At 71.4% G+C, this 92,108-nt stretch carries 92 protein-coding genes and 3 tRNA genes; 53 read left to right on the plus strand and 42 right to left on the minus strand.

The window, feature by feature from the left end; genetic code table 11:
* The 4 genes from BM236_RS19255 to BM236_RS16315 form a co-directional block, all read right to left on the minus strand.
* A partial coding sequence (locus BM236_RS19255) for a hypothetical protein (RefSeq protein WP_217645381.1) occupies positions 1-186 on the minus strand: 186 nt, incomplete at its 3' end.
* 31 nt (positions 187-217) lie between these two features.
* Positions 218-1,804, minus strand: a complete 1,587-nt coding sequence (locus BM236_RS16305; protein WP_091125985.1) for a S8 family peptidase — start codon at positions 1,802-1,804, stop codon at positions 218-220.
* Positions 1,805-1,839: 35 nt separating this feature from the next.
* Positions 1,840-2,322 (minus strand): hypothetical protein, encoded by a 483-nt coding sequence (locus BM236_RS16310; RefSeq protein WP_091125987.1) that lies wholly within the window; start codon positions 2,320-2,322, stop codon positions 1,840-1,842.
* A complete protein-coding gene (locus BM236_RS16315; protein ID WP_091125990.1) occupies positions 2,322-2,927 on the minus strand; it encodes an RNA polymerase sigma factor in 606 nt (201 codons plus the stop codon). The genes BM236_RS16310 and BM236_RS16315 overlap by 1 nt, the downstream gene beginning before the upstream one ends.
* Positions 2,928-3,110: 183 nt before the next feature.
* Here BM236_RS16315 and BM236_RS16320 point away from each other — a divergent pair, with 183 nt between their 5' ends.
* Both BM236_RS16320 and BM236_RS16325 read left to right on the plus strand, forming a co-directional pair.
* Entirely contained in the window at positions 3,111-4,238 is a 1,128-nt protein-coding gene (locus BM236_RS16320) for a lipid II:glycine glycyltransferase FemX (protein ID WP_091125991.1), read from the plus strand.
* Positions 4,235-5,278: an alanine racemase gene (locus tag BM236_RS16325; protein ID WP_091125994.1), complete on the plus strand. Its 1,044-nt coding sequence runs from the start codon at positions 4,235-4,237 to the stop codon at positions 5,276-5,278. The genes BM236_RS16320 and BM236_RS16325 overlap by 4 nt, the downstream gene beginning before the upstream one ends.
* Here the strand turns inward: BM236_RS16325 and BM236_RS16330 are convergent.
* Positions 5,239-6,627, minus strand: a complete 1,389-nt coding sequence (locus tag BM236_RS16330) for a glycosyltransferase family 87 protein (protein ID WP_091125995.1) — start codon at positions 6,625-6,627, stop codon at positions 5,239-5,241. The genes BM236_RS16325 and BM236_RS16330 overlap by 40 nt on opposite strands.
* Before the next feature lie 9 nt (positions 6,628-6,636).
* Positions 6,637-9,042, minus strand: coding sequence for a transglycosylase domain-containing protein (locus BM236_RS16335; RefSeq protein WP_245750384.1), 2,406 nt, complete (start codon positions 9,040-9,042; stop codon positions 6,637-6,639).
* A gap of 176 nt (positions 9,043-9,218) precedes the next feature.
* On the opposite strand from BM236_RS16335, the gene BM236_RS16340 reads away from it, so the two are divergent.
* The 5 genes from BM236_RS16340 to BM236_RS16355 all read left to right on the plus strand — a co-directional run bounded on the left by BM236_RS16340 (position 9,219) and on the right by BM236_RS16355 (position 12,089).
* A complete protein-coding gene (locus BM236_RS16340; protein ID WP_091125998.1) occupies positions 9,219-9,809 on the plus strand; it encodes a PadR family transcriptional regulator in 591 nt (196 codons plus the stop codon).
* A 21-nt stretch (positions 9,810-9,830) separates the two neighbouring features.
* Positions 9,831-10,913: an inositol-3-phosphate synthase gene (locus BM236_RS16345; protein WP_091126000.1), complete on the plus strand. Its 1,083-nt coding sequence runs from the start codon at positions 9,831-9,833 to the stop codon at positions 10,911-10,913.
* A 137-nt stretch (positions 10,914-11,050) separates the two neighbouring features.
* Positions 11,051-11,518, plus strand: a complete 468-nt coding sequence (locus tag BM236_RS16350; RefSeq protein WP_139230133.1) for a hypothetical protein — start codon at positions 11,051-11,053, stop codon at positions 11,516-11,518.
* Complete coding sequence (locus tag BM236_RS19440; protein ID WP_245750385.1) at positions 11,497-11,742, plus strand: hypothetical protein; 246 nt, start codon at positions 11,497-11,499, stop codon at positions 11,740-11,742. The genes BM236_RS16350 and BM236_RS19440 overlap by 22 nt, the downstream gene beginning before the upstream one ends.
* Positions 11,733-12,089 (plus strand): GntR family transcriptional regulator, encoded by a 357-nt coding sequence (locus tag BM236_RS16355; RefSeq protein ID WP_245750386.1) that lies wholly within the window; start codon positions 11,733-11,735, stop codon positions 12,087-12,089. Before BM236_RS19440 ends, BM236_RS16355 begins: the two co-directional genes overlap by 10 nt.
* Before the next feature lie 11 nt (positions 12,090-12,100).
* On the opposite strand, the gene BM236_RS16360 is transcribed toward BM236_RS16355, so the two are convergent.
* Both BM236_RS16360 and BM236_RS16365 read right to left on the minus strand, forming a co-directional pair.
* The gene (locus tag BM236_RS16360; protein WP_091126006.1) at positions 12,101-12,583 is read right to left on the minus strand and encodes an SRPBCC family protein; all 483 of its coding nucleotides are present in this window, start codon (positions 12,581-12,583) and stop codon (positions 12,101-12,103) included.
* 47 nt (positions 12,584-12,630) lie between these two features.
* Positions 12,631-14,049 carry a CCA tRNA nucleotidyltransferase gene (locus BM236_RS16365; protein ID WP_425434209.1) on the minus strand — a complete coding sequence of 473 codons (1,419 nt, stop codon included), beginning with the start codon at positions 14,047-14,049 and terminating at the stop codon, positions 12,631-12,633.
* 130 nt (positions 14,050-14,179) lie between these two features.
* Between BM236_RS16365 and BM236_RS16370 the strand changes: the two genes are divergently transcribed.
* The 7 genes from BM236_RS16370 to trxA all read left to right on the plus strand — a co-directional run bounded on the left by BM236_RS16370 (position 14,180) and on the right by trxA (position 22,801).
* On the plus strand, positions 14,180-16,387 hold the full coding sequence (locus BM236_RS16370; RefSeq protein WP_139230134.1) for a DUF6049 family protein: 2,208 nt from the start codon (positions 14,180-14,182) through the stop codon (positions 16,385-16,387).
* Positions 16,380-17,990 carry a murein biosynthesis integral membrane protein MurJ gene (gene murJ / locus BM236_RS16375; RefSeq protein ID WP_245750387.1) on the plus strand — a complete coding sequence of 537 codons (1,611 nt, stop codon included), beginning with the start codon at positions 16,380-16,382 and terminating at the stop codon, positions 17,988-17,990. The genes BM236_RS16370 and murJ overlap by 8 nt, the downstream gene beginning before the upstream one ends.
* A 93-nt stretch (positions 17,991-18,083) precedes the next feature.
* Complete coding sequence (locus BM236_RS16380; protein WP_091126013.1) at positions 18,084-19,910, plus strand: protein kinase family protein; 1,827 nt, start codon at positions 18,084-18,086, stop codon at positions 19,908-19,910.
* Positions 19,907-20,575 carry an RNA polymerase sigma factor SigM gene (gene sigM / locus BM236_RS16385; protein ID WP_091126016.1) on the plus strand — a complete coding sequence of 223 codons (669 nt, stop codon included), beginning with the start codon at positions 19,907-19,909 and terminating at the stop codon, positions 20,573-20,575. Before BM236_RS16380 ends, sigM begins: the two co-directional genes overlap by 4 nt.
* Before the next feature lie 81 nt (positions 20,576-20,656).
* Complete coding sequence (locus BM236_RS16390) at positions 20,657-21,277, plus strand: hypothetical protein (RefSeq protein ID WP_091126017.1); 621 nt, start codon at positions 20,657-20,659, stop codon at positions 21,275-21,277.
* A gap of 93 nt (positions 21,278-21,370) precedes the next feature.
* Positions 21,371-22,375 carry a thioredoxin-disulfide reductase gene (gene trxB, locus BM236_RS16395; RefSeq protein WP_091126020.1) on the plus strand — a complete coding sequence of 335 codons (1,005 nt, stop codon included), beginning with the start codon at positions 21,371-21,373 and terminating at the stop codon, positions 22,373-22,375.
* 93 nt (positions 22,376-22,468) lie between these two features.
* Complete coding sequence (gene trxA, locus BM236_RS16400; RefSeq protein WP_091126021.1) at positions 22,469-22,801, plus strand: thioredoxin; 333 nt, start codon at positions 22,469-22,471, stop codon at positions 22,799-22,801.
* 101 nt (positions 22,802-22,902) lie between these two features.
* Here the strand turns inward: trxA and BM236_RS16405 are convergent, their stop codons facing one another.
* From BM236_RS16405 to rpmH, 9 genes are all read right to left on the minus strand, one after another.
* Entirely contained in the window at positions 22,903-23,598 is a 696-nt protein-coding gene (locus BM236_RS16405) for a GNAT family N-acetyltransferase (protein WP_091126024.1), read from the minus strand.
* A 176-nt stretch (positions 23,599-23,774) separates the two neighbouring features.
* Complete coding sequence (locus BM236_RS16410) at positions 23,775-24,779, minus strand: ParB/RepB/Spo0J family partition protein (RefSeq protein ID WP_091126026.1); 1,005 nt, start codon at positions 24,777-24,779, stop codon at positions 23,775-23,777.
* Entirely contained in the window at positions 24,776-25,714 is a 939-nt protein-coding gene (locus tag BM236_RS16415; RefSeq protein WP_091126028.1) for a ParA family protein, read from the minus strand. Before BM236_RS16415 ends, BM236_RS16410 begins: the two co-directional genes overlap by 4 nt.
* 173 nt (positions 25,715-25,887) lie before the next feature.
* Positions 25,888-26,637, minus strand: coding sequence for a 16S rRNA (guanine(527)-N(7))-methyltransferase RsmG (gene rsmG / locus BM236_RS16420; RefSeq protein WP_091126030.1), 750 nt, complete (start codon positions 26,635-26,637; stop codon positions 25,888-25,890).
* Positions 26,638-26,711: 74 nt separating this feature from the next.
* Positions 26,712-27,209: a Jag family protein gene (locus BM236_RS16425; protein ID WP_091126032.1), complete on the minus strand. Its 498-nt coding sequence runs from the start codon at positions 27,207-27,209 to the stop codon at positions 26,712-26,714.
* Between the two features lie 2 nt (positions 27,210-27,211).
* Entirely contained in the window at positions 27,212-28,171 is a 960-nt protein-coding gene (yidC, locus tag BM236_RS16430) for a membrane protein insertase YidC (RefSeq protein WP_245750388.1), read from the minus strand.
* A gap of 19 nt (positions 28,172-28,190) precedes the next feature.
* On the minus strand, positions 28,191-28,451 hold the full coding sequence (yidD, locus tag BM236_RS16435) for a membrane protein insertion efficiency factor YidD (RefSeq protein WP_245750389.1): 261 nt from the start codon (positions 28,449-28,451) through the stop codon (positions 28,191-28,193).
* Positions 28,448-28,795 carry a ribonuclease P protein component gene (gene rnpA, locus BM236_RS16440; protein ID WP_091126036.1) on the minus strand — a complete coding sequence of 116 codons (348 nt, stop codon included), beginning with the start codon at positions 28,793-28,795 and terminating at the stop codon, positions 28,448-28,450. Before rnpA ends, yidD begins: the two co-directional genes overlap by 4 nt.
* 39 nt (positions 28,796-28,834) lie before the next feature.
* Positions 28,835-28,972, minus strand: coding sequence for a 50S ribosomal protein L34 (rpmH, locus tag BM236_RS16445; RefSeq protein ID WP_091126038.1), 138 nt, complete (start codon positions 28,970-28,972; stop codon positions 28,835-28,837).
* A gap of 591 nt (positions 28,973-29,563) precedes the next feature.
* On the opposite strand from rpmH, the gene dnaA reads away from it, so the two are divergent.
* The 14 genes from dnaA to BM236_RS16510 all read left to right on the plus strand — a co-directional run bounded on the left by dnaA (position 29,564) and on the right by BM236_RS16510 (position 43,292).
* Positions 29,564-31,045, plus strand: a complete 1,482-nt coding sequence (dnaA, locus tag BM236_RS16450) for a chromosomal replication initiator protein DnaA (protein WP_245750390.1) — start codon at positions 29,564-29,566, stop codon at positions 31,043-31,045.
* Positions 31,046-31,533: 488 nt separating this feature from the next.
* Positions 31,534-32,667, plus strand: a complete 1,134-nt coding sequence (gene dnaN, locus BM236_RS16455; RefSeq protein ID WP_091126043.1) for a DNA polymerase III subunit beta — start codon at positions 31,534-31,536, stop codon at positions 32,665-32,667.
* Entirely contained in the window at positions 32,667-33,626 is a 960-nt protein-coding gene (gene gnd / locus BM236_RS16460) for a phosphogluconate dehydrogenase (NAD(+)-dependent, decarboxylating) (protein ID WP_139230135.1), read from the plus strand. The genes dnaN and gnd overlap by 1 nt, the downstream gene beginning before the upstream one ends.
* 255 nt (positions 33,627-33,881) lie before the next feature.
* Positions 33,882-34,247, plus strand: coding sequence for an HAD family hydrolase (locus BM236_RS16465; protein ID WP_175507717.1), 366 nt, complete (start codon positions 33,882-33,884; stop codon positions 34,245-34,247).
* Positions 34,248-34,280: 33 nt separating this feature from the next.
* Positions 34,281-35,420 (plus strand): DNA replication/repair protein RecF, encoded by a 1,140-nt coding sequence (gene recF, locus BM236_RS16470; protein WP_091126051.1) that lies wholly within the window; start codon positions 34,281-34,283, stop codon positions 35,418-35,420.
* The gene (locus tag BM236_RS16475; RefSeq protein ID WP_091126056.1) at positions 35,413-36,015 is read left to right on the plus strand and encodes a DciA family protein; all 603 of its coding nucleotides are present in this window, start codon (positions 35,413-35,415) and stop codon (positions 36,013-36,015) included. The genes recF and BM236_RS16475 overlap by 8 nt, the downstream gene beginning before the upstream one ends.
* Before the next feature lie 224 nt (positions 36,016-36,239).
* Positions 36,240-38,309, plus strand: coding sequence for a DNA topoisomerase (ATP-hydrolyzing) subunit B (gene gyrB, locus BM236_RS16480; RefSeq protein WP_091126182.1), 2,070 nt, complete (start codon positions 36,240-36,242; stop codon positions 38,307-38,309).
* Positions 38,309-40,963, plus strand: a complete 2,655-nt coding sequence (gene gyrA / locus BM236_RS16485) for a DNA gyrase subunit A (protein WP_091126058.1) — start codon at positions 38,309-38,311, stop codon at positions 40,961-40,963. Before gyrB ends, gyrA begins: the two co-directional genes overlap by 1 nt.
* A gap of 2 nt (positions 40,964-40,965) precedes the next feature.
* Positions 40,966-41,526 (plus strand): DUF3566 domain-containing protein, encoded by a 561-nt coding sequence (locus tag BM236_RS16490; protein ID WP_091126061.1) that lies wholly within the window; start codon positions 40,966-40,968, stop codon positions 41,524-41,526.
* A 135-nt stretch (positions 41,527-41,661) separates the two neighbouring features.
* Positions 41,662-41,735, plus strand: a tRNA-Ile gene (locus BM236_RS16495).
* Between the two features lie 53 nt (positions 41,736-41,788).
* Positions 41,789-41,923, plus strand: a complete 135-nt coding sequence (locus BM236_RS19260; protein ID WP_217645382.1) for a DLW-39 family protein — start codon at positions 41,789-41,791, stop codon at positions 41,921-41,923.
* A 17-nt stretch (positions 41,924-41,940) separates the two neighbouring features.
* Positions 41,941-42,013 (plus strand) — tRNA-Ala (locus BM236_RS16500).
* 182 nt (positions 42,014-42,195) lie between these two features.
* Positions 42,196-42,954, plus strand: a complete 759-nt coding sequence (locus BM236_RS16505; protein WP_175507718.1) for an SURF1 family protein — start codon at positions 42,196-42,198, stop codon at positions 42,952-42,954.
* Entirely contained in the window at positions 42,951-43,292 is a 342-nt protein-coding gene (locus BM236_RS16510; protein WP_091126067.1) for a DUF3817 domain-containing protein, read from the plus strand. The genes BM236_RS16505 and BM236_RS16510 overlap by 4 nt, the downstream gene beginning before the upstream one ends.
* 3 nt (positions 43,293-43,295) lie before the next feature.
* Here the strand turns inward: BM236_RS16510 and BM236_RS16515 are convergent, their stop codons facing one another.
* The gene (locus tag BM236_RS16515) at positions 43,296-43,790 is read right to left on the minus strand and encodes a hypothetical protein (protein WP_091126069.1); all 495 of its coding nucleotides are present in this window, start codon (positions 43,788-43,790) and stop codon (positions 43,296-43,298) included.
* A 90-nt stretch (positions 43,791-43,880) separates the two neighbouring features.
* Between BM236_RS16515 and BM236_RS16520 the strand changes: the two genes are divergently transcribed.
* Positions 43,881-44,390 (plus strand): peptidylprolyl isomerase, encoded by a 510-nt coding sequence (locus tag BM236_RS16520; RefSeq protein WP_091126072.1) that lies wholly within the window; start codon positions 43,881-43,883, stop codon positions 44,388-44,390.
* Positions 44,391-44,418: 28 nt separating this feature from the next.
* Positions 44,419-45,315 (plus strand): rhomboid family intramembrane serine protease, encoded by an 897-nt coding sequence (locus tag BM236_RS16525; protein ID WP_245750395.1) that lies wholly within the window; start codon positions 44,419-44,421, stop codon positions 45,313-45,315.
* A gap of 261 nt (positions 45,316-45,576) precedes the next feature.
* Here the strand turns inward: BM236_RS16525 and BM236_RS16530 are convergent, their stop codons facing one another.
* Positions 45,577-46,026, minus strand: a complete 450-nt coding sequence (locus tag BM236_RS16530; RefSeq protein WP_091126073.1) for a cell division protein CrgA — start codon at positions 46,024-46,026, stop codon at positions 45,577-45,579.
* 66 nt (positions 46,027-46,092) lie between these two features.
* On the opposite strand from BM236_RS16530, the gene BM236_RS16535 reads away from it, so the two are divergent.
* Complete coding sequence (locus BM236_RS16535; RefSeq protein ID WP_091126076.1) at positions 46,093-46,869, plus strand: DUF881 domain-containing protein; 777 nt, start codon at positions 46,093-46,095, stop codon at positions 46,867-46,869.
* Positions 46,870-46,916: 47 nt separating this feature from the next.
* On the opposite strand, the gene pknB is transcribed toward BM236_RS16535, so the two are convergent.
* From pknB to BM236_RS16570, 7 genes are read right to left on the minus strand one after another with little or no spacing between them, the layout of a single operon-like run.
* The gene (pknB, locus tag BM236_RS16540) at positions 46,917-48,707 is read right to left on the minus strand and encodes a Stk1 family PASTA domain-containing Ser/Thr kinase (RefSeq protein ID WP_091126081.1); all 1,791 of its coding nucleotides are present in this window, start codon (positions 48,705-48,707) and stop codon (positions 46,917-46,919) included.
* Complete coding sequence (locus tag BM236_RS16545) at positions 48,704-50,236, minus strand: serine/threonine-protein kinase (RefSeq protein ID WP_245750391.1); 1,533 nt, start codon at positions 50,234-50,236, stop codon at positions 48,704-48,706. The genes pknB and BM236_RS16545 overlap by 4 nt, the downstream gene beginning before the upstream one ends.
* Positions 50,233-51,729, minus strand: a complete 1,497-nt coding sequence (locus BM236_RS16550; protein WP_342714196.1) for a peptidoglycan D,D-transpeptidase FtsI family protein — start codon at positions 51,727-51,729, stop codon at positions 50,233-50,235. The genes BM236_RS16545 and BM236_RS16550 overlap by 4 nt, the downstream gene beginning before the upstream one ends.
* Complete coding sequence (locus BM236_RS16555) at positions 51,726-53,141, minus strand: FtsW/RodA/SpoVE family cell cycle protein (RefSeq protein WP_091126083.1); 1,416 nt, start codon at positions 53,139-53,141, stop codon at positions 51,726-51,728. Before BM236_RS16555 ends, BM236_RS16550 begins: the two co-directional genes overlap by 4 nt.
* A complete protein-coding gene (locus BM236_RS16560; protein WP_091126085.1) occupies positions 53,141-54,460 on the minus strand; it encodes a PP2C family protein-serine/threonine phosphatase in 1,320 nt (439 codons plus the stop codon). Before BM236_RS16560 ends, BM236_RS16555 begins: the two co-directional genes overlap by 1 nt.
* Positions 54,457-54,933 (minus strand): FHA domain-containing protein FhaB/FipA, encoded by a 477-nt coding sequence (locus BM236_RS16565; protein WP_091126087.1) that lies wholly within the window; start codon positions 54,931-54,933, stop codon positions 54,457-54,459. Before BM236_RS16565 ends, BM236_RS16560 begins: the two co-directional genes overlap by 4 nt.
* A complete protein-coding gene (locus tag BM236_RS16570; RefSeq protein ID WP_091126098.1) occupies positions 54,933-55,634 on the minus strand; it encodes an FHA domain-containing protein in 702 nt (233 codons plus the stop codon). The genes BM236_RS16565 and BM236_RS16570 overlap by 1 nt, the downstream gene beginning before the upstream one ends.
* Positions 55,635-55,791: 157 nt before the next feature.
* Between BM236_RS16570 and BM236_RS16575 the strand changes: the two genes are divergently transcribed.
* A tRNA-Leu gene (locus BM236_RS16575) sits at positions 55,792-55,875 on the plus strand.
* 81 nt (positions 55,876-55,956) lie between these two features.
* Here the strand turns inward: BM236_RS16575 and BM236_RS16580 are convergent.
* Positions 55,957-56,478 (minus strand): hypothetical protein, encoded by a 522-nt coding sequence (locus BM236_RS16580; protein WP_091126101.1) that lies wholly within the window; start codon positions 56,476-56,478, stop codon positions 55,957-55,959.
* Positions 56,475-58,943, minus strand: coding sequence for a molybdopterin oxidoreductase family protein (locus tag BM236_RS16585; RefSeq protein WP_091126104.1), 2,469 nt, complete (start codon positions 58,941-58,943; stop codon positions 56,475-56,477). Before BM236_RS16585 ends, BM236_RS16580 begins: the two co-directional genes overlap by 4 nt.
* Positions 58,944-59,055: 112 nt before the next feature.
* Between BM236_RS16585 and BM236_RS16590 the strand changes: the two genes are divergently transcribed.
* Positions 59,056-60,075, plus strand: coding sequence for an aldose epimerase family protein (locus BM236_RS16590; RefSeq protein WP_091126106.1), 1,020 nt, complete (start codon positions 59,056-59,058; stop codon positions 60,073-60,075).
* A gap of 5 nt (positions 60,076-60,080) precedes the next feature.
* Here BM236_RS16590 and BM236_RS16595 read toward each other — a convergent pair whose 3' ends face one another.
* A complete protein-coding gene (locus BM236_RS16595) occupies positions 60,081-60,314 on the minus strand; it encodes a hypothetical protein (protein ID WP_091126109.1) in 234 nt (77 codons plus the stop codon).
* A 77-nt stretch (positions 60,315-60,391) separates the two neighbouring features.
* Between BM236_RS16595 and BM236_RS16600 the strand changes: the two genes are divergently transcribed.
* Together BM236_RS16600 and BM236_RS16605 are read left to right on the plus strand one after the other, a co-directional pair.
* Positions 60,392-60,775 carry a hypothetical protein gene (locus BM236_RS16600; RefSeq protein WP_091126111.1) on the plus strand — a complete coding sequence of 128 codons (384 nt, stop codon included), beginning with the start codon at positions 60,392-60,394 and terminating at the stop codon, positions 60,773-60,775.
* 89 nt (positions 60,776-60,864) lie between these two features.
* Complete coding sequence (locus BM236_RS16605) at positions 60,865-62,220, plus strand: cytochrome P450 (protein WP_091126114.1); 1,356 nt, start codon at positions 60,865-60,867, stop codon at positions 62,218-62,220.
* A 126-nt stretch (positions 62,221-62,346) separates the two neighbouring features.
* Here the strand turns inward: BM236_RS16605 and BM236_RS19080 are convergent, their stop codons facing one another.
* A complete protein-coding gene (locus tag BM236_RS19080; RefSeq protein WP_175507719.1) occupies positions 62,347-62,493 on the minus strand; it encodes a hypothetical protein in 147 nt (48 codons plus the stop codon).
* 95 nt (positions 62,494-62,588) lie between these two features.
* On the opposite strand from BM236_RS19080, the gene chrA reads away from it, so the two are divergent.
* On the plus strand, positions 62,589-63,731 hold the full coding sequence (chrA, locus tag BM236_RS16610) for a chromate efflux transporter (protein ID WP_091126116.1): 1,143 nt from the start codon (positions 62,589-62,591) through the stop codon (positions 63,729-63,731).
* Here the strand turns inward: chrA and BM236_RS16615 are convergent, their stop codons facing one another.
* Genes BM236_RS16615 through BM236_RS16635 form a run of 5 tightly spaced genes read right to left on the minus strand, consistent with a single transcriptional unit; the run spans position 63,732 to position 67,967 of the window.
* Complete coding sequence (locus BM236_RS16615) at positions 63,732-64,154, minus strand: VOC family protein (protein WP_091126118.1); 423 nt, start codon at positions 64,152-64,154, stop codon at positions 63,732-63,734.
* 55 nt (positions 64,155-64,209) lie between these two features.
* Positions 64,210-65,091 (minus strand): alpha/beta fold hydrolase, encoded by an 882-nt coding sequence (locus BM236_RS16620; protein WP_091126121.1) that lies wholly within the window; start codon positions 65,089-65,091, stop codon positions 64,210-64,212.
* Positions 65,092-65,113: 22 nt separating this feature from the next.
* Positions 65,114-65,755 (minus strand): LutC/YkgG family protein, encoded by a 642-nt coding sequence (locus BM236_RS16625; RefSeq protein ID WP_091126123.1) that lies wholly within the window; start codon positions 65,753-65,755, stop codon positions 65,114-65,116.
* Positions 65,752-67,191 carry a LutB/LldF family L-lactate oxidation iron-sulfur protein gene (locus BM236_RS16630; RefSeq protein WP_091126126.1) on the minus strand — a complete coding sequence of 480 codons (1,440 nt, stop codon included), beginning with the start codon at positions 67,189-67,191 and terminating at the stop codon, positions 65,752-65,754. Before BM236_RS16630 ends, BM236_RS16625 begins: the two co-directional genes overlap by 4 nt.
* Positions 67,188-67,967, minus strand: coding sequence for a (Fe-S)-binding protein (locus tag BM236_RS16635; RefSeq protein ID WP_091126129.1), 780 nt, complete (start codon positions 67,965-67,967; stop codon positions 67,188-67,190). The genes BM236_RS16630 and BM236_RS16635 overlap by 4 nt, the downstream gene beginning before the upstream one ends.
* 64 nt (positions 67,968-68,031) lie before the next feature.
* Here BM236_RS16635 and BM236_RS16640 point away from each other — a divergent pair, with 64 nt between their 5' ends.
* Positions 68,032-68,799, plus strand: coding sequence for a FadR/GntR family transcriptional regulator (locus tag BM236_RS16640; protein ID WP_217645383.1), 768 nt, complete (start codon positions 68,032-68,034; stop codon positions 68,797-68,799).
* 43 nt (positions 68,800-68,842) lie between these two features.
* On the opposite strand, the gene BM236_RS16645 is transcribed toward BM236_RS16640, so the two are convergent.
* Positions 68,843-69,745, minus strand: a complete 903-nt coding sequence (locus BM236_RS16645) for a sterol desaturase family protein (protein ID WP_091126131.1) — start codon at positions 69,743-69,745, stop codon at positions 68,843-68,845.
* 71 nt (positions 69,746-69,816) lie between these two features.
* Between BM236_RS16645 and BM236_RS16650 the strand changes: the two genes are divergently transcribed.
* The 3 genes from BM236_RS16650 to BM236_RS16660 are packed head-to-tail and all read left to right on the plus strand — an operon-like array spanning position 69,817 to position 72,816.
* Positions 69,817-70,470, plus strand: a complete 654-nt coding sequence (locus BM236_RS16650; RefSeq protein ID WP_091126133.1) for a TetR/AcrR family transcriptional regulator — start codon at positions 69,817-69,819, stop codon at positions 70,468-70,470.
* Between the two features lie 5 nt (positions 70,471-70,475).
* Positions 70,476-71,771, plus strand: coding sequence for an alpha-hydroxy-acid oxidizing protein (locus tag BM236_RS16655; protein WP_091126135.1), 1,296 nt, complete (start codon positions 70,476-70,478; stop codon positions 71,769-71,771).
* A gap of 55 nt (positions 71,772-71,826) precedes the next feature.
* A complete protein-coding gene (locus BM236_RS16660; RefSeq protein WP_091126137.1) occupies positions 71,827-72,816 on the plus strand; it encodes an aldo/keto reductase in 990 nt (329 codons plus the stop codon).
* Positions 72,817-72,850: 34 nt separating this feature from the next.
* Here BM236_RS16660 and BM236_RS16665 read toward each other — a convergent pair whose 3' ends face one another.
* The gene (locus tag BM236_RS16665; protein ID WP_091126140.1) at positions 72,851-74,257 is read right to left on the minus strand and encodes an MFS transporter; all 1,407 of its coding nucleotides are present in this window, start codon (positions 74,255-74,257) and stop codon (positions 72,851-72,853) included.
* A gap of 70 nt (positions 74,258-74,327) precedes the next feature.
* Here BM236_RS16665 and BM236_RS16670 point away from each other — a divergent pair, with 70 nt between their 5' ends.
* The 4 genes from BM236_RS16670 to BM236_RS16685 are packed head-to-tail and all read left to right on the plus strand — an operon-like array spanning position 74,328 to position 78,533.
* Positions 74,328-74,912, plus strand: coding sequence for a TetR/AcrR family transcriptional regulator (locus BM236_RS16670; RefSeq protein ID WP_245750392.1), 585 nt, complete (start codon positions 74,328-74,330; stop codon positions 74,910-74,912).
* Entirely contained in the window at positions 74,909-75,802 is an 894-nt protein-coding gene (locus BM236_RS16675; RefSeq protein WP_245750393.1) for a carbohydrate kinase family protein, read from the plus strand. The genes BM236_RS16670 and BM236_RS16675 overlap by 4 nt, the downstream gene beginning before the upstream one ends.
* On the plus strand, positions 75,799-76,746 hold the full coding sequence (locus BM236_RS16680) for a pseudouridine-5'-phosphate glycosidase (RefSeq protein WP_091126144.1): 948 nt from the start codon (positions 75,799-75,801) through the stop codon (positions 76,744-76,746). Before BM236_RS16675 ends, BM236_RS16680 begins: the two co-directional genes overlap by 4 nt.
* Positions 76,747-76,760: 14 nt before the next feature.
* Complete coding sequence (locus tag BM236_RS16685; protein WP_091126147.1) at positions 76,761-78,533, plus strand: DUF429 domain-containing protein; 1,773 nt, start codon at positions 76,761-76,763, stop codon at positions 78,531-78,533.
* 18 nt (positions 78,534-78,551) lie between these two features.
* Here BM236_RS16685 and BM236_RS16690 read toward each other — a convergent pair whose 3' ends face one another.
* The 3 genes from BM236_RS16690 to BM236_RS16700 all read right to left on the minus strand — a co-directional run bounded on the left by BM236_RS16690 (position 78,552) and on the right by BM236_RS16700 (position 81,123).
* Entirely contained in the window at positions 78,552-79,433 is an 882-nt protein-coding gene (locus BM236_RS16690) for a sigma-70 family RNA polymerase sigma factor (protein WP_091126149.1), read from the minus strand.
* A 138-nt stretch (positions 79,434-79,571) separates the two neighbouring features.
* Positions 79,572-80,069, minus strand: a complete 498-nt coding sequence (locus tag BM236_RS16695) for a hypothetical protein (protein ID WP_139230136.1) — start codon at positions 80,067-80,069, stop codon at positions 79,572-79,574.
* A gap of 64 nt (positions 80,070-80,133) precedes the next feature.
* Positions 80,134-81,123 carry an LLM class F420-dependent oxidoreductase gene (locus BM236_RS16700; protein WP_091126153.1) on the minus strand — a complete coding sequence of 330 codons (990 nt, stop codon included), beginning with the start codon at positions 81,121-81,123 and terminating at the stop codon, positions 80,134-80,136.
* 30 nt (positions 81,124-81,153) lie between these two features.
* On the opposite strand from BM236_RS16700, the gene BM236_RS16705 reads away from it, so the two are divergent.
* Positions 81,154-81,669: a mycothiol transferase gene (locus BM236_RS16705; RefSeq protein ID WP_091126155.1), complete on the plus strand. Its 516-nt coding sequence runs from the start codon at positions 81,154-81,156 to the stop codon at positions 81,667-81,669.
* Here BM236_RS16705 and BM236_RS16710 read toward each other — a convergent pair.
* Together BM236_RS16710 and BM236_RS16715 are read right to left on the minus strand one after the other, a co-directional pair.
* The gene (locus tag BM236_RS16710) at positions 81,664-82,911 is read right to left on the minus strand and encodes a hypothetical protein (RefSeq protein ID WP_091126156.1); all 1,248 of its coding nucleotides are present in this window, start codon (positions 82,909-82,911) and stop codon (positions 81,664-81,666) included. The genes BM236_RS16705 and BM236_RS16710 overlap by 6 nt on opposite strands.
* A 93-nt stretch (positions 82,912-83,004) precedes the next feature.
* Positions 83,005-84,294, minus strand: coding sequence for an MFS transporter (locus BM236_RS16715; protein WP_217645384.1), 1,290 nt, complete (start codon positions 84,292-84,294; stop codon positions 83,005-83,007).
* A 150-nt stretch (positions 84,295-84,444) separates the two neighbouring features.
* On the opposite strand from BM236_RS16715, the gene BM236_RS16720 reads away from it, so the two are divergent.
* From BM236_RS16720 to mctP, 8 genes are all read left to right on the plus strand, one after another.
* Positions 84,445-84,828, plus strand: coding sequence for a YciI family protein (locus BM236_RS16720; protein ID WP_091126159.1), 384 nt, complete (start codon positions 84,445-84,447; stop codon positions 84,826-84,828).
* A 1-nt stretch (position 84,829) separates the two neighbouring features.
* Positions 84,830-85,195: a YciI family protein gene (locus BM236_RS16725; RefSeq protein ID WP_091126160.1), complete on the plus strand. Its 366-nt coding sequence runs from the start codon at positions 84,830-84,832 to the stop codon at positions 85,193-85,195.
* A gap of 7 nt (positions 85,196-85,202) precedes the next feature.
* Complete coding sequence (locus BM236_RS16730) at positions 85,203-86,420, plus strand: RNA polymerase sigma factor (protein ID WP_091126163.1); 1,218 nt, start codon at positions 85,203-85,205, stop codon at positions 86,418-86,420.
* A 61-nt stretch (positions 86,421-86,481) separates the two neighbouring features.
* On the plus strand, positions 86,482-88,428 hold the full coding sequence (locus tag BM236_RS16735) for a M3 family metallopeptidase (protein WP_091126164.1): 1,947 nt from the start codon (positions 86,482-86,484) through the stop codon (positions 88,426-88,428).
* A gap of 264 nt (positions 88,429-88,692) precedes the next feature.
* Positions 88,693-89,391, plus strand: coding sequence for a PadR family transcriptional regulator (locus BM236_RS16740; protein ID WP_091126167.1), 699 nt, complete (start codon positions 88,693-88,695; stop codon positions 89,389-89,391).
* Positions 89,388-89,786 (plus strand): DUF1707 SHOCT-like domain-containing protein, encoded by a 399-nt coding sequence (locus BM236_RS16745; RefSeq protein WP_091126168.1) that lies wholly within the window; start codon positions 89,388-89,390, stop codon positions 89,784-89,786. Before BM236_RS16740 ends, BM236_RS16745 begins: the two co-directional genes overlap by 4 nt.
* 81 nt (positions 89,787-89,867) lie before the next feature.
* Positions 89,868-90,134, plus strand: coding sequence for a DUF3311 domain-containing protein (locus BM236_RS16750; protein ID WP_091126171.1), 267 nt, complete (start codon positions 89,868-89,870; stop codon positions 90,132-90,134).
* Positions 90,131-91,759, plus strand: coding sequence for a monocarboxylate uptake permease MctP (mctP, locus tag BM236_RS16755; protein ID WP_091126173.1), 1,629 nt, complete (start codon positions 90,131-90,133; stop codon positions 91,757-91,759). The genes BM236_RS16750 and mctP overlap by 4 nt, the downstream gene beginning before the upstream one ends.
* Positions 91,760-92,108 lie beyond the last annotated feature (349 nt).

The following is a 92,108-nucleotide window of genomic DNA, read 5'->3' on the forward strand; positions in this document are numbered from 1 at the left end:
ATCTAGTGCGCTTCGGAGATCCGACTTGTCGGTCGCGACGTAAGCCATGCTGGCCTCGATCCGTGCCCGAAGCGTGGATCGAGTCGTACGTCCCAACGCGCGCTCCATGTAGCGGGTCGCGAGCGCCAAGCGCCCGGCGTTCATCGCGATGACCCCGCGCCGGTGTAGCTCCTCGGCCGATAGCACGCCTACATCATGGCGTGTGCCTGTGGCTGCGTCAGTCCTCTCCGTCGGCGAGGGAGATCTGGGTGACCTCGGTGACCGCATCCCATCCCCGGGCGACTGCCTTTGCCGGCTCGTCGCCGCTGGCAAGCCACGGGATCAGCGCCTTCGCGATCTTGCCGGCCACGACCGGTGCTGCGAACGACGTGCCGCTCCACACCGCGAAACCTCCACGCTTCTTCCAGCCCCGGAAGTCGTCGGGATCGATCGACTCCCGGATGTGTCCGAACGCCTTGGTCTCCGCCTCCGGCTCAAGACCGCCTTGGAAGGGCGGCATCGTGCTGAAGACGGCCGAGGCCTGCTCATAGGCTCGAACCCACGGCCCAGTGTTGCTGTAAAGAGCAACTGTGCCGTTGGGATTGCGAGCCCCGACCGAGACGATCGGTGTCTGCTCCGCGCTGGGTCTGATCGGGCCCTTGCCGTTCTTCCAGGGCGCGAAGGCCGCAGGGTAGTTCTCTCGAGCGGTGGCGTCGTTGCCCGCCGAGCACACAACGACGACGCCACGCTTGTTGAGCTCTTCGAGCACCGAGTAGAGCGAGATGTCGAAGAGCTCATCCTCCGGCGTCTCGTGGTAATAGCCGATCGAGAGGCTCAGCACGTCGATGGGGTGACCGCCGGGCAGGCCCTCCTGATGACGGCGAACGAGCTCAACGATCTGGGCGAGCGCGGTGATCCAGACGAACTCCGAGACCGGGCCGTCCGGCGGCATGATCCGCCACGAGAGGATCTCGACGTCGGGACAATTCTGGAGGATCAAACCGGCGATGAAGGTTCCATGCCCCGCGTGGGGGTCGAGCAGTCCGTCAAGGCCGCCGACCGTATCCGGATCTTTCTCAGAGTCCGGGATGGTGTGGTCGAACCCGATCGTGTGACCGTCCAGCTTGACGTCCTTCTTGACGACGCCGTCCAGCCAGGGATGGGTTCCGCAACCCGTGTCGAGCATCGCGACGACGGGCCGCCGGGGCTCGACGTCCGTCTGTCGGACGGGCGCGGGACCCGTGTACGCAACCGGCTGAAGTCCGCCGGTTCCCGGGACCGCATAGGTACTCACCGGATTCGTCGCCCCGAACGGGTGCCCGATGTCGAACGGGTGCCCGATGTCGAACGGGTGCCCGATGTCGAACGGGTGCCCGATCTCGAACGGCGTGTTGGCCACCACGTGGTCGAGGCTTACTCCGTTGACACGCTTTCTGTTGCGGCGCCGGGCCTGCTGCAGCACCACCCAGGCGTCCGGCGCAAGTGCGACGTCATCTGCCTCGAGGAACAGCTTCACGCTCCTGACTCCGAACGGCAGCTTGTCGGCGACCGGATCGTGCACCTCTTCGACACCCCAGCCAAGCGGCTTTGCTGCCTCGGCGATGGCGTCGAACGCGCGCTGGAAGTCGACCGCCTTCGAGATGAGGAGCCTGTTCCCGACGTACACGGTCGGAAGGATCTCGATGCCCTCCACGCCCTCGACGCCGACAGCGGTTCCCGGATCTAGCAGACGGCCGTTGATGGAGGGCATGTTCTCGGGCCGCGGCATCTGGGGGACTCTGCCGCGGTGCTTCTGCCGGGGGCGGTCGTCGTCGGGCTTGCTCACTGCTGTTCTCCTGTGGGGTGGCGAACGGGTCGGGGTCAGATCTCGAAGCTCGGCGTGACGAACGGCGGCCGGTCGTCGTGCGGCTCCAGGCGGAGCCGCACCAGGCCGAGCGGTACGTCGGGGATGTCGAAGCGGCCGCTGTCGGACACTAGCGCTCCGTGAACCGAGCCGTTGTCGTGCAGGACGCGCACCGTGATCGGCTCCGGCGGGACGACCCAGCCGTCGATCCGCGACGAGTCGCCGTCCGGCGCCACCCGCAGCAGCAGGTCGATCTGGCCGTGCACGAACCGCAGCGTGTAGACCGACCGGGTCGCCGCCTCGGTCGAGCGCGTTCCGGCCAGCGTGGAGCTCTGCTCCAGCAGCGTCATCAGCTCGACGTCCATGTCGAACCCCAGGTCCGCGGCGGCGGCTCGCGCCACGCCCTGCATCCGGGACACCAGGCCGCTGGGGGCGGGGTCGTGGTCGTCGTACACAGAACGGACGACCGCCAGCAGCTGCTCGCGGCTCATCTCACTCATCACAGCTCTCCTGCTTCGATCAAGGCGACCCGCAGCTTGGCCAGGCAGCGGCCGCGGGTCGGGCCGATGCTGCCGATGGGCATACCGAGGTCACTCGCGAGGCTCGCGTAGTCGGGTCGGTTCTCGAACGCGACGACCCGCAGGAGCCGACGGCACCGGTCCGGGAGGCCGTCGACCGCGTCCCACAGGCGGGTGCGGCTGTCCGCCTCGACCACGACGGCCTCGCTGGAGCGCTGCCGCGGCAGGTGCGGCGCCAGCTCGTCTGCTTCGGTCGGCGTGGACCGGTTGGTCGCCTTGGCGACGCGCCAGGCCTCGCGGCGCGCCGTCATCGTCAGCCAGCCACCGACGGCGGCGGTGTCGAGGATCGCCGAGCTGCGGCGGACGAAGGCCAGCCAGGTGGTCTGGATGACGTCCTCCGCAGCCTCGGCGTCCAGGCGGTAGGCCCGCACGACGTGCCACAACACGGGTGACATCACCCGCACCAGGTCGTCCAACGCCGATGGATCCCCCGCTACCCACCGGTCGAAGGCGTCGGCAGACTGTGCCCACACGTCGCCCGGGGCATGCCCGGCCTCACCGCGCTCGGTGATCGTGGTGCTGCTCATGGGTCTAACTCCCCGAGTGCTCGTCACTGTCACGACCCCCGAGGAGCATCGGGAGGTCGGGTTGATACATCACCCGAGAGAGTTCTTCCGCGTGCCGATCGGCCGGCCACGAGACCAGAGTGGCACCGATCGCCGCGGATGGGGAGGCCCGGAGCCTCCGACGCCGTCCCGTAGGGTCTCGGTGTGCCTCTCACCGTCCGACCGATCAGCGCCGAGGAGCATCTCCGCTTCGTGGATCGGCAGAGCGTCGACCGGCAGCGCGCGGTCAGCTTCCTGCAGACCCCGGCCTGGGCGCGGGTCAAGACCGAGTGGCGCTCGGAGTCGCTCGGCTGGTTCGACGGCCCGACGCTCGTCGGTGCCGGGCTCGTGCTCCACCGCCCCGTCCCGAAGCTGAAGCGCTACACCCTCGCCTACCTCCCCGAGGGCCCCGCGATCGACTGGTCCGGGGACCTCGCCGAGTGGCTCGACCCGCTCGCGGCCCACCTCAAGGCCGAGGGCGCCTTCGCGATCCGGCTCGGCCCGCCGGTCCGCACGGCCACCTGGAGCGCGGCCCAGGTCAAGGAGGGCGTCGCGTCGGCCGACGTACGCCGGCTGAGCGACCTCGCCCCGGAGCACCGCGACCCCGCGGGAGCCCGCGTGGTCAGCCAGCTTCGGGCGGCCGGGTGGCTCGCCCAGTCGCCCGAGGACGGCTTCGGCGTCGGCCAGCCGCAGTACACCTACGAGATCCCGCTGGCCGGCCGGACCGAGGCGGACCTGCTCAAGGGCATGAACCAGCTGTGGCGCCGCAACATCAAGCGTGCGGAGAAGGAGGGTGTCGAGGTCACCACCGGGAGCGACCTCGAGGCGTTCCACGACCTCTACGTCCACACCGCCGAGCGCGACCACTTCACGCCGCGGCCGCTGGCCTACTTCAAGACCATGGTCGGTGCGATGAGCGCCGAGGACCCCGAGCGGATCAAGCTCTACTTCGCCCACCACGAGGGCGACCTGGTCGCCGCCACCATCCTCGTCAAGGTCGGCGCGCACGCGTGGTACTCCTACGGCGCCTCCTCCACCGAGAAGCGCGAGGTGCGCGGCTCCAACGCCCTGCAGTGGGCGATGATCCGGGACTCCCTCGGCGCCGGCTGCGACGTCTACGACCTGCGCGGGATCACGCCCACCCTCTCCGCCGACGACCCGCACGTCGGACTGATCCAGTTCAAGGCCGGCACCGGTGGCCAGGCCGTCGAGTACGCCGGCGAGTGGGACCTGCCGCTGCGGCCGGTGCTCTACAAGGCTTTCGACGTCTACATGAAGCGCCGCGCCCGATGAGCCTGGACCTCCGCGTGGACGGGCCGCGCTGGCGCCACCACCTGCGCTCCGTCGCCGGCTCGACGCCGGGCCTGGTCCCGGTCGCCAAGGGCAACGGCTACGGCCTCGGGCTCGGCAGCCTCGCGCGTCGCGCCGAGTGGCTGGGTGTCGACACCCTCGCCGTCGGGACCTACGACGAGCTCTTGGAGGTGGCGCAGCGCTTCCCCGGTGACCTGCTCGTCCTCACGCCGTGGCGGCCGTGGGTCGCTCCGCTCGCCCCGGAGCTGCGCAAGCGGGTCATCCACACCGTCTCCCGGCCCGACGACCTCGGTGCGCTGACCACCCAGGAGCCGGGCGCGCGCGTGGTGCTGGAGCGGATGACGTCGATGCGCCGGCACGGGCTGAGCGCGGCGGAGCTGTGGGACCTCGCTCCGGTCGCGCGGCGTCGCGCCCGGGTCGAGGGCGTGGCCATCCACCTGCCGATGACGGGCGCGAACGGCCCCGAGGTCATGCGCCTCATGGACGACGTGGTCGGCGCCGAGGCGAACGCCGTGTGGGTCAGCCACCTGACCACGGCCGAGCTGAGCAGGCTCCAGAGCGCCTACCCCGACATCACCGTGCGTCCGCGCGTCGGCACGGGCCTCTGGCTCGGCGACCGCGGTGCGCTCGAGGTCACCGCCAAGGTGCTCGACGTGCACGCCCTCTCGCGGGGCGACAGCTACGGCTACCGGCAGCGCCGGCTGACCTCGACCCAGCCCGGTGGCCACCTCGTGATCGCCAGCGGAGGCACCGCCCACGGCATCGGGCTGGCCGCCCCCTCCGGCAGCGGCGGTCTCCGGGGCCGCGCCGCGGTCGCCGCGAAGGGCGGCCTGGAGACGCTGGGCGTGCTCCGGTCGCCGTACCTCCTGGACGGGAAGCCGCTGCACTTCGCCGAGCCCCCGCACATGCAGGCCTCGATGCTGCTCCTGCCGCGCGGCGCCCGCGTCCCCGAGGTCGGCGAGGCGCTCGGGGTCCGGGTCCGCTACACCGCGACGACGTTCGACTCGGTCACGATCTCCTGAGCCCGGGCTCGCCTGAACCACGACAGGACCACCAGCGCGACGAGGAAGAGCTCCCCGAGGATCCGCACCAGGACGGCCAGCGTGTAGAACGGGTGGCTGCCGCCGGCCGCGGAGTTGAGGAACGTCGCGAGGTACCACCAGACGGCCGCGAAGTAGACGAGCTCGGCGCCCTGCCAGATCAGCTGGTCGCGCCAGCGCGGCCGGGCCAGCACGGCGAGCGGCAGCAACCACAAGACGTACTGCGGCGAGTAGACCTTGTTGACCAGCAGGAAGCCGGCCACGATCACCAGCCCCAGCTCCGCGAGGGTCGGCGCACGCCGGGCGGTCATGCCCAGCACCAGCACCGCCGCGCACCAGGCAGCGAAGAACAGCCACGACCAGGTGTTGATCGTGTCCACCGCGAACGTGGTGCCGAAGACGTCCTGCATCACGAGCCACACCGACCCGAGGTCAGCGGCTCGCGAGGAGTTGAAGGACCAGAAGACCTTCCACTGGTCCGGACCGGACACGTACGCCGGCAGGTTGACCAGCACCCAGGCGGCTCCCGCTCCGGTCACCGCACGCAGCAGCCCGGACCAGCGCCGGGAGCGCCAGGCGAGGACCGCCACGGCGCCGAGGAGGAAGAGCGGGTAGAGCTTGACGGCCGCGCCGACGCCGATCAGCACGCCGGTCCACCCGGGCCGCCCGCGGGACCAGGTCCACAGCGCGCCGGCGACGCAGACGACCGCGAGCAGGTCCCAGTTGACCAGCCCCGCGAACAGCAGCGCGGGTGACATCGCGAAGGCCGCCGCGTCCCACGGCCGGCGCCGACGCACGCCGGCCAGCAGCCAGGTCGCGAGCAGCGCGAGGGCCGCGAAGCCCACCGCGTTGACCACGACGAAGAGACCGATCTCGTGGTGGACCGCCGGCATGCCCCAGAGCTGGTCGACGGGTGCCTCGTAGCGCGGGTCCAGAGGCGGTGAGCCGTTGATCCAGTGCGTCACCCACGCCGTGCCCCACGCCCAGTAGGCGATGCCGACCGGGTACTCCATGACCTCGTAGCGCGCGCGCACCTGCGGGTCGTCGCTGAACGGCCAGGCCAGCTCGGCGAAGCCCCGACCCGTGTAGAGGTACGGCAGGTCGGAGTAGCACATCTGGCTGTAGCGGGCGGTGCCGTCCTCCCAGGTGTCGGCGAAGCAACCCGACTTCTGCACCATCCCCAGCGCGAACGTCAGCGCCGTGAGGACGAGCAGCAGCCGGACCGGCGTCCACCAGCGGTGACCGCCCGCGTGCCCACCCCGGGGACCACCGACGGCCTCGCTCAGCGCGAGGGCGACAGGGTCGTCCTGAGTGGGGTGTACGACGGCCACGGACTGCGGCTAGTCGCTCTCGTTGCGGCCGGCGGCACCGCCGCCACCACCACCACCTGCGCCGCCACCGCCACCGGTGCCGCCACCTGTCCCGCCTCCCGGGCCCGGCGTGTTGCAGGTGCCGAGGATGCTGCAGTCGGTGGGGTCGGGGGACGGGGGCGTCGTCGACGGCGGAGCCTGCGTCGTCGCCGGAGGCGGCGGCGGAGCCTGCGTCGTCGCCGGTGGCGGCGGCGGCTTCTGCGTCTTCTTCGGCTTCGGTTCCTTGGTCTTCGGCGGCTTCGGCGGTGCCGGCGCCTTGGTCGGGACCGGCTCGTGCTCGTGGTCGGGCGCGTCGCCGTCGACCCACGCCGGCGGCGGGAAGTCGAGCTTCTCCTGCCCCTCGAGATCCCGCTCCATCACCGCGAGCCAGGTGTCGGTCGGGTAGTCGGCGCCGAAGTACGACGGCATCCAGCCGTCGAGCTGCTCGCGACCCTTGCCGCGGACGTACATCACCGCGGTCGACAGCTGCGGCGTCATGCCCACGAACCAGGCCGACGACACCTCGCCGTCGTCGTTGGTCGCCGTTCCCGTCTTGCCCGCCGCGGGCCGATCGAGCGCGAGCGCGCTGCGCCCGGTCCCGGACTTGACGACCTGCTGCATCGCGTAGGCGACGTCGGCGGCGATGTCGGGGTCGATGACCTGCTCGGTGTGGTTCTTCCACTGGTAGCGGACGGAACCGCTGCGATCGACCACCTTCGTGATGACGTGGACGTCGGCGCGCTTCCCGCCGGCCGCGATGGTGGCGTAGGCGTTGGCCATGTTGATCGGGCTGACCTGCGCCTTGCCGAGCGTGATCAGGGTGTCGTCGGGCGACAGGTCGGGCGTCTTGGCCGGGATGCCGGGCAGGTCCTGCTCGGGGGTCGCCGGTGCGAGCCCCATCTTCGTCGCGGTCCCGTAGATCTTCTTCGGGCCGTTGGGGATGGCGCTCGACATGTCCACGAACGCGGTGTTCACCGACTGCTCGAGGGCGGTGAGCGCCGTGATGTGCGCGCCGTAGGAGTGGCCGTTGGCCTCGCCGGCCTGCTCACCCTCGTTGTGGACCTGGAGCGTGGAGCCGGGGAAGGTGAAGGGCGAGTTGCCGTCGAAGGTGTCCTTCAGCGAGAACCCGCTCTCCAGCGCGGTCGCCAGCGTGAAGGGCTTCATCGTGGAGCCGGCCATGCCGCCCGCCGAGGCCCAGTTGATCTCCGACTTCAGGAAGTCCTGACCGCCGTAGAACCCGAGCAGGGCGCCCGTGCCGGGCTGCACGGAGGCGACGCCGACATGGAGCTGCTTGTCGGTGATCTTGCCGGTGCCGTCCTTCGTCTCGGTCGGCGCGACCTCCTTGACCGACTCCTCGGCGTTGGTCATCGCGTCCTTGCTGAACGTGGTCGTCACCCGCAGACCACCGCCGGTGATCTCCTCGTCGGTGAAGCCGAGCTGGTGCAGCTCGTTGTCCACGAGGGCGAGCATGTGACCACGCTGGCCGCCCTTGGCCGAGCTCGCCTTGACCTTCGGGAACTTCGGCAGCGCGACCGAGGCGTCAGCGGCCTCCGCGTCGGTGATGTCACCGGCGTCGGCCATCGAGCGCAGCACGTAGCGGTAGCGCTGCAGCAGCGCGGCCGCGCTCGACTCGCCGTTGGCGGGGTCCAGCCGGTAGGGGTTGTTGAGCACCGCGCTCAGCACCGCGCACTGCTGGAGGTCCAGCTTGGCGGCGGGCTTGTCGAAGTACGCGTGGGCCGCGGCCTCGATGCCGTAGGCGCCCCGGCCGAAGTAGATGGTGTTGAGGTAGCCCTCGAGGATCTCCGTCTTGCTCTTCGTGCGCTGCAGCTTGAGGGAGAGGAAGGCCTCCTTCACCTTGCGCGTGTAGGTCCGCTCCTGGTTGAGGTAGAGGATCTTCACGTACTGCTGGGTGATCGTCGAGGCGCCCTGGGTGGTCCCTCCCCCCTTGGCGTTGCTGAACGCCGCGCGGATGATGCCCTTCGGGTCGATGCCGTGGTCGGTCCAGAAGGTCCGGTTCTCGGCGTCGACGACGCCCTGCTTCATGCAGTCGGGCATGTCGGCGTACGGGATCGACTCGCGGTTCTGCACCGCGAACTGGCCGATCTTGGTCTTGCCGCCGCTGTAGTAGATGTTCGTCGTCTGGGTCTGGAACGCCTCGTTGGCGCTCGGGATCGTCGTCTTCTGGTAGGCGACGAAGAGGACGACGGCCAGCAGGACGAAGAGGCTGAGGCCGGCGATCAGGCCCCACTTGAGCAGCCAGAGCAGCCAGCCCTTGACGCCCTGCGGCCGCTTGCGCGCCGGCTTGCGGGGCTTGCCGCGACCCCGTGCGGGTGCCTTCTTCGCGGGCGCGCGGCGTCCGCCGGCGCGTCCGTTGTTCCCAGGGGTCGGAGCACTCACGGGGGAACAGGTTACGCACCGACCCCAGCGAATCCCGCCTTCACGAGAAGCGTCGGCCGTACGTCGGCGCGCACGGCCCCGATGACAGGCGGAGGATCGGTCGTGAGTGAGCCCGACATCACTCGCCGATGTACCGGGGGTTCGCAACGCCCGGATATATCGCTACGATAGGTCGCATGGCACGTCGCGCAGAGACCATCGAGCTCGCGGTCCTCGGACTGCTGCACGAGGGCCCGATGCACGGCTACGAGCTGCGCAAGCGGCTCAACCTCATGCTCGGTTGGGGGAGGGTGCTGTCCTACGGCTCGCTCTACCCCACCCTGAAGAAGATGCTGCGGGCCCACCTCATCGAGGAGGAGACGGCGTCGGTCACCCCGGTGACGCGTCGCCCGCGGATCGTCTACCGGGTCACCGAGTCGGGACATCGGGAGTTCGAGCGCCTGATGTCGGAGGTCGGCCCCACCGCCTGGGAGGACGACAACTTCGACATCAGGTTCGCGTTCTTCGGTCGCACCGACATGGAGATCAGGCTGCGCGTCCTCGAAGGACGTCGTACCCGCCTCCAGGAGCGGCTGGACCGCATCCAGCGCGAGCTGTCGATGACCCAGGCCGAGGTCGACCGATACGCCGGCGAGCTGCAACGGCACGGCGTCGAGCAGGTCGAGCGAGAGGTTCGGTGGCTCTCCGACCTCATCAATGCCGAGAGGAACCCGGCAACAGATCCGATCCAGCGGAGCGCAGTAGAGGGCGACCCGCACGCCTCGTAAGTCACTAGGAAGGGAGCCCTGATGGGTTCGGTACGCGTAGCAATCGTGGGAGTCGGCAACTGCGCCAGCTCCTTGGTCCAGGGTGTCGAGTACTACAGGGACGCGGACGCGTCCACCACGGTGCCCGGCCTGATGCACGTCAAGTTCGGTGACTACCACGTCTCCGACGTCGAGTTCGTCGCCGCGTTCGACGTCGACGACAAGAAGGTCGGCAAGGACCTCTCCGAGGCCATCAACGCCTCCGAGAACAACACCATCAAGATCGCCGACGTCCCGTTCAAGCACGTCGAGGTCCAGCGCGGCCCGACGCTCGACGGCCTCGGCAAGTACTACAAGCAGACGATCGAGGAGTCGGCCGCCGAGCCAGTCGACGTCGTCAAGGTGCTCAAGGACAACCAGGTCGACGTCCTCGTCGCCTACCTGCCCGTGGGCTCCGAGGAGGCCGACAAGTTCTACGCCCAGTGCGCGATCGACGCCGGCGTGGCCTTCGTCAACGCGCTCCCGGTCTTCATCGCCTCCGACCCCGAGTGGGCGAAGAAGTTCGAGGACGCCGGCGTCCCGATCGTCGGCGACGACATCAAGTCACAGGTCGGTGCCACCATCACCCACCGCGTGATGGCGAAGCTCTTCGAGGACCGCGGCGTCGCGCTGGACCGCACCTACCAGCTCAACGTCGGCGGCAACATGGACTTCAAGAACATGCTCGAGCGCGAGCGTCTCGAGTCCAAGAAGGTCTCCAAGACCCAGGCCGTCACCTCCAACCTCAAGGGCGAGCTGGCCGGCAAGATCGACGACAAGAACGTCCACATCGGTCCGTCGGACTACGTCCAGTGGCTCGACGACCGCAAGTGGGCCTACGTCCGCCTCGAGGGTCGCGCCTTCGGTGACGTCCCGCTCAACCTGGAGTACAAGCTCGAGGTCTGGGACTCCCCCAACAGCGCCGGCATCATCATCGACGCCGTCCGCGCCGCCAAGATCGCCAAGGACCGCGGCATCGGCGGCCCGATCATCCCGGCGTCGGCGTACCTCATGAAGAGCCCGCCGGTCCAGATCGAGGACACCGAGGGTCGCGCGCTGCTGGAGAAGTTCATCTCCGGCGAGTGAACCCCCGCTCCACCCGAAGGCCCCGTCTCCCCGAGGAGGCGGGGCCTTCGCCCTTTGTGCCAGGCCCTTGACACAAAGCACGCGCACCGCGAGGCTGCGGCTTGTATCACTGGCCCGACACAAAGGTGCTGGACGCGATGGGCGGCCCTCTCCTCCTCCTGCTGGTCCTGCTCCTGCTCGTCCTCGCCGCCCTCGCGGGCCTCGGCCGCCGCACCGACGTGGTGCCGCGACGCGAGTGGCGGCTGGTGCAGGCGACGCGCGTCCTCGGCGTCGTCGCAGGCGGGTACGCCGCGTTCGCCGTCGCCCGGCCGCGCGAGAGCGTGCTCCCGGAGGGATGGGACCGCGGCTACGGCGCCGGCCAGATGCTCGCGCCAGCGGCCTTCGGCCTCGTGGTGCTGCTGTTCATCGCCTTCGGCGAGACGGTCGTCCGGGCGCCCCGACCGGACGGGCCGCGCACCGCTTCCCTGCGCCCGCGCGCGGCCCGCCACTACCGGCCGCGGCCGTGCTCGCGATCGCTGCCCTCGCCGCCCGCCAGGTCGCCCGGCGACCGCGCGGGCTCGCGACCACCGACCACGGTGACGACGTGCTGCGACGCCGCTCGCTGATCGTGATCGTGGCGGCGGTGGGCGTGGCGACCGCCTTCAGCCAGGTCGGCATCGGATGGGTGGCCAGCTCGGCCCTGCTCGACCTGGACGACGGCTGTGCACCGGCCTGGGCGGACCCGGCCGCTGTCGTGATCGGCGCCAGCGCGGTCGTCGCGCTCTTCGTCGGGCTGTGGTGCCTGGTCCGGATCGTCAGCAACGACTCCCTGGAGCGCCCGTGGAGCTGACCGTCGACCCGAGCGATCCACTGCCGCCGTACGAACAGGTCCGTCGGCGGCTGCACGACCTGATCACGGCCGGCGCGCTGGCCGATGACGAGCGGCTGCCGCCCGTGCGCCAGCTCGCCGGTGACCTCGGCCTCGCAGCGGGGACCGTCGCCCGGGCCTACAAGCTCCTCGAGGAGGAGGGGCTGCTGCTCACCCGTCGCGGTGCGGGCACGCGGGTGCGCCGGTCGGCCGGCGCTGGCCCGCGCGGGCGCCTGCTCGGCGAGCAGACCGCGACCTTCGTCGCCCGCGCCCGCGAGCTCGGCTTCACCGCCGACGAGATCAGACGCGCCGTCGACGGCGCGCTCTGAGCCGCTCGCGCTCAGTCGTCGAGCTCGGCCTCGATGCGCTCGAGAGTCCGGCTCATCCCGTCGAGCAGCTCGGCGGTGAACGGCTCTTGACCACCGAGCGCGATCTTCGTGAGGACCCGGGACGCCAGCGAGATTCCGTCCGGCGTCTCGCGGCGGTGGGTGACGACCGTGCCGCCGTCGACGGCCGGCTCGAGCTGGAAGGACCAGATCGTGTGGTTCTCAAAGATCCGGAAGGCGAAGTCGCTGTGCGGGGTGAAGCGGACCACCTTCGCCGTGGTCGGCCAGCGCTTCGGACCCTGCCGGTTGACGTTGACGAAGCGCGCTCCCAGCTTCACCCGGCCGCCGAGCACGACGCTCCTGACGACCTGCGGGCTCCACTCCGGCATGCGGGCCACGTCGGTGACGAGAGCCCAGACCTGGGCGGGTGACGCGGCGACGGTGATGGTGGCCTCGAGGTCGGAACCGGTGGCGGAGGCAGCTGCAGTGGTCGTCATGCCGCGAGGTTACCGGCGGGTCACTTTCGCTGTGAAGAACCGACCGGTCAGCGGGACGCCCACCACTCGCGCAGCCGCGCCTCGGCGTCCTCCTCGGACAGCGGCCCCTCGTCGAGGCGCAGCTCCATGAGGAACCGGTAGGCCTCGCCGACCTGGCGGCCGGGCGGGAGGTCGAGGATCGCCATGATCTGGTTGCCGTCCAGGGCCGGCCGCAGCGCGGCGAGCTCCTCGTCCGCGGCGAGCCGGTCGATGCGCTCCTCGAGGGCGTCGTAGGTGCGCCAGAGCCGCTCGGCCTTGCGACGGTTCCGCGTGGTGCAGTCGGCCCGGGTGAGGAGGTGCAGCCGGTCGAGCTGGTCGCCCGCGTCGCGGACGTAGCGGCGGACGGCGGAGTCGGTCCACTCGCCCGAGCCGTAGCCGTGGAAGCGAAGGTGCAGCTCGACGAGATGGGCGACCGCGTCGATGTCCGCGTTGGAGAACTTCAGCGCCTGCATCCGCTTGCGGGTCAGCTTGGCGCCCACGACGTCGTGGTGGTGGAAGGTGACGGTGCCGTCGTCGACGAAGCGGCGGGTCCGCGGCTTGCCGACGTCGTGCATCAGCGCCGCGAACCGGGCCACGAAGTCCGGGCCACCGCCGGGGAGCCGCTTCTCGAGGTCCATCGTCTGCTCGAGCACGGTGAGGGTGTGCTCGTAGACGTCCTTGTGCCGGTGGTGCTCGTCGCGCTCGAGCTGCAGTGCGGGCAGCTCGGGGAGCACCCGCTCGGCCAGGCCCGTGTCGACGAGCAGCGTCAGACCCTTGCGGGGGTACGGCGCCGTGACCAGCTTGACCAGCTCGTCGCGGACCCGCTCGGCGCTGATGATCGCGATCCGGTCGGCCATCTCCGTCATCGCCGCGACGACCTCGGGCGCGACGTCGAAGCCGAGCTGCGCGGCGAACCGGGCCGCACGCATCATCCGGAGCGGGTCGTCGGAGAAGGAGGACTCGGGCGTGCCCGGCGTACGGATCACGCGGGTGGCCAGGTCGACGACGCCGCCGTAGAGGTCGACCACCTCGCGGCCGGGCAGGCGGACCGCCATCGCGTTGACCGTGAAGTCCCGCCGCACCAGGTCACCGGCCAGCGAGTCGCCGAAGCTCACGTCGGGGTTGCGGGAGGCGGGGTCGTAGGTCTCGGAGCGGTACGTCGTCACCTCGACCTGCCACGGGCCCTTGCGACAGCCGATGGTGCCGAAGTCGCGGCCCATGTCCCAGGTCCCGTCGCCCCACTTCTTGAGGATCCGCTCGGTGTCGTCGGGGCGCGCGGAGGTGGTGAAGTCGAGGTCGTTGTGCTGGCGGCCGAGCATCGCGTCGCGGACCGGGCCACCGACGAGGGCGAGCTCGTGGCCCGCCTCTGCGAAGAGCGCCCCGAGCTCGTCGATCACCGGCCCGATGCGGTCCAGCTCGGCGGTCACCGAGCGCTGCACGTCGGCGATCGTCAGGGAGGGGAGCTCGGTCTCGGACACGGGGGGACAGTCTAAGTGTCACGAGGCGGCGATGCCTGATCGCCGAGCGCGCCCCCGGCACTTCGGGATGGACGCAGCCACGGCCGTTATCCTCGCCAGCATGCCTCGTCCCCGAGCGGCGCTTCGTCGTGCCCGCACCGCCGCGCTGATCGCGGTGATCGGGGGACTCCTGAGCGTCTTCGCCGGCCTCGTCCCGAGCCCGGCGTACGCGGCGAGGAAGGTGGGGGAGACGACCCCGCTCACCGTCACGATCGACTCGCTCAGCCCGTCGGCGATCGCGCCGCGACGCAAGGGGACGATCACCGTCACGGGGACGGTGACGAACACCGACGACGCGCCGTGGGTGGGCGTCGCGCTCTACCCCTTCGCCTCCGCGTCGCCGATGACGACGACGGCCGAGCTGGCCGAGGCGGCCCGCTCCGAGGAGACCGTCGAGGTGGGCGACCGGATCCTCGCCGACAAGGTCGATGTCGGCGACCTCGAGCCGGGACAGACGGCGCGCTACACGATCGTCGTCCCGCGCCGGGACCTCGTCGACTCCAGCGGCGTCCCGGTGACCGCGCCGGGGGTCTACTGGTTCGGGGTGCACGCGCTCGGCTCGGGGCCCGAGGGCAACGACGACCGCGCCCACGGTCGGGCGCGCACGTTCCTCCCGCTCCTGCCGGCGAACACGCCGCCGGTGCGGGCCGCCGTGATCGCCCCGCTCAGGGTGCACATCGTCCGCAGCCCCGACGGCCGGCTGGCGCCGATCGACGCGTGGCAGCGGCTGCTCTCCTCGACCGGCCGCCTCGGCCGCGCCCGCGCCACGGGTACGTCGGTCGGTGGGTCCACCCTCAGCTGGCTGGTCGACCCCGCTGTGCTCGACGCGCTGCGCCAGCTCGCGGCCGGCAACCCGCCGCGCGACATCTCGCCGACGGACAAGCCGGCCGACGGCGCCACCGGGTCTCCTTCGCCCACCGCCGCCCCGTCGCCGAGCGCGTCGCCCACGCCGGAGCCCGACCCCGAGACCGCGACGGTCGCGGCGCTCGCCTCATCGTGGCTCGACGCGATGGTGCCCGTCCTCCAGCGGTCCGAGGTGCTCGCACTGCCGTACGGCGACCTCGACCTCTCCGCCGCCGCGAGTCGCGACCCCGACATCTACGAGACGGCCCGGACGCGCAGCATCAGCCTCGTCGAGGACCTCGACATCCCCGCGACGCAGGTCAACGCCGCGCCTCGGGGCCTGCAGAGCCAGGCCGCACTGCGGATGGGCGACCCGGCGACCCCGACCGTGCTCTCCAGCGCGGCACTGCCCGACGAGCTGGGCTGGGGCACGGAGTCGACGCCGGCGGTCGTGGACGCGAACGGCCGACGCCTCGTGGTGTCCTCGGCCGGGGCGGGCGAGGGTGGTCCGGGGCCGGGCGACCCGCAGGCCGACGTACCGCTGCGCCAGCGGATCCTCGCCGAGGCCGCCGTCCGCGCCATCGACCCGGCCCGTCCGCCGCTCGTCGTGACGCTGCCGCAGCGCTGGAACCCGGAGAACCCGACCGCGTTCGTCACCGGCCTGGCCCAGCCGTGGCTGGAGCTGGCCGGGCTGTCGGCGGCGGTCAGCGGCCAGGTCGCGCCAGCGGTCGACCCCGCCGACGTCGACTACCCGACGGCGGCGAGCCGCGACGAGCAGCCCGCCGGCCGGTTCACCTCCGCCGAAGCGCTGATCCGGACCGGACGGACCCTCCAGCGGGTGCTCACCCGCAACGACACGGTCGCGTCCGAGGTGGTCGACGAGGCGCTCACCAACCTGAGCTACTCGGCGCGCGGCAGCGTCGGCGACGCGTCCGCCGCCTCGCGCGGGTGGATGCTCGCCCAGCTCGGCCAGATCCGGATCGAGGGGCCCGACGGGCTCACCCTGTCAGGGTCGTCGGGGCGCTTCCCGGCGACGGTGGTCAACGGTCTGGACCAGCCGGTGACCGTCGCCATCCGCGCGGCGAGCGACCCGGGCATCGACATCCGGGCGCCGAAGTCGGTGCAGGTCGCCGCCAACAGCCGGGTGACCGTGTCGATCAACGCCCGGGGCGCCCGGGCCGGCGTCCACAACGTCGCCCTGCAGGTCTACGACTCCGACCGGACCCCGCTCGGCGGCTCGGTCCAGGTGTCGCTCCGGGCGGCACAGGTCAGCAACATCATCTGGCTCTTCCTCGGGGTCGGAGGAGCGCTGCTCTTCGGTGCCATCGGGGTCCGGGTCGTCCGCCGCCTCCGCGCCTCGCGGGGCGGGGACAGGCCTCCCGCGGAAGCGGCTCCGGCCGAGGCTCGGGCGCACGCCGGTGAGTGACCAGCAGGCGCTGCTGCGCAGCAGCGCGGTGATGGCCGCCGGGACGCTCTTCTCCCGGCTGTCGGGGTTCGTGCGGTCGGCGCTCCTGGCCGCGGCCCTGGGCAACCGGATCCACGCGGACGTGTTCAACATCGCGAACACGCTGCCCAACATGCTCTACATCCTGCTGGCCGGCGGCGTGATCAACGCCGTGCTCGTGCCGCAGCTGGTCCGCGCGCTCACCAACGACTCCGACGGCGGCGAGGGCTACACCAGCCGGGTGATCACCCTGGTCGGGGTCTTCCTGGCGGCCGTCACGGTCGCGCTGATGCTGACCGCGCAGTGGTGGATGCGGATCTTCGTCGCCGACTCGTTCGACCGGGCGTCGTACGACTCGGCCGTGACGCTCGCCCGCTACTGCCTGCCGCAGGTGTTCTTCTACGGCATGTTCGTGCTGGTCGGGCAGGTGCTCAACTCGCGGCGCCGATTCGGTCCGATGATGTGGGCACCGATCGCCAACAACGTCATCTCGATCGCGATGCTGGTGACCTACCTCGTCGCCTTCGGTGCGGGCGACCCGGGACACGGCCCGTTCACGAGCGGCCAGGCGCTCCTCATCGGCCTCGGCTCGACGCTCGGCATCGCCGTCCAGCTGCTGGTGCTGATGCCCTACCTGCGCGCCGCGGGCGTCTCGCTGCGTCCCCGCTTCGACTTCCGCGACTCCGGCCTCGGCCACACGCTGCGGCTCGGCGTCTGGACGCTGCTCTTCGTCCTCGTCAACCAGATCGCCTACTTCATCGTGGTCCGGCTGGCGGCGACGGGCGCGGAGAAGGGCGCCGGCTACACGATCTACTCCGCGGTCTTCCTCGTCATCATGGTGCCGCACTCGATCGTGACCGTCTCGCTGGCGACGGCCATGCTCCCGAGGCTCTCGTCCCTGGCCGGGGAGGGTGACCGGCGCGGCGTCGCTCGCTCGCTCTCCTCGACCCTGCGGACCGCGCTCAGCGTGGTGATCCCGTTCGCCGCGCTCCTGCCGCTGCTCGCCGCGCCCGCGGCACGCTTCTTCTGGGGCTACGGGGCGGCGAAGGCGGACGTGGAGAACTACGTCACGCCGCTGATCCTCTTCGGACCGGGCCTCGTCTTCTTCACCGTGCACTACCTGCTGCTCCGCGGCTTCTACGCCCGCGAGGAGAACCGCGCCGTCTTCTTCATCCAGTGCGGCGTCGCGGCGACCAACATCGTCGCGGCCCTGACCCTGGTCCGGTTCGCGTCCGACGAGCACACCGCCTCCGCCCTCACGCTCGCCTACGGCCTGTCGTACGCCGTCGGCGCGACGCTCTCCTACCTCACGCTGTCGCGCCGGGTCGGCGGCCTGAGGACGCGGACACTCGTGCGCTTCCTCGTGCGGCTGCTCCTCGCGGCTGCCGGAACGGCCCTGGTCGCGGGCGGCGTCACACTGCTGGTGCGCCAGGTGCCCGGTGCCGACTCCCTGCTCGGGTCCGTCCTGCAGTGTGCCGTCATCGGCGGGGTCGGGCTGGGCGCGCTGGTGGTCCTCGCCCGGGCACTGCGGATCGGCGAGGTCACCGAGGTCGTCGACACGTTCGCCCGCCGTCTGCGCCGCTGAGGCGTTCCGCTCCCGTGGTGAGGTGCCGACCAATTAGCATGCGAACCGGCCGTGCCTTTCGGGACGGTCGAGCGAGCTCACCTGGGGAGGGCCATGGCGATCAAGCGTCCCGGTGACGTCCTCGCGGGGCGCTACCGGCTCGATGACCTGATGGCCGAGTCCGGGAACGGCCGGTTCTGGCGTGGGCACGACCAGGTGCTGTCGCGCGCCGTCGCGATCCACGTCATCGACGCCGACGACGAGCGGGCCGTCCGGCTGATGGACGCGGCGCGCGCCTCCGCCCAGGTCGTCGAGCCGCGACTGCTCCGCGTGCTCGACGTCGAGAACGACGGCCGCATCTGCTGGGTGGTCAACGAGTGGGGCAACGGCACCTCGCTCGACCACCTGGTCGCCGCCGAGGGACAGCTCGCGCCGCGCCGGGCGGCGTGGATCGTCGACGAGATCGCGACAGCGCTGGAGAACGCCCACGAGCACGGCATCGCGCACGGTCGGCTCAACCCCGAGAACGTCCTCGTCGACGACACCGGATCGGTCCGGCTGATCGGGTTCGCCGTCGACGCGGCCCTCAACGGGCTCGGGTCCGACCGGATCGGGATCGACGTGGTCGACCTCGCCGCCCTGCTGCACTTCGGACTCACCGGCAAGTGGCCGGGCCTCACCGAGTCGAACGTCCCGCGGGCGCCGCGCGAGCAGCACGGCCTGGAGTACAGGGTCCTCCGGCCGCGACAGCTGCGGGCCGGCGTACCACGGGTGCTCGACGACCTGGTCGACGAGGTCCTCAACCGGTCGCACGGCCGGCACGCCGGCCCCAACACGGCGCACGAGATCCACGAGGTCCTCGCGTCGTACGTCGGCGACCGGACCGGGCTGGCCGACGAGATCGCCGACGAGATCGCCGACACCTCCGTGCGCACCGCACACACCCAGGTGCATCCCCCGACGCCGCCCGCAGCCTCCGTGGAGCCCGAGGCGACGGTCGCAGGCCTCCCGGTCTTCGAGGACACCGACGAGGACGTGACGGCGGACCGGGACCGCGGGCTGGACGGTGCGGCCGACGACGAGGTGGACGAGGAGGTGGACGAGGAGGTGGACGAGGAGTGGTACGTGCCGCGCGCCGACGTCCCGGCACCCCCTCCGCCGCTCGAGCCGCCACCGGAGCGGCCGCTGTTCGCTCCCGCCCCGACCGACGGGGCACCGCCTCGCCGGTCACGCTCGGCCGGGCCGTCGCCGACTGCTCCCGCGGGCTCCGACGACACCGGCTCTCCGGCGTACTGGCCGTTCGACGCGGAGCCGGAGGAGCCGCCCGTCCCCGGCCGGCGCTGGCTGCGGCTCGGCCTGGGCCTGGGCATCCTGGTGCTCCTCGTCGTCGGCGGCATCATCGCGGTCCAGCTGAACGACGGCTCCGACGACGACTCCCCGAGCGAAGCGCCGGCCTCCCCGACCACGTCGTCGTCGGCGCCCACGGCACGCCCGATCACCGGCACCACGGCTTCGGACTTCGACCCGTTCGGCGAGCCGCCCGCGGAGAACAGCGACCTCACCCCGCGCACCGTCGACGGTGACCCGGCGACGAGCTGGCGGACCTCGACCTACCGGCAGAACCTCGGTCCCGGCGGGATCAAGAGCGGTGTCGGGCTCGTCGTCGACCTGCAGCGTGCCCAGCACGTCGGCGAGGTGGACCTCACCTTCGGCCGGGCCGGGACGGGCGTGGAGGTCTACGTCGCGCAGACGGCGCCGAGCACGGCCGACGATCTCACCGACCCGGTCGCCACGGTGACCGCCGACCGGGCCGCCCGGGTGCCGCTCGACCCGGCCGCCACCGGTCGCTACGTCACCATCTGGTTCACCTCGCTGCCGCAGGTGACCGGCGGCTTCCGCACCGAGGTCGCCGAGGTGTCCGTGCTCGGGACCCCGGCATGAGCGGGCCCTCCCGCACCGACCAGGAGCTCCTCGCCGCGCACGTCGCGGGCGACCATGACGCGTTCGGCGAGCTCTTCGCCCGTCATCGCGACCGGCTCTGGGCCGTGGCGCTGCGCACGATGGGCAACCCCGAGGACGCGGCCGACGGGCTGCAGGACGCTCTGGTGGCGGCGTACCGACGGGCCGGGTCCTTCCGCGGGGACGCCGCGGTCACCACCTGGCTGCACCGTGTGGTCGTCAACGCCTGTCTCGACCGCCTCCGCGCCTCGGCCGTACGCCGGACCGGCACCCTGGCCGACGACCACGACGAGCCGCTCGCGCCGGCAGCAGCCGACGCCGCGGACCCGGCCGTCTCGGCCGAGCGCTCCGAGCAGCGCCGGCTCGTGCTCGCCGCCCTCGCCCGGCTGCCGGCCGAGCAGCGCGCCGCGCTGGTGCTGGTCGACATGGAGGCGATGCCGGTGGCCGAGGCGGCGGCCGTCCTCGACATCCCCGTCGGGACGCTGAAGTCGCGCTGCGCCCGCGGCCGGGCCAGGCTGGCCGTGCTGCTCCGGGCGTCCGGCGTGCTGCCCGTCGGCCGTGCTCCGGCGGTGGGAGGGAACCAGGATCCGCCCCCGGCCGTCCCATCCCCGGACGCCCCTGCCCGCGCTCCGCCGGTGGCCGACTAGACCGGCCCCGGTCACCGCTGGTCGAGGAGCTTGTGCAGCAGGCGTCTCGAGACCACCCGACGATCACCCGAGAGGAACACCGTGCCCGAGACCCCCGACGAGGAGCTGGTCCGCCGCCTCCTCGCCGATGCGCGCCATGACGAGCCGATGCCGGCCGACGTCGCTGCGCGCCTCGACTCGGTGCTCGGGGACCTGGCGGCCGACGGGCCTCGTCCGGCGGAGGTCACGCCGCTGCGTAGGCCGGACCGCACCGGTCGGCGGCGCTGGGCGGTGGCCCTCGTGGCGGCTGCGGCGGCGGTCGTCGCCATCGCCGTCGCGCCTCGCATCAGCATGTCCCCCAGTGGCGGTGAGAGCAGCGACAGCACGGCCGCCGACTCGGCCGGCGGCACGTCGAGCGGATCCGCCGCCGGCAAGAGCCTGGGCGCCGCCGTGCTGCACCGGGACACGCTGGCGGCCGACGTACGCGCGGCCCGACGACGGCTCTCCGCCTCGCTGCACGCGCTCCAGTCGCAGGGACCGACCGAGCTCGCCTCCGGGTGCGCGCCGGCCGACTGGGGCCCGGGGTCACCCGCCCCGGCGCTGCTCGACGGCCAGGACGTGGTGCTGGTGCTACGGCCGCCGGCTGGTGACCGTCAGGTCGTCGACGTGCTCGAGTGCGGGACCGCCCGCCAGCTGGCGTCGGTGACGCTCCCGGCGCCCTGACGAAGCGCTGGCGCGGTGCCCCCGCCGCGACTCGGACGCCGGAACAAAGCTCACCTAGGATCGGTTGAGCCAGGGAGCCAATCGAGGAGAACCATGACCGACCAGTCCGAGCCCCGCAACGTCATCATCATCGGGTCCGGCCCGGCGGGCTACACGGCCGCTGTGTACGCCGCCCGCGCCTCGCTCGCCCCCCTCGTCTTCGAGGGCTCGGTGACCGCCGGCGGTGCACTGATGAATACGACCGAGGTCGAGAACTTCCCCGGCTTCCGTGACGGCATCATGGGCCCCGAGCTCATGGAGAACATGCGCGCCCAGGCGGAGCGGTTCGGCGCCGAGCTCGTCGCCGACGACGTGACCGAGGTCGACCTGACCGGCGAGATCAAGAAGGTCGTGACCTACGGCGGCACGTTCTACGCCAAGGCGGTCATCCTGGCGATGGGCAGCGGCTACAAGAAGCTCGGCCTGCCCAACGAGGACACGCTGTCCGGCAAGGGCGTCTCCTGGTGCGCGACCTGCGACGGGTTCTTCTTCCGCGAGCAGCACATCGCCGTCGTCGGCGGTGGCGACTCGGCGGTCGAGGAGGCCACCTTCCTCACCCGCTTCGGCTCGAAGGTCTCCCTCATCGTGCGCCGCGACGAGCTGCGCGCCTCCAAGATCATGCAGGAGCGTGCCTTCGCCGACCCGAAGCTCGAGATCGAGTGGAACAGCGTCGTCGAGAGCGTCAACGGCGAGGATCGGCTCGCGTCGGTGACCCTCAAGGACACCGTCACGGGCGAGTCCCGCGAGCTGCCCGCCACCGGCCTCTTCATCGCGATCGGTCACGAGCCGCGCTCCGAGCTCATCGCCGGACAGGTGGACCTGGACGCGGAGGGCTACGTGCTCACCCACACCGGCTCGACCGCGACCAACCTGCGGGGCGTGTTCGCCGCCGGCGACCTGGTCGACCACACCTACCGCCAGGCCATCACCGCCGCCGGCTCCGGCTGCTCCGCGGCGCTCGACGCCGAGCGCTTCCTCTCGATCCTCGAGCACGAGGCGTCCACGGCCCGGCGCGCCTCCGAAGAGGCCGAGGTCGACGCGGCGTTCGCCCAGGCCTGATCCGCATCCTGCGGGTCGGACGGGAATGTCCGACGTTCGCCGTAGGTTCCTCTCTCAGACGTTTCGTTCACCTCTCACCGAAGGATGGCCCCCGTGGCTGACAACATCTCCGCCGTGACCGACGCCGAGTTCGATAGCGCGGTCCTCAAGTCCGACAAGCCGGTCCTCGTGGACTTCTGGGCCGAGTGGTGCGGCCCGTGCAAGCAGGTCGCCCCGATCCTCGACGAGATCGCCGGCCAGCACGGCGACAAGGTGACGTTCCTCAAGATGAACGTCGACGAGAACCCGGTCACGCCGTCCAACTACCGCGTGACCGGCATCCCGACCATCAACGTCTACCAGGGTGGCGAGGTCGTGAAGTCGATCGTCGGCGCGCGCCCGAAGGCCGCGATCCTCAACGAGCTCTCCGAGTTCATCAACGCCTGAGGTCTCGATACGCCCGCTCGTTCCGCGCGGGCCACTCGACCACCTAGACCTTCGCTGGTCGAGTAGTCCGAGCCGCTCGACGGGGACGTGTCGAGACCGACTCACTGCCCCGGTGCCTCACGGCGCCGGGGCAGTCTCGTCTTCGAGCCCGCCCTGCGGAAGGTGCGGGTCGCCTTCGGGGCCGGTTGCTTCGGCCGTACGACGCCCAACAACCGCTCGAGCGCACCCTCAACCTCCTCGCGCCAGCGGAGCGCGCCCCTCAGGTCCATCCGCAGACGCGGCGCTGTCGGGTGCGGCCGGTGGGTCTTGAACCCCACCCGGGCGAGGAAGGGCTCAGGCGCCGCACAGCGCTGCCCGTGGACCCCGCTGCGCATGCCCCGGTCCCCGAACGCCTCGACGGCGCGGATGCCGCCCCGCTCGATGAGGTCGCGGGCCATCCCCTGGATCAGCATCCGGCCGAGTCCGCCGCCGCGATGGTCCGGGTGCACCCACATCGTCGTCATCAGGACGGCGTCCGACGAGACCGGCGCCGTCGGGAACCCTGCAGCCCCCGGGACGTAGGCGGCCGGCACGTAGATCACGTAGCCGACCGGCTGGTCGTCGACCAGGACGACCCGTCCGCAGGAGCCCCACTCGCGCAGGACACGTGACAGCCAGGCGTCCTTCTCACCCGCCTCCTCGCCGGGGAGCACCCGCCCCCGGCGTACCGGATCGAGCTCCCAGAAAAGGCAGCTGCGGCACGGGGCGTGGAGCTCCTCGAACCGGTCCAGGGTCAGAGGGGCGACCTTGCGGGACACGGCGCCTCCCAGGGCCGACGCGGATGCGGCACGGACGTTGCGCCAGGCGCTGAGCGAGCGCCTGGCTCGTCGTCCATGCTAGGTCGGTCGCGGAGGTGCTGCCAGCATCGCGGCATGCCCGACCCCTATGCAGATAAGTCGACAAAACGACTTATCCGTTTAACGCTTTGTCCGCCTCAGATGGGCCGATCGTCGCGGTTCCGAGGATCGATGATGTCGACGATCCGGCGCAGGTCGTCGAGCGTGGCGAACTCGATCGTCACCTTCCCCTTGGCGCGGCCAAGGTCGACCTTGACCCGCGTCTCCAGCCGGTCGCCGAGACGGTCGCCGATCTCGGCCAGTCCGGGTGCCACCGGCTTGGCCCGCGCCACGCGCCTCGCCTTGCCGTCGGTGTCGTCACCGAGCGCCACGATCTCCTCGAGCGCACGGACGCTGATCCCCTCGGCGACCACGCGCTGTGCGAGACGGTCCTGCACCTCGGCGTCGTCGACGGAGAGGAGCGACCGGGCGTGTCCCGCCGAGAGCACCCCGGCCGCGACCCGGCGCTGGACGGCGGGGGAGAGGCGGAGCAGTCGGATCGTGTTGCTGATCTGCGGTCGTGAGCGACCGATGCGGGACGCGAGCTCCTCGTGGGTGCACTCGAAGTCCTCGAGCAGCTGCTGGTAGGCGGAGGCCTCCTCGAGCGGGTTCAGCTGCGAGCGGTGCAGGTTCTCCAGCAGGGCGTCGCGCAGCATGGCGGTGTCGTCGGTCTCCCGCACGATCGCAGGGATCGTGTCGAGGCCGGCCTGCTGGGTGGCCCTCCAGCGCCGCTCGCCCATGACGAGCTCGTAGTCGTCGCCACTCCGGCGTACGACGACCGGCTGGAGGAGGCCCACCTCCTTGATCGAGAGGACAAGCTCGGCCATCGCGTCCTCGTCGAACACCTGCCGAGGGTTGACCGCATTGGGTCGGATGGCTGCCACCGGGATCTCGGCGAAGTAGGCGCCGTCGACCGGCGCCAGAGCCGAATCCTCGATCTGACGGCCGTTCAGGGACCCGGTGGACCTGGGGTCCGCAGTGCCGCTGTTCGTCGGTCCTGCGGCAGAGTCCGCATCCCGGACGTCGAGGTTGACAGCTGGGCCTGTGGGGATCAGCGATCCGAGGCCGCGGCCGAGACCTCGCTTCGGCGTCGGCCTGTTCATCGGGGTGCCCCCTTCGTGGCGATCTCGCGAGCCGCTTCGAGGTAGCTCAACGCGCCGGGGGAGCCCGGATCGTAGGTCATCACCGTCTGACCGTAGGACGGTGCCTCCGAGACACGGACCGAGCGCGGGATGTAGGTGCGCAGCACCTGGTCGCCGAAGTGCGCCTTGACCTCGTCCGCGACGCCCGAGGCGAGGCGGGTCCGGGCGTCGAACATCGTGATGAGGATCGTGGAGACGGCGAGGTCCGGATTGAGGTGGGCACGCACCATGTCGACCGTCTTCAACAGCTGGCCGAGGCCCTCGAGCGCGTAGTACTCCGCCTGGATGGGGATGAGCAGCTCGGCGCCGGCCACCAGGGCGTTGATGGTGAGGAGGCCCAGCGACGGCGGGCAGTCGATGATGACGTAGTCCCAGCGGTCCTCGCCGGCGGTCTCGGCATCTCCGACGCGTGGGTCGGCACGCAGCGCCTTCTGTAGGCGGCTCTCCCGTGCGACGACGCTGACCAGCTCGATCTCCGCTCCGGCCAGGTCGATGGTGGCCGGGACGACGTCGAGGCCGAGGAGCTCCGGTGCTGCGACGGCGACATCGGCGAGGGGCATGCCGTCGACCAGCAGCTCGTAGGTCCCCGGCGTTCCCTGGAAGTGCTCGACGCTCAGCGCGGTCGAGGCGTTGCCCTGCGGGTCGAGGTCGATGACCAGCACGCGCTGGCCCAGCTGTGCGAGGGCGGCTGCCACGTTCACCGTGGACGTCGTCTTGCCGACGCCGCCCTTCTGGTTGGCGACCACGAACGTCCGGGTCGCCGTCGGCCGCGGCATCGCCGGCCGGCTCTGTGACCCGATGCGCGCCAGGACGATGTTCTCTGCCGCGCGGGCGAGGGGAGTCTCCGCGTCGGCGATGCTCGTGGAGAACGCCGCCAGGTCCGCCGCCGTCTTCACCCGGTAGCCCGAGACGGGGGCCGTTTCACGTGAAACATCCTCCGGTGGGGCCTGCCGAGCAGCGTCCGTGTCCTGTGGATGACTGTGGGCGTTCTGTGGATAGTCACGCTCAGGCGGGGTGTTCCGGTCGGTGGAAAACTCTGGCTGGACCTGGTCCCGCTGGTCGCCCTCGGTCACGCTTCACGCCTCCGGTCTCGTTGTCCACGCTTCTTCTTCGACGAGCCCCCCGGACGCCGCGCAGGCGGCCAAGATACCTTCGCTGGATCGGCCCAGGCCACCCGGAGGCAGACGGTGGTGGACTCCAACAGGCCATCCCCCAGCTGGGACACCTCCGGCTCGGCGCAGCCGAACCTCCTCAGCACGAGTCGCGCGTCCTCGATCTCCTCGGACACCGAGGATCCCTTCATCGCGACGAGGACACCGGTCGGTGCCACGAGCGGCATCGACCACTCGAGCAGCCGGCCCAGGGGAGCGACGGCACGCGAGGTCACCGCGTCGAACGTCCGGACTCCGTGTAGCACGTCGGCACGACCGCGCACGACCTCGACGTTGGTCAGCCCCAGGTCCTCGACCACCTCGTTGAGGAACGACGTGCGGCGCAACAACGGCTCGACGAGCGTCACACGGAGCGCGGGTCGGGCGATCGCCACCACCAGGCCCGGGAGGCCGGCACCGGAGCCGATGTCCGCCACGGACCCCGTCTTCGGGAGCGCCGAAGCCAGGACCGCACAGTTCAGGATGTGCCGGTCCCACAGACGCGGCACCTCGCGAGGACCGATCAGTCCACGCACCACGCCGCCATCGGCCAGCCAGGCGGCGTACGTCTCGGCCAAGGGGAGTCGGTCCGGCGGGAACACGCTGCGCGCCACGTCGGGAACGGGCGGGGCCGAAGTGGCGGCGCCGGGCTCAGGAAGATCAGACATCGGAGACGATGTTTCACGTGGAACGGCCCGGGCCGCAACTCGCGGATCGGGCCGTTTCACGTGAAACGAAGCGTTCAGACCGGCTGCACCACGACGTACCGTCGCGGCTCGACGCCCTCGGACGACGAGGTCAGGCCAGCCGCGGCGACGACGTCATGCACGACCTTGCGCTCGAACGGCGACATCGGGTCGAGGGAGACGGGGGAGCCGGTCTCCTGCACGCGCTCGATCGTCTCGGCAGCAACCTTCTCGAGGGCGGCCCGCTTCTCGGCACGGAAACCGGAGACATCGAGCATCAGGCGCGATCGCTCGCCCGTCTCGCGGAAGACGGCGAGCCGGGTCAACTCCTGGAGAGCGTCGAGGACCTCGCCGTCGCGGCCGACGAGCTGGGACAGGTCGGCGCCGACGATGGAGACGGAGGCACGATCACCCTCGACGTCCATGTCGATGTCGCCGTCCAGGTCGGCGATGTCCAGGAGCTCCTCCAGGTAGTCGGCGGCGATGTCGCCCTCCTGCTCGAGCTTCTCCACGCGATCGGTGTCGCGAGGGGTCTCTGTCGTCTCCTCGGTCATGACTACTGGTCCTTCTTCGGCTGGTTCGGGCGGGAAGACTGCTTGCGCTGCTCACGCGTCTGACGCTTGGGCTGCTGCCGCTGGCGCGGTTCCTCAGGCGCCTCGACCGCAGGGGCGGCGGTGTCGACGGCGACGTCACCGTGTCCGTGACGCACGGCCTTCGCGCGGTCGCGATCTGCCTTGGCCTGCGCAGCGGGCGTGCCCGGCGCGGGGTTGTTGCGGATCACGTAGAACTGCTGCCCCATGGTCCAGAGGTTCGAGGTCGTCCAGTAGAGCATCAGCCCGATCGGGAACGCGATGCCACCGACGGCGAACACGATGGGGAGCACGTAGAGCAGCAGCTTCTGCTGCTGGGCGTAGGGACCGCTCATCGCGTCGGCCGGCATGTTCTTGCTCATCAGCTGGCGCTGGGTGATGAACGTCGTCGCCGTCATCGAGATGACCAGGATGACCGCGAGCACCACCACGTTGGTGTTGTCCGGGTGGGTCAGCGTGTCCGAGATGCCGGCGCCGAAGATCTTGCCGCCGCTGATCTGGTCCACGTCCGCCTGGTCGAGGAAGCCCTTGGGGTGCCGATCCGCCGCGTTGCGCAGCAGGTGGAACAGCGAGAGGAAGATCGGCATCTGCAGGATGAGCGGCAGGCACGAGGCGAACGGGTTGGTCCCCGTGTCCTTGTAGAGCTTCATCGTCTCCTGGGCGAGGCGCTCACGGTCGTGGCCGTACTTCTTCTGCAGCTCCTTCACCTTCGGCTGGATGAGCTGCATGTTGCGGCTCGACTTGATCTGCTTCACGAACAGCGGGATCAGCAGCGCCCGGATGGTGATGGTCAGGCCGATGATCGCCAGCGTCCAGGACCAGCCCGAGGAGATCGGGAGCAGGTCGAAGAGCCGGTGCCAGGCCAGCCAGATCGCCGAGATGGCGTAGTAGAGCGGGGTGCCGATGGTGCTCAGCAGATCTCCCACGGTCAGGCTCCTAACGGGGTCAGTGGGACGGACCCGTGTGAACACGGGAGGATCGAGGGGCGGGGACCGGGTCGTAGCCACCCGCGGCCCAGGGGTGACAGCGACCGACACGGCGTACGGCGAGCCAGCTGCCGCGCAGGCTCCCGTGCACCTCCACCGCATGCAGGGCGTAGGTCGAGCAGCTCGGGTGGTAGCGGCACACCTGTCCGTAGAGCGGGCTGATCAACAGCCGGTAGGCCTTGAGCAGCCCGACGAGCACGAACTTCACTGGATCGATCACGACGTCACCCGAACGAGGCAACGAGCCAGGTCGCTGCGGAGTTCCGCGTAGTCGGCGGTCGACGAAGCCGGAAGCGCCCTGACCACGAGCACAGCAGAGCCCGGAAGCCGCGTCTCCGTGCTGGAGAGCAGCTCCCGGGCCAGGTGTCGAAGTCGTCGCTTCACACGGTTGCGCGTCACCGCCGGGCCGACGGCCTTGCTGACGACAAAGCCGACGCGCACCGGTCGCTCGTCCTCGAGGCTCTCGAGGTGCACGACTAAGGTGCGGCTGCCGGCCCTGCGACCACGACGTACCGCCGACGCAAAGCCCGCGCCGTCGGTCAGCCGATGAGCGCGGGCCAGCACAGAGGACGCCGACGTCGAGTCAGCCGAGGCCGAGTCGACTCAGACCGCGAGGTCCTTGCGCCCCTTGCGGCGGCGCGCGGAGAGGATCGCGCGGCCGGCGCGGGTGCGCATCCGCAGACGGAAGCCGTGCGTCTTGGCGCGACGACGGTTGTTCGGCTGATACGTACGCTTGCTCACGAGAGTTCCTTAGGTGAATCGGGTCTTGGCGTGTCGCCCGGCAGCAGTCGGCAGCACCGTGATCCACTGTGCTCGGCACGGTGGATGCACCCGGTCGGCTGGCACCGCCCGCCCACGGGGTGACCCCAATGCTCGGGGATCCATGGACATGCGGCGTCGGTCGACGCTCTCTACTGCTGACAGGCGACCGGCCAACGGTACGCGGTGCCGAGTGACAGGGTCAAACTCCGGCGGCACCCCTTGGCGACGCCGGTTTACCCAACCTACGGGACGATCGTCACGGCCTGTGGACAACGGGTTGCTACTACGGAGGCGCGAGGGTTACGTTCGTGCGGTACCGAGGTTCCCTGCCGTCGCCGTGGAGCTTCGGACGCTTCCGCGGGGGGAGCACTCGGCAGATCACTCGGAAGCCGCTCTGACCTGCATAGACGTCCGAGGTCCGGGATCGGCGTCGCGTCTCGGTCCGGCTCGATCCACACGCCCCGGGCCGGGTTCACACCTTGTGGACAAACTTGTGGAGACAAACCCGACCACGACCACCGCGGCCGTCATACACGGCGTCCGTGATCCGCACAGGGAAGGCTGAACCGCGTGGACCACACGGCAGCACCGGAGCCCGCACACCCGTCCGCGAACGACTCCGGCGAGGCGTCTCTCGAAGCGGCCTGGACCGCCGTGGTGGACGAGCTGGTGCCGAGCCAGCAGGCGTGGGTCCGGACCAGCCAGCCGGTCGCCATCCACGGCGACACCGCGATCGTGGCAGTTCCCAACGACTTCACCCGCAACCGGCTGGAGGGCGCGCTGCGCAAGGACCTGGAGGATGCGCTCAGTCGCCAGCTCGCGCGCGAGGTGCGGATCGCCGTCACGGTCAACGCCGAGCTCGAGATGGAGCCCGTCGCGGCCGTGGAGACGACGATGCCCCCGACATCGTCCGAGCAGCCCAACGACATATCTGCCAATCGACAGATCGACATGTCGACAATCGCACAGCCGGCGCCGACGCCCTCCGGCTCGGACACGCGGCCCAGCGCCCTCGAGACGCGGCTCAACCCGAAGTACACCTTCGAGACCTTCGTCATCGGGTCGTCCAACCGCTTCCCGCACGCCGCCGCCGTCGCCGTCAGCGAGGCGCCCGGCAAGGCCTACAACCCGCTGCTCGTCTACGGGGAGTCAGGCCTCGGCAAGACGCACCTGTTGCACGCCATCGGCCACTACGTGCGCAGCCTCTACAACGGCGCCAAGGTCCGCTACGTGAGCTCGGAGGAGTTCACCAACGAGTTCATCAACGCCATCCGCGACGACCGGCAGGACCGGTTCAAGCGGCGCTACCGGGACGTCGACGTCCTGCTCATCGACGACATCCAGTTCCTGGAGGGGAAGACCCAGACCCAGGAGGAGTTCTTCCACACCTTCAACACCCTCCACAACGCCAACAAGCAGATCGTGCTCACCTCCGACCGGGCGCCGAAGCGGCTCGAGGCGCTGGAGGACCGGCTGCGCAACCGGTTCGAGTGGGGGCTCATCACCGACGTGCAGCCGCCGGACGTCGAGACGCGCATCGCGATCCTGCGCAAGAAGGCCGCGATGGACCGTCTGACGGCGCCGCCGGACGTCCTGGAGTTCATCGCGACGAAGATCCAGACCAACATCCGCGAGCTCGAGGGCGCGCTGATCCGCGTGACCGCCTTCGCCAACCTCAACCGCCAGGAGGTCGACATGACCCTGGCCGAGATCGTCCTCAAGGACCTGATCCCCGAGGGGGGCGAGCCGGAGATCACCGCCGGCCTGATCATCGCCCAGACCGCCGCCTACTTCGGGCTGTCCATCGACGAGCTCACCGGTCCCTCCCGCGGCCGCCACCTCGTCATGGCGCGCCAGATCGCCATGTATCTCTGCCGCGAGCTCACCGACCTCTCCCTGCCCAAGATCGGCGCGCAGTTCGGCAATCGCGACCACACGACGGTGATGTACGCCGAGCGCAAGATCAACCAGCTGCTCGCCGAGCGGCGGGCGGTCTTCAACCAGGTCAGCGAGCTCACCAACCGGGTGAAGCTGCAGGCGCGCCAGACCTAGATCTCCGTCGCCGACGTCCGCGTGCCCCCGAGAGCCCTGCCCTCGGGGGCACGGTCGTCTCCGAACAGGGTCGGGCAGACCTGTGTAGTTCCCCGGCCCGATGGTCCGAATTACACGGGGAGGATCTGAGGATGAGCCTCGTCGGAGACACGCACGGGCCGACGCCGCCCACACCCGCGCCCGCTGGTCCACGGCCCGATCCACACCCCCTGTGGGGGACGATCGAGCGCCACGAGCAGGGACGACGGCGGTTGTCCACAGTTTCCACGGACCCTCTTACTCCCTCGGAACTACAACCAGATCGATCATCCGTGAAAACCCACGACCCTCCCGACCTGGGGAAAACCACCACGCTGCCGGCACACCCCGACCGCCGCGGCTGGAGAAGTTGTTCCGCCTGTTCTCCCCCGCCGGTGTCGGCCGTCGGCGCTGCGTGGCAGGATTCAGGTCCACGTGCACAGCCGCTCGAGCAAGAAGGACCACACATCGTGAAGTTCCGCGTCGACCGCGACGTGTTCGCGGATGCCGTCGCCTGGGCTGCCCGCAGCCTGCCCGTCCGCCCGAGCACCCCCGTCCTGTCGGGCCTCCTCATCGAGGCCGGCCAGGAGGGCCTGGTGCTGTCCACGTTCGACTACGAGACGTCCGCCCGCGCGACGCTCGCCGCCGAGGTGGCCGACGAGGGCAAGGCGCTGGTGAGCGGCCGACTGCTGGCCGACATCGTCCGGAGCCTCCCGGCCAAGCCGGTCGAGCTCACCCTCGAGGGCGCTCGCGCCAGCCTCACCTGCGGCTCCGCGCGCTTCAGCCTGCAGACCATGCCGGTCGAGGACTACCCGACGCTGCCGGACATGCCGACCGCTGCCGGCACCGTCAAGAGCGACGTGTTCGCCCACGCGGTCGCCCAGGCGGTCACCGCCGCGGGTCGTGACGACATGCTCCCGGTGCTGACCGGCGTGCGGCTCGAGATCGACGGGTCGAGCATCTCGCTGCTCGCCACCGACCGCTTCCGGCTCTCCATCCGGGAGCTCGAGTGGAGCCCCAGCACCCCTGACGAGACCCTGGCCGCGCTCGTCCCGGCCAAGGTGCTCGCCGACACCGCGAAGTCGCTGACCAGCGGCAGTGAGGTGACCATCGCGCTGTCCGCCGGTGGCGCCGGCGAGGGCATCATCGGCTTCGAGGGCGCGGCCGCGGGCGGCGTACGACGCACCACGACGCGACTGCTCGACGGTGAGTTCCCCAAGGTCCGCAGCCTGTTCCCGAGCGAGCACCTCACCAAGGCGCTGGTCAGCAAGGCCGAGCTGGTCGAGTCGGTCAAGCGCGTCTCGCTCGTCGCGGAGCGCAACACCGCCGTGCAGCTGAAGTTCTCCGACGGGGTGCTGACCCTCGACGCCGGGTCCGGTGAGGAGGCCCAGGCCTCGGAGTCCATCGAGGCCGACATCAACGGCGAGGAGCTCACGACCGGGTTCAACCCGCAGTTCCTGCTCGACGGGCTGACCGCGATCGACGAGTCGACCGTGGAGCTCGCCTTCACCCAGGCCTCCAAGCCCGTGGTCATCAGCGGCTCCGGCGACGAGGAGAGCCCCGGGTTCCGCTACCTGCTGATGCCGCGCCGCCTGCTGTCCTGATCCGGGCCCGTTCGGGGCACTGGAAGGTGTCAGGACTCATCCACGAGAGGAACGCCATGCACATCGGACTCGTCGGACTCGGCAAGATGGGCGGCAACATGCGTGCCCGCCTGCGCAACGCCGGCCACACCGTCATCGGCTATGACCGCAACGCCGACCTGAGCGACTCCAGCAGCCTCGCCGACATGGTCGAGCAGCTGCGCGGCCTCGGCGACGGGCCGACCGTGGTGTGGGTGATGGTGCCGGCCGGCGACCCGACCCGGTCCACGATCGCCGAGCTCAAGGAGCTGCTCGACGAGGGTGACCTCGTCGTGGACGGCGGCAACAGCAAGTACACCGATGACGCCATCAACGCCGCCTCGCTCGGCGAGAAGGGCATCGACTTCGTCGACTGCGGCGTCTCCGGCGGCGTGTGGGGGCTGCAGAACGGCTACGCCCTGATGTACGGCGGCACCACCAGCGCGGCCGCGAAGGTCATGCCCGCCCTGGAGGCCCTCAAGCCCGACCACACCGAGGACGGCCTGGTCCACTGCGGCGAGACGGCCGGCGCCGGCCACTTCGCCAAGATGGTCCACAACGGCATCGAGTACGCGATGATGCAGGCCTACGCCGAGGGCTGGGAGCTGCTCGACAAGGTCGACATCGTCGACAACGTCCCGGAGATCTTCGCCTCCTGGCGCACCGGCACCGTCGTCCGGTCCTGGCTGCTCGACCTGCTCGTCGACCAGCTGCGCGCCGACGAGCACCTCGACAAGATCAAGGGCTACGCCGAGGACTCCGGCGAGGGCCGGTGGACCGTCCAGGCCGCGATCGACAACGCCGTGCCGATGCCCGCGATCTCAGCCTCGCTCTTCGCCCGCTTCGCCTCGCGCCAGGAGGACGACGTGGCGATGAAGGCGATCGCTGCGATGCGCAACGGCTTCGGCGGCCACGCGGTCATCTCGGAGTCGGAAGCCTGACCCCCACGATCCGGCACCTCCTGCTCGACGCCGACGGTGTCCTGCAGCACCGGCCGGGCGGCTGGGAGGAGGCGTTCGAGCGGTGGGGCGACGACCGCGCGATCGAGCTGCTGGAGGCCATGTTCGCGGCCGAGAAGGCCGCGATCCGCGGCGAGCGGGACGCCGTCGATGTCGTCGCCGAAGTGCTCGGCGACTTCGACCTCTCCGACTCCCCGACCGAGGTCTTCGAGACGGGTGTGGTTCCGGATCGAGCCGGTGCCGGCCAGCTTCGACCTGGTCCGCCGGCTACGCGCGGCCGGGTTCGGGGTGCACCTCGGCACCAACCAGACGCAGCGCCGGGCGGCGTACATGCGGGGGACCCTCGGGTACGACGACCTCTTCGACGTGTCCTGCTACTCCGCGGAGATGGGTCTGGCCAAGCCCGATCAGGCCTACTTCCGCCGGGCCGCCGAGCTGATCGGCGTGCCGCCCGAGGAGGTGCTCTTCGTCGACGACACCCTGGCCAACGTCGTCGCCGCCCAGGACGTCGGCATGGCGGGCGTGCACTGGCACCTGCGTGACGGGCATCCGCTGCTGGAGAAGATGCTGGCCGACCACGGCGTCGTCCCCGCCGCGCCCTAGTCTTCTCCCCAGGACCTGACGGGAGGAGGAGTCGTGCACGTCACGCACCTGACCCTCCATGACTTCCGCTCCTATGAGAGCGCCGACGTCGCGCTGGAGCCGGGCGTCACCGCGTTCGTCGGCCGCAACGGCCAGGGCAAGACCAACCTGGTCGAGGCGATCGACTACCTCTCCCGGCTGCAGTCGCACCGGGTCGCTGCCGACGCACCGCTCGTGCGGGCCGGCGCGGACCAGGCCGTCGTCCGCGCGGCGGTGGTGAAGGACGGGCGCACCGCCGTCCTCGAGGTCGAGATCAACCCCGGCCGGGCCAACCGGGCCAGGATCAACCGCTCGCCGCTGCCGCGCACGCGGGAGCTGGTCGGCCTGGTCCGCACCGTCGTCTTCTCACCCGAGGACCTCGCCCTGGTCAAGGGCGACCCGAGCGAGCGGCGCCGGTTCCTCGACGACCTCATGGTGCTCCGCGCGCCCCGGCTGGCCGGCACCCGCGCCGACTACGACCGCGTGCTCAAGCAGCGCAACTCGCTGCTGAAGTCGTCGCGCACCGGCCGCGGTGACCGGGAGCTGCTCCTCTCCACCCTCACGGTCTGGGACGACCACCTCGCCCGCACCGGCTCGGAGATCCTCGCCGAGCGGCTCGCGCTCACCGACGCGCTCCAGCCGTACGTCGGCAAGGCCTACGAGACCGTCGCGCGCGGAGCGTCCCGCGATGACGCGGTGATCGCCTACCGCCCGTCGTTCGACCTGGACGGCGCCACCACGCAGCCGGAGCTCGAGAAGGCCATCCACGCCGAGCTGGGCCGACGTCAACGCGACGAGCTCGACCGCGGCGTCTCGCTGGTCGGCCCCCACCGCGACGACCTGCTGCTCAGCATCGGCGCCGGAGAGCAGCACCTGCCGGTGAAGGGCTACGCCTCGCACGGCGAGTCGTGGTCCTTCGCGCTGGCGCTGCGGCTGGCGTCGTACGACCTGCTCCGGGCCGACGGGGACGACCCGATCCTGATCCTCGACGACGTCTTCGCCGAGCTCGACACCGACCGCCGGGACCAGCTCGCGGGCCTGGTCGCCGACGCCGAGCAGGTCCTCGTGACCGCCGCGGTCGGCGCCGACGTCCCGGTGGTCCTGGCCGGCGCCCGGTTCCGCGTCGGCGGCGGTGAGGTGACCCGCGATGAGTGACGACTCCGGGGCTCCCGACCGCCCGCCCGACCGCGCACCTGACCTTTCGAACGGCGACACGCCGCCGGAGGGCCCCGACGGTCAGACGCCCGAGGTGCCGGCGCCGGACGGACTCGACCTCGCCCGGGCGCTGATGCGGGCGACCGCCGGGTCGTCGACGCGCAAGGCGACCAAGCGGTCGAAGAAGCGGCGGGACGGCGGGGCTCGAGGGCGGGTGAGCGGCAGCCACCCCGACGACCGCGACCCGCAGCTGCTCGACGCGACGCTGGGCCGGCTGGTCGCCGACCACGGGTGGGAGCTCGACCTGCGGGTGCACGGCGTCTTCGGGCGCTGGGCCGAGCTGGTCGGCGTCGAGATCGCCGACCACTGCACTCCCGAGTCGTTCGCCGACGGGCGCCTGGTCGTCCGCACCGACTCCACCGCATGGGCGACCCAGCTGCGGCTGCTCGCGCCGACGGTCGTACGTCGGCTCAACGAGGAGCTCGGGCACGGCACGGTGACCGTCATCGAGGTGCTCGGGCCGCACTTGCCGACCTGGAAGAAAGGACGGCTGTCGAGCCGGGACGGCCGCGGCCCGAGGGACACCTACGGCTGACGCGTTCTGGCGTTCTGGCGGCTCCTCGGCCGTATAGGGAGTCGTCCGAGCCCCTCGGAGAGCCTCGCAGCGCCACTTCCGTCACGTCACGGGCGATAATTCATCCACAGTGGCCCCTCCTGGGGAGGCCGGTGCGTGGTTTCGGGCCCTGCGGCCGGTAACATTGGCCCGTGAGCGAAGCCGACGAGACCGCCGACCCGCAGTTTCAGCCGACACCGGAAGAGATTCCCGAACAGCCCACCTCCTCCACCGCGACCTCGGTGGAGTACGACGCCTCAGCGATCCAGGTCCTCGAAGGGCTCGAGGCCGTCCGCAAGCGTCCGGGCATGTACATCGGATCGACCGGTGTGCGGGGTCTGCACCACCTGATCTGGGAGATCGTCGACAACTCGGTCGACGAGGCGCTCGCCGGTCACTGCGACACGATCCTGGTGACCCTCAACCCCGACGGGTCCGTCAGCGTCGAGGACAACGGCCGCGGCATCCCGACCGACACCGCTCCCGGGCAGGAGATCCCGGCGGCGACGCTGGCGCTCACCGTGCTGCACGCCGGCGGGAAGTTCGGCGGCGGCGGCTACAAGGTGTCCGGTGGTCTGCACGGCGTCGGCTCGTCGGTGGTCAACGCGCTGTCGAGGCACCTCCACCTCGAGGTGAGGAACCGCGGCTACCTGTGGGAGCAGGAGTTCTCGCTCGGCCTGCCCGACTACGACCTGCGGAAGGTGCGCCCCCTCGAGGACGGCGAGCGAACCGGCACGCGCGTCACCTGGTGGGCGTCGGACGACATCTTCGAGACGACCGAGTACAACCTCGAGACGATCTCGACCCGCTTCCGCGAGATGGCCTTCCTCAACAAGGGCCTCAAGATCGTCCTGCGTGACGAACGGCCCGAGACCGAGGAGATTGCCGAGGCGGTCGCCGACGAGACGGTCGAGAACGAGGGCGCCTCCGAGGTCCACGCGGCCGACGAGGGCGGCCACAAGATCCTCGAGCAGATCTTCAAGTACGACAACGGCCTGGCCGACTACGTCGAGTACCTCAACAAGCGCAAGGCGGCCGTCTCCCCGGTCATCGCCTTCGAGGCCGAGACCCGCGCCGACGCGCCGAACCCGATGAGCCTCGAGGTCGCCATGCAGTGGCAGGCGTCGTCCTACAACGAGGCCGTGCACACCTTCGCGAACACGATCAACACGCCCGAGGGCGGCACCCACGAGGAGGGCTTCCGCGCCGCGCTCACCAGCCTGATGAACCGCTGGGGCGAGGAGTGGGGCCTGATCAAGAAGAAGGAGGACCGCCTCACGGGTGACGACATCCGCGAGGGCCTCACCGCGATCATCAGCCTCAAGATCGGCGAGCCGCAGTTCGAGGGCCAGACCAAGGCCAAGCTCGGCAACACCGAGGCGAAGGGCTTCACCCAGGGCGTCGTCAACGACCAGCTCGGCGCCTGGCTCGAGCAGCACCCCGGTGAGGGCAAGGAGGTCATCCGCAAGGCACAGGCCGCGGCGACCGCCCGCCTCGCCGCCCGCAAGGCGCGCGACCTGGCCCGCAACCGCAAGGGCCTGCTCGGCAACGGCGCCCTGCCCGGCAAGCTCTCCGACTGCCAGTCGACCAACCCCGCCGAGTGCGAGGTCTTCATCGTCGAGGGCGACTCCGCCGGTGGCTCTGCCCGCCAGGGCCGCGACCCGCGCATCCAGGCGATCCTCCCGATCCGCGGCAAGATCCTCAACGTCGAGAAGGCCCGGCTCGACAAGGTGCTCGCCAACCAGGAGGTCCAGTCGATCATCTCGGCGCTGGGCACCGGCGTGCACGACGAGTTCGACATCGCCAAGCTGCGCTACCACAAGATCGTGCTGATGGCCGACGCCGACGTCGACGGCCACCACATCAACACGCTCCTGCTGACGCTGCTGTTCCGCTTCATGAAGCCGCTCATCGAGCAGGGCTACGTCTACATGGCGCAGCCGCCGCTCTACCGGCTGCGGTGGAACAAGCCGGCCGAGCACGAGTTCGTCTACTCCGACTCCGAGCGCGACGCGCTGCTGCGCGAGGGCCAGGCCCAGGGCAAGAAGCTGCCCAAGGAGAACCCGGTCCAGCGCTACAAGGGTCTCGGCGAGATGAACGCCAAGGAGCTGTGGGAGACCACCATGGACCCCGACCAGCGGCTGATGCTGCAGGTCACCCTCGACGACGCCGCGCACGCGGACGAGATCTTCTCGATCCTCATGGGCGAGGACGTCGAGCAGCGTCGCTCCTTCATCCAGCGCAACGCCAAGGACGTTAGGTTCCTCGATATCTGATGACTGAGACTCCCACTCCCGAGCCCGGCGGTCGGATCGAGCCCATCGAGCTGCAGACGTCGATGCAGCGGGCCTACATCGACTACGCGATGGCGGTCATCGTCGGCCGAGCGCTCCCCGACGTACGCGATGGACTGAAGCCGGTGCACCGCCGCGTCCTCTACGCGATGTACGACGGCGGCTACCGCCCCGACCGCGGCTTCTCGAAGTGCTCCCGCGTCGTCGGCGACGTGATGGGTCAGTACCACCCGCACGGCGACAGCGCGATCTACGACACCCTCGTGCGCCTCGCGCAGCCGTGGGTCATGCGGGCGCCGCTCGTCCAGGGCCAGGGCAACTTCGGCTCGCCGGGCAACGACTCCGCCGCGGCCATGCGGTACACCGAGTGCCGCATGGCGCCGCTGGCCATGGAGATGGTCCGCGACATCGACGAGGACACCGTCGACTTCCAGCCGAACTACGACGGCCGCTCCCAGGAGCCGGTCGTGCTGCCCGCGCGGTTCCCGAACCTGCTGGTCAACGGCTCGGCCGGTATCGCGGTCGGCATGGCGACCAACATTCCGCCCCACAACCTGCGCGAGGTCGCCGACGGCGCCAAGTGGGCGCTCGAGCACCCCGAGGCGACCCGTGAGGAGCTGCAGGACGCCCTCATCGAACGGATCAAGGGCCCCGACTTCCCGAACGGCGCGCTGATCGTCGGGCACGCGGGCATCGAGCAGGCCTACCGCACCGGTCGCGGCTCGATCACCCAGCGAGCGGTCATCGAGGTCGACGAGGACAACCGCGGCCGGACCTGCCTTGTCATCACCGAGCTGCCCTACATGGTCAACCCGGACAACCTGGCGTTGAAGATCGCCGAGCTCGCCGACAGCGGCAAGGTGCAGGGCATCTCCGACGTCCGCGACGACACCTCCGACCGCACCGGCCAGCGGCTCGTCGTCGTGCTCAAGCGCGACGCGGTCGCCCGGGTCGTGCTCAACAACCTGCTCAAGCACACCGAGCTGCAGACCAACTTCTCGGCCAACATGCTGGCGCTGGTCGACGGGGTGCCGCGCACGCTGTCGGTCGACCAGTTCATCTCCAACTGGGTCACCCACCAGATCGACGTCATCAGGCGTCGCACGGAGTTCCGGCTGCGCCGGGCCGAGGAGCGGGCCCACATCTTCCGGGGCCTGGTCAAGGCACTCGACATGCTGGACGAGGTCATCGCCCTCATCCGCCGGTCGCCGGACGTGGCCGAGGCGCGCCAGGGCCTCATCCAGCTGCTCGACATCGACGAGATCCAGGCGACCGCGATCCTCGACATGCAGCTGCGCCAGCTGGCGGCGCTGCAGCGGCAGAAGATCATCGACGAGCTCGCCGAGCTCGAGCGTCAGATCGCCGACTTCCAGGACATCCTCGCCAGGCCCGAGCGCCAGCGCGCCATCGTCATCGAGGAGCTCGACGGGATCGTCGAGAAGTACGGCAACGACCGGCGTACCCAGCTCATCCCGGCGGACGGGGACCTCTCCATGGAGGACCTCATCCCCGACGAGGAGCTCGTCGTCTCGATCACCCGCGGCGGCTACGCCAAGCGGACGCGCGCGGACCAGTACCGCTCGCAGAAGCGCGGCGGCAAGGGGGTGCGCGGCGCGACGCTGCGCGGGGACGACGTGGTCGAGCACTTCATCGCGACCACCAACCACCACTGGCTGCTGTTCTTCACCACCGCGGGGCGGGTCTACCGGACCAAGGCCTACAACCTCCCCGAGGCGGCGCGTGACGCCAAGGGCGGTCACGTCGCCGGGCTGCTGTCCTTCCAGCCCGACGAGTCGATCGCCCAGGTGCTCGCCATCCGCGACTACGACCAGGCGCCCTACCTGGTGCTCGCCACCAAGAGCGGCCTGGTGAAGAAGACTCGCCTCGCCGACTACAACTCGCCCCGCCAGGCCGGCGTCATCGCGATCAACTTCCGCGAGGACGACGACGAGCTGGTCGGCGCCGAGCTGGTCAACCCCGACGACCACATCCTGCTGGTCTCGAGGAAGGGCCAGGCCGTGCGGTTCGTCGCGAGCGACGACCAGCTGCGGCCGATGGGCCGCGCCACGTCGGGCGTCACGGGCATGAAGTTCCGCACCGGCGACTCGGTGCTCTCCATGTCGATCATCCGGGCGGCCGAGGCGGCGCACGAGGAGTCCGACGAGGACGTGCAGTACGTCTTCACGATCACCGACGGCGGCTTCGCCAAGCGGTCGCGGATCTCGGAGTACCGCATCACCAACCGCGGCGGGCTCGGCGTACGCGCCATGCAGCTGAGCGACGAGAAGCGCGGTGTCCTGGCCGGCGCCTTCATCGTCAAGGACGGTGACGAGGTCCTTTCGATCACCACCAACGGACAGGTCGTCCGCTCGCCCATCGACCAGGACTTCCCGGCCAAGGGACGCTCGACCATGGGCGTGAAGTTCGTGTCGCCGAAGAACGGTGACTCGGTCGCCGTCGTGGCCCGCTCCGTCGAGGCCCGCGAGGACGAGATCGAGGAGGAGCTGGCCGCCGCAGCGAGCGACGGTACGCCGGCCTCGGACTCCGACGATGCGGTCGGTGTGGATGCGGATGCAACAATCGAGGCGGCCGACGCCGCTGGTGCGGCCGAGATTGCCGACGACACGGAGGAGTGAGGATGCCTGAGCGTCCCGGCGAGCGAACTGCCACTCGGGTGGGTGGTCGTCCCGCGCCGCAGCGCAACGAGGACACTGCCGTGCGCGCGGGATTCGCCCAGCAGGTCAAGGAGCGGCTCAGCGCTGCGGCGGACGAGTTCCGCTCCTCGAGCGTCCCGAACGACCAGACCCTGCGCCGGCCGGTGGGCCGGGCGCCGCGCCGTGCGCGGCTACGGCTGACCCGCATCGACCCCTGGTCGGTGATGAAGACGGCGTTCCTGCTGTCGATCGCGCTCGGCGTCGTCACCATCGTGTCGGTCTTCATCGTCTGGTCCGTGCTCGGCGCCGCCGGCGTGTGGGACTCGATCAACCAGACGGTCCAGGACATCGTCGGGGGCGAGGACAGCTCGACCTTCGATGTCACCGACTACGTCGGGATGTCGCGGGTCATGGGCTTCACGATGATCGTCGCCGTCATCGACGTGGTCCTGCTGACCGCCGTCGCCACGCTCGGTGCCTTCCTCTACAACATGTCGGCCGCACTCCTCGGCGGCATCGACGTGACCCTCACCGAGGACCGCTGACCAAGGCTTCGGACGTCATGCGCTTTGGTCGCCTCGGCCACCAGCGCGCATGACGTCCTTGCCGTTTTGGCGGCCGGATCGGTGCTCAGGTAATGTCTTGCCTCGGCCGTCGGGGCTTCCACCCGGCTGCCACCCGGGCCTATAGCTCAGACGGTTAGAGCACCACACTGATAATGTGGGGGTCGGAGGTTCAAGTCCTCCTAGGCCCACGGAACAGCCCCGGACGCGACCAGCGACCGGGGTTTTTCACAAGGAGATGACAGTGAAGAAGCTGATGCTCATCGCCCTCGCGGCAGCCGGTGCCGTGCTCGCCAAGAAGCAGCTCGACAAGAGCAACACCGAGCGTGCCCAGTGGGCCGAGGCCACCGACACCGTCAATCCGTCGCACAAGGCCTGAGCCTGGGCGACCCATCCGGGGCGTTGGCGCAATTGGTAGCGCACCTGCTTTGCAAGCAGGGGGTTAGGGGTTCGAGTCCCCTACGCTCCACTTCGTGATCCGGCCGCGTCCCCGAAGCGGCGACCGCGCTGACCGTCACCGACTTCGCGCTGGTCCGCGTCCAGCTCGGCGACGACGGGCAGGACGCGGCGGCGCGGCGGACCTCACACTCCGGCAGCGGCCGCCCTTCGCCGGCTGCGCCTCGTGATGCACTCGGACGTACCCTGACAGGCGTGCCACCGAAGATCTGGTCCCCCCAGCTGTGGGGCGCCCACCTCCTGGCGCTCGTCCTGCTCGCGGGGACCGTCGGCCTGGGTCTGTGGCAGCTCGGCGTGTGGCGCGACCACCGCAACGACGCCACCCACGACGCCACGAAGGCGGCGGCCAAGCCGCTGTCCGACGTGATGGGTCCCGACGACCCGTTCCCGGGTCTGATGACCGGCCACCCGGTGACGCTCAGCGGAGACTGGGTCCCGAGTGGGACGGTCTATGTGAGCGGCAGGCTCGACCACGGTGTCGACGGCTACTGGGTCGTCACGCCGCTCGCCGTCGGCGGTCCGGACCGGCCCGCGATGCCGGTGGTCCGGGGTTGGGTCAAGGACGTCGGGCTGGCGCCAGCGCCGCCCAGCGGCAGCACCGAGCTGACCGGGTGGCTGCAGCCGCCCGAGGGCTCCAACGACCTCTCCGACGACGACCCGACCGACGACGTCCTGCCGCAGCTGCGGATCGCCGACGTGATCCAGCACGTCGACCAGGACCTCTACGGCGGCTACGTCGTCGACCAGCAGCCGGGCGCGGGGCTCGCGCGCGCCGACCTGGCCCAGCTCCCGGAGGCCGGGACGTTCACCGGCCTGCGCAACTTCCTCTACGGCCTGGAGTGGTGGGTCTTCGCCGGCTTCGTGGTCTACATCTGGTGGCGTCACGTCCGGGACGTCACCACGGCGACCCCTGAGAAGGAGCCTCAGGATGACGCCGTACCCTCAGGCACGTGAAGGGCACGCTCAGCTTCTACAAGGTGATCGCGACGGTCGTCGGGATCCTCCTCATCGTCCTGGTCCTCATCGGCCTGCCGATGGACCTGTTCGCTGCCGACGGCACGTCGGCGCACGACACCGGACGGTGGATCTCCCAGAACGTGGGCGTCGCCCACGGCTGGCTCTACATGGTCTACCTGGTGACGACCTTCATCCTGTCCCGCAAGGCCGGCTGGGACATGCCCTTCACGATCGTCACCCTCATCTGTGGCACGATCCCGGTCGCCAGCTTCTGGGCAGAGATCCGGGCAATCCGCCGTGTGCAGGCGGAACACCCGGATCTCGTCTCCGCGTAGGCCTCAGTTCGAGCTGTACGGCGGCTTGCTGATCGGCGTGGTCAGGTCGTCGACCGGCTGGTCGGTGTCGAAGGTCTCCGCGGGGTTCTGCGGCGTCGACGGCGGGGCCGGCGCGGTCCACTGGTCCGAGCCGCCGCCCATGAAGCGGCGCGCGACCACGGCGACCGCCGCGGCGAGGCCGCCGAGCAGGACGAACGTCAGCATCTTGCGGCCCCGGCGCTTCGGCTTCGGGTGACCGGTCAGCTGGGCCGACTTCGCCTCGGCGTAGTCCTTGGCCTGCGTCGCGCGCTGGGCGGCCATGCTGGCGCCGGCGGCCACCATCGGCGCCGTCTTCGCGGCGGCGTCGTGCAGTGCGGGCCGGGCGGTGTTCTCCACGAACGGCTTGGCGGTGTTCTCGAGGAACTCGCTCGTCAGCTCGACCGCGGTCCCCACCGCATCGGTGGTGCGGTCGGCGGCGCGCTCGAGGAGCGTCGTGCTCGAGCTCTTTCGCAGGGTCATGGTGGGGGCTCCTGACGTCGATGGCGTTGCGTGGGCGTGCGAGGATCAACCCGCACTCCGTAGTGGTACCCACATCAGAGAAGGACAGTCATGGCGGACCAGCAGGCCATCCTCCACACCAACCGAGGTGACGTCACCGTCAACCTCTTCCCGAACCACGCGCCCGAGACGGTCGCGAACTTCGTCGGCCTCGCCAAGGGCGAGAAGGACTACGACGCGGGCAACGGCCGGACCGGCCCGTTCTACGACGGGCTCACCTTCCACCGGGTCATCGAGGGCTTCATGATCCAGGGCGGCTGCCCGCTCGGCACCGGCACCGGTGGTCCGGGCTACACGTTCAAGGACGAGCCGCACCCCGAGCTCGTCTTCGACAAGCCCTACCTGCTCGCGATGGCCAACGCCGGCCCGGGCACCAACGGCTCGCAGTTCTTCGTCACCGTGGGCGCGACGCCGTGGCTGAACTTCAAGCACACGATCTTCGGCGAGGTCGCCGACCAGGCCTCCCGCGACGTCGTCGACGCCATCGCGACCACCCCGACCGGTCCTGGCGACCGGCCGCGGGACGCCGTGGTCATCGATTCCGTCGAGATCGTCGGCTGACCCAGGCGTGACCAGCGACCCGACCGGGGTGCCGACCTGCTACCGGCACCCCGGCCGTGAGGCGCACATCCGCTGTCAGCGGTGTGAGCGCCCGATCTGCCCCGACTGCATGACGAGCGCATCGGTCGGCTTCCAGTGCCCCGAGTGCCTGAAGGAGGGGTCGCGCTCGCAGCGGCCGCTCCGGACCACGTACGGCGGCCTGCGACCGTCAGCGCCCGGGTTCGTGACGATGGTGCTCATCGCGATCAACGCCGCGGTGTGGCTGCTCATCAACGTCACCGGTGCGTCCACCAGCCGTCTCGTCGACTGGTTCGCGCTGCGCTCCGACGGTCGCTGCGACGCGGACCGCGGCGGGTTCTTCCCCAACGCCAGCGAGGGGATCTGCAGCCGGATCGGAGGCCACTGGGTCCCGGGCGTTGCCGACGGGGCCGTCTGGCAGCTGCTGACCTCGACGTTCACGCACGTCGCGTTCCTGCACCTGTTCTTCAACTGCTTCAGCCTCTACGTGCTCGGCCCGCAGCTCGAGCACGCCTTCGGCCGCGCCCGGTTCATCGCGCTCTACCTGCTCTCGGGCCTGGCCGGCTCCGCGCTGGTCTACTGGACATCCGACGGGCCGGGCGACACCCTCGGCGCGTCCGGAGCGATCTTCGGGCTGATGGCCGCCGTGCTGGTCATCGTCCTGCGCACCCGCATGCAGGCGCAGGGGCTGCTGCTCTGGGTGGGCCTCAGCTTCGCCTACAGCTTCATCGTCCCGAACATCTCCTGGCAGGGACACCTGGGCGGCTTCATCGGGGGCCTGCTCGTCTCCGCCGCGATCGTGCTCGCGCCTCGGCCGCGGCGATCGCTGGTGCAGTGGGGCGGGATGGGCCTGGTCGCCGCGGCGATCGTGGTGGCCGTCGTGGCCAGGACGATCCAGCTCGGCTGATCCGCTCCTACCCAAAACAGGGGACCGGCGCTTCGGCGCCGGTCCCCTGTTCGTCACGCCTGCTCGACTCGACACCGCGCGGCCTCCCGGGGTCGCGCGCCAGCTTGGATTTCCACACCTGTGCATAGCCTTGTGGACGAATCACATCGATGTGATTCATCCACAGGGTTATCCCGAGATGTGTAGGAACCACCTCCAGAAATGCACAGACGCCGCCCCGGTTGCCCGGGGCGGCGTCGCTAAACGCTGACGGCTGGTCGGTCACTCCCATCGGGTGGCGAAGGCGAACCCGACCGCCATGAAGCCGATGCCGACGAGGAGGTTCTTCTGGCCGAGGTCGTTGAAGACCCAGAGCGGCGAGAGGTCGTCGGAGAAGATGTAGAAGGTGCAGATCCAGGCGAGGCCGAGCAGGAAGCAGCCGAGCATCCCGACGACCACCCCGCGGCCGCGGCCGAGCGGCGTGGAGGGGTGCGCGGACAGGAGCAGCCCGAGGAAGAACAGGCCGAAGCCGATCAGGTAGTTCCAGTGGTGCAGGTCCTGCATGAAGGACGGCCCGTGCGGGTGGGGACGCTCGGGCCGGGCCACGAGGTAGTAGTAGACGGTCCAGGCGATGCCGACGACCATCAGCACGAGGCAGACGATGAAGCGGGCCGTGAAGACAGGCGCCCGGGTCGGGTCGAGGAAGTCCTTCGAGGGCTTCAGCTTGGGCACGGGGACAGCTCCTGGTTTCCGGTGACGACTGTGGTGCGGGCGCACACCGGCCGTAGCCTAGTCCGCATGACCGACCACCCGCACAAAGCCCCGGGACACGCGCCCGCACGGCAGCCGCGACGGATCTCGCCGTGGCGGATCGGGACACCGCTGGTCATCCTCGTGTGCGGAGGGCTCTTCGTCGTCAGCGCGCAGAACAGCGGCGGGACGGACCTGCGGCCCGGGCGCTACACCGACCTGGCCGCGCTGACCGGCACCGAGAAGCAGCGCGTGGACCGGCTCACCGCGCAGGTCGCCGAGACCGACGCCGAGGTCAGCCGGCTCACCCAGCGGGTCGACGACACGACGGTCCGGCGCTACAAGCACCAGGTCGACGAGCTGAAGGACCCCGCCGGGCTGGTCGCCCACACCGGTCCGGGGGTCAAGATCACTCTCGCCGACGCCCCCGAGGACAAGCTCGAGCGGGTCGGCGACGACGCGGCGAACCTGCTCGTCGTCCACCAGCAGGACGTCCAGGCCGTGGTCAACGCCCTGTGGCGTGGTGGCGCGTCGGCGGTCACCATCCAGGGCCACCGGGTGGTCAGCACCACCGGCATCAAGTGCTCGGGCAGCACGATCCAGCTCCAGGGCGTGCCGTATCCCCAGCCGTTCGTCATCGAGGCGGTCGGCGACGTCGACGACCTCGTCGGGTCGCTCGACGCCGACCCCTACGTCACGACCTACCGCGACCAGGCGGCCGACCCGGACATCGCGATCGGATGGGACATGGAGGCTTCCAGCCACATCACCGCGCCGGCGTACGCCGGACTGCGCGACCTGACCTACGCCCGACCGCTCGACTGACTCCCCGGGCCCCTCCCTGGCCCGTCCTTGGCCCGTCCTCGGGCTCGCTACTGGGCCGGCGGCGGGAGCGTCGAGCAGTCCACCTCGCCGGGCTGCAGGGGAATGCCGGGGGTGGGCGTGACGCACGGAAGGCCGGGCGTGGTCGACGGCGGCGGCGGCGGGGGCTCGTACGTCGACACGAAGATCAGCACCTTCTCACCCTGCTTGCGCGTCTCGCCGGGGGCGGGGAACTGGTCCACCACGGTGCCCCTCGGCAGCGTGGTGTTGGGCTCGGGCCGGACCTCCGGGTCGAAGCCGGCGTCACGCAGGATCTGCTCGGCCTCGGCCTGGGTCTTCTTGCGGACGCCCGGGACCTTCTCGGGGCCGTCGGAGAAGTAGAGCGTGATCGCCTGACCCGCCTGGACCGAGATCCCGGGCTGCGGGTTGGACTCGAGCACCTTGTTCTTCGTCTCGTCGGACTCGCGCTCCTGGGGCTGGGCGGTGAGACCGGCGGCCTCGAGCGCAGCCTTCGCGTCCTTGAGCTGCATCCCGACGATGTTCGGGACGGCGACCTGCGGCTTGCCCGACGACAGGGTGATCTCGACCCCGGCGCCGGGGTCGACGTAGGTGTCGGCTGTCGGCCGCTGGCTCACCACGCTGCCGGCCGGGACGGTGTCGCTGTTCTCGTACTCCACGTCGGTGATCGTGAGGCCGGCGTCGCCGATGGCCGCGCGGGCCTGGTCCTCGGTGAGGCTGACCAGCTTCGGCACCGACACCTGGTCGGGCGCGTCGGGGAAGAGCTTGGGCCACAGCAGCACGGCGGCGGTGATGAGGGCGATCACGATCAGCCCCGCGACCACGATGAGCCCGGTGCGGGAGCGCCGCTCGTCGTACACCTCCTCCTCGTCGGCGGGGAGCCCGCCGGCGGGGACGGGAGCCCCGACGACGGTGGTCGACGCTGCGCTCGGCGAGGCGGCCGCCACGGCGGCGGGGGCGACGACCGAGATCGGCCGGCCGTCGAGGTAGCGCTCGATGTCGCTGCGCATCGCGGCGGCGGACTGGTAGCGGTCCTCGACGCGCTTGGCGAGCGACTTCATCACGATCGCGTCGACCTCGGGGGGCAGCGCGGTGTCGTGGTCGCTCGGCGGCTGGGCCTGCTCGCGGACGTGCTGGTAGGCGACCGCGACCGGCGAGTCGCCCACGAACGGAGGCCTGCCGGTGAGCAGCTCGTAGAGCAGGCAGCCGGCGCTGTAGACGTCGGACCTGGAGTCAACCGTCTCGCCACGGGCCTGCTCGGGGGAGAGATACTGCGCGGTCCCGACGACGGCGGCTGTCTGCGTCATCGTCGACTGGGCGTCGCTGATGGCGCGGGCGATGCCGAAGTCCATCACCTTCACGTCACCGCTCGGGGTGAGCATGACGTTGCCCGGCTTGATGTCGCGGTGGATGATGCCCGCGCGGTGGCTGTAGTCGAGCGCCGACAGCACGCCCGAGGTGATCTCCAGGGCCCGCTCGGGCAGGATCTTGCGGCCCTCGCGCAGGATGTCGCGCAGCGTCCGCCCGGCGACGAACTCCATCACGATGTAGGGCTGGTGCACGTTGTCGGGCGTCACCTCCTCGCCGGTGTCGTAGACGGCGACGATCGCGGGGTGGTTGAGCGAGGCCGAGGACTGCGCCTCCCGGCGGAAGCGGGCCTGGAAGGTGGCGTCGCTGGCGAGGTCGGTGCGCAGCCGTTTGACGGCGACGACCCGGCCCAGGCGGGTGTCGGTGCCCTTGCGCACCTCCGCCATGCCGCCGCGGCCGAGGAGCTCACCGAGCTCGTAGCGGCCGCCGACGATCGTCGGCTCTGCGTTGCTCATTCCGGGATGTCCTTCCGGGCTGCGGGGCTGTCGGTCGGCTCCGCGGTGGTGGTGCTGGTGTCGGTGGTCTCGGCCGTCTGCGGCGTCGACGCGGCGGGCGTCGTCGGCTCGGTCGAGGGAGGCTCGGACGTGGGCGTCTCGTCCGGCGTGGGCTCAGGGGTCGGCGTCGACTCCGGCTTCGGTCCGTAGTAGGCCACGTCCACCGTGTCGCCCTCCTGCAGGCCGGTCGTCGGCGAGACGGCGGTGACCGCGTCGGGCGTCTGGTCACCCGGGTTCCGGACCTCGTGCGATCGCGGTCGCAGGCCGCGGTCGCGCAGAGCGGCGAGCACGGTGTCGATGTCCCGGCCGATGTAGTCGGCCTCGTCGAGGTCGAACGCCGTCGGCGTCGCAGTCGCCGTCGGCGACTCCGTGGGGGTCGGGGTGGCCGAGGTCGTCGTGGGCGTCGTCGGGTCGGGGGGCGGTGTCTCGTCGCCACCGCTCATCAGCGCCCAGACCACGACGGCGGCCGCGAGCAGGAGCACCACCACGAGCGCAATCAGCCAGGGCTTCGCCCGCCGCTCGTCGTCCTCCTCCTGCTCGTCCGGCTCGGAGGCGGCTGCCGACGGCACGGCGGAGCCCAGGCCGGTGAGGACCTGGGTGCTGGGTGACGACGGCGGGACCACGACGGGCGGGACCACCTGGGTGGCGTCCTCGGAACCGGCCGGAGCTGGGGCGCCCCGCAGCGCAGCCGCGAAGGCCGCGGCGTCCGGGAAGCGCTCGGCCGGCTTCTTCGCCAGCGCTCGCATCACGACGGCGGCGAGGTCCGCGGGCACGTGGTCGGGCAGCGGCGGGACCGGGTCGTTCAGGTGGGCGAGCGCCGTCGCGACGGCGGTGTCCTTCTCGAAGGGCCGGCGGCCGGCCAGGCACTCGTAGGCGACGACTCCGAGCCCGTAGACGTCGGAGGCGGGCGTCGCGGTCTCCCCTCGCGCCTGCTCGGGGGAGAGGTACTGCGGGGTGCCCATCACGGCGCCGGTCCCGGTCACGGCGGCGGACGAGAGGGCCCGGGCGATGCCGAAGTCGGTGATCTTGACGGTTCGGTCGGCGGTCACGAGCAGGTTGGCGGGCTTGACGTCGCGATGCACGATGCCGGCGGCGTGGGCGGCGGCCAGCGCGTCGCCGGCCTGGGCGAGCAGGTCCCGCACCACGTCGGGCCGCATGCCGACGTCGGTGCGGATCAGCGAGGACAGCGGGCGCCCCTCGACCAGCTCCATGACCAGGAACGGCCGGACCGACCCGTCGTGCAGCATCTGCTCACCGACGTCGAACACCGCGGCGATGCCGGGGTGGTGGAGGCTCGCCGCGTGGCGCGCCTCGGCCTCGAAGCGGGTGCGGAACACCGGGTCGCCGGCGTACTCGGGCTTGAGCAGCTTGATCGCGACCTCACGGCCGAGGAGGTTGTCGCGCGCGCGCCAGACCTCGCCCATGCCGCCGGTGGCGATGCGGCTCTCGAGGAGGTAGCGACGGGAGTCGTCGGCGTAGATCTCGGTCACTGGTTCAACACCGCTTCCATGACCTTCTTGGCGATCGGGCCGCCCCACTTGCCGCCCGCGATGTCGTCACGCGGGATGTCGGCGCTCTCGATCATCACGGCGACGGCCACCTTGGCGTTGTCGGCGGGCGCGAAGGAGACGAACCACGCGTAGGGCGGCACGTCCTCCTGGCCGCTCTGCGCGGTGCCGGTCTTGCCGGCCACCTGGATGCCGGTGATCGCGGCCGGCGAGGCTGTGCCGTCGTTGACCGTCGCGACGAGCAGCTTGGTGACCTCCCGCGCGGTCGCGGGGGTCACGGCCTCGGACAGCTTCTCCGGCTCGGTCGTCGCCACCGTGTCGGAGTCGGCCGACTGCACCTCGTTCACGAGGTACGGCTTCATCACCGTGCCCTGGTTGGCGATCCCGGCGGCGACCATCGCCATCTGCAGGGGCGTCGCCCGGACCTCGAACTGGCCGATGCCGCTCTGCCCGGTCTGCGGGGGGTTCATGTCCTTCGGGAAGGTCGAGGTGGCGAGGGAGGTCTTGCCGTTGGTGCCCTGGAGGTCGTCGAACCAGGACGAGTTGAAGCCGAACGCCTCGGCCTGCTGCTGCATCGCGTCGGCACCGACCTGCACCGCGAGCTGGGCGAAGACGGTGTTGCAGGAGTTCTCCATCGCCTGGGTGAACTTCACGGTCTTGGCGCCGCAGTCGCGGCCCTCGTTGTCGATCAGCCCGGACTCGCCCGACGTCTGCGGGAGCTGGTACGTCGGCCCGCCGGGGACCATCGAGGAGGCGTCGTACTTCCCGGAGCTGATGGCGGCCGAGGCGGTCACCAGCTTGAAGGTCGAGCCGGGCGGCAGCGCCATCTGGACCGCGCGGTTGAGCAGCGGCTTGTCCGGGTCGGCGTTCAGTGCGTCGTAGGCCTTCTGGTTGGCGGCGAAGTCGTGGGTGGCGATCTTGTTGGGGTTGAAGCTCGGGGTGTTCACCAGCGCCAGGATCTTGCCCGTGCTCGGCTCGAGCGCGACGACCGAGCCCTTGACGTTGCCCGGCAGCGAGGTGAGCGCGTCGTACGCCGCCTTCTGCGCCTTGGGGTTGATGGTCAGCTCGACGTCGCCACCCTGCGGGCCCTTGTCGCCGAGCAGGTCGATGAGCCGGTTGACGAAGAGCCGGGAGTCGTCGCCGGAGAGGACGTCGTTCTGCGACTTCTCCACGCCCGTGATCGCACCGCCGTAGGCGAAGTAGCCGGTGACGCCCGCGTAGAGCTCGGGCTTGGGGTAGCTGCGCTGGTACTTGTAGAGGTCGTCGGTCTTCACGCTCACCGCGACCGGGTCGCGACCGACCAGGATCGCTCCGCGCTGGCGGGAGAACTCGGCGTCGACGACGCGGCGGTTGCGGGCGTCGTCGTTGTAGCGCCCCGCGGCGTAGTACTGCAGGTAGGTCGCGTTGATCAGCAGCGCGGCGAACAGCGCCATCAGGAAGATCGCGATCGTGCGGATCGGCTTGTTCATCGTCATGGGAGCCTCATCACCTGGGTGTTGAGGCTGTCCTGGTCGTCGGGCACCGACAGGTCGGGCAGCGGGCGGCGGGCGTGGTCGGAGATGCGCAGCAGGAGCGCGACTATCACCCAGTTGGCCACCAGGCTGGAGCCGCCGTAGGACAGGAACGGTGTGGTGAGGCCGGTGAGCGGGATCAGCCGGGTGACGCCGCCGATGACGGTGAAGACCTGGAGGGCCAGGCTGACTGCCAGACCCATCGCCATGAGCTTGCCGAAGCTGTCGCGTGAGATCAGGGCGATGCGCAGGCCGCGCTCGACGATGAGGCCGTAGCAGAGGATCACCGCCATCACGGCGGTCAGGCCGAGCTCCTCGCCGATCGCGGCCATGATGAAGTCCGACTCGGCGTAGGGCACGCGGGTGGGCCGGCCCTCGCCGAAGCCGCGGCCGATCAGCCCGCCCCAGCTCATCCCGAACAGCCCTTCGACCAGCTGGAAGCTGCCGGGCGTCCGGTCGTAGTAGGCCATCGGGTCGAGCCAGATGTCGAAGCGGTTGCGCACGTGGGTGAGGAAGCCGACGGACCCGGACAGGACGTACGTCGCCATCACGCCGGCCACGAAGAGGAACCCGCCGACCACGAGCCAGCCGGCGCGCTCGGTGCTGACGTAGAGCATCACCAGGAAGAGGCCGAAGAAGAGCAGGCCGGAGCCGAGGTCGCGCTGGGCGACGAGCACCAGCAGGCTGACCAGCCACATCGCCAGGATGGGGCCGAGATCGCGGCCGCGCGGAAGGTCGACCCCGGCGACCCGGCGGCCGGCCAGGGCGAGCGCGTCGCGGTGCAGCACGAGGTAGCCGGCGAAGCTGATCACCAGGAGCACCTTGGCGACCTCACCGGGCTGGAAGCTCAGGCCGCCGGCGCGGATCCAGATCCGGGCTCCGTTGACCTCGTGCCCGATGCCGGGTGCGAGCGGCAGCAGCAGGAGCACGACGGCGGCGAGCCCTGCCGTGTAGGTGAACCGCTGCAGGGCGCGGTGGTCGGAGAGGAAGACGAGCGTCGCCACGAAGAGGCCGACGCCGACGGTCATCCAGAACAGCTGCTTGGAGGCGAAGCTGGTGTCGCCCCGGGTCAGGTCGAGCCGGTGGATGACCGCCAGGCCCAAGCCGTTGAGCGCGGCCACGACGGGGAGCAGCACCGGGTCGGCGTACGGCGCGACGATGCGGATGGTGATGTGGGCGGCGATGATCAGGCCGGCCAGCCAGCCGCCGTAGCCGAGGATGTCGGGCGGGACGTGCCCGTCGACGCCGAGCCCGACCGCGGCGTAGGCGCCGATGCCGACGGCGAGCGCGAGGACGACCAGGACCAGCTCCGCGCCACGGCGGCTGCGGAAGACGGTGACCTGCTGGACGGCCCGGACCGGTGAGATCGCCGACATCACTCGGCTCCCGCGACCGTGCCGACTCGTGAGGCCAGGCTGGCGATGTAGTGCTTGGCGTCGTCCAGGCTCGACTGCGTCACGCCCTGCTTGACCTGTCGGGCGTCGTAGGTGGCGAGCGTGTCGACCGAGAGGTCGGTCTTCACGTAGGGCTTGGACAGGTCGATGCCGACGAACGAGGTGTTGAGGCCCCGGAAGATCGTCACGTCGTCACCGTGGACGCCGACGAAGTACTGCCGCTGCGCCCACGACCAGGCGCCGGCTGCGGCGACCCAGACCACGCCGACGAGGACAGCGAGGGCGAGCACCCGGCGCAGCCACAGGAAGCGGCTCGGGGCACGCGGCGCGTAGCGCAGCGCCTCGGGGTCGAGCGGGTCGTCCGGGATGGCGCCGTCGGGGAGCCCGTCCAGGCCGTCGCTGTCACCGGGCACCGGCTCGAGCTCGCCGGTGTCGCCGCTGCGGTGGCCCTTGAAGAGGCGGCGGCGGCGCAGCTCGGCGGCCGCACCGACCAGCTGCGGCTCGGCGTGCGTCTCGTCCCCGTCGTTCCCCTCGTCGTTCCCGTCGTCGGCCTCGCCGGCCTCCACCACGTCGGCGACGATGCAGGTGACGTTGTCGCTGCTGCCCGCCTCGAGCGAGGCGCGGACCAGCTCGACGGCGGCGTAGTCGGCGCTGCCTCCGGTGAGGACGTCGGCGATGCGGCCGTCGTCCAGCACGCCGCACACGCCGTCGCTGCACAGCATCAGCCGGTCGCCGGCCTGCAGCGGCACGATGAAGAGGTCGGGCTCGGTCTCCCGCTGGCCGTCAATCGCCTTGAGGATGAGGTTGCGGTGGGGGTGGTAGCGCGCCTCGGTCTCGGTGATCCGGCCGTCGTCGATGAGGGTCTGCACGAAGGTGTGGTCATGGGTCAGCTGAGTGAGGCCCTGCTGGCGGAAGAGGTAGGCCCGGCTGTCGCCGACGTGCCCGATCGCCAGCTGGGTCCCGTCGAAGAGCGCGACGGTCGCGGTCGTGCTCGTGCTGCTCAGGCTCGGGTCGTGGTCGACCAGCTCGGCGATCCGGTCGTGGGCCCGGTGCAGCGCCCCGGCGACCTGGCCGATCATCTCCTCGGTGGTGTGCTCCGGCTGCGGCGCGACGTCGAGGTTGCGCAGCTGCTGGACGGCGGTGCTGGAGGCGAGGTCGCCGCGGGCCGCGCCGCCGACACCGTCGCACACGGTGAGCAGCCACGGGCCGGCGTACCCGCTGTCCTGGTTGTCCTTCCGCACCCGGCCGACATCGGAGATCGCGGCGAAGCGCAGCTGGAGGGCTCGATCGTCCTGGCTCACTTGCGCAGCTCCAGGATCGTCTTGCCGATGCGCACCTGCGTGCCGAGGGTGAGCGTCGTCGGCTGGCTGAGCCGGACGGTGCCGATGTAGGTGCCGTTGGTCGAGCCGAGGTCCTCGACGAACCACTGGTCGCCGCTGGCGGCGATCCGGGCGTGCCGGGTGGAGACGTAGTCGTCGTCGAGACGGATGGCGGCATCGGCGCCACGGCCGATGAGGATCGGCGCGTCGACCAGGTCGGCGCGCTCGCCCGCGTTGCTGCCCTCGACGACGAGGACGTGGGTGGGGATGCCCTTCCGGCTGCGCGGCTTCGGCTGCTTGCGCTGCTTGCCGTTGCCGCCGACGGCGGCGCGCGCGGGCTCGGGGACGCGGGAGCCGAAGACGTCGGAGCGGATCACCGACACCGCGCTGAGCACGAAGATCCACAGGATCGCCAGGTAGGCGATCCGGATCAGGAAGAGGGTCAACTCGGACATCAGGCCGGCTCCTCCACCAGACGCACGGTCATCGTCGTGTTGCCGATCCGCACCTCGGTGCCGTCCTCGGCCCGGGCGCGCTGCACCTTCTGCCCGTCGACCAGCATGCCGTTGGTCGAGCCGAGGTCGAGCACCTCGATCTGCGGGATCGGGCCGTGCTGGACGCGGAACTCGATGTGCCGGCGGCTCACCCCGGGGTCGTTGATGCGCAGGTCGGCCTCCGTGCCGCGCCCGACGACCAGGTCGCGGTCGAGCGGGTGACGGGTGCCGTTGACCTCGAGGTACGCCGCCGCGCGGGTCATCCGGGTGTCGCTGGCGTCGCCGCTGACCTGGGCCTTGGCGCCGCTCCGGATCCGGAACCGCCCGGTGGTCAGGTCGCCGGCGAGCTCGAAGTCGAGGGAGATCGGCCCCGGGAAGACGTAGCCCTGCTCGTCGGCATAGTCGTGCAGCTGGTTGGTGAGGTCGTCGACCAGTGCGGTGTCGAACGGCTGGAGCCGGTCGAGGTCGGGCTGGCTCAGCTCGACGTGGAAGTCGTTGGGCACCAGCCGTCGCTGCCGGGAGAGGACCTGGGCGTTGTTGTCGCACTCGCGCTGGAGGGCGGCGGCGATCTCCACCGGCTGCACCGCGCTACGGAACGCCCGGGCGAACGCGCCGGAGATCATCGACTCCAGGCGCTGCTCGAACCGCTGCAGCCCGCCCATCGGTGCCTCCTCGTCCTCGCTCGCCCTACATGCATCAATGCCCGCAGGATCACCGGCGGGCTCGTCGATCGTATCGGGGCCGTTCAGGGGTGGCTCGGACCCGCGCCGCCGGTTTGGGCGCGGGGCGGTCCCTGGGATAACGTTCGGACTGCTTCAAGCGCGCGTGGCGGAATAGGCAGACGCGCACGGTTCAGGTCCGTGTGCCCGAAAGGGCGTGGGAGTTCAACTCTCCCCGCGCGCACAGCCAGCACAGACGAGGCCCCCAGGACTCCCGGGGGCCTCGCTGCATCTCCGGACCCGTTCCCGCTGCATCTCCGGTGCCTCACCCGGTGACCATCACCTGTGCCGAGGTCTCCTTGAGCTTGGCGTTGGCCCAGCGCATCTGCCGCAGCGTCTCCGGGTGGCAGCGCTGCGCGACGTCGAGCAGGTCGGTGTCCTTGAGCGCCTGTGCGGTCTGGGCGAGGATCTCCCAGTCGAGCGAGGCGCCTGCGGCGGTGCGGTGGACGTGACGCAGGTCGGCGAGCAGGGGCAGGCCCGGCTCGTGGAACCGTCCGGTGAGCTCGCTGCCCTTCTGCTTGACGCGGCCCAGCAGCGACGGCTCGTCGTCGGCGTCGGCGTCCAGGTCGAGTCCGTAGGCCTGCCCCACCCGCGCGAGCTCGCTGACGTGCTGCCTCGACCAGCCGGCGATGTCGCGGGCGACGTGGAAGATCTCGTGGTCGACCTTCTGCTGGTCGGCGAGGTTCAGCAGCGCGATGACGAGGTCGTTCTCGACCCGGTGCAGCTCCTCGATCGCCATCCCGACCTTGTTGCCCTTCACGCCGCGCAGCGCGCTCACCCAGGTCATGACTCGCCTCCCGTGCCGGAGTGGTGGAGTTTCTCGTGGACGGTGGCGCCCGGCCCGCCCCGCGTCGGAGGTACGTCGGCTCCGGCCGGTGCCGACGCTGTGTTCGTGGGCGCCGGCGCGGTCCCACCGTCCGACCCGACGAGCCTCTCCGCGGCGGCGGCCGCCGTCTTGAAGATCGGCTGCTTCGACGCCGGGTCCCAGTCGGTCAGGGTCAGCTCGTTGGCCGCCCGCCCGGGGCCGTCCGGGGCGGACCCACCGTCGGTGTCCCAGTAGCCGTAGTGGAACGGCAGGAAGAGCACCCCCTCCCGGATCCCGCTGACCCGGAGCCGGCCGGTGACCTCGCCCCGCGGGGTGGTGACCCGGAGCATGTCGCCCTCCTCCCAGCCGTGCCGGGCGGCGTCGGCGACCGACGCCTCGACCCACACCTCGGGCGCCGCCGCCTGCAGCTGGGGAGCACGGGCGGTCTTGGTGCGGGTGTGGAAGTGGAAGAGGGTGCGGCCGGTGATCAGCTGGAAGGGGTAGTCCTCCGACGGCTCCTCGTGGGGCGGGAGGTACTCCGCCGCGCGGATGATCGCCCGGCCCTCGGGGTTGAGGGCCTTGTACTCCGTCGGCTCGACGGGCGCGCCGGTCACCATGTCCCGCCCGTAGTCCTCGCAGTAGTCGGGTGCGGCCCAGAAGCGTCCGTCGGCGTAGAGCCGCTCGGTGCCGTCCGGGTGCTCGTCGTTGCACGGCCACTGGATGCCGCTCCCGCCGCGGAGCCGGTCGTAGGTGAGCCCGGTGTAGTCGCAGGGCCGGCCCCGGCTGCACTCCTTCCACGCCTCGAACGCCTCCTCGGGCGTCCGCCACTTCACCAGCGGGGCACCGTCCTTGTCGCGGAGGTCGAGGCGGTGGGCGAAGTCGATGAGGATGTCGAGGTCCGGCCTCGCCTCGCCGGGCGGGTCGACCGCCTTGTCCGACAGGTGCACGGTGCGGTCGGCGTTGGTGAACGTCCCGGTCTTCTCGCCCCAGGTCGCCGCCGGGAGCACCACGTCGGCGAGCTGGGCGGTCTCGGTGAGGAAGAGGTCCTGCACGACCAGGAAGAGCCGCTCCTGGGACAGCAGGCTGCGGATGCGACACAGCTCGGGGAGCGAGACCGCCGGGTTGGTGCCGGTCACGTAGAGGAAGCGGATCGAGCCGTCCTCGACGTACCGCATCATCTGCATCAGGGGCGTGGGCGCCGAGTAGTGCGGGATGTCGGACGGCTCGATGTTCCAGACCTTCGCCAGCTCCTGGACGTGCGCGTCGTTGGACCAGTTGCGGAAGCCGGCCAGGTCGCCGTCCGCGCCGGCCTCGCGGGTGTTCTCCGCGGTCGGCTGGCCGTTCATCTGGAGGACGCCGCAGCCGGGCTTGCCGAGCATGCCGCGGACGATGTGCACGTTGTTGACCTGCACGGCCGCGGCGGTGGCCTGGTGCGACTGGTAGAAGCCCTGCAGGACCGTCGAGGTCAGCCGCTCGGCGGTGCCGAGCAGCCGGGCCGCCTGGCGCAGGTCGGCCACGGGGACGTCGCAGACCTCCGCGGCGCGCTCGAGGGTGCACGGCTCGACCATCTTCACCAGCTCGTCGAAGCCCACGGCGTGAGCGTCGACGTAGTCGTGGTCGACCCAGTCGTGCTGGATCATCTCGCGCAGCAGCGCGTTCATCAGCATGACGTTGGTGCCCGGGCGCGGGGCGAGGTGGACGGCGGCGGCTGCCGCGACGGCGGTGCGGCGCGGGTCGACGCAGACGATCGCCGGCGGCTGCGGGCCGGCGAGCCGGTCCAGCACCCTGCTCCACAGCACGCTCTGGGTCTCGGCCATGTTGTGGCCGAAGAGCGCGATGACGTCGGCGTGGTCGAGGTCGGCGTACGACCCCGGCTGGCCGTCGCAGCCGAAGGACTCCTTGAGCGCCGCCCCGGCCGTGGCGGTGCACAGCCGGGTGTTGCCGTCGACGTGATTGGTGCCGATCCCGCCGTGGGCGATGACGCCGAGCGTGTAGTACTCCTCGAGGAAGAGCTGGCCGGTCGTGTAGAAGCCGACCGAGCTGGGCCCGCGCTCCTCCAGCAGCTCCTTCGCCCGGCCCGCCACCTGCGCCATCGCGGTGTCCCAATCGGTCTCGACGAGCATCCCGTCCTGCCGGACGAGGGGCCGGGTGAGCCGGTCGGGTGAGTGGTTGGCCTGCCAGCCGAAGAGGTCCTTGGGCCCGAGCCGGCCACGGTTGACCCGGTCCACCTCACGGCCGCGTACGCCGACGATGCGGCCGTCCTTGACCGCGATGTCCATGGCGTCGCCGTTGGAGTGCAGCAGCGACGCCGACTGGACCCACCGGTCGACGTCGTCGGTGCTCACCCCCTCGGCGAGGAAGGTGTCGACGCGGGGCGGCCACTGCCCGCCCGCGGCGTAAGGCGTCCGAGATCCCCAGGGCTCCGCGATGCGGTCGACGTCGGGCATGAGGATGCGGTTCCCGCGCCGGTTCGCAGGGATGCGTGACGATGCGGCCCTGGATCGGCCGGACCACGGACTGGCGGGTGCTGTGCGGCGGTGCGCCGATAGCGTGCTCCTCATGGGCTTCGGGGAGATGCCGGACGGTCGTCCGGTCGAGCGCGTCACGATCGGTGCGGCGCCAGGGGTGGAGGTCGACGTGCTCACGCTCGGGGCGACGGCGCACCGCGTGCAGGTGACCGGCGGGGACGGCGTACGACGTGACGTGGTGCTGGGCCGGGACACGGTCCCCTCGCTGCTCGGCGTGGACGGGTTCCTCGGGGCGACGATCGGACGCTACGCCAACCGGATCGCCGCGGGCCGCTTCACCCTCGACGGGGTGGAGGTCGTGGTCGCGACGAACGACCGCGGCAACTCGCTGCACGGCGGCGCCGATGGCTGGGACAAGCGGCTATGGACGGTGGAGTCGGTCTCGCCCACGGCCGTCACGCTCGCCCTGGTCAGCGCCGACGGCGACATGGGGTTCCCCGGCGAGGTCGCCGCGACGGTGACCTACGAGGTCGACGGCGCGACGGTCCGGATCACGCACACGGCGACCACGTCGGCGCCGACGGTGGTCAACATGACCAACCACAGCTACTTCAACCTCGACGGCGACGGCGCGGGCACGATCGACGGCCACACGCTCCAGGTCCACGCCGACCGCTACACCCCGATCGACGCCACGGGCATCCCGCTCGACGACCACGCTCCGGTCGACGACACCCCCTTCGACCTGCGGACCGCGACGGTTCTGGGCCCGGTGCTGCGCGTCGACCACCCGCAGCTGGCGGGCACGCGCGGGATCGACCACAACTTCGTCGTGCGCGGGGAGGGGCTGCGCCCGGTGGCCGTGCTGTCCTCCCCCGCGACCCGGACGTCGCTGGAGCTGTCCAGCGACCAGCAGGGGCTGCAGGTGTACGCCGGCAACGGGCTCTTCGGCCCCGGCCGGTCCGGCCGCCGCTACCGGCCCGGCGACGGCATCGCCCTGGAGCCGCAGGTCTCGCCGGACACGCCGAACCGGCCCTCCTGGCCGTCCGCCCGGCTCGAGCCGGGGCAGACCTACCGCTCAGTGATCGAGTGGCGCTTCTCGGCGCTCTGAGGGCGTCAGGAGGCGGACAGCCCGACGGCGGCCGCCGGCAGGCCCCGCTGGAGCGTCTCGACGAGCGGGCCCACCTCGTCCGGTGTGAGCCGGACCGTGGCGGTGCAGAGGTTGTCCTTCCAGATGCTCAGGACCACGACGCCCGCCTCGGCGTGCCACGTCACGCGCAGCGCGCGACCGTCGCCACGGGCGTCGCCGAGGACGGCACCCGCGATCGAACGCGGTCGCGGACGGGGCATCCTCCTATGGTGCACCCGCGCTGCGGCGCAGACCAGAGCGTCTTTCCTCGTTCGCGCCCGAGGGCTACGGTGCCGACATGAGGCGCCGGGCCCATGAGAACGTCGCGACCGTGCTGGTCGATCCGCACGTGCTGGTGGATCTCGAGATCGAGCTGATGGAGCGCGACCTGCGGCTCTGGCCGATCCACACGGCGCCGATCTGCCTCGACGGCCCGCGCACCGCCTTCCAGGTCCGGCGCACGATGCTCATCGCCAAGCGCGGTGCGTGGGACTGTGCGGCGGCCTGGGTGCCCGTGTGGATCAGCTTCGGCGAGAGCTGGCACCGCGGCGACGACCCGCTGCCGTGGGCGGCCCACGAGGCCTTGTGGGGCACGCTCGAGCGGTACGCCGACGACGTCCGCTACCAGAAGCGGCTCAGCGGCGTCCGACCGTTGATGGTGGCCGCCGAGCTCGCCGGCTGAACCCTGTAGTCGGGAGTTATACCGATCGGTAGCATCGCCCTCGGCACCGTCGCACCGACGACGTAGTGTGCCGAGGAGGAGGTCGTCGCATGCTCAGGCTCGCCCACGTGCCCACCCCTGGTCCGGTCCAGCGGATCGTCACCCGCGTCGCCGAGCCGGTGAAGCCGTTCGTCCGCTGGAGCGTCGGACACGGGCTCCCGCGCGCGGTCATCGGCCGCGCCGCACGTGGCGGCGACCTGCAGGGCCGCCTCATCGCCGCCGCCGCCCGGCAGGGCCGCACCGAGCGGCTGATCCCGCTCTTCGACGAGCTCCTCGCGGCCCCGACGCCGCTCGTGCCGGGCCGGTTCAGCCACATGGCCGGGCGTCACGAGGCGGTGAGGGAGGTGCTGAGCAGCAACGACTTCAGCACCGGCATCCCGACCAGTGCCGGCTCGCTGGCCCGGCTGGCCACCTGGGCCAACCGCGAGGTCTTCAACCCGGTCCAGCCGCCGTCGCTGCTGGTCACCGAGCCGCCGGACCACACCCGCTACCGCAAGCTCGTCACCCGGGTCTTCAGTGCCCGCGCGGTCGAGCGGCTGCGGGAGCGCACTGAGCAGATCGCCACCGAGCTGCTCGACACCCTCGACCCGAGTTCGCCGGTCGACCTCGTCGACCGCTACTGCAGCCAGCTGCCCGTCATCGTCATCTCCGAGATCCTCGGCGTCCCTCCGCAGACGCGACAGCGGGTGCTCGAGCTGGGCAACGAGGCCGGCGCCAGCCTCGACCTCGGCCTCGGCTGGAGCCAGTTCCGCCAGATCGAGAGCGCGTTGGAGGAGTTCGAGGAGTGGCTCGGCGGGCACCTCGCCGAGCTCCGTCGCAACCCCGGCGACAACCTGCTCAGCCAGCTCGTCCACGCCCAGGAGGAGGGCGTCGGCCTGACCGAGCGGGAGCTGCGCGCGACGGCCGGGCTCGTGCTCGCCGCCGGCTTCGAGACGACCGTCAACCTGCTCGGCAACGGCATCGTGCTGCTGACCGAGCACCGCGACCAGCTCGGGTCACTGCTCGACGGGACCGCCGACTGGGGCAACGCCGTCGAGGAGGTGCTCCGCTTCGACCCGCCGGTGCTGCTCACCGGCCGGATCTCGCTGCGGGAGACGCAGATCGCCGGCCGGCCGATCGGCGCCGGTCGACCGGTCACCACGGTGCTCGCCGCCGCCAACCGCGACCCCGCGGTCTTCGCCGACCCGCACCGCTTCGACATCACCCGCGAGAACGCGCGCGACCACATCTCCTTCTCCGCGGGGCGGCACTACTGCCTCGGCGCCCAGCTCGCCCGGATGGAGGGCGAGATCGGGCTGCGAGCGTTCTTCGAGCGCTTCCCCGACGTCCGCCTCCAGCCGGGCGCGTCCCGCCGGCGTACCCGCATCCTGCGCGGCTGGGAGCGCCTCCCCGCCACCCTCACCTGACGCCGACTCGGCGTCGTGGGGGCGACAGCTTCTGCCGACTCGGCCCTCAGGAGCGGTGGCGCAGGGCGATGACGGCGTGGGTGAGCGTCATCGAGACCTGGATCACCGAGCGGACGTGGAGGCGCATCACAGCACCTGCCAGACGCCGACGAGCGCGATGAGGACGACGGCCGCGCCGCCGAACAGCAGACGGAGCGGGGCCGAGGGCAGCGTCGTGCGGGTCTCGACCGGCGCGCGGTGGCGACCCTGCAGCGGCTTCACGTTCGTACTCATGACGGCCTCCCAGTTACCCCGGACGGCGTCCGGGGATCCGCACTCACCGTAAGTGAGACGCACGTCACATCGGCGTGGAACGCGACAATGGCGCGGTGTCCGCCGAGACGCGTGACCGGCACAGGCCCAGCCTGCTCGTCGTCCTGCGCGCGTGGGGGCGCATCGGCTGCCTCGGCTTCGGCGGGCCGCCCGCCCACATCCGGCTGCTGCGCGGGCTCTGTGTCGAGCGGGAGGGCTGGATCGACGCCGACGAGTTCGAGGACGCGATCGCGACCTGCAACCTCCTGCCCGGCCCGTCGTCGACCCAGCTCGCGATCTTCACCGCATGGCGGGCACGGGGCCCGGCCGGCGCGGTCGTCGGCGGCCTCGCCTTCATCGTGCCCGGCCTGGTCGTCATCCTCGGACTGGCGGCGCTCTTCCTGGGCGGACCACCCGCGTGGGTGCTCGGCGCCGGAGCGGGCGCCGGCGCGGCGGTGGCGGCCGTCGCGGTGCAGGCCGGCTGGGGGCTGACCCCGGCGAGCTGGACCCGCCGGGCCGCCACGGTGCGATGGGTCGGCTACGTCCTCGCGGGTGGTCTCGCGACCGCGCTGCTCGGCCCCTGGGTCGTGGTGGTCCTGCTGGCGTGCGGGTTCGCGGAGCTCACGCTCCGGCACCCGCCGCGCGACCTCTCCGCGGTCGTGCCGCTCGCGGTCGCCGGAGGCGGCGGCCTCGGTGCCGGCGTCCTGCTGTCACTGCTGTGGACGTCGCTCAAGGTCGGCGCGCTGTCCTACGGCGGCGGGTTCGTGATCATCCCGCTGATGCAGTCGGACGCGGTCGCCGAGCACGGTTGGATGAGCGGCCCGGAGTTCCTCAACGCGGTCGCGCTCGGCCAGGTGACGCCGGGGCCGGTCGTGCACACCGTCGCCGTCGTCGGCTACGCGGCCGCGGGCCTGGTCGGCGGGATCCTCGCCGCCGTGGTGGCGTTCGGGCCGTCCTTCGCCTTCGTCCTGCTCGGCGGGCGGCACTTCAGCCGGCTCCGGCAGGACCGGCGCGTCCAGGCGTTCCTCGCCGGTGCCGGGCCGGCGGCGATCGGGGCGATCTACGGCGCCGCCGTGCCGCTCGCCCGGGAGATCTCGCATCCCTGGCAGTGGGCGGTCCTCGCCGGTGCCGCCGTCGCGCTGCTCGCTCTTCGTCGTGGCGTGGTGGGCGTGCTGGTGACGGCCGCGCTGGTCGGCGCGGCCGTCACCCTGCTCGGCTGATCAGCCGGCGCCCTCGCCGGCGATGTTGACCATCCACTCGATGCCGAACCGGTCGGTCACCATGCCGAAGTCGTCGCCCCAGACCTGGCGCTCGAGCGGCATCTTGACGGTGCCGTCGGCGGAGAGCTGCTGCCAGTAGCCGCGCAGCTCGTCGCCGGACCCGGCGTCGCCGCTGAGGCTGAGGGTGACCTGGGCTCCGGTCGTGAACTCCATGCCGGGCGGAGTGTCGGAGGCGAACAGCGTGTAGCCGCTCGGGGTCTCCAGGGAGGCGTGCATGACGAGGTCGGCGCCCGCCGCCCCGGGGTCTCCCATGTCACCGAAGGTGCTGACGAACAGCTCGCCCCCGAAGACCGACTTGTAGAACTCCATCGCGTCGCGCGCGGTGTCCTTGAATGACAGATAGGGATTCAGCTTGCTGGCCATGGTTTCGACGCTAGACCCACCCGCCGACAGCCGACAGGCCCAGCGGGGTGAAGTGTCAGGATCCGACGTAGGCGATGAAGTCGCGCAGGTGCTGCACGACGAGCTCGGGTCGCTGCGCCACGACCCAGTGGTTGCCCGGGATCTCGTGGGCGACCAGCACGTCGACGTACGGTGCGGGCGCCTCGCGCTGGAGCCGGCTGGTGACGTGCGGGTCGTGCGTCGGCGCGAGCACCTGCACCGGCACCACGGCCCGGCCGGGTGCGGGGCGCGCCATCTTGCCGAGGAGGTTGGCGCGGTAGAGCTCGAGGCCGTTGATCAGGTCGCGCGGCGGTCGCCGCTCGGCGCCCGTCGCGTCACCGCCGCCCGCGTGCGCCGAGTGGGAGACCAGCTTGTCGAGGATCCCCGCCCTGACCAGCGCCTCGGGGAGGAACGGGGCCTGGAACACCCCGATGTAGTAGGACGACGCGAGCTGCCGCAGGCTGGCCAGCGGGTGGCTGTCGACCCGTCGCAGCCAGTCGGCGGCCATGTCGAGGCTCGGGCCGGAGACGGACGTGAAGTCGGCGAGCCGGTCGGCGAACCGAGGGTCGGTGACCGCACCCCAGGACTGGATCGAGCCCCAGTCGTGGGCCAGCAGGTGGACCTTCTCGTCGGGAGCCGTCGCGTCGAGGACGGCCGCGAGGTCGTCGACCAGCTGCGAGATCCGGTAGCCCTCGCGCTTCCTCGGCGCCTCGGACTGCCCGGCCCCACGCACGTCATAGGTGACGACGTGGAAGTCGTCGGCGAGCAGCGCGACCACACCGTCCCAGACCGTGTGGTCGTCGGGGTAGCCGTGCACGGCGACGACCGTCGGGTTCGCGGCGTCGCCGGACTCATAGACGGCCAGGGCGACGCCGTCGGTGGACAGGACGCGGCGCGAGGGTGCGGCTGTGGTGCTCACCCGGCTCAGCCTAGGGCTCGCGTCAGCCGCCGACGAGGACCACGTGGAGGGTGCGCGGACCGTGCACGCCCTCGACCCGCTCCAGCTCGATGTCGCTGGTGGCCGAGGGGCCGCTGATCCAGGTCAGCGGCCGACCCGCCGTCACCGACCCCACCAGCCGGGACACCGCCTCGGGGACGTCCGCGACCAGGTCGGCCTCGCGGACCACGCAGACGTGCAGGTCGGGCACGAGCGACAGAGCCCGGCGACCCTGGCCGGGGCCGTGGTCGAGCACGATCGTGCCGGTGACCGCGATCCCGACGGTCGATCCGGTGACCACCGCCGCGACCCGGTCGAGCGCCGTCGCGTCGAGGGACTCGTCGTGGACGACCTGGAGGCCTGCGGGCAGCCACTCCTCGGGGAGCCCGTCCGGGACGACGACGGAGTCCGCGCCTTCGATCGCCTCGGCGACCGCCACGGCGACGCCGCTCGGCGCCACTCGGACCACCGTCGCGCGGTAGTCGGCGACCCGCTCCGCGAACAGGGCCGGTACGTCGGCCACAGCTGCCCCGTGACCGTACGCCCGTGCGGGCGGATCGGCCGGGGTCGCCTCCGCCAGGGCGGCGCGGACCCGGGCGAGGACCGCCTCACGCGCGCTGGTCGGGCCGCTCGTCGCGTCGCTCATCCGCGCTCCCTCTTCCACCAGGTCCGGAACGTCTCCTCGGGCGGGGTCGGCGCGTCGCGGGCGTCGGTCCAGGCCGACAGCGGACCCGGCAGCCGGCCCAGCGACGTGCGCCTGCGGAGCAGCCGGCCGCCCAGCTCGCTGCCCTTCTGCGCGCGCTCGAGGCGGTCGGCGTCGCCCAGCACCCAGGCCATCCCCTTCATCGCGATCTCCTCGCCCGACGGCAGGCCGCCGCGCTTCTCGTCGACGACGCGGGTGCGCAGCCGGACGAGCAGGTCGGGGATCTGGATGCGGACCGGGCAGGCGTCGAAGCAGGCGCCGCACAGCGACGAGGCGTAGGGCAGCGACTTGTCCACTGCGGACGACGTGCCGCGGATGAGCGGGTTGAGCACGGCGCCGATCGGGCCGGGGTAGACCGACCCGTAGGCGTGGCCACCGACCCGCTCGTAGACCGGACAGACGTTGAGGCAGGCCGAGCAGCGGATGCAGCGCAGGGCCTGACGGTCCAGGTCGTCGGCGAGCGCGGAGGTCCGGCCGTTGTCGAGCAGCACGACGTGGACGTCCTGCGGCCCGTCGCCCGGGGTCACGCCCGTCCACATCGACGTGTAGGGGTTCATCCGCTCGCCGGTCGACGAGCGCGGCAGCAGCTGGAGCATGACCTCGAGGTCGGCGACGGTGGGGAGCACCTTCTCGATGCCCACCACGCTGATCAGCGTCTCGGGCAGGGTCAGGCACATCCGGCCGTTGCCCTCGGACTCGACCACGACGAGTGTGCCGGTCTCGGCGACCGCGAAGTTCGCCCCCGAGATGGCGACCTTCGCACGGAGGAACTTCTCGCGCAGGTGCGTGCGCGCCGCCTCGGCCAGCTCGCGCGGCTCGGACGTCAGGCCGGCCGGGGCCGGCTCGCCGACCGCACCCATCTCGCGCAGGAAGATCTCGCGGATCTCGGCACGGTTGCGGTGGATGGCCGGGACGAGGATGTGGCTCGGTCGGTCGTGCCCGAGCTGCACGATCAGCTCGGCCAGGTCGGTCTCCCAGGCGTCGATGCCGGCCGCCTCGAGCGCCTCGTTGAGCTCGATCTCCTGGGTGGCCATCGACTTGACCTTGACCACCTCCTGGGAGCCGGTCGCCCTGACCAGGTCGACCACGATCCGGTTGGCCTCCGCGGCGTCGCTCGCCCAATGCACGGTCGCGCCGGCCCGGGTGAGGGACTCCTCGAGCTGCTCGAGGTAGGTGTCGAGGTGGGTGAGCACGTGGTCCTTGATGGCGGCCCCGGCGACCCGAAGCTCCTCCCAGTCGTCCACCTCGGCGACGACGCGGGCGCGCTTGTCGCGGATCGTGTGCGTCGCGTGCCGGAGGTTGCGGCGCTGCTGGGCGTTGCCGAGCGCCTCCCGGGCGGCGGTCGGGAAGGCGGGCATCCCGACGAACGTCGCGCTCATCGCTGTCCCCGACCCGTCGCGCCCGGCTCGTGCGACTGCGCGCGGTCCACCTCGGTGGAGGCGAGCACCTCCGCCAGGTGCATCACGCGTACGCCGGCCCGCTGCCTGTCCAGCAGGCCGCCGACGTGCGCCAGGCAGCTGTTGTCGCCCGCCACCAGCACCTCGGCCCCCGTCGCGCGGACATGGGCCGCCTTGTCCGAGCCCATCGCTACCGACGTGTCGGCGTTCTTCAGGGCGAAGGTGCCGCCGAAGCCACAGCACTCCTCGGCGCCGGGCAGCTCGACCAGGTCGATGCCGCGGACGGCCCGCAGCAGCTGCAGCGGCTTGTCGCCGACCCGCAGCATGCGCAACGAGTGACAGGTCGGGTGGTAGGTCACCCGGTGCGGGAAGGCGGCCCCGACGTCGGTCACCCCGAGTACGTCGACCAGGAACTCGCTCAGCTCGTGCACCTTGCCCGCGCCGGCGGAGGCGCGCAGCGCCAGGTCCGGCCGGCCGCAGTCCCTCGCCACGCCGGCGTGCTGGTGGCGCACGGAGCCGACGCACGACCCGGACGGAGCGACCACGGCGTCGTACGGCTCGAAGACGTCGGCGAACCGCTCGACCAGGCCGACCGCCTCGCGGGCGTAGCCGGTGTTGGTCAGCATCTGGCCGCAGCAGGTCTGCTCGAGCGGGAACTCGACCGTGCAGCCGAGCCGCTCCAGGATCGTGACGACCGCCCGGGGCGTCTCGGGCCACATGGTGTCGTTGAAGCAGGTCGCGAACAGGGCGACGCGCACCGTTACCTCCTCAGGCCGACCTTTCTGTGGTCTGACCACATGCGGCGACAGTAGGGTGAGCGCCGTGAGTGACGCAAGCGCGGAGGACGTCTGGCGGCCCGTCACCCGGGTGCGCGCCTACCAGCACGTCGTCGACCAGGTCGAGGAGCAGATCCTCGCCGGCACGCTCAAGGTCGGCGACCGGCTCCCCGGCGAGCGCGATCTCGCCACGCGGATGCAGGTCTCGAGGGCCGCGGTGCGTGAGGCGATGCGGACGCTCGAGGCGCACGGCGTCGTTCGCCCCGCGGTCGGCTCCGGCGCCGACGCGGGCACCGTCGTCTCGGCGATGCCGTCGGAGGCGCTCACCCGGCTGCTGCGCGTGCACGTGGCACTGGCGAACTTCCCGGTCGCGGACGTCGTCGACGCGCGCTGCATGCTCGAGCGCTCGAGCGCGACACTGGCCGCCGGCCGCGCGACCCCGGCGGCGCTGAGCGCGGTCGCCGCGCCGCTCGCGGCGATGGAGGCGACGGAGGCCCTCGACCGAAGTCGAGCCGGCGACGGCCACCCCGACGGACGGCAGGCCTACAACGACCTGGACACCGCCTTCCACATCGCCATCGCGGAGGCGGGCGGCAACCGACTGGTCGCGGACATCACGATCGCGATCCGCGAGGCCATGCGTCGGCCGATCCTGGAGGGCCTCGAACGGCTCGGCGAGGAGTGGCCGGCCGTACGCCGCCGGCTGTCCCAGGAGCACCGCGGCGTCTTCGAGGCGATCGCGGTGGGCGACGGCGTACGCGCGGCCGACCTGGTCGAGGCACACATCCGCTCGGCGCACGCGCGCCTCTCCTGAGCCGCCTGTGCCGAGCCCTCCGCCGACTGGTGCAGGGGACCGGTCAGGCTGTCCGCTCGCGGAGCGGGTCGGTCGCCGATCCGGAGGCTGCGGGCGGCTGCGGCGTCCAACCCGGCGGGCGGAAGAGGTAGCCCAACCGGTCCCGCCAGGTGTCGGCCGTCCTGACGTCGCGCCAGAGGTCGGCGTAGTGGCCGTACTGCAGCTCGATCAGGTTGTAGGTGTCGACCTGGTGGGTCAGGCCGTAGCGCGGCCGGTGCAGCTCGGGCTGGAAGGTGCCGAAGATGCGGTCCCAGACGATGAGGATGCCGGCGTAGTTCCTGTCCAGGTAGATCGGGTCCGAGCCGTGGTGGACGCGGTGGTGCGACGGTGTGTTGAAGACGACCTCGATCGGTCGCGGCAGCCGGTCGATCGTCTCGGTGTGGACGAAGAACTGGTAGATGAGGTTGATGCCGAAGGCGAAGTAGATCGCCCACGGCGCGACGCCGAGGATCGGCAGCGGCAGCCAGAAGAAGAAGTCGAACCACGGGTTCCACTTCTGTCGCAGCGCGGTCGAGAAGTTCATGTACTCCGAGGAGTGGTGCGCCTGGTGGGCGGCCCAGCCGACGCGGGCGCGATGCACGAAGCGGTGCTGCCAGTAGTAGGCGAGGTCGACGGCCAGCACCATCACCACCCACGACCACCAGGTGTCGGTGGGCAGGTGGGCGAGCGCGAGGTGGTCGTAGAGCCACACGAACACGACGAAGCTGGCGACCTTGAGCAGCAGGGAGGTCACCAGCGACCCGAGCCCCATGAGCAGCGAGGTCCGCGCGTCCTTGAGGGCGTAGCCCGTCATGTTGTCGTCGTGGTCGAGCCACCGCAGCGCCGCCAGCTCGAGGGCGATGCTCAGGACGAAGAACGGGATCGCGAACGTGACCGGGTTCTCGGCCGGGTCGAGCAGCTCATGCATCAGGCTTCCTCACTCAATATGACTTCTGAGTAAGTTACCTCCGGTTCACATCGGCTGTCTAGGATCCCCCCATGCCTCGACCCACCGTCGCCCGACGCTCGAACGCCGGCACGAAGGGCGTCCCGCGGGCCGAGCGGGAGGGGCAGATCGTCCAGGTCGCCACCGAGGTCTTCGGCACGCTGGGCTTCGCCGCCACGTCGGTCGCCGACGTCGCCGATCGCGCGGGGATCTCCAAGCCGCTGATCTACAACTACTTCGGCTCCAAGGAGGGCCTCTTCAGCGCGTGCCTGCACCGCGCCGGCGCGATCCTGGCCGGTGAGCTGGAGCGGGTCGCCCGCGGCGACGCCGTCGGCCTCGAGCGGGCGCTGCGCACGCTGGAGGGCCTCTTCACGCTGCTCGAGCCGCAGCCGTGGATCTGGCGACTCTTCTTCGACCCGACCGTCCCGCGCGGGGAGGAGGGCATCGCCGCCGAGATCGCGCTCTACACCGACCGCATCACGGCGCTCGCCGACCAGGGCGTCGGCGAGATGCTTCGACTGGCCGGCGCCGACGACCCGCTCGACGTCGCAGCGCTGACGGCGGTCTGGCTCGCCGTGGCCGACTCACTGGTGACCTGGTGGCTGGACCACCCCGACGAGACGCCGGCCTCGATGACCGAGAGGTGCGTCAGGCTCTTCGGCGTCGTGCTGGGTGCGCCGCTCCCGGCCCACGTCACGGCAGACTGACGCCCGTGAGCAGCCTCTCCACTCCGCGCACCAGCATCGGGCGCGACATCCAGGGCCGCATCTACCGCGCCGGCGTCTTCGGCCACCGGCCGGTCGTCCCGGTCGAGCCGGCCGCTCTCGAGGCGGCCGCACGACGCGTGATGGGCAAGGAGGCGTGGGCGTACGTCGCCGGAGGAGCCGGCCAGCACCGCACCGTCGCCGCCAACGTCGACGCCTTCGCGCGGCACCGGATCGTGCCGCGGATGCTCGTCGACGTCGCGTCCCGGTCGCTGGAGACGACGCTGCTCGGCCGCACCCTGCCCGCCCCGCTGCTGCTCGCGCCCATCGGCGTCCTGGAGATGGCCCACGCCGAGGCCGAGTACGCGGTCGCTCGCGCGGCCCGCTCGCTCGGGATCCCGATGGTCATCTCCACGCAGGGCAGCGTGCCGATGGAGGAGACCGCCCGGACGCTCGGGGACTCCCCGCGGCTGTTCCAGCTCTACTGGAGCAGCGACGAAGCCGTCGTACGGTCCTTCGTCGAGCGCGCGGAGGCGATCGGCTCCGACGCGATCGTCGTCACCCTGGACACCCACATGCTCGGATGGCGGACGCAGGACCTCGACCTCGGCTACCTGCCGTTCGCGCGCGGCGAGGGGATCGCGCAGTACCTCTCCGACCCGACCTTCCGCGCCCTCGCGGCGGCGCGCCCGGCCTCGACCGAGCCGACGCCGCGCCCGACGGTGGCCGCGGTGAGGTCGCTGCTCTCGATGGTGCGCCACCACGCCCGGTGGGGCGGATCGGCGTCGTTCCGCGAGAGCCTGCGCTCACCGCTCCCGCGGGCGTCGGTGGAGACGTTCCTCGAGGTCTTCTCGCGCTCGGACCTGACCTGGGCCGACCTGGCCCGGCTGCGCACGATGACCTCGCTGCCGATCCTCGTGAAGGGGGTCCAGCACCCGGCCGACGCCCGGCTCGCCCTCGAGCACGGCGTCGACGGCCTCGTCGTCTCCAACCACGGCGGCCGTCAGGTCGACAACGCGATCGCCTCCCTCGACGCGTTGCCGGCCGTCGTCGAGGAGATCGACGGCCGGGTCCCGGTCCTCTTCGACAGCGGGGTGCGGAGCGGTGCCGACGTCGCCGTCGCCCTCGCGCTCGGTGCCGACGCGGTGCTGCTCGGCCGGCCGTGGGTCTACGGCCTCGCGCTCGCCGGCGAGGCCGGGGTGCGGGCCGTGCTCGAGCATCTGCTGGCCGAGCTCGACCTGACGATGGGACTCGCCGGAGTGTCCTCCATCGAGGCGATCGGCCGCGACCTGCTCGACAGTTGAGTGCCTCGACCACCCCTGGGTGGTCGGCGTACTCAAGCCTCCTAGGCTGGGGCTCATGCAGACGCGCACCCTCGGACGCACCGGCCGCTCCGTCTCCGTCATCGGCCTCGGCACCTGGCAGCTCGGCGCCGACTGGGGCGAGGTCGAGGAGGCCGACGCGCTCGCGGTGCTCGACGCGGCGTACGGCGCCGGTGTCACGATCTTCGACACCGCCGACGTGTACGGCGACGGCCGCTCGGAGTCGCTGATCGGTTCGTGGCTGAAGGCCAATGCCGGGTCCGGCGTCACGGTGGCCACCAAGATGGGCCGGCGCGTCGACCAGGTGCCGGAGAACTACGTCCTGGAGAACTTCCGCGCCTGGAACGACCGCTCGCGCCGCAACCTCGGCGTCGACGCGCTCGACCTGGTCCAGCTGCACTGTCCGCCGACGGCGGTCTACTCCAGCGACGAGGTCTTCGACGCGCTCGACACCCTCGTGGCCGAGGGCCGGATCCGCAACTACGGCGTCTCGGTCGAGACCGTCGACGAGGCGCTCGCGGCCATCGCGCGGCCGGGCGTCGCCTCGGTGCAGATCATCCTGAACGCGTTCCGGCTCAAGCCGCTCGACGAGGTGCTGCCCGCCGCCGGGCGAGCCGGGGTCGGCATCATCGCGCGTGTCCCGCTGGCCAGCGGCCTGCTCTCCGGCCGCTACACCACGGAGACCACCTTCGCCGCCGACGACCACCGCACCTACAACCGGCACGGCGAGGCCTTCGACGTCGGCGAGACGTTCTCCGGGGTGGACTACGAGACCGGCGTGCGCGCGGCCTCGGACTTCAGTGCCCTGGTCGCCGAGCAGGTGCCCGACGCGACCCCCGCCCAGGCCGCGCTCGCGTGGATCGCCTCGCTGCCGCAGGTCTCGACCGTCATCCCGGGCGCCCGGTCGACCGACCAGGCCGCGGCCAACGCCGCCGCCGGCTCGATCGAGCTCCCCGACGGCTTCGACGCGGCCGTCCGCGGCCTCTACGACACCTACTTCCGCGAGGCGATCCACTCGCGCTGGTGAGGCCGGTCCGCGGCGATGAACCGACAGGTTCCGCTCAGCGCCGACGCGGGGTGAACAGCGCCGCCACGAAGCCGACCGCGACGACGCCCGCGCCGGTGAGCAGCGCCGGACCGACCGCGCCGTCGTAGCCGTTCGGGGCGATCTGGCCGCCGTTGCCGAGGAAGACGGCGGTCAGCAGCGCGATGCCGAGCGCGACGCCGAACTCCCGGATCGTCGAGTTCGCCGACGAGGCGGTGGCGAAGTCGTCGTCGGGCAGCCCGTCGAGGGTGGCGTTGGAGACCGACGGGAAGACCAGCCCCATGCCGATGCCGGCCATGGCGAGCGCCGGGACGAAGGCGGAGTACGACGACCCCGACTCGGTCAGCCCGGCGAACCAGACCAGCGACGCGGCCTGCAGCGCGAGCCCGACGAGCAGCAGCGGCCGGACGCCGACCCGCGACGCCAGGAGGCCGGCCACGGGGGCGACGACCATCGGAGCCGCCGTCCACGGGAGCGTGCGGACGCCCGCACCGAGCGGCGAGAAGCCCTGGACGACCTGGAGGTACTGCGAGAGCAGGAAGACCGCGCCGAACATCCCGGCCGTGAAGCCCAGGGCGACCAGGTTGGCGACCGTGAAGCTGCGCGACGCGAAGAGTCGCAGGGGGAGCACCGCGTCGGTGCGGCGCCGCGCGTGGACGACGTACGCCGGCAGCAGGGCCGCGGCGGCGACGAGCGGGGTGAGGACCCCGGCCGACGACCAGCCGTCGTCGTTGCCGTGCACGATGCCCCAGATGCCGAGGAAGACGGCGCCGCCGAGCATCGCCGCGCCGAGCAGGTCGAGACGCTGCCAGGTCCCGCGGGACTCCGACACCGCCGCCAGGACGAGCGGCAGCGCGACGATCGCGACCGGGACGTTGAGCCAGAAGATCGCCTGCCAGCTGACCCCCTCGACCACTGCACCGCCGACGACCGGACCGAGCGCGACACCGAGCCCGGAGACGCCGCCCCAGATGCCGATGGCCGCCGGCCGCAGCCGTTCGGGCACGTTGGCCGCGAGCAGGGTCAGCGAGAGCGGCATGACCGCCGCCGCGCCGAGGCCCTGGACCGCGCGGGCGACGATCAGCGCGCTGGAGGAGTCCGCCAGCGCCGACCCGATCGAGGCCAGCGTGAAGACGACGATGCCCGCGACCATCACGCGGCGCCGGCCGAGCCGGTCACCGAGGGTCGCGGCCGGCAGCATGAAGGTGGCGAACGCCAGGGTGTAGGCGTTCAGGAACCACGACAGGTCACTGACGCTCGCGTTCAGGTCGGCCTGGATGACGGGCAGCGCGCTGGTCATCACCAGGTTGTCGAGGGTGGCCATGAACATCGGCAGGCTGACTGCCGCGATCGTGAGCCACAGCGGGACCCGCCGAACCGCCCGGGCCGGGGTGTCGGCCCGCTGGCCGGCGAGTGCGGACATTGCTCCTCCAAGAAGTTGGCATTGAATGATTACAAGCGATGCCGACGACAATAAGTAATCAACTGATAACATGTCAACCGTGAACACCCGGATGCCTGCCGAGGAGCGCCGCGAGCTCGTCCTCCAAGCCGCGACGCGAGCGTTCGCGGCGAGCGGCTACGCGGGCACGAGCACCGACGCGGTCGCCAAGGAGGCCGGCGTCAGCCAGCCGTACGTCGTCAGGATGTTCGGCACCAAGCTGGAGCTCTTCCTCGCCGTGTTCGGCCGCGCCTGCGCCCAGATCGAGGGCGCGTTCCGCGGCGTGCTCGCGGAGGGTCCGTTCGATCCCGCGAGCGAGGACGACAAGGAGCGGATGGCGCTGGCCTACAGCGCGCTGCTGGCCGACACCGACTTCCTGCACGTCCTGATGCACGGGTTCTCCGCCAGCGGCGTGCCCGAGATCGGCGTCCAGGCGCGCGAGGGCATGGCGCGCATCTACGCGACGCTCGTCGAGACCGGCTGGCCGGCCGAGCAGGTCCGCGACTTCATCGCGCACGGCATGCTTCTCAACGTGCTGGTGTCGATCGGAGCCGTCGGTGACCTGTCCGGCATGCCCGGCGCCCTCGGCGAGCTCGTCGAGGCCTGCATGCCCGACGAGCTGCGGATCGGCCGGTGAGCGTCGTCGTCCTCGGCGGCGCCAACGTCGACCTCAAGGCCCGCAGCGCCGCCGCGCTCGTCCCCGGCACCAGCAACCCCGGCAGCGCGACGTTGTCGGCGGGTGGCGTCGGGCGCAACATCGCCGAGAACCTCGCCCGCCTGGGTACGCCGACCGCGCTGGTCACTGCCATCGGGACCGACGCCCTCGGTGAGGACCTGCTGGTGAGCACCGCCGCGGCGGGCGTCGACGTGTCGCTGGTCAGGCGCCGCGGAGCGACGGGCACCTACACCGCCGTCCTCGACCACTCCGGCGAGCTCTCGGTGGCGGTCGCCGACATGGCGGCGATCGAGTCCCTCACGCCGGAGGACGTCGCCGCCGTGGCGGACCGTCTCGCCGCGGCCGACCTCGTCGTCGTCGACGCCAACCTGCTCCCCGCGACCGTCACGGTGGCGCTGGACGTCGCGGCGGCGGCCGGCGTACCCGTCGTGGTGGAGCCGGTGTCGGTGCCCAAGGCCGTCCGGCTCGCGGCGGCGGTCCGCCGCCCGCTCTTCCTGCTCACCCCCAATCGCGAGGAGCTCGCCGCGCTGACCGGGCTCGACGACCCATCGGACGCCCTGGCCGCGCTGCACGGTCAGGGCGCCGAGCTGGTCTGGCTGCGCCGCGGGCCGGCCGGCTCGCTGCTCTCCTCGCGCGACGGCGTCGTCGAGCTGGCACCGGTCACCGGCGGGGTGGTCGACGTGACGGGCGCTGGTGACGCCATGCTGGCGGCCTTCTGTCACTTCCTGCTCGCCGGGGCGACGCCGCAGGAGGCCGCTCGCCTCGGCCATGCCGCGGCCGCCCTGACCGTGGCCGGCCCGGCCACCGTCCGACCCGACCTGTCCGAGGCCCTCGTGAGGAGCTCCGCATGAGCCAGATCCAACTGACCGACGAGGTCGCCGACGCCCTCGCGCAGGGGCGCCCCGTCGTCGCCCTGGAGAGCACGATCATCAGCCACGGCATGCCCTACCCGCGCAACGTGGAGATGGCCCGCGAGGTCGAGGCGATCGTGCGGGAGGGCGGTGCGGTGCCGGCCACCATCGCCGTGCTCGGCGGTGTGCCCCGGGTCGGGCTGACCGAGGACGCCCTCGAGCTGCTCGCCTCCGACCCCGAGGTGATCAAGGTGTCGGTGCGCGACCTGCCCTACGTGGTCGCCCGCGGCCTGCACGGCGCCACCACCGTCGCCGCGACGATGCGGCTGGCGTCGCTGGCCGGGATCCACGTCTTCGTCACGGGCGGGCTCGGCGGCGTCCACCGCAGGGCGCAGCAGTCCTTCGACATCTCCGCCGACCTCACCGAGCTCGGACAGACGTCCGTCGCCGTCGTGTCCGCGGGCGTGAAGTCGATCCTCGACATCGGGCTGACCCTGGAGACGCTCGAGACGCTCGGGGTCCCCGTGCTGGTCACCGGCGCCGACGAGTTCCCGTCGTTCTACTCCCGCTCGTCCGGCTTCGCCGCGCCGATGCGGGTCGACGGCGCCGTGGAGACTGCGGCCGTGCTGCGCGCGAAGTGGTCGCTCGGCCTGCCCGGCGGCGTCGTCATCGCCCACCCGATCCCCGTCGCCGACGAGATCCCCGCCGCCGAGATCGGCGGCATCATCGACCGGGCGCTGGCCGACGCCGACCGGCTCGGGATGACGGGCAAGGACATCACGCCCTACCTGCTCGGCCGCATCGTCGAGATCACCGACGGCGCCTCGCTGACCGCCAACATCGCGCTGGTGAAGAACAACGCGACGTTCGGCGCCGCCCTCGCCGTCGCCTACGCCGACATGCCGGCCGACATGCCGGCCCACATGCCGATCGGCGGCGAGTAGGGCAGGCTGCGGGCATGTCGTCGACGCCTCCCCTGCACCTGGTCGGCATCGACCTCGCCTGGGGCCAGCGCCAGCCCACCGGCCTGGCCGTGCTCGACGAGACCGGTCGCCTGCTCCACATCGGCGCCGTCCGCACCGACGACGAGATCGAGACCGCGCTGGCGGCGTACGTCGAGGGCGGCTGCGTCGTCGCCGTCGACGCACCGCTGATCGTCCGCAACGCGACCGGCAACCGGCCGGCCGAGGCCGCGCTCAACCGCGACTTCGCCCGGTTCGACGCCGGCGCGCACCCCTCGAACACCGGCAAGCCCGAGTTCGCCGACGGCACCCGCGGCCAGCGGATCGCGGCGCGGCTGGGCCTCGACCTCAACCCGCGCTCGGGCCGGTCGAGGCGGGCCATCGAGGTCTATCCGCACCCGGCGACGGTCGCGCTGTTCCGGCTCGGGCGGACGCTGAAGTACAAGAACAAGCCCGGCCGCACGCTGGTCTCCCTGCGCGGCGACCTGCTCGCGCTGATGAACCTGCTCGAAGGGCTCGCCGACTCCGCGGTGCCGCTCCACGTCGAGGGCCCGGCGTGGGCGGAGCTGCGCCACCGGGTCGCCCAGGCCCAGCGCAAGAGCGAGCTGCGGGTCGTCGAGGACCAGGTCGACGCCGTCGTCTGCGCCTACGTCGCCATGCTCGCGGTCAGGGCGCCGGAGCGGGTCACCGTCTACGGCGACGACGAGCCGGGCGGCTGGCAGGACGGCTACATCGTCACGCCGACGCTGCCGGCCGACCACCGTCCCACCCCGCGCGAGCGGCGCACGGCGGGACCGGCCCGACCCGCCGTCGACGAGTACGCCGCCCAGCACCCCACCCTCGTCCAGGCCGGCCACCAGGCGGCCGACCTCGTCCGGCAGGTGCTCGACGAAGCCGGCATCAACTACCTGACCGTCACCGGTCGGACCAAGAGCATCGCCAGCTTCGCCGAGAAGGCATCGCGGACCCGCGACGGCCGGCTGCTCTACACCGACCCCCTCCGGGAGATCACCGACCAGCTGGGCGTACGCGTGGTGACCTACGTGCTCAGCGACGTCGACGTGGTCGCTGAGCTGCTGGCCGACCAGGCGGTCGTGGTCGACGACCGGGACATGGGCCAGGAGACGGCCGACGAGGGCCGGTTCGGCTACGCGAGCCGGCACCTGCTGCTCGAGGTCCCCCCGGGGCCCGGGCACGAGCTCCTCGGCGGGCGGGTGGTGCAGGTGCAGATCCGCACCGTGCTGCAGCACGCCTGGGCGGAGTTCGAGCACGCGATCCGCTACAAGGGCACCATCCCCGCCGAGCACGCGAGCGACCTGGACCGCCGCTTCACGCTGGCCGCCGGCCTCATCGAGCTGGCCGACCGCGAGTTCACCACGATCCGGGACCGGCTGCGGTCGGCCCCGGCGGAGCCCGTCGTCGAGCCCGCCGCCGTGGACGACCCGCGGCTCGACCCGCGCGAGCTCGCCGCCTTCCTCGCCGGGCAGTACGCCGACGCCGGCTGGTCGCGCGCCGACCACTACGCCTGGATCTCGGGCCTGCTGCTGGAGCTCGGCGTGACGTCGTTCGCCGAGCTCGCCGACGTGCTCCGACCCACCGACGCCCGGCGCATCAACGAGCGGATGGGCTACCGCTACCCGCCCGGTGCGGTCCGCCGGCTCGACGACGCCCTGCTCGCGGTCTTCGGTGAGCGGTACGTCGACCTGCACGGCAACGCCCACCGGGCCGCCCTCCTCCGCCAGCGGCTGGAGCGGCTCCGGGCGGGCTGAGTCCACCCGAGCCGTCCCTCACGCGCCTCGGGCCGGGTTGCCCGCGATCTCGACCTCCATCCGGCGCAGCATCTCCGGGTCGGCGACCAGGTCGACGCACGTGATCCGTCCGTCGGCGACGGTGAACAGGAAGGCCACCTTGACCTCGCGGTGGTGCACCCACGCGGCGGCGGTCCAGCCGTCGACGGTCACGGGCTGGGCGCCGCGGACACCGTTGAAGCGGGCCGCGACGGCGTCCGCACCGGCGTAGATCGGCTCGGTGCCCAGCGAGATGCCGGCCGGGTCGGCGGTCATGATCGCGTCGGGCGCGAGCAGCTCGAGCAGCCGGTTGAGGTCACCGCCCCGCGCCGCGTCGAGGAAGGCGTCGACGACCTGGCGGTGCGACCGGCGCTCGGCCTCGGCCCGCTCGTCGACACCGCCGCCCGCGACGGCGCGCCGGCCGCGTGAGGCCAGCTGCCGCACGGCCGCGGGCGACCGTCCGAGGACGCCGGCGACATCGTCGAACGGGACCCCGAAGAGGTCGTGCAGCACGAAGGCCACCCGCTCCGCCGGCGACAGCGTCTCGAGGACGATGACCAGCGCTGCTCCGACCTGGTCGGCCAGCACCGCCTCGGCCTCGGGGTCGACGGGTTCCCCCGCGCTCGCCGGCGTCCCCGGGGACACGGCCGCCGGGTCGTCGTACGGCTCGACGTGCTTGCGCGAGCGCAGCTGGTCGAGGCAGAGCCGGGAGACGACGGTCGTCAGCCAGGCCGCGACGTTGTCGACGTCGGACGTGCGAGCCAGCCGCAGCCAGGCCTCCTGGACGACGTCGTCGGCCTCGGCGGTCGAGCCGAGGATGCGCGCCGCGATGGCGCGCAGCCGCGGTCGCTCGGTCTCGAACTCCTCCGCGCGCTGGTCCATGGCTCCATCCTCCCGGTCGGTGGCCCGGTCCGGGCCGTCGAGGGGTCGACGTACGGCGGCCGGGAGATGTGACGGGATCGGTGTGGACGTCTCGCGACGGACGCTGCGCGCCCTCCTCGACCAGGGTGGTCGTGCGGGTCAGTCCTCCGCGAGCGGCTGCGGCGTACCGCCCTTGCCCTTGATCGTGTCGCGGCAGAGGAAGCCGGAGATGTGGGCGACCAGCAGCAGCGGCAGGATCGGGCCGAAGAAGCCGGCGACGCTGCCGCAGGCCGACGAGGGGGAGTGGCCGGCGATCCACCAGCCGAGGATGAAGAGCACCGATCCGAGCGAGACCACGAAGACGGCGCCGCTGCTGATGATCAGCACGCCGCGGCGGTGCAGCCGGTGCCGTAGGGGGATGGAGAGCAGGGCCATCCCGAGGACCCCGCCGGTCACGAAGCTCAGCGGCCCCGACGGCCAGCTGCCGACGGACCGGTCGCAGCCCGCGCTCGGCCCTTCGAAGAGCCGCGTCAGGCCGACCCAGAGGAACTCGACGACGACCGCGGCGAGGATGATCGCGAACACCCACAACGCCGCCCGACGCTCGCGCGTCAGTCCGCGTCGCAGCCTTCTGTCGAGGTCGTGCTGGAGAGCCATGTGGTCACCGTAGCCGCAGGATGTGCGCCAGGTCACACACCCTGACCCGGATCAGCGTCGCTGATCAGGAGGGCGCCGCCGCGCGCAGCCGCTCGAGCAGGGGACCGGCCGCCTCGTCCAGGAAGCGCTGCTGGCCCTCGTCGCCGACCTGCACGACCGCTACGTCGGTGAAGCCCGCCTCCCAGTAGGCCGACACCGCCTCCACGATCTTGTCGAGGTCCGGTCCGCAGGGGATCGACTCGGCGACGTCCTCGGGCCGGACGAACTGCGACGCGGCGGCGAAGCCGGCCGTCGTCGGCAGGTCGGCGTTGACGTTCCAGCCGCCGCCGAACCAGCGGAACTGCTCGTGGGCCCGCTGCACCGCTGCCTCCTCCGAGGGGTCCCAGCAGATCGGGATCTGGCCGATGGCGCGGGCGCCGTCGCCGATCGTGGGTGCGCCGGCGGCGCCGTTCCACATGGTGATCACCTCGGCCTTGGGCTCGACGGCGATCAGGTCGTCGGCCAGGGGAGCGAACCGCTCGACGGCGCGCTCGCCGGCCACGGCGACCGCGATCCGCACCGCATCCTCCGGCAGGTCCCACAGCCGCGCGGAGTCGACGTCGAAGTGGTCGCCACGGAAGGTGACCAGCTCGCCGGCGAAGAGCTCGCGGATGATCTCGACGGCCTCGGCGAGCATCTCGTGCCGTGTCTCGAGGCCGGGCCAGCCGTCGCCGACCGTGTGCTCGTTGAGGTTCTCGCCGCTCCCGAGCCCGAGGGTGAACCGGCCGTCGCTGAGCAGCCCCAGTGTTGCCGCCTTCTGGGCGACGACGGCCGGGTGGTAGCGCATCGTCGGACACGTCACGTAGGTCATCAGCCCGACCCGCTCGGTCGCCTGGGCCACGGCGCCGAGCACGGACCACGCGTAGGACGCGTGCCCCTGCTCGGTCAGCCATGGCGAGTAGTGGTCGCTGGAGACCTCGAAGTCGAAGCCCGCCCGCTCCGCGGCGATCGCATAGGACACCAGCTCGCGCGGGCCGCTCTGCTCGGTCATGAGGGTGTAGCCGAACCTGGTCATGGCCCTCGGTAACCGGGCTACCGTGGCGGCATGACCCCTTCCGACCTGCTGAAGGATGCGTACACCCGCGTCGTGGAGAGCGCCGAGAGCGTCGTCGACGGGCTCTCCGAGGACCAGCTGGCCGCGCGCCCCGCTCCCGACGCCAACCCGATCGCCTGGCTGGTCTGGCACCTGGCCCGCGTGCAGGACGACCACGTCGCCGAGGTCGCCGGGACCGAGCAGGTCTGGACGTCGCAGGGGTACGCCGACCGGTTCGGCCTGCCCTTCGACGTCGGTGCGACCGGCTACGGCCAGACGAGCGAGCAGGTCGGTCGGGTCCGCGCGAGCGCCGACCTGCTCTCTGCCTACGTCCGCTCGGTGCACGAGCAGACGCTGGCGTTCCTCGCCACGCTGTCGGAGGAGGACCTCGACCGGGTCGTCGACCGGCGCTGGAACCCGCCGGTGACCCTCGGCGCGCGGCTGGTCAGCGTCGTCAACGACGACACCCAGCACGTCGGCCAGGCGGCGTACGTCAAGGGTCTGCTCGGTCAGGCGCCTCGCTCATAGACCCCGCAGCCGGAGCACCACCCCGCCGTGGTCGGACGGCCACAGCCCGGTCGCCGGGTCACGGTCGCGGGTCGACGTACCGGTGACGCGGCCGCGGTCGACGCGCAGCGCCCGCCCGGTGGCGGTCCGGCCGAAGACCATGTCGATGCGGTGGTCGAAGCCGGCGGCGGTCGGGTCGTCGACCGTCTCCGACAAGCCGGACGTCCAGCCCAGAGCGGCCGGCCGCCACCGCAGCCACTGGTCGGCGAAGGTCTGCGTGATCAGGTCGTAGGGCGCCTTGTGCGGCACGTGGTCGATCGGCTTGACCGAGCTGTTGAGCGGGTCGGAGTTGCAGTCGCAGACGAGGACGGTGCTCCGCCGGGACGCCGGCGCGCTGTCCAGGAGCTCGGTCGCCTGGGCCAGCGCGATGTCGGAGCTGAATGCCTCGAGGTGGGTGTTGACGAACCGGAACGAGCGCGACCCCGCGCGTACGTCGGCCCATTGGAAGCCCCGGTCGAAGTTCATCGGGACTCCGGCGATCGAGACGCTGAGGTTGGTGGCGTAGATCTGGTCGTGGGTGTCGAGCACCTTCACCGAGCTGTCCGCGCGCTCGAGGATGACGTCGCGCATCGTCATCCGGACGTCGCGGGCGTCGGCCGACCCGGTACCGGTGAAGCTGGGCGCCTCGACGTCCGCGCGCAGGCCGACGACCGCCGGCACGTAGTGCGCTCCCCGAGCGGCGAGCGCGTCGAGTAGCAGCTGCAGGTAGTCGTAGTCGGTGACCTGCGCGTTCGGGATGCCGACCTGGTCGAGCTGGAAGGGGCCGTGCCGCCACCAGGCGACCTCCTGCAGCCCGACGAGGGCGGGCCGGTTCGTCGCGATCTCCTGGGCGAGCAGCCCGGCGCGGACGGGGAAGTTCGTCCGGTCCACGATCGCCCGCGTCTCGTGCGTCGCGTTGGCGAGGGCGACGACCACCGCCTGCGGCGGCAGGCCCTGTGCCTGCGCGGCCTGCGCCGCCTCGACCGGCCGGTTGATGTCGGCGCCGAGGTAGATGTTGCGGGTCATCACCGTGACCGGCTTGCCGGCCTGACCGTGGCCGTGGTGATGCCGGTGTGCGTGCTGGCCGGCGTGGTGGCCCGGCTGGCCGTGGCCGGGGTGGCCGGCCGTCGCGGCGGCGGCCGGCAGCAGGGCGAGGGTGGCGGCCACCGCCGCGCCCACGAGGGCGTGGGCGATCGGCCGGACCGGTGACGTCGTTGTCAGCATCGGGCACTCCGGAGGGTCAGGGAGGGGCACCAGTGATGCTGGCCCCGCGCCCTCCGGTTGTCCATGACCCGAACGGGGGACGGTCGCGTGCGGCTACCTCGCCGCGACGTGCGCGGTCACGCGGTAGCGCACGAACGAGGGCACGGCGATCGCGGCGACGACCACGCCGACCACCACGAGGATGCCGCCGCCCGCAGCGGTGGTCGCGGCCCCGACGGCGGCCGCGGCGTAGCCGTGGGCGGTGTCGGCGATCCGCGGGCCTCCCGCCACGACCACCGTGAACACGCCCTGCAGCCGGCCGCGGACGGAGTCGTCCGCGGCGGACTGGAGCATCGCCGTGCGCAGCGCCGCCGACGCCATGTCGGCGGCCCCGCCGATCGCGAGCATCACCAGCGCGACCACGAGCATCGCGGTGCGGGTCGCGCCCGAGGCGTGCAGCGCCACTGCCGCGGCGACACCGAAGCCGGCCATCGCCAGGCCCCAGACGACGATCGCGACCACGACCGCCAGGCCCTGCCGCCTGATGTGCGAGACCCAGCCGCCGAGCACACCACCGATCACCGCGCCGGCGGGGATCGCGGCGAAGAGCAGCGCGAACGCCGTACCGCCCTCCGACGGCCCGCCGAAGTTGAGGTGCGCCATCTCGGGGAACAGTGCTCGGGGCATGCCGAAGACCATCGCGATGATGTCGACGACGAAGCTCATCAGCAGCACCGGCTGAGTGCGGAGGTAGACGAAGCCGTCGAACACCGAGCGCAGCCCGGGGCTCTGGGTGACCCCCTGGATCGGCAGCCTCGGGAGCCGGACGACGGCCCACAGGGTGGCCAGCAGGGAGAGCGTGTCGGCGAGGTAGAGCCAGGCGAAGCCGGTGAACGGGATCAGGATGCCCGCGACCAGCGGGCCGGCGATGGCTCCGGCGGTCGAGATGGTCATGCTCAGCGCGTTCGCCGCCGGCAGCAGGTCGGCGTCGACCAGGCGCGGATAGACCGCGGCGCGGGTCGGTTGGTTGACCGCGAAGAACGCCTGCTGCACCGCGAAGAGGAGCAGCAGCACCCAGACGTTGCTGTTGCCGAGCAGCGCCTGGAGCCAGAACAGGCCGCTCGTCGCGATCAGCCCGACGGTCGTGATCGTCAGGATCGTGCGCCGGTCGAACGCATCGGCGAGGGCGCCGCCGTAGAGGCCGAACACGACGAGCGGGACCAGTCCGAACACACCGGTCAGGCCGACGTACGCCGTCGAGCCGGTGTCGGCGTAGATCTGGGCCGGGACCGCGACGACCGTCAGCTGCGCCCCGATGACCGTGACGATGTTGGCGAGCCAGAGTCGACGGAAGTGTTCGTTGCGCAGCGGACGCGTGTCCGCCACGAGGTCTCTCAGCGCCACCGCTCGCCCTTCTGCTCTGCGTCGTCAACCTAGTGGTCGTCGGTTTTGCTTCCCGAATCGAAGAGGTTCGCGGCAGGCTGTCGGATCGGGGTGTGCCCGTTCGTGGCATGGGTGGAGGCGGCCGAAGGGGTCGCCCGAGAGGAGTGCGAGATGACGCAGTACCTGGTCGCCGTGGTCGGCGAGCCCGACTACGACACGCTGTCGCCGGAGGAGATGGAGCAGATCATGGCCGACGTCGGCGCCGTCGTCGCCGACGCCCAGGAGGCGGGGATCTTCGTCTTCGGCGGCGGCCTGCACGGCTCGGAGGCCACCACGGTCGTCGACGCCCGCAGCGGCACACCGGTCGTCACCGACGGCCCGTATGCCGAGACCAAGGAGGCGATGGGCGGCTTCTCGATCATCGACGTCGCCGACCTCGACGAGGCGCTGATGTGGGCGGGCCGCTTCTCCGCCGCCTGTCGCTGCCCGCAGGAGGTCCGTCCGTTCCAGGACGACCCCGATGCAGATGTTCCGACCCAGAGCGAGGAGAACTGAGATGACGCAGTACCTGATGAGCGTGCACGGCACCGAGGCCGACCACGACATGACGACCGGCGGCGGCTACGGGTCCCCCGAGGCGATGCGGGAGGCCATGGCCGAGACCGACCGCTACAACAAGCGGCTGCAGGCCGAGGGCTACTGGGTGTTCGCCGGTGGCCTGAAGGGGCCGTCGACCGCGACCGTCGTCGACGGCCAGGGCGCCCAGCCGGTCGTCACCGACGGCCCCTACCTGGAGTCCAAGGAGCACATCGGCGGCTTCTGGATCATCGAGGCGCCCGACCTCGACACCGCCCTCGCGCTCGCCGCGGACGCGTCCAAGGCGTGCCGCGGCAAGGTCGAGGTCCGGCCCTTCGAGGGCTGACGCCCGCATGGACCAGGCGTACGACGACGCCGCGCTCGCGCGGATCTTCCGCGACGAGTACGGCCGCGTGGTCGCCTCGCTGGCCCGCCGCTTCGGCGATCTCGACATCGCCGAGGAGGCGGCCGGCGAGGCACTGGTCGTCGCCGTCGAGAAGTGGGCGGCCGACGGCATTCCGCCCAACCCGGGCGGCTGGCTCACCACCACCGCCGGCAACAAGGCGCTCGACCGGCTCCGGCGGGAGTCCCTGCGCGACGCCAAGCACCAGGCGGCACTCATGATCACCGACGACACCCCTCCCGAACCGACCGGCCCGGTCGAGGACGACCGGCTCCGGCTGGTCTTCACCTGCTGCCACCCGGCCCTCCCGCCGGAGGCACGCGTGGCGCTGACGCTGCGCCTGCTCGGCGGTCTGACCGTCCCCGAGATCGCCCGGGCCTTCTTCGTGGCCGAGCCGGCCATGGGGCAGCGGATCACCCGGGCGAAGGCCAAGATCAAGGCGGCGCACATCCCCTTCAAGGTGCCCGCTGTCGCGGACCTCCCGGCCCGGCTCGACGCCGTGCTGGCGGTGGTCTACCTGGTCTTCAACGAGGGCTACCTCGCCGGCGAGGGCGACAGCCCCACGCGGGTCGACCTCTCCGACGAGGCCATCCGGCTGGCGCGCATCCTGCGCCAGCTGCTGCCGCGGGAACCCGAGGTGGCCGGCCTGCTCGCGCTGCTCCTGCTGACCGACGCCCGCCGCGCCTCCCGTTTCGCGGGCGGGGAGCTGGTCCCGCTCTCCGAGCAGGACCGGGCCGGCTGGGACCGCTCGCTCATCGAGGAGGGGCATGCCCTGGTCCGCGAGTGCCTGGCGACCAACCGGCCGGGCCGCTACCAGATCCTCGCCGCGATCAACGCCGTGCACACCGACGCCGCCCGGGCCGCCGACACCGACTGGCTGCAGGTGCTCGCGCTCTACGACCAGCTCCAGCGGATCGACCCCGGTCCCGTCGTCGCGCTCAACCGGGCGGTCGCGGTGGCCGAGGTCGACGGCCCCGACGTCGCGCTCGCGATCGTCGACCGGCTGCCGCTGACGACCTACCACGCCTGGCACGCGACGCGCGCCGAGCTGCTTCGCCGGGTCGGGCGCAGCGCGGAGGCGCGCGAGGAGTACGACGCCGCGGTGGCTGCGACCGGCAACGCCGCCGAGCAGGCCTACCTGACCCGGCGGCGCCGACAGCTCGTGTGAGCGCGGGGGCGCCGGGGAACTGTCGCGCTCGGGGAGCGCCGTTCCGCCTACGCTGGCCCGCGTGAACCCCCTGGACCTCCCCGCCGCCGACCGGACCCTCGCGTGGATCGAGGAGCGCACCCGCACCGGCCTGTCCCGCGCCCGCGAGCTCGCCGACGGCCTCCGCGGCGCCCCGCCGGCCGACCCGGTCGCGGCCCTGAAGGTCTGGGACGAGCTGTCGCTCGTGCTCGGCAACGTCGCCGCGCCCGCGTCGCTGCTCGCCAACGTCCACCCGCTCGAGGAGGTCCGCACCGCCTCGGAGGGGGCCGAGGTCGAGGTCGACCGGCTGGTCACCGAGCTCAACCAGGACCGGGCGCTCTACGACGTCTTCGCCGGCCTGGCCGTGCCCGAGGACCCGCTCGCCGCCCGGCTGCTGGAGAGGACCCTGCGCGACTTCCGCCGCGCGGGCGTCGACCGCGGCGACGACGTGCGGGCGCGCATCAAGGCGATCGACGAGCGGCTGACCGAGCTCGGGCAGGAGTTCTCCCGGATCATCCGCGACGACGTCCGGACGGTCAGGGTCGCGCCGGAGCGGCTCGCGGGGATGCCCGAGGACTGGCTGGCCGCCCACCCGGCCGGCGAGGACGGGCTCGTCACCGTCTCGACCGACTACCCCGACTCGGTGCCCGCGAGGATGTTCGTCCACGACGCCGACGTGCGCCGCCAGGTGACCGTCGCGTTCCTCGAGCGCGGCTGGCCGCACAACGACGCGGTGCTGCGCGAGATGCTCGCGCTGCGCCAGGAGCGGGCCGGGCTGGTCGGCCACGCCGACTGGCCGTCGTACGACGCCGAGGTGAAGATGATCGGGTCCGGGCCGGCCATCGCCGCGTTCATCGACAAGATCGCCGACGCCGCCGACGGCCCGATGCGGCGCGACCTCGACGTGGTGCTCGAGCGCTACCGCGAGGACGTGCCCGGAGCGAGCTCGATCACGTCCTCCGACCTGGGCTACTACCAGGAGCTGGTGCGCAAGGAGCAGCTCGAGGTCGACTCCCACCTGGTGCGCACCTACTTCGACTTCTCGAAGGTGCGCCAGGGCCTGCTCGACGTGACCGGGCGGCTCTTCGGGCTGCGCTACGAGCCGGTCGAGTGCGCCACGTGGCACGACGACGTGACGTCGTACGACGTCTTCCGGATCGCCGGCGGCGAGCACCTCGGCCGCATCCACCTGGACCTGCATCCGCGGGACGGCAAGTACAAGCACGCGGCCCAGTTCACGCTCGCCGACGGAGTCCTTCGAGACGGCTCGTCCCACGCCTCCTCAGGAACCATCACGCAACGTCAGCTCCCGGAGGGCGTCCTGGTCTGCAACTTCTCGCGGGGCCTGATGGAGCACGACCACGTCGTCACGCTCTTCCACGAGTTCGGCCACCTGCTCCACCACGTGCTCGGCGGGCAGGGCGAGTGGGTCCGGTTCGCCGGCGTGGCGACGGAGTGGGACTTCGTCGAGGCGCCGTCGCAGATGCTGGAGGAGTGGGCCTGGGACGCGTCGGTTCTTCGCGGCTTCGCCAGCACGGAGGCTGGTGAGCCGATCCCGAGCGGGCTCGTCGAGAGGATGCGGGCCGCCGACGACTTCGGCAAGGGCATCCAGGCGCGCCAGCAGATGTTCTACGCGGCGATGTCCTACTACTTCCACGCCGAGCAGCCGGAGGACCTCACGGCCCGGATGGTCGAGCTGCAGGAGCGGTACGCGCCGACGTCCTGGGTCGAGGGCACCCACATGTTCGCCAACTTCGGCCACCTGGGCGGCTACTCGTCGGCCTACTACACCTACATGTGGTCTCTGGTGATCGCGAAGGACATGTTCAGCGCCTTCGACCCGGCCGACCTGTTCGCTCCGGACGTGGCCGGTCGCTACCGCGATCGTGTGCTGGCCCGCGGTGGCGAGGAGGACGCCGCCGACCTGGTCGCCGACTTCCTCGGCCGCCCGTTCACCTTCGATTCCTACGCCGCCTGGCTCGCCTCGTAGCTAGGCCTCGTAGCTAGATTGGCGCCATCGCTCCCATCGAGGAGGCGCCATGTTGCCCTGGGTCATCGGTGTCGTCGTGCTTGCCGTCGTGGTGTGGGCGTTCTAGCCACGGCGCCGAGTGCGGTCGGCCCGGTCTTCTTGTTCTCGTCCGCAATCCACTTGGCCGCCCCGATCTCTGGACGTACGCTCGCGATATATCGCGACACGTCAGCGACCTGTCAGCGACATCCACCGATAGACGGCGATCCTCTGGGAGGGGACGAGATGAACGACTTCAAGCGTGCATGGAACCATCATCCGGGCGGCCGCGGGCCGTGGGGCGAGTGGACCGACCAGCCCGGTCCGGGCCGGGGTCACCGGGGCGGTCCGCCGCCGTGGGCATCGGCACTCTTCGGGTTCCAGCAGCCCGAGCCGCAGCGACGCGGCCCGAGGGTGCGGCGGGGCGACGTCCGCTCCGCGATCCTCGGTGTGCTCGCCGAGGCCAAGGCGTCCGGTGAGCACGTCAACGGCTACCAGGTCATCCAGCAGATCGCCGCGCGCAGCAAGGGCGAGTGGCGGCCCAGCCCCGGGTCGGTCTACCCGACCATCCAGCAGCTCGAGGACGAGGGGCTCATCGAGACCGACGAGGCGGGCGGGCGCCGTGCCATCCGGCTGACGGCGGAGGGCGAGGCCTGGGTCTCCGGCCACGCCGACGAGATCGAGGCGGTGTGGCGGCCGTTCGCCGACCGCGACGAGCCCGCCCGCGGCGAGTTCGGCAAGACCCTGAAGTCCGAGATCGGGCAGGTCGCAGGCGCCGTCTGGCAGCTCGCGACGCAGGGCGACGAGGCGCAGCGCGCCCGGGCGCTCGAGGTGCTGGTCGAGACCCGCCGCCGGCTCTACGGCATCCTCGCCGACGGCCCGGAGGCGGGCGACGCGGGCGGTGAGGCCGCGGCCACCGAGGAACCGGAGGACGATGAGCGATGACCGGTGAGATCCGGATCGGCGACGCTGAGCGAGAGCGGGCCGCGGAGATCCTCGGCGACCACTACGCCGCCGGCCGTCTCGACCACGAGGAGTACGCCGAGCGGCTCGACGCCATCTGGTCGGCCCGAACCCGCGGCGACCTCGACGTGCTCTTCCACGACCTGCCCCGGCCGGTCGTGGAAGAGCCCGTGGCCCGGGCGCCGCACGGGCCCCGTCGGCCCGGCCTGCCGGTCCCGCTGATCGTGCTCGCGGTCGTCCTCGCCGCCTTCGTGGTCACCCACATCCCGTTCATCCTGTTCGCGCTCGTGGTGGTGCTGGTCGTCAAGGGCGGCCGACAGCGGCGGTGGGCGACCGGACGGCATGGGCAGAGAAGCGGATTCCCCGGCCGCTGGTAGCGGGTCGTGCATGACGAAACCCTCGGTGGTGACTAGGGTCACGCCCGAGGGTTTCGCACTGCATTTCGGGAAGGTGGGCTCATGCCTGCAAGCAACTCGCGGCCACTCTGGATCCTGGTGGGGATCCTGCTCGTGCCGCCGATCGTCGTACCGCTCCTCGTGGGTCTCTACGACAAGGACGACCCCCGGCTCTGGGGTTTCCCCTTCTACTACTGGTTCCAGTTCCTGCTGATCCCGTGTGCGGCGGCCTTCACCGTGGCCGCCTACTACGTCGCCAAGGAGGCGGTGCGGCGCGACCGTGTCGCGAAGGGCCTCCCCGACCTCGACAGCAACGGTGAGCGCCGATGAACGCCTTGGCCTTCAGCGTCTTCATCTTCCTGTTCCTCGTCGTCACCGTGCTGGGCTTCGCGGCCGCCCGCTGGCGCCGCGCCGCCTCGCTGGACAGCCTCGACGAGTGGGGCCTCGGCGGCCGCGGCTTCGGCACGTTCATCGCCTGGTTCCTCATCGGCGGCGACATCTACACCGCCTACACCTTCATCGCGGTCCCGGCGACGCTGTACGCCGGCTCCGTGACCGGGTTCTTCGCGGTCCCCTACACGATCGTCGTCTACCCGATCATCTTCGCCTTCCTGCCCCGGCTGTGGTCGGTGAGCCACCGGCACGGCTACGTCACGCCGGCCGACTTCGTCGAGGGCCGCTACGGCTCCAAGGGCCTCAGCCTGGCCGTCGCGGTCACCGGCATCGTCGCGACGATGCCCTACATCGCGCTCCAGCTCGTCGGCATGCAGGTCGTGCTCGAGGTGATGGGGCTGCAGAGCAGCAGCGACAACTGGTTCGTCAAGGACCTGCCGCTCTTCGTCGCCTTCGTCATCCTGGCGGCCTACACCTACTCGAGCGGCCTGCGGGCGCCCGCCCTGATCGCGTTCGTCAAGGACACGCTGATCTACATCGTGATCATCGTGGCGGTCATCTACATCCCGCACCACCTCGGTGGCTGGGGCCACGTCTTCGACTCCGCGAAGAGCAGCTTCGACGACTTCAACACGACCAACGCCGACGCGATCGCGGCAGGCAAGGCGAACGGGCGCGGCATCATCCCGCCGCCGGCGGCGCACTGGGCCTACGCGTCGCTCGCGCTCGGCAGCGCGATGGCGCTCTTCATGTACCCGCACTCGATCACCGGTGTGCTGTCGACGAAGAACCGCAACGTCATCCGGCGCAACGCGTCGCTGCTGCCGGCGTACTCGTTCCTGCTGGGTCTGCTCGCCCTGCTCGGCTTCGTCGCCATCGCGGCCGGCGTCAAGGTGGCCAACCCGCAGCAGTCGATCCCGCAGCTGTTCGAGAACGAGTTCCCGTCGTGGTTCGCGGGGGTCGCCTACGCCGCCATCGTGATCGGCGCCCTGGTGCCGGCCGCGATCATGTCGATCGCCGCGGCGAACCTGTGGACACGCAACGTCTACAAGGCGTTCATCAAGCCCGACGCGACGCCCGCGCAGGAGGCGCAGCAGTCCAAGCTCGTCTCGCTGGTGGTGAAGTTCGGCGCGCTGATCTTCGTCCTGGCGCTGTCGAAGGACTTCGCGATCAACCTGCAGCTGCTCGGCGGGGTCTGGATCCTGCAGACGCTGCCGGCCATCGTGGTCGGCCTCTACACCCGCTGGTTCCACCGATGGGCGCTGCTCGCCGGGTGGGCGGTGTCGATGATCTGGGGCACCTGGACCGAGTACGACATCGCGTCGCCGGTGCAGAAGCACTTCGGTGGCCCGCTCGCGACGTTCTGGGGCACCGACACCAAGGTCTACGTCGCCCTGATGGCGCTGCTGATCAACCTCGTCATCGCGATCGCCGGCACGCTGATCCTGCGGGCGCTCAAGGTCCCCGACGGTGTCGACTCGACGGCGCCGGCGGACTACAGCGTCGACGTGGGCGACACGGGCGTGGAGCCCGAGCTCTCCCCGGGCACCCCCGCCCACTGAGAGGTACTCGCTGGTCGAGTAGCCGTGAGCCTTCGCTGGTCGGGTAGCCGTGAGCCTTCGCTGGTCGGGTAGCCGTGAGCCTTCGCTGGTCGGGTAGCCGTGAGCCTTCGCTGGTCGAGTAGCCGCCGAGCGCCAGCGAGGCGGCGTATCGAGACCATCCCCGGGTAGTCTCGACAGGCCCTCGCCCAGCAGCTCGGGCTACTCGACCGGCGACAGGTGCGGGGAGGTCGGCGCTGCGCGGTTGACCCACTCCTGGATCACCTGCATGCCGACCCGCTCGTAGAGCGAGAGCGCGCCGGTCCGGGAGTCGGTGGACAGCCGTGACCGGACCGCGCCGTGGGCGCGGGCG

Origin of the sequence: Nocardioides terrae (assembly GCF_900112345.1) — a bacterium.
Taxonomy (GTDB): Bacteria; Actinomycetota; Actinomycetes; order Propionibacteriales; family Nocardioidaceae; genus Nocardioides; species Nocardioides terrae.

Excerpts from the sequence above, each read along its gene's own strand:
- BM236_RS16310 (WP_091125987.1), bottom strand. The coding sequence starts at position 2,322 with ATGAGTGAGATGAGCCGCGAGCAGCTGCTGGCGGTCGTCCGTTCTGTG.
- BM236_RS16475 (WP_091126056.1), top strand. The coding sequence starts at position 35,413 with ATGAGTGACGACTCCGGGGCTCCCGACCGCCCGCCCGACCGCGCACCT.
- BM236_RS16740 (WP_091126167.1), top strand. The coding sequence starts at position 88,693 with ATGAACGACTTCAAGCGTGCATGGAACCATCATCCGGGCGGCCGCGGG.
- BM236_RS16315 (WP_091125990.1), bottom strand. The coding sequence starts at position 2,927 with ATGAGCAGCACCACGATCACCGAGCGCGGTGAGGCCGGGCATGCCCCG.
- BM236_RS16600 (WP_091126111.1), top strand. The coding sequence starts at position 60,392 with ATGAGGCGCCGGGCCCATGAGAACGTCGCGACCGTGCTGGTCGATCCG.
- sigM (WP_091126016.1), top strand. The coding sequence starts at position 19,907 with ATGAGCGGGCCCTCCCGCACCGACCAGGAGCTCCTCGCCGCGCACGTC.
- BM236_RS16565 (WP_091126087.1), bottom strand. The coding sequence starts at position 54,933 with ATGTCCGAGTTGACCCTCTTCCTGATCCGGATCGCCTACCTGGCGATC.
- BM236_RS16700 (WP_091126153.1), bottom strand. The coding sequence starts at position 81,123 with ATGACCAGGTTCGGCTACACCCTCATGACCGAGCAGAGCGGCCCGCGC.
- BM236_RS16515 (WP_091126069.1), bottom strand. The coding sequence starts at position 43,790 with ATGACCCTGCGAAAGAGCTCGAGCACGACGCTCCTCGAGCGCGCCGCC.
- BM236_RS16595 (WP_091126109.1), bottom strand. The coding sequence starts at position 60,314 with ATGCCCCGTCCGCGACCGCGTTCGATCGCGGGTGCCGTCCTCGGCGAC.
- BM236_RS16585 (WP_091126104.1), bottom strand. The coding sequence starts at position 58,943 with ATGCCCGACGTCGACCGCATCGCGGAGCCCTGGGGATCTCGGACGCCT.
- BM236_RS16605 (WP_091126114.1), top strand. The coding sequence starts at position 60,865 with ATGCTCAGGCTCGCCCACGTGCCCACCCCTGGTCCGGTCCAGCGGATC.
- BM236_RS16615 (WP_091126118.1), bottom strand. The coding sequence starts at position 64,154 with ATGGCCAGCAAGCTGAATCCCTATCTGTCATTCAAGGACACCGCGCGC.
- mctP (WP_091126173.1), top strand. The coding sequence starts at position 90,131 with ATGAACGCCTTGGCCTTCAGCGTCTTCATCTTCCTGTTCCTCGTCGTC.
- BM236_RS16350 (WP_139230133.1), top strand. The coding sequence starts at position 11,051 with ATGGGCGGCCCTCTCCTCCTCCTGCTGGTCCTGCTCCTGCTCGTCCTC.
- BM236_RS16550 (WP_342714196.1), bottom strand. The coding sequence starts at position 51,729 with ATGACGATGAACAAGCCGATCCGCACGATCGCGATCTTCCTGATGGCG.
- BM236_RS16660 (WP_091126137.1), top strand. The coding sequence starts at position 71,827 with ATGCAGACGCGCACCCTCGGACGCACCGGCCGCTCCGTCTCCGTCATC.
- BM236_RS16425 (WP_091126032.1), bottom strand. The coding sequence starts at position 27,209 with ATGACCGAGGAGACGACAGAGACCCCTCGCGACACCGATCGCGTGGAG.
- BM236_RS16590 (WP_091126106.1), top strand. The coding sequence starts at position 59,056 with ATGGGCTTCGGGGAGATGCCGGACGGTCGTCCGGTCGAGCGCGTCACG.
- BM236_RS16340 (WP_091125998.1), top strand. The coding sequence starts at position 9,219 with ATGGCACGTCGCGCAGAGACCATCGAGCTCGCGGTCCTCGGACTGCTG.
- pknB (WP_091126081.1), bottom strand. The coding sequence starts at position 48,707 with ATGAGCAACGCAGAGCCGACGATCGTCGGCGGCCGCTACGAGCTCGGT.
- BM236_RS16380 (WP_091126013.1), top strand. The coding sequence starts at position 18,084 with ATGGCGATCAAGCGTCCCGGTGACGTCCTCGCGGGGCGCTACCGGCTC.
- BM236_RS16345 (WP_091126000.1), top strand. The coding sequence starts at position 9,831 with ATGGGTTCGGTACGCGTAGCAATCGTGGGAGTCGGCAACTGCGCCAGC.
- BM236_RS16410 (WP_091126026.1), bottom strand. The coding sequence starts at position 24,779 with ATGAACAGGCCGACGCCGAAGCGAGGTCTCGGCCGCGGCCTCGGATCG.
- BM236_RS16705 (WP_091126155.1), top strand. The coding sequence starts at position 81,154 with ATGACCCCTTCCGACCTGCTGAAGGATGCGTACACCCGCGTCGTGGAG.
- BM236_RS16325 (WP_091125994.1), top strand. The coding sequence starts at position 4,235 with ATGAGCCTGGACCTCCGCGTGGACGGGCCGCGCTGGCGCCACCACCTG.
- BM236_RS16520 (WP_091126072.1), top strand. The coding sequence starts at position 43,881 with ATGGCGGACCAGCAGGCCATCCTCCACACCAACCGAGGTGACGTCACC.
- BM236_RS16670 (WP_245750392.1), top strand. The coding sequence starts at position 74,328 with ATGTCAACCGTGAACACCCGGATGCCTGCCGAGGAGCGCCGCGAGCTC.
- BM236_RS16750 (WP_091126171.1), top strand. The coding sequence starts at position 89,868 with ATGCCTGCAAGCAACTCGCGGCCACTCTGGATCCTGGTGGGGATCCTG.
- BM236_RS16690 (WP_091126149.1), bottom strand. The coding sequence starts at position 79,433 with ATGGACCAGCGCGCGGAGGAGTTCGAGACCGAGCGACCGCGGCTGCGC.
- BM236_RS16370 (WP_139230134.1), top strand. The coding sequence starts at position 14,180 with ATGCCTCGTCCCCGAGCGGCGCTTCGTCGTGCCCGCACCGCCGCGCTG.
- BM236_RS16710 (WP_091126156.1), bottom strand. The coding sequence starts at position 82,911 with ATGCTGACAACGACGTCACCGGTCCGGCCGATCGCCCACGCCCTCGTG.
- BM236_RS16720 (WP_091126159.1), top strand. The coding sequence starts at position 84,445 with ATGACGCAGTACCTGGTCGCCGTGGTCGGCGAGCCCGACTACGACACG.
- BM236_RS16725 (WP_091126160.1), top strand. The coding sequence starts at position 84,830 with ATGACGCAGTACCTGATGAGCGTGCACGGCACCGAGGCCGACCACGAC.
- BM236_RS16745 (WP_091126168.1), top strand. The coding sequence starts at position 89,388 with ATGACCGGTGAGATCCGGATCGGCGACGCTGAGCGAGAGCGGGCCGCG.
- BM236_RS16535 (WP_091126076.1), top strand. The coding sequence starts at position 46,093 with ATGACCGACCACCCGCACAAAGCCCCGGGACACGCGCCCGCACGGCAG.
- BM236_RS16630 (WP_091126126.1), bottom strand. The coding sequence starts at position 67,191 with ATGAGCGCGACGTTCGTCGGGATGCCCGCCTTCCCGACCGCCGCCCGG.
- BM236_RS16555 (WP_091126083.1), bottom strand. The coding sequence starts at position 53,141 with ATGTCGGCGATCTCACCGGTCCGGGCCGTCCAGCAGGTCACCGTCTTC.
- BM236_RS16360 (WP_091126006.1), bottom strand. The coding sequence starts at position 12,583 with ATGACGACCACTGCAGCTGCCTCCGCCACCGGTTCCGACCTCGAGGCC.
- BM236_RS16680 (WP_091126144.1), top strand. The coding sequence starts at position 75,799 with ATGAGCCAGATCCAACTGACCGACGAGGTCGCCGACGCCCTCGCGCAG.
- trxB (WP_091126020.1), top strand. The coding sequence starts at position 21,371 with ATGACCGACCAGTCCGAGCCCCGCAACGTCATCATCATCGGGTCCGGC.
- BM236_RS16570 (WP_091126098.1), bottom strand. The coding sequence starts at position 55,634 with ATGGGCGGGCTGCAGCGGTTCGAGCAGCGCCTGGAGTCGATGATCTCC.
- BM236_RS16645 (WP_091126131.1), bottom strand. The coding sequence starts at position 69,745 with ATGCATGAGCTGCTCGACCCGGCCGAGAACCCGGTCACGTTCGCGATC.
- BM236_RS19080 (WP_175507719.1), bottom strand. The coding sequence starts at position 62,493 with ATGAGTACGAACGTGAAGCCGCTGCAGGGTCGCCACCGCGCGCCGGTC.
- BM236_RS16625 (WP_091126123.1), bottom strand. The coding sequence starts at position 65,755 with ATGAGCGACGCGACGAGCGGCCCGACCAGCGCGCGTGAGGCGGTCCTC.
- BM236_RS16650 (WP_091126133.1), top strand. The coding sequence starts at position 69,817 with ATGCCTCGACCCACCGTCGCCCGACGCTCGAACGCCGGCACGAAGGGC.
- BM236_RS16685 (WP_091126147.1), top strand. The coding sequence starts at position 76,761 with ATGTCGTCGACGCCTCCCCTGCACCTGGTCGGCATCGACCTCGCCTGG.
- BM236_RS16665 (WP_091126140.1), bottom strand. The coding sequence starts at position 74,257 with ATGTCCGCACTCGCCGGCCAGCGGGCCGACACCCCGGCCCGGGCGGTT.
- BM236_RS16490 (WP_091126061.1), top strand. The coding sequence starts at position 40,966 with ATGCCTGAGCGTCCCGGCGAGCGAACTGCCACTCGGGTGGGTGGTCGT.
- BM236_RS16580 (WP_091126101.1), bottom strand. The coding sequence starts at position 56,478 with ATGACCTGGGTGAGCGCGCTGCGCGGCGTGAAGGGCAACAAGGTCGGG.
- BM236_RS16695 (WP_139230136.1), bottom strand. The coding sequence starts at position 80,069 with ATGGCTCTCCAGCACGACCTCGACAGAAGGCTGCGACGCGGACTGACG.
- gyrA (WP_091126058.1), top strand. The coding sequence starts at position 38,309 with ATGACTGAGACTCCCACTCCCGAGCCCGGCGGTCGGATCGAGCCCATC.
- rsmG (WP_091126030.1), bottom strand. The coding sequence starts at position 26,637 with ATGTCTGATCTTCCTGAGCCCGGCGCCGCCACTTCGGCCCCGCCCGTT.
- BM236_RS16730 (WP_091126163.1), top strand. The coding sequence starts at position 85,203 with ATGGACCAGGCGTACGACGACGCCGCGCTCGCGCGGATCTTCCGCGAC.